General features: G+C 69.2%; 110 protein-coding genes, 1 tRNA gene and 1 other RNA gene (1 of these 112 running past the window's edge). 49 read left to right on the forward strand and 63 right to left on the reverse strand.

What is annotated here, in order from left to right; translation table 11 throughout:
- Together SGCZBJ_RS08245 and SGCZBJ_RS08250 are read left to right on the forward strand one after the other, a co-directional pair.
- Positions 1-172, forward strand: a 172-nt coding sequence (locus SGCZBJ_RS08245) for a carboxyl transferase domain-containing protein (RefSeq protein ID WP_276308942.1), incomplete at its 5' end; no start/stop codon positions are given.
- Positions 173-487: 315 nt separating this feature from the next.
- A complete protein-coding gene (locus tag SGCZBJ_RS08250) occupies positions 488-1,177 on the forward strand; it encodes a hypothetical protein (protein ID WP_101717531.1) in 690 nt (229 codons plus the stop codon).
- A 3-nt stretch (positions 1,178-1,180) separates the two neighbouring features.
- On the opposite strand, the gene SGCZBJ_RS08255 is transcribed toward SGCZBJ_RS08250, so the two are convergent.
- The 3 genes from SGCZBJ_RS08255 to amaB all read right to left on the reverse strand — a co-directional run bounded on the left by SGCZBJ_RS08255 (position 1,181) and on the right by amaB (position 5,480).
- Entirely contained in the window at positions 1,181-2,812 is a 1,632-nt protein-coding gene (locus tag SGCZBJ_RS08255) for a Na+/H+ antiporter (protein ID WP_101717674.1), read from the reverse strand.
- A 117-nt stretch (positions 2,813-2,929) separates the two neighbouring features.
- Positions 2,930-3,844, reverse strand: coding sequence for a hypothetical protein (locus tag SGCZBJ_RS08260; protein WP_101717532.1), 915 nt, complete (start codon positions 3,842-3,844; stop codon positions 2,930-2,932).
- 109 nt (positions 3,845-3,953) lie between these two features.
- The gene (gene amaB, locus SGCZBJ_RS08265; protein WP_101717533.1) at positions 3,954-5,480 is read right to left on the reverse strand and encodes an L-piperidine-6-carboxylate dehydrogenase; all 1,527 of its coding nucleotides are present in this window, start codon (positions 5,478-5,480) and stop codon (positions 3,954-3,956) included.
- 124 nt (positions 5,481-5,604) lie between these two features.
- On the opposite strand from amaB, the gene SGCZBJ_RS08270 reads away from it, so the two are divergent.
- The 5 genes from SGCZBJ_RS08270 to SGCZBJ_RS08290 all read left to right on the forward strand — a co-directional run bounded on the left by SGCZBJ_RS08270 (position 5,605) and on the right by SGCZBJ_RS08290 (position 9,552).
- Positions 5,605-6,510 carry a polyprenyl synthetase family protein gene (locus SGCZBJ_RS08270; protein ID WP_101717534.1) on the forward strand — a complete coding sequence of 302 codons (906 nt, stop codon included), beginning with the start codon at positions 5,605-5,607 and terminating at the stop codon, positions 6,508-6,510.
- Positions 6,507-7,460 carry an ABC transporter ATP-binding protein gene (locus tag SGCZBJ_RS08275; RefSeq protein WP_101717535.1) on the forward strand — a complete coding sequence of 318 codons (954 nt, stop codon included), beginning with the start codon at positions 6,507-6,509 and terminating at the stop codon, positions 7,458-7,460. The genes SGCZBJ_RS08270 and SGCZBJ_RS08275 overlap by 4 nt, the downstream gene beginning before the upstream one ends.
- Positions 7,457-8,659: an ABC transporter permease gene (locus SGCZBJ_RS08280; RefSeq protein ID WP_101717536.1), complete on the forward strand. Its 1,203-nt coding sequence runs from the start codon at positions 7,457-7,459 to the stop codon at positions 8,657-8,659. The genes SGCZBJ_RS08275 and SGCZBJ_RS08280 overlap by 4 nt, the downstream gene beginning before the upstream one ends.
- Positions 8,660-8,734: 75 nt before the next feature.
- Positions 8,735-9,208, forward strand: a complete 474-nt coding sequence (locus SGCZBJ_RS08285; protein ID WP_101717537.1) for a sterol desaturase family protein — start codon at positions 8,735-8,737, stop codon at positions 9,206-9,208.
- Positions 9,208-9,552 carry a GlpM family protein gene (locus SGCZBJ_RS08290; RefSeq protein WP_101717538.1) on the forward strand — a complete coding sequence of 115 codons (345 nt, stop codon included), beginning with the start codon at positions 9,208-9,210 and terminating at the stop codon, positions 9,550-9,552. The genes SGCZBJ_RS08285 and SGCZBJ_RS08290 overlap by 1 nt, the downstream gene beginning before the upstream one ends.
- Positions 9,553-9,698: 146 nt before the next feature.
- On the opposite strand, the gene SGCZBJ_RS08295 is transcribed toward SGCZBJ_RS08290, so the two are convergent.
- From SGCZBJ_RS08295 to SGCZBJ_RS08305, 3 genes are all read right to left on the reverse strand, one after another.
- Positions 9,699-11,183 carry an amidohydrolase gene (locus SGCZBJ_RS08295; RefSeq protein ID WP_338065446.1) on the reverse strand — a complete coding sequence of 495 codons (1,485 nt, stop codon included), beginning with the start codon at positions 11,181-11,183 and terminating at the stop codon, positions 9,699-9,701.
- Between the two features lie 124 nt (positions 11,184-11,307).
- A complete protein-coding gene (locus SGCZBJ_RS08300) occupies positions 11,308-12,330 on the reverse strand; it encodes a FecR family protein (protein WP_101717539.1) in 1,023 nt (340 codons plus the stop codon).
- Positions 12,293-12,856, reverse strand: a complete 564-nt coding sequence (locus SGCZBJ_RS08305; RefSeq protein WP_101717540.1) for an RNA polymerase sigma factor — start codon at positions 12,854-12,856, stop codon at positions 12,293-12,295. The genes SGCZBJ_RS08300 and SGCZBJ_RS08305 overlap by 38 nt, the downstream gene beginning before the upstream one ends.
- A 252-nt stretch (positions 12,857-13,108) precedes the next feature.
- Here SGCZBJ_RS08305 and SGCZBJ_RS08310 point away from each other — a divergent pair, with 252 nt between their 5' ends.
- The 5 genes from SGCZBJ_RS08310 (at position 13,109) to SGCZBJ_RS08330 (ending at position 18,369) form a co-directional block, all read left to right on the forward strand.
- Complete coding sequence (locus SGCZBJ_RS08310) at positions 13,109-15,628, forward strand: TonB-dependent receptor (protein WP_165799280.1); 2,520 nt, start codon at positions 13,109-13,111, stop codon at positions 15,626-15,628.
- Between the two features lie 86 nt (positions 15,629-15,714).
- Complete coding sequence (locus tag SGCZBJ_RS08315; protein WP_101717542.1) at positions 15,715-15,897, forward strand: hypothetical protein; 183 nt, start codon at positions 15,715-15,717, stop codon at positions 15,895-15,897.
- An 87-nt stretch (positions 15,898-15,984) separates the two neighbouring features.
- A complete protein-coding gene (locus SGCZBJ_RS08320; RefSeq protein ID WP_101717543.1) occupies positions 15,985-17,436 on the forward strand; it encodes an NCS1 family nucleobase:cation symporter-1 in 1,452 nt (483 codons plus the stop codon).
- A 52-nt stretch (positions 17,437-17,488) separates the two neighbouring features.
- Positions 17,489-17,827, forward strand: a complete 339-nt coding sequence (locus SGCZBJ_RS08325) for a GIY-YIG nuclease family protein (RefSeq protein ID WP_101717544.1) — start codon at positions 17,489-17,491, stop codon at positions 17,825-17,827.
- A complete protein-coding gene (locus tag SGCZBJ_RS08330; RefSeq protein ID WP_101717545.1) occupies positions 17,824-18,369 on the forward strand; it encodes a DUF2239 family protein in 546 nt (181 codons plus the stop codon). Before SGCZBJ_RS08325 ends, SGCZBJ_RS08330 begins: the two co-directional genes overlap by 4 nt.
- A 131-nt stretch (positions 18,370-18,500) precedes the next feature.
- Here SGCZBJ_RS08330 and SGCZBJ_RS08335 read toward each other — a convergent pair whose 3' ends face one another.
- The 5 genes from SGCZBJ_RS08335 to SGCZBJ_RS08355 form a co-directional block, all read right to left on the reverse strand.
- Positions 18,501-19,517, reverse strand: a complete 1,017-nt coding sequence (locus SGCZBJ_RS08335) for a ThuA domain-containing protein (RefSeq protein ID WP_101717546.1) — start codon at positions 19,515-19,517, stop codon at positions 18,501-18,503.
- Between the two features lie 4 nt (positions 19,518-19,521).
- The gene (locus SGCZBJ_RS08340; protein WP_101717547.1) at positions 19,522-19,920 is read right to left on the reverse strand and encodes a VOC family protein; all 399 of its coding nucleotides are present in this window, start codon (positions 19,918-19,920) and stop codon (positions 19,522-19,524) included.
- Positions 19,921-19,985: 65 nt separating this feature from the next.
- Positions 19,986-20,243, reverse strand: coding sequence for a hypothetical protein (locus tag SGCZBJ_RS08345; RefSeq protein WP_101717548.1), 258 nt, complete (start codon positions 20,241-20,243; stop codon positions 19,986-19,988).
- A 5-nt stretch (positions 20,244-20,248) separates the two neighbouring features.
- The gene (locus tag SGCZBJ_RS08350; RefSeq protein WP_101717549.1) at positions 20,249-21,079 is read right to left on the reverse strand and encodes a flagellin; all 831 of its coding nucleotides are present in this window, start codon (positions 21,077-21,079) and stop codon (positions 20,249-20,251) included.
- A 147-nt stretch (positions 21,080-21,226) separates the two neighbouring features.
- Positions 21,227-21,982 (reverse strand): tRNA1(Val) (adenine(37)-N6)-methyltransferase, encoded by a 756-nt coding sequence (locus SGCZBJ_RS08355; protein ID WP_101717550.1) that lies wholly within the window; start codon positions 21,980-21,982, stop codon positions 21,227-21,229.
- 104 nt (positions 21,983-22,086) lie between these two features.
- On the opposite strand from SGCZBJ_RS08355, the gene SGCZBJ_RS08360 reads away from it, so the two are divergent.
- From SGCZBJ_RS08360 to SGCZBJ_RS08370, 3 genes are all read left to right on the forward strand, one after another.
- Positions 22,087-23,097 (forward strand): polyprenyl synthetase family protein, encoded by a 1,011-nt coding sequence (locus SGCZBJ_RS08360; RefSeq protein ID WP_165262279.1) that lies wholly within the window; start codon positions 22,087-22,089, stop codon positions 23,095-23,097.
- Positions 23,097-23,621: a hypothetical protein gene (locus SGCZBJ_RS08365; protein WP_101717552.1), complete on the forward strand. Its 525-nt coding sequence runs from the start codon at positions 23,097-23,099 to the stop codon at positions 23,619-23,621. Before SGCZBJ_RS08360 ends, SGCZBJ_RS08365 begins: the two co-directional genes overlap by 1 nt.
- A gap of 79 nt (positions 23,622-23,700) precedes the next feature.
- Positions 23,701-24,099: a YccF domain-containing protein gene (locus tag SGCZBJ_RS08370; protein ID WP_101717553.1), complete on the forward strand. Its 399-nt coding sequence runs from the start codon at positions 23,701-23,703 to the stop codon at positions 24,097-24,099.
- Here SGCZBJ_RS08370 and SGCZBJ_RS08375 read toward each other — a convergent pair.
- From SGCZBJ_RS08375 to fumC, 4 genes are all read right to left on the reverse strand, one after another.
- Positions 24,096-24,404, reverse strand: coding sequence for a CcdB family protein (locus SGCZBJ_RS08375; RefSeq protein WP_101717554.1), 309 nt, complete (start codon positions 24,402-24,404; stop codon positions 24,096-24,098). The two genes, SGCZBJ_RS08370 and SGCZBJ_RS08375, sit on opposite strands and share 4 nt — an antisense overlap.
- On the reverse strand, positions 24,405-24,659 hold the full coding sequence (locus SGCZBJ_RS08380; protein WP_101717555.1) for a type II toxin-antitoxin system CcdA family antitoxin: 255 nt from the start codon (positions 24,657-24,659) through the stop codon (positions 24,405-24,407).
- Positions 24,660-24,672: 13 nt separating this feature from the next.
- Complete coding sequence (locus tag SGCZBJ_RS08385) at positions 24,673-25,413, reverse strand: AAA family ATPase (protein WP_101717556.1); 741 nt, start codon at positions 25,411-25,413, stop codon at positions 24,673-24,675.
- Positions 25,414-25,514: 101 nt separating this feature from the next.
- Entirely contained in the window at positions 25,515-26,906 is a 1,392-nt protein-coding gene (fumC, locus tag SGCZBJ_RS08390) for a class II fumarate hydratase (protein ID WP_101717557.1), read from the reverse strand.
- A 135-nt stretch (positions 26,907-27,041) separates the two neighbouring features.
- Here fumC and SGCZBJ_RS08395 point away from each other — a divergent pair, with 135 nt between their 5' ends.
- Together SGCZBJ_RS08395 and SGCZBJ_RS08400 are read left to right on the forward strand one after the other, a co-directional pair.
- A complete protein-coding gene (locus tag SGCZBJ_RS08395) occupies positions 27,042-28,196 on the forward strand; it encodes an acyltransferase family protein (protein ID WP_101717558.1) in 1,155 nt (384 codons plus the stop codon).
- A 62-nt stretch (positions 28,197-28,258) separates the two neighbouring features.
- Positions 28,259-28,645 (forward strand): RusA family crossover junction endodeoxyribonuclease, encoded by a 387-nt coding sequence (locus SGCZBJ_RS08400; protein WP_101717559.1) that lies wholly within the window; start codon positions 28,259-28,261, stop codon positions 28,643-28,645.
- On the opposite strand, the gene SGCZBJ_RS08405 is transcribed toward SGCZBJ_RS08400, so the two are convergent.
- The 15 genes from SGCZBJ_RS08405 to miaA all read right to left on the reverse strand — a co-directional run bounded on the left by SGCZBJ_RS08405 (position 28,607) and on the right by miaA (position 40,095).
- Positions 28,607-28,999: a hypothetical protein gene (locus SGCZBJ_RS08405; protein ID WP_101717560.1), complete on the reverse strand. Its 393-nt coding sequence runs from the start codon at positions 28,997-28,999 to the stop codon at positions 28,607-28,609. The genes SGCZBJ_RS08400 and SGCZBJ_RS08405 overlap by 39 nt on opposite strands.
- A 55-nt stretch (positions 29,000-29,054) precedes the next feature.
- Positions 29,055-31,175: a serine hydrolase domain-containing protein gene (locus SGCZBJ_RS08410; protein ID WP_101717561.1), complete on the reverse strand. Its 2,121-nt coding sequence runs from the start codon at positions 31,173-31,175 to the stop codon at positions 29,055-29,057.
- A gap of 106 nt (positions 31,176-31,281) precedes the next feature.
- Positions 31,282-32,082: a C13 family peptidase gene (locus SGCZBJ_RS08415; RefSeq protein ID WP_101717562.1), complete on the reverse strand. Its 801-nt coding sequence runs from the start codon at positions 32,080-32,082 to the stop codon at positions 31,282-31,284.
- A gap of 7 nt (positions 32,083-32,089) precedes the next feature.
- Positions 32,090-32,560, reverse strand: a complete 471-nt coding sequence (locus SGCZBJ_RS08420) for a PaaI family thioesterase (RefSeq protein ID WP_101717563.1) — start codon at positions 32,558-32,560, stop codon at positions 32,090-32,092.
- A 3-nt stretch (positions 32,561-32,563) separates the two neighbouring features.
- A complete protein-coding gene (locus tag SGCZBJ_RS08425) occupies positions 32,564-33,043 on the reverse strand; it encodes an SspB family protein (protein WP_101717564.1) in 480 nt (159 codons plus the stop codon).
- Positions 33,044-33,241: 198 nt separating this feature from the next.
- Positions 33,242-33,607: a transfer-messenger RNA gene (gene ssrA, locus SGCZBJ_RS08430) on the reverse strand.
- Between the two features lie 5 nt (positions 33,608-33,612).
- The gene (locus tag SGCZBJ_RS08435; protein WP_101717676.1) at positions 33,613-33,837 is read right to left on the reverse strand and encodes an Atu4866 domain-containing protein; all 225 of its coding nucleotides are present in this window, start codon (positions 33,835-33,837) and stop codon (positions 33,613-33,615) included.
- A complete protein-coding gene (locus tag SGCZBJ_RS26360) occupies positions 33,837-33,971 on the reverse strand; it encodes a hypothetical protein (protein ID WP_276308941.1) in 135 nt (44 codons plus the stop codon). The genes SGCZBJ_RS08435 and SGCZBJ_RS26360 overlap by 1 nt, the downstream gene beginning before the upstream one ends.
- Before the next feature lie 139 nt (positions 33,972-34,110).
- On the reverse strand, positions 34,111-34,998 hold the full coding sequence (locus SGCZBJ_RS08440) for a hypothetical protein (protein ID WP_101717565.1): 888 nt from the start codon (positions 34,996-34,998) through the stop codon (positions 34,111-34,113).
- A 5-nt stretch (positions 34,999-35,003) separates the two neighbouring features.
- Positions 35,004-35,561 (reverse strand): acetolactate synthase small subunit, encoded by a 558-nt coding sequence (gene ilvN, locus SGCZBJ_RS08445; protein ID WP_101717566.1) that lies wholly within the window; start codon positions 35,559-35,561, stop codon positions 35,004-35,006.
- Positions 35,558-36,565 carry a hypothetical protein gene (locus SGCZBJ_RS08450; RefSeq protein WP_101717567.1) on the reverse strand — a complete coding sequence of 336 codons (1,008 nt, stop codon included), beginning with the start codon at positions 36,563-36,565 and terminating at the stop codon, positions 35,558-35,560. Before SGCZBJ_RS08450 ends, ilvN begins: the two co-directional genes overlap by 4 nt.
- 50 nt (positions 36,566-36,615) lie before the next feature.
- On the reverse strand, positions 36,616-38,421 hold the full coding sequence (locus SGCZBJ_RS08455; protein ID WP_101717568.1) for an acetolactate synthase 3 large subunit: 1,806 nt from the start codon (positions 38,419-38,421) through the stop codon (positions 36,616-36,618).
- A gap of 109 nt (positions 38,422-38,530) precedes the next feature.
- The gene (locus tag SGCZBJ_RS26490) at positions 38,531-38,578 is read right to left on the reverse strand and encodes a hypothetical protein (RefSeq protein WP_370444040.1); all 48 of its coding nucleotides are present in this window, start codon (positions 38,576-38,578) and stop codon (positions 38,531-38,533) included.
- 118 nt (positions 38,579-38,696) lie between these two features.
- Positions 38,697-39,179: a CinA family protein gene (locus tag SGCZBJ_RS08460; protein WP_101717569.1), complete on the reverse strand. Its 483-nt coding sequence runs from the start codon at positions 39,177-39,179 to the stop codon at positions 38,697-38,699.
- A 58-nt stretch (positions 39,180-39,237) separates the two neighbouring features.
- The gene (gene miaA, locus SGCZBJ_RS08465) at positions 39,238-40,095 is read right to left on the reverse strand and encodes a tRNA (adenosine(37)-N6)-dimethylallyltransferase MiaA (RefSeq protein ID WP_420808153.1); all 858 of its coding nucleotides are present in this window, start codon (positions 40,093-40,095) and stop codon (positions 39,238-39,240) included.
- A 76-nt stretch (positions 40,096-40,171) separates the two neighbouring features.
- On the opposite strand from miaA, the gene SGCZBJ_RS08470 reads away from it, so the two are divergent.
- From SGCZBJ_RS08470 to SGCZBJ_RS08480, 3 genes are read left to right on the forward strand one after another with little or no spacing between them, the layout of a single operon-like run.
- Positions 40,172-40,624 (forward strand): hypothetical protein, encoded by a 453-nt coding sequence (locus SGCZBJ_RS08470; RefSeq protein ID WP_101717570.1) that lies wholly within the window; start codon positions 40,172-40,174, stop codon positions 40,622-40,624.
- Positions 40,625-40,666: 42 nt separating this feature from the next.
- Complete coding sequence (gene serB / locus SGCZBJ_RS08475; protein ID WP_240621453.1) at positions 40,667-41,515, forward strand: phosphoserine phosphatase SerB; 849 nt, start codon at positions 40,667-40,669, stop codon at positions 41,513-41,515.
- Positions 41,512-42,177: an HAD family hydrolase gene (locus SGCZBJ_RS08480; protein WP_101717572.1), complete on the forward strand. Its 666-nt coding sequence runs from the start codon at positions 41,512-41,514 to the stop codon at positions 42,175-42,177. The genes serB and SGCZBJ_RS08480 overlap by 4 nt, the downstream gene beginning before the upstream one ends.
- A 145-nt stretch (positions 42,178-42,322) precedes the next feature.
- On the opposite strand, the gene hflC is transcribed toward SGCZBJ_RS08480, so the two are convergent.
- Both hflC and hflK read right to left on the reverse strand, forming a co-directional pair.
- Positions 42,323-43,174 carry a protease modulator HflC gene (hflC, locus tag SGCZBJ_RS08485; protein ID WP_101717573.1) on the reverse strand — a complete coding sequence of 284 codons (852 nt, stop codon included), beginning with the start codon at positions 43,172-43,174 and terminating at the stop codon, positions 42,323-42,325.
- Positions 43,171-44,286, reverse strand: coding sequence for an FtsH protease activity modulator HflK (gene hflK, locus SGCZBJ_RS08490; protein WP_101717574.1), 1,116 nt, complete (start codon positions 44,284-44,286; stop codon positions 43,171-43,173). The genes hflC and hflK overlap by 4 nt, the downstream gene beginning before the upstream one ends.
- A 105-nt stretch (positions 44,287-44,391) precedes the next feature.
- On the opposite strand from hflK, the gene SGCZBJ_RS08495 reads away from it, so the two are divergent.
- On the forward strand, positions 44,392-45,504 hold the full coding sequence (locus SGCZBJ_RS08495) for an Mrp/NBP35 family ATP-binding protein (RefSeq protein ID WP_101717575.1): 1,113 nt from the start codon (positions 44,392-44,394) through the stop codon (positions 45,502-45,504).
- A 149-nt stretch (positions 45,505-45,653) separates the two neighbouring features.
- Here the strand turns inward: SGCZBJ_RS08495 and SGCZBJ_RS08500 are convergent, their stop codons facing one another.
- A complete protein-coding gene (locus tag SGCZBJ_RS08500) occupies positions 45,654-46,502 on the reverse strand; it encodes a hypothetical protein (RefSeq protein ID WP_240621454.1) in 849 nt (282 codons plus the stop codon).
- Between the two features lie 195 nt (positions 46,503-46,697).
- A tRNA-Lys gene (locus SGCZBJ_RS08505) sits at positions 46,698-46,772 on the reverse strand.
- Positions 46,773-46,999: 227 nt separating this feature from the next.
- On the opposite strand from SGCZBJ_RS08505, the gene SGCZBJ_RS08510 reads away from it, so the two are divergent.
- The 4 genes from SGCZBJ_RS08510 to SGCZBJ_RS08525 all read left to right on the forward strand — a co-directional run bounded on the left by SGCZBJ_RS08510 (position 47,000) and on the right by SGCZBJ_RS08525 (position 52,636).
- Positions 47,000-48,250, forward strand: coding sequence for a rhamnogalacturonan acetylesterase (locus tag SGCZBJ_RS08510; RefSeq protein WP_101717576.1), 1,251 nt, complete (start codon positions 47,000-47,002; stop codon positions 48,248-48,250).
- A 19-nt stretch (positions 48,251-48,269) separates the two neighbouring features.
- Positions 48,270-49,247 carry an alpha/beta hydrolase gene (locus SGCZBJ_RS08515; RefSeq protein WP_101717577.1) on the forward strand — a complete coding sequence of 326 codons (978 nt, stop codon included), beginning with the start codon at positions 48,270-48,272 and terminating at the stop codon, positions 49,245-49,247.
- Positions 49,244-50,689 (forward strand): rhamnogalacturonidase, encoded by a 1,446-nt coding sequence (locus SGCZBJ_RS08520; protein ID WP_101717578.1) that lies wholly within the window; start codon positions 49,244-49,246, stop codon positions 50,687-50,689. Before SGCZBJ_RS08515 ends, SGCZBJ_RS08520 begins: the two co-directional genes overlap by 4 nt.
- 159 nt (positions 50,690-50,848) lie before the next feature.
- Positions 50,849-52,636 carry a PAS domain-containing hybrid sensor histidine kinase/response regulator gene (locus tag SGCZBJ_RS08525; RefSeq protein ID WP_205685345.1) on the forward strand — a complete coding sequence of 596 codons (1,788 nt, stop codon included), beginning with the start codon at positions 50,849-50,851 and terminating at the stop codon, positions 52,634-52,636.
- 293 nt (positions 52,637-52,929) lie between these two features.
- Here the strand turns inward: SGCZBJ_RS08525 and SGCZBJ_RS08530 are convergent, their stop codons facing one another.
- From SGCZBJ_RS08530 to rhmD, 8 genes are all read right to left on the reverse strand, one after another.
- Positions 52,930-54,555, reverse strand: coding sequence for an MFS transporter (locus SGCZBJ_RS08530; RefSeq protein ID WP_101717580.1), 1,626 nt, complete (start codon positions 54,553-54,555; stop codon positions 52,930-52,932).
- A gap of 89 nt (positions 54,556-54,644) precedes the next feature.
- Positions 54,645-55,754, reverse strand: a complete 1,110-nt coding sequence (gene bglB, locus SGCZBJ_RS08535; RefSeq protein ID WP_101717581.1) for a beta-galactosidase BglB — start codon at positions 55,752-55,754, stop codon at positions 54,645-54,647.
- Positions 55,755-55,792: 38 nt separating this feature from the next.
- Positions 55,793-59,584 (reverse strand): beta-galactosidase, encoded by a 3,792-nt coding sequence (locus SGCZBJ_RS08540; protein WP_240621455.1) that lies wholly within the window; start codon positions 59,582-59,584, stop codon positions 55,793-55,795.
- 4 nt (positions 59,585-59,588) lie between these two features.
- The gene (rhaM, locus tag SGCZBJ_RS08545) at positions 59,589-59,924 is read right to left on the reverse strand and encodes an L-rhamnose mutarotase (protein ID WP_101717582.1); all 336 of its coding nucleotides are present in this window, start codon (positions 59,922-59,924) and stop codon (positions 59,589-59,591) included.
- A 29-nt stretch (positions 59,925-59,953) separates the two neighbouring features.
- Positions 59,954-60,859: an amidohydrolase family protein gene (locus SGCZBJ_RS08550; protein WP_101717583.1), complete on the reverse strand. Its 906-nt coding sequence runs from the start codon at positions 60,857-60,859 to the stop codon at positions 59,954-59,956.
- Between the two features lie 68 nt (positions 60,860-60,927).
- On the reverse strand, positions 60,928-61,677 hold the full coding sequence (locus SGCZBJ_RS08555; protein WP_101717584.1) for an SDR family NAD(P)-dependent oxidoreductase: 750 nt from the start codon (positions 61,675-61,677) through the stop codon (positions 60,928-60,930).
- Positions 61,674-62,537, reverse strand: a complete 864-nt coding sequence (locus SGCZBJ_RS08560; RefSeq protein WP_101717585.1) for a 2,4-didehydro-3-deoxy-L-rhamnonate hydrolase — start codon at positions 62,535-62,537, stop codon at positions 61,674-61,676. Before SGCZBJ_RS08560 ends, SGCZBJ_RS08555 begins: the two co-directional genes overlap by 4 nt.
- Positions 62,538-62,582: 45 nt before the next feature.
- Entirely contained in the window at positions 62,583-63,761 is a 1,179-nt protein-coding gene (gene rhmD, locus SGCZBJ_RS08565; RefSeq protein WP_101717586.1) for an L-rhamnonate dehydratase, read from the reverse strand.
- A gap of 213 nt (positions 63,762-63,974) precedes the next feature.
- Here rhmD and SGCZBJ_RS08570 point away from each other — a divergent pair, with 213 nt between their 5' ends.
- The 8 genes from SGCZBJ_RS08570 to SGCZBJ_RS08605 all read left to right on the forward strand — a co-directional run bounded on the left by SGCZBJ_RS08570 (position 63,975) and on the right by SGCZBJ_RS08605 (position 71,559).
- Positions 63,975-64,808: an IclR family transcriptional regulator gene (locus SGCZBJ_RS08570; RefSeq protein ID WP_101717587.1), complete on the forward strand. Its 834-nt coding sequence runs from the start codon at positions 63,975-63,977 to the stop codon at positions 64,806-64,808.
- 32 nt (positions 64,809-64,840) lie between these two features.
- Positions 64,841-65,602 (forward strand): L-rhamnose 1-dehydrogenase Lra1, encoded by a 762-nt coding sequence (locus SGCZBJ_RS08575; RefSeq protein WP_058350571.1) that lies wholly within the window; start codon positions 64,841-64,843, stop codon positions 65,600-65,602.
- Between the two features lie 15 nt (positions 65,603-65,617).
- Entirely contained in the window at positions 65,618-66,757 is a 1,140-nt protein-coding gene (gene lldD, locus SGCZBJ_RS08580; RefSeq protein WP_101717588.1) for an FMN-dependent L-lactate dehydrogenase LldD, read from the forward strand.
- Positions 66,757-67,551, forward strand: a complete 795-nt coding sequence (locus tag SGCZBJ_RS08585) for a rhamnogalacturonan acetylesterase (RefSeq protein WP_101717589.1) — start codon at positions 66,757-66,759, stop codon at positions 67,549-67,551. Before lldD ends, SGCZBJ_RS08585 begins: the two co-directional genes overlap by 1 nt.
- A 195-nt stretch (positions 67,552-67,746) precedes the next feature.
- Entirely contained in the window at positions 67,747-68,973 is a 1,227-nt protein-coding gene (locus tag SGCZBJ_RS08590; protein WP_101717590.1) for an SGNH/GDSL hydrolase family protein, read from the forward strand.
- Between the two features lie 73 nt (positions 68,974-69,046).
- The gene (locus SGCZBJ_RS08595; RefSeq protein ID WP_101717591.1) at positions 69,047-69,232 is read left to right on the forward strand and encodes a hypothetical protein; all 186 of its coding nucleotides are present in this window, start codon (positions 69,047-69,049) and stop codon (positions 69,230-69,232) included.
- Positions 69,233-69,404: 172 nt separating this feature from the next.
- Positions 69,405-70,742, forward strand: coding sequence for a serine hydrolase domain-containing protein (locus SGCZBJ_RS08600; protein ID WP_101717592.1), 1,338 nt, complete (start codon positions 69,405-69,407; stop codon positions 70,740-70,742).
- A 49-nt stretch (positions 70,743-70,791) separates the two neighbouring features.
- Positions 70,792-71,559, forward strand: coding sequence for an SDR family oxidoreductase (locus tag SGCZBJ_RS08605; RefSeq protein ID WP_101717593.1), 768 nt, complete (start codon positions 70,792-70,794; stop codon positions 71,557-71,559).
- A 190-nt stretch (positions 71,560-71,749) separates the two neighbouring features.
- Here SGCZBJ_RS08605 and SGCZBJ_RS08610 read toward each other — a convergent pair whose 3' ends face one another.
- Positions 71,750-72,595, reverse strand: coding sequence for an arginyltransferase (locus SGCZBJ_RS08610; RefSeq protein ID WP_101717594.1), 846 nt, complete (start codon positions 72,593-72,595; stop codon positions 71,750-71,752).
- A gap of 111 nt (positions 72,596-72,706) precedes the next feature.
- The gene (locus tag SGCZBJ_RS08615) at positions 72,707-73,606 is read right to left on the reverse strand and encodes a flagellar motor protein MotB (protein WP_058350562.1); all 900 of its coding nucleotides are present in this window, start codon (positions 73,604-73,606) and stop codon (positions 72,707-72,709) included.
- Between the two features lie 126 nt (positions 73,607-73,732).
- Between SGCZBJ_RS08615 and SGCZBJ_RS08620 the strand changes: the two genes are divergently transcribed.
- Positions 73,733-74,590: an NAD(P)-dependent oxidoreductase gene (locus SGCZBJ_RS08620; protein ID WP_101717595.1), complete on the forward strand. Its 858-nt coding sequence runs from the start codon at positions 73,733-73,735 to the stop codon at positions 74,588-74,590.
- Positions 74,591-74,592: 2 nt separating this feature from the next.
- The gene (locus SGCZBJ_RS08625; protein ID WP_101717596.1) at positions 74,593-75,675 is read left to right on the forward strand and encodes an alpha/beta fold hydrolase; all 1,083 of its coding nucleotides are present in this window, start codon (positions 74,593-74,595) and stop codon (positions 75,673-75,675) included.
- Between the two features lie 156 nt (positions 75,676-75,831).
- On the opposite strand, the gene SGCZBJ_RS26065 is transcribed toward SGCZBJ_RS08625, so the two are convergent.
- From SGCZBJ_RS26065 to SGCZBJ_RS08650, 5 genes are all read right to left on the reverse strand, one after another.
- Entirely contained in the window at positions 75,832-76,722 is an 891-nt protein-coding gene (locus SGCZBJ_RS26065; RefSeq protein ID WP_133149215.1) for a 3'-5' exonuclease, read from the reverse strand.
- A complete protein-coding gene (ligA, locus tag SGCZBJ_RS08635; RefSeq protein WP_101717598.1) occupies positions 76,698-79,046 on the reverse strand; it encodes an NAD-dependent DNA ligase LigA in 2,349 nt (782 codons plus the stop codon). Before ligA ends, SGCZBJ_RS26065 begins: the two co-directional genes overlap by 25 nt.
- 183 nt (positions 79,047-79,229) lie before the next feature.
- A complete protein-coding gene (locus SGCZBJ_RS08640; protein ID WP_101717599.1) occupies positions 79,230-80,219 on the reverse strand; it encodes a DUF2891 domain-containing protein in 990 nt (329 codons plus the stop codon).
- Positions 80,200-81,153: a DUF979 domain-containing protein gene (locus SGCZBJ_RS08645; protein ID WP_101717600.1), complete on the reverse strand. Its 954-nt coding sequence runs from the start codon at positions 81,151-81,153 to the stop codon at positions 80,200-80,202. The genes SGCZBJ_RS08640 and SGCZBJ_RS08645 overlap by 20 nt, the downstream gene beginning before the upstream one ends.
- Positions 81,150-81,818 carry a DUF969 domain-containing protein gene (locus SGCZBJ_RS08650; protein WP_101717601.1) on the reverse strand — a complete coding sequence of 223 codons (669 nt, stop codon included), beginning with the start codon at positions 81,816-81,818 and terminating at the stop codon, positions 81,150-81,152. The genes SGCZBJ_RS08645 and SGCZBJ_RS08650 overlap by 4 nt, the downstream gene beginning before the upstream one ends.
- A 151-nt stretch (positions 81,819-81,969) precedes the next feature.
- On the opposite strand from SGCZBJ_RS08650, the gene SGCZBJ_RS08655 reads away from it, so the two are divergent.
- From SGCZBJ_RS08655 to SGCZBJ_RS08670, 4 genes are all read left to right on the forward strand, one after another.
- Entirely contained in the window at positions 81,970-82,746 is a 777-nt protein-coding gene (locus SGCZBJ_RS08655; RefSeq protein ID WP_101717602.1) for a class II aldolase/adducin family protein, read from the forward strand.
- 174 nt (positions 82,747-82,920) lie between these two features.
- Complete coding sequence (locus tag SGCZBJ_RS08660; RefSeq protein ID WP_101717603.1) at positions 82,921-84,045, forward strand: efflux RND transporter periplasmic adaptor subunit; 1,125 nt, start codon at positions 82,921-82,923, stop codon at positions 84,043-84,045.
- Positions 84,045-87,191 carry an efflux RND transporter permease subunit gene (locus tag SGCZBJ_RS08665; protein WP_101717604.1) on the forward strand — a complete coding sequence of 1,049 codons (3,147 nt, stop codon included), beginning with the start codon at positions 84,045-84,047 and terminating at the stop codon, positions 87,189-87,191. The genes SGCZBJ_RS08660 and SGCZBJ_RS08665 overlap by 1 nt, the downstream gene beginning before the upstream one ends.
- A 14-nt stretch (positions 87,192-87,205) precedes the next feature.
- The gene (locus SGCZBJ_RS08670) at positions 87,206-89,572 is read left to right on the forward strand and encodes a transketolase (RefSeq protein WP_101717605.1); all 2,367 of its coding nucleotides are present in this window, start codon (positions 87,206-87,208) and stop codon (positions 89,570-89,572) included.
- 44 nt (positions 89,573-89,616) lie between these two features.
- On the opposite strand, the gene SGCZBJ_RS26495 is transcribed toward SGCZBJ_RS08670, so the two are convergent.
- Genes SGCZBJ_RS26495 through SGCZBJ_RS08685 form a run of 4 tightly spaced genes read right to left on the reverse strand, consistent with a single transcriptional unit; the run spans position 89,617 to position 91,028 of the window.
- The gene (locus tag SGCZBJ_RS26495) at positions 89,617-89,739 is read right to left on the reverse strand and encodes a hypothetical protein (protein WP_420808155.1); all 123 of its coding nucleotides are present in this window, start codon (positions 89,737-89,739) and stop codon (positions 89,617-89,619) included.
- Between the two features lie 22 nt (positions 89,740-89,761).
- Complete coding sequence (locus SGCZBJ_RS08675) at positions 89,762-90,124, reverse strand: nuclear transport factor 2 family protein (protein WP_101717606.1); 363 nt, start codon at positions 90,122-90,124, stop codon at positions 89,762-89,764.
- 2 nt (positions 90,125-90,126) lie between these two features.
- Positions 90,127-90,489, reverse strand: coding sequence for a nuclear transport factor 2 family protein (locus SGCZBJ_RS08680; RefSeq protein ID WP_101717607.1), 363 nt, complete (start codon positions 90,487-90,489; stop codon positions 90,127-90,129).
- Positions 90,486-91,028, reverse strand: coding sequence for a c-type cytochrome (locus SGCZBJ_RS08685; RefSeq protein WP_101717608.1), 543 nt, complete (start codon positions 91,026-91,028; stop codon positions 90,486-90,488). The genes SGCZBJ_RS08680 and SGCZBJ_RS08685 overlap by 4 nt, the downstream gene beginning before the upstream one ends.
- A 288-nt stretch (positions 91,029-91,316) precedes the next feature.
- Between SGCZBJ_RS08685 and SGCZBJ_RS08690 the strand changes: the two genes are divergently transcribed.
- Both SGCZBJ_RS08690 and SGCZBJ_RS08695 read left to right on the forward strand, forming a co-directional pair.
- The gene (locus tag SGCZBJ_RS08690) at positions 91,317-91,808 is read left to right on the forward strand and encodes a GcrA family cell cycle regulator (protein ID WP_101717609.1); all 492 of its coding nucleotides are present in this window, start codon (positions 91,317-91,319) and stop codon (positions 91,806-91,808) included.
- A gap of 34 nt (positions 91,809-91,842) precedes the next feature.
- Positions 91,843-92,043, forward strand: a complete 201-nt coding sequence (locus SGCZBJ_RS08695; RefSeq protein WP_101717610.1) for a hypothetical protein — start codon at positions 91,843-91,845, stop codon at positions 92,041-92,043.
- Between the two features lie 156 nt (positions 92,044-92,199).
- Here SGCZBJ_RS08695 and SGCZBJ_RS08700 read toward each other — a convergent pair whose 3' ends face one another.
- Entirely contained in the window at positions 92,200-92,790 is a 591-nt protein-coding gene (locus SGCZBJ_RS08700) for an alpha/beta hydrolase (protein ID WP_420808154.1), read from the reverse strand.
- 222 nt (positions 92,791-93,012) lie between these two features.
- Here SGCZBJ_RS08700 and egtB point away from each other — a divergent pair, with 222 nt between their 5' ends.
- Positions 93,013-95,172 (forward strand): ergothioneine biosynthesis protein EgtB, encoded by a 2,160-nt coding sequence (egtB, locus tag SGCZBJ_RS08705; protein WP_101717611.1) that lies wholly within the window; start codon positions 93,013-93,015, stop codon positions 95,170-95,172.
- Between the two features lie 149 nt (positions 95,173-95,321).
- Here egtB and SGCZBJ_RS08710 read toward each other — a convergent pair whose 3' ends face one another.
- Complete coding sequence (locus SGCZBJ_RS08710; protein WP_058350544.1) at positions 95,322-95,531, reverse strand: KGG domain-containing protein; 210 nt, start codon at positions 95,529-95,531, stop codon at positions 95,322-95,324.
- A 429-nt stretch (positions 95,532-95,960) separates the two neighbouring features.
- Between SGCZBJ_RS08710 and SGCZBJ_RS08715 the strand changes: the two genes are divergently transcribed.
- Complete coding sequence (locus tag SGCZBJ_RS08715) at positions 95,961-96,500, forward strand: DUF1345 domain-containing protein (protein ID WP_240621457.1); 540 nt, start codon at positions 95,961-95,963, stop codon at positions 96,498-96,500.
- A 4-nt stretch (positions 96,501-96,504) separates the two neighbouring features.
- Here the strand turns inward: SGCZBJ_RS08715 and SGCZBJ_RS08720 are convergent, their stop codons facing one another.
- From SGCZBJ_RS08720 to SGCZBJ_RS08730, 3 genes are all read right to left on the reverse strand, one after another.
- A complete protein-coding gene (locus SGCZBJ_RS08720; RefSeq protein WP_117590375.1) occupies positions 96,505-97,266 on the reverse strand; it encodes a CREC-EF hand family protein in 762 nt (253 codons plus the stop codon).
- A 91-nt stretch (positions 97,267-97,357) separates the two neighbouring features.
- The gene (locus SGCZBJ_RS08725; RefSeq protein WP_101717613.1) at positions 97,358-98,824 is read right to left on the reverse strand and encodes an ATP-binding protein; all 1,467 of its coding nucleotides are present in this window, start codon (positions 98,822-98,824) and stop codon (positions 97,358-97,360) included.
- The gene (locus SGCZBJ_RS08730) at positions 98,821-99,588 is read right to left on the reverse strand and encodes a response regulator (RefSeq protein WP_101711996.1); all 768 of its coding nucleotides are present in this window, start codon (positions 99,586-99,588) and stop codon (positions 98,821-98,823) included. The genes SGCZBJ_RS08725 and SGCZBJ_RS08730 overlap by 4 nt, the downstream gene beginning before the upstream one ends.
- A gap of 104 nt (positions 99,589-99,692) precedes the next feature.
- Between SGCZBJ_RS08730 and SGCZBJ_RS08735 the strand changes: the two genes are divergently transcribed.
- Positions 99,693-100,136, forward strand: a complete 444-nt coding sequence (locus SGCZBJ_RS08735; RefSeq protein WP_101717614.1) for an EF-hand domain-containing protein — start codon at positions 99,693-99,695, stop codon at positions 100,134-100,136.
- Between the two features lie 7 nt (positions 100,137-100,143).
- Here the strand turns inward: SGCZBJ_RS08735 and SGCZBJ_RS08740 are convergent, their stop codons facing one another.
- Together SGCZBJ_RS08740 and SGCZBJ_RS08745 are read right to left on the reverse strand one after the other, a co-directional pair.
- Positions 100,144-100,854, reverse strand: a complete 711-nt coding sequence (locus SGCZBJ_RS08740) for an MBL fold metallo-hydrolase (protein ID WP_101717615.1) — start codon at positions 100,852-100,854, stop codon at positions 100,144-100,146.
- A 74-nt stretch (positions 100,855-100,928) separates the two neighbouring features.
- Positions 100,929-102,545, reverse strand: coding sequence for an amino acid permease (locus tag SGCZBJ_RS08745; protein WP_101717616.1), 1,617 nt, complete (start codon positions 102,543-102,545; stop codon positions 100,929-100,931).
- Positions 102,546-102,726: 181 nt separating this feature from the next.
- Between SGCZBJ_RS08745 and hrpB the strand changes: the two genes are divergently transcribed.
- Genes hrpB through SGCZBJ_RS08760 form a run of 3 tightly spaced genes read left to right on the forward strand, consistent with a single transcriptional unit; the run spans position 102,727 to position 106,063 of the window.
- Positions 102,727-105,171: an ATP-dependent helicase HrpB gene (hrpB, locus tag SGCZBJ_RS08750; RefSeq protein ID WP_101717617.1), complete on the forward strand. Its 2,445-nt coding sequence runs from the start codon at positions 102,727-102,729 to the stop codon at positions 105,169-105,171.
- 53 nt (positions 105,172-105,224) lie between these two features.
- Entirely contained in the window at positions 105,225-105,548 is a 324-nt protein-coding gene (locus tag SGCZBJ_RS08755; RefSeq protein ID WP_101717618.1) for a type II toxin-antitoxin system TacA family antitoxin, read from the forward strand.
- Positions 105,549-105,571: 23 nt separating this feature from the next.
- Positions 105,572-106,063: a GNAT family N-acetyltransferase gene (locus tag SGCZBJ_RS08760; protein ID WP_240621460.1), complete on the forward strand. Its 492-nt coding sequence runs from the start codon at positions 105,572-105,574 to the stop codon at positions 106,061-106,063.
- Here the strand turns inward: SGCZBJ_RS08760 and SGCZBJ_RS08765 are convergent.
- Positions 106,060-106,704, reverse strand: coding sequence for an AbiU2 domain-containing protein (locus SGCZBJ_RS08765; protein ID WP_101717620.1), 645 nt, complete (start codon positions 106,702-106,704; stop codon positions 106,060-106,062). The two genes, SGCZBJ_RS08760 and SGCZBJ_RS08765, sit on opposite strands and share 4 nt — an antisense overlap.
- A gap of 235 nt (positions 106,705-106,939) precedes the next feature.
- Between SGCZBJ_RS08765 and gatB the strand changes: the two genes are divergently transcribed.
- Entirely contained in the window at positions 106,940-108,436 is a 1,497-nt protein-coding gene (gene gatB, locus SGCZBJ_RS08770; RefSeq protein WP_101717621.1) for an Asp-tRNA(Asn)/Glu-tRNA(Gln) amidotransferase subunit GatB, read from the forward strand.
- Between the two features lie 88 nt (positions 108,437-108,524).
- Here the strand turns inward: gatB and SGCZBJ_RS08775 are convergent, their stop codons facing one another.
- Positions 108,525-108,920: a proteophosphoglycan 5 gene (locus tag SGCZBJ_RS08775; RefSeq protein ID WP_101717622.1), complete on the reverse strand. Its 396-nt coding sequence runs from the start codon at positions 108,918-108,920 to the stop codon at positions 108,525-108,527.
- A 202-nt stretch (positions 108,921-109,122) separates the two neighbouring features.
- Entirely contained in the window at positions 109,123-109,623 is a 501-nt protein-coding gene (locus SGCZBJ_RS08780; RefSeq protein WP_101717623.1) for an RcnB family protein, read from the reverse strand.
- Between the two features lie 181 nt (positions 109,624-109,804).
- Between SGCZBJ_RS08780 and SGCZBJ_RS08785 the strand changes: the two genes are divergently transcribed.
- A protein-coding gene (locus SGCZBJ_RS08785) for a glutathione S-transferase N-terminal domain-containing protein (RefSeq protein ID WP_101717624.1) crosses the window boundary here: on the forward strand, positions 109,805-110,129 show its beginning. It continues 401 nt past the right edge of the window; the window shows 325 of its 726 coding nt (coding positions 1-325); it begins with the start codon at positions 109,805-109,807; its stop codon lies beyond the right edge, outside the window.

Raw genomic sequence — 110,129 nt, forward strand, 5'->3', positions numbered from 1 at the left:
GGCCGAATACAAGGACCGCTTCGCCAACCCGTTCGTGGCCGCCTCACGCGGCTATGTCGACGACGTCATCATGCCCCACGGCACCCGCAAGCGCATCGTCCGCGCCCTGCATTCGCTCAAGGGCAAGGTCCTGACCAACCCCGCAAAGAAGCACGACAACATTCCGCTCTGAAGCCCGCTCCTCCAAAGGGGGAGATTGATCGGTTTGCATTCTTATGGTTGTGTAGCTTTCCGGCTCACGCTGGGCGGGCTGATGCGACCCGGGGGGGAAGCAATGATCAATCGAGCGGGTCGCTTTATTGCGGCTATTTGCCTGGCCGGGGCTCTGAGCCTCGTCGGGCCTGGCGTTATTGCCTGGGCGCAGGCCGGCGATCAGCCGGCGGAGCAACCGGCGCCGCCCCCGGGCGAGCAGAACAAGCCGCCGCCTCAGAAACCCGACCCTGACCAGGGGACCAAGAACGTCGCGGGAGATCCCGCCGAGAGCGGCATGGCACAGCTGCAGTACGACACGGTGTTCCGCATCCTGTTCGGCGCGTTGGCCATCGCCGTGGTCCTTGAGTCGGCCCTGGCCGTGATCTTCAACTGGCGGGTCTTCCAAAACCGGTTCAGCGGCAAGAGCTGGCGCACGCCGATCGCCATCGCCTTCGGCTGGTCGATCGCCACTGGACTGAAGTTCGACATCATCGGCGCGCTCTACACCGCGATCTACGGGACCTCGGTCGGCAAGCCCGAGCTGGGTTTGGTCGGAACCTTCGTCACGGCCCTGGTGCTGGCGGGCGGCAGCGCGGGGGTGAACAACATCCTCAAGGGCCTCGGCTTCCGGCAGATTGGCTCCGGCGACGGCCCAGCGCCTAAGCCGGCCAAGACCGAGGCCTGGCTCAGCGTCACTCTGCAGCGGCGCGAGGCCGTCGGCCCGGTGCAGGTGCTGGTGGATGACGGCCAGCAGACCGTGCTGGTTGGGATGATCAGCGGCGTGAAGCCGCCGCCGGAGTGGGTGACGGATTTCGTCGCCAACAAGGTGCGCTTCCCGTCCTATGGCGGTCATAGCCTGGCCCTGGGCAAAACCTACACCGTCTCGCTCAGCGGGGTCGACAAGGCCGGGAATGCGATCAGCAAGACGTGGACGCCGTTCACCCCTGGCGCCGGGGCGATCATCGACGTCGTGCTGACGCTCTGAGCGTCAGATCCGCAGGCGCGCCTCGGCCAGGTCGAGTTCGCGGGTCAGCTTGGACTGGATGGCGCCGTCCACGGCCCGTTGGCGAAGCAGCGTGTGCAGGGCCTGGCGTTCGGCCTGAACGGCGACCAGCCGAACCTCCTTTTCGAAGCCCCGGCCGCGCCGGGCGGCCAGCGCCACCTCGCCGGTCTGGGTCAGGCCGTCCAGGCGGTCGCGATAGATGTCGACCACCCGGGCCGAGGCCGTCTGGAAGTCGGCGTCGGCGGCGTGGGGCGAAGACGACTGCATGTGCTCGATCGCCTGGACGGCGGCGATCGCCAGGGTCGCCCTGGCGCGCTCGGCATCTTCCAGGCCGGCCGTCTCGGGCGGCAGTTGCAGGTTCTTCATCAGCAGCGGCAGGGCGACGCTGGAGATCAGCAGCGACAGCACGATCACGCCGGCCGCCAGGAAGATGGCGAGGTCCCGGGCAGGGAACGCCTCGCCCGCGGCGGTGACCAGCGGCAGGGTCAGCACGCCGGCCAGGGTGATGGCGCCCCGCGCGCCCGCGCAGGCCGTGGCGGTGATGATCTTCCAGTCCGGGCTGGCGCGGTCCTCGCCCCGGCGACGGGCCCGCAGCAGGGTCAGCTTCAGCGAGCCCCACACCCAGGCGAAGCGCAGCACGCCCAGGCTGAGCGTGATGACCACGACATAGATCGCCAGCCACCAGGGCTCGTGATGGCCGGTGGTGCGGACGGTCTCGACCGCTCCGGCCAGGATCGACGGCAGCTGTTCGCCCAGCAGCACGAAGATCACGCCGTTGGCGGTGAACTGCAGGGTGTCCCAGACCATGTTGCGGCGAACGCGCGTGGCCGCCACGGTCTGGCGGGCCACTTCCGAGAAGCTCATGGCCACGCCGGCCGCGACGGCGGCCAGGATGCCCGAGGCGTGGACCTTTTCGGCCAGCAGGTAGGCGGCGAAGGGGATGAGCAGGCTGACCAGGGTCTGGGGACCGGCGTCCTCGGCGCCGGCGCGGGTCAGCCAGGCGTTCAGGGTGGTGACGACCAGGGTGGTGACCACGCCGATGGCCACGCCCGCCAGGGCCACCCAGGCGAAGTTCAGCACCGCCTCGTGCAGCACGAAGCTGCCGGTCAGGGCTGCGGCGATGGCGAAGCGCAGGCAGACCAGGCCCGAGGCGTCGTTCAGCAGCGACTCGCCCTCGAGGATGTGCATCAGGCGCTTGGGGATCGGCACCCGCTGGGCGATGGCCGACACCGCGATCGGGTCGGTGGGCGAGATCACCGCGGCCAGGGCGAAGGCCACGGCCAGCGGCATGGGCGGGATCATCCAGTGGATCAGGAAGCCGACCCCGACCACGGTCAGCACCACCAGCCCCAGGGCCAGCTCGAGGATGATCGGCAAGTCCTTGAAGAACTCGTCCTTGGGAATGCGCCAGCCGTCGAGGAACAGCAGCGGCGGCAGGAACAGCAGGAAGAAGAGGTGCGGGTCGAGCGAGACCGGCGTCTTGGTGACCATCGCGATCATGGCGCCCAGGCCGATCTGCACCAGGGGTGCGGGGACGGCGAGGGGAAGGAACCGGGCGGCCGCGCCGCTCAATACGACGGCGGCCAGAAGGGCCAGGACGATCTCGACAGTCTGCACGCTCACCTCATCACCGTTTGGGTGGAGTTACCCTAGGGTGATGCGTCCAGGGATGCGACCCATAAAGCCCCCCGCTCACGGACCAGCCGGAGCGGGGGCAGGGCGCCCATGCGGATGTCAGGCGTCGACCGCCTCACGCGCCGAGGCCGAGGCGCCGAGGCCCGCGTTGATCGCGGCGGCATAGTCGGCCGGCGTCGGGCCGCCGGTGGGCTCGGTCGAGAAGATGCCGCTGCTGTTCCACAGGAAGCCGCCGGTGATCCCCGAGCCGGCCAGTTGCGAGAACATCTGCTGGATGTAGGAGGGATCGCCGCCCTGCGCGCCCTCGACGGCATAGCCGGGCACGATGAAGGCGTAGGGATTGGCGACGCCGGTGTTGGGCGTCTGCTGCACGGCCTTGGCCCACTGGGTCGGGTCGTTGCCGGCCCCGCCGGCGTAGCATTGCAGGTTCATCCACTTGACGATCTGCCGGCTGTTGTTCTGGGCGTAGACGTCGGCCAGGCAACCGGTCCAGAAGCTCGACTGCATGTAGGGGCAGTAGGTGGCGTAGAGGCCCAGCGAGCCGACATCCAGCGTCAGGGTGACGATCATCTTCTGGGTTTCGTCGCCATAGACGCCCTCGTAGTCGAAATCCACGCCGGTGATCCCGAAGGTCGATTGCAGGACGGCGAGGTTCGTCTTCACCTGGTCGCGCGCGCCGAGCCAGGCGGTGAAGTCGCTGGTGGTGCCCCAGGCGCCGACCGAGACGATCAGGTCGCGCACGCTGCCGCCGCTCATCAGCTGCTTCACCAGGGCCGGATAGTCGGGATTGACGCCGCTCGAGCCGTCGGTAGCGTACTTGATCTGGCCTTTGCTGACGAACAGCGTGTCGTTCAGATAAAGGTCGCCGCCGTCATGGATGTGGATCGACCACAGGATCACGGTGGTGATCCCCTGGTTCAGCTGCTGCGCCTGCGTCGTGTAGGGCACGGGCGGGGTGGGATAGCCGTCCTGAAACAGGCCGTTGCCGTAGATGGCGATGGGATAGGCCGACATGACGTTTGCCTCCGGCTCGGGAATGAGCGGAGCGCACGCTATGAGTGGATGCAATTTCAGGGTGTGATTTTCTTCACTCTCGCAAAAAGTTTACATGGCTCAGCTTGTCCTACAGGTCGAACCGCACGCCCTGGGCAAGCGGCAGGGCGCCGGAATAGTTCACGGTGGCGGTCTGGCGGCGCATGTACTGCTTCCAGGCGTCCGAGCCGCTTTCACGCCCGCCGCCGGTTTCCTTCTCGCCGCCGAACGCCCCGCCGATCTCGGCCCCCGACGGGCCGATATTGACGTTGGCTATGCCGCAGTCGCTGCCCCAGGGACCCATGAACGCCTCGGCCTCGCGGACGTCGTTGGTCATCACGCAGGACGACAGGCCCTGGGGGACGTCGTTCTGCATCGCCACCGCGTCGTCGAACTCGGCATAGGGCACGACATGGAGCAGCGGCGCGAAGGTCTCGCGGGCCATGCCGGCGGTCGGCGCGGGCAGGCGGGCCAGGGCGGGGCGGACGTAGAACGCCTCGGGCGCCTGCGCCTCGTTCAGCCGCTCGCCGCCGGTGACCACCGCGCCGTCGGCCCGGGCCTGGTCCAGAGCGTGGACGAAGGTCTCGTAAGCCGCCCTGTCGACCAGCGGGCCCAGCAACACGCCGTCCTGGCGCGGATCGCCGGCCGGCAGGCGCGCGAAGGCGGCCTCGACCGCGTCGGCGACCTTGTCGACCAGGCTCTCGTGCACGATCAGCCGGCGCAGGGACGTGCAGCGCTGGCCGGCGGTGCCGGCGGCCGAGAACACGATGGCGCGCAAGGCCAGCGACAGGTCGGCGGTGGGGGTGACGATCATGGCGTTGTTGCCGCCCAGCTCCAGGATCGACCGGCCGAAGCGTTCGGCGACGACGGGCGCCAGGGCCTTGCCCATTCGGGTCGAGCCGGTGGCGCTGACCAGCGGGATGCGCGGATCGCGCGCCAGGCGCTCGCCGGCGTCGCGGCCGCCCAGCACCACCGATGACAGGCCGGCCGGCGCCTCGTCGCTGAAGCGGGCGATCGCGCGATCCAGCAGGGCCTGGGCGGCCAGGGCCGTCAGCGGCGTCTTCTCCGACGGCTTCCAGATCACCGGATCGCCGCAGACTAGGGCGAGGCACGCGTTCCACGCCCAGACGGCGACGGGGAAGTTGAAGGCGCTGATGACGGCGACAGGCCCCAGCGGGTGCCAGGTCTCGCGCATGGCGTGGCCGGGGCGCTCCGAGGCGATCGTGAGGCCGTGCAGCTGGCGCGACAGGCCGACGGCGAAGTCGCAGATGTCGATCATCTCCTGCACCTCGCCGGCGCCTTCGGAGGCGATCTTGCCGGCCTCGAGCGTGACCAGGGCGGACAGATCGGCCTTGGCCGCGCGCAGCTCCTCGCCAAGCAGGCGGACCAGCTCGCCCCGGCGCGGGGCCGGAACGCAGCGCCAGGCGCGGAAAGCGCGGGCGGCGCCCGCGACCTTGGCCTCGATGGCCCTGGCGTCGTCGAAGGCGACATGGGCCAGGGTCGAGCCGTCGATCGGCGTGCGCACGGCGGTCCCGCCGTCGGCGGAAAGGCCGGTGACGCCCAGGCGAGCCAGGATCTCGCGGGCGTGGTCGGCGGGAGAGGGCAGGGGCTTGGACATGCCGCCATGGACGCGCCGCCGACGGCCGGGGTCAAGAGCCGCCGGCTGCGCGCTCGGGTTGACGCCGCGACAGGGCGCCTTCAAATGACTCGCTCCTGGAGGGGCGGGGAGCTCGACTCGCGAGATGGACGATCAGGTCGCCTTGCAACAGGGACTGCTGACGCGGGTGGAAAGCCTGCGGGCGCGCGTCGACCGCCGCCTGGCCGAGCTGGCGCCGGCGCATGGCGCCGCGCCGGACCGCCTGGTCGAGGCCGTGCGCTATTCGCTGCTGGCGCCGGGCAAGCGCTTCCGCCCGATGCTGACCCTGCTGGCCGCCGAGGCGTTCGGCGCCAATGACGGCGCGGCGCTCGACGCGGCCTGCGCCTTCGAGATGATCCACGCCGCCTCGCTGATCCTCGACGACCTGCCGGCCATGGACGACGCGGGGCTGCGCCGCGGCCTGCCGACCATCCACCGCGCCTTCGACGAGGCCACGGCCATCCTCGCGGGCGTCGGCCTCCTGAACCAGGCCTATGCCGTGATCGCCGACGACAAGCGGCTTTCGGGCGACCTGCGCGCCGAGATCTGCGGCCGCGCCGCGCAGGCCGTGGGCTTCATGGGGCTGGTGGCTGGCCAGGCCCGCGACCTGCTCGACCGCGACCAGTTGCGCGACATGAGCCAGATCGACCGCCTGAACCATGAGAAGACCGGCGTGCTGATCATCGCCGCCGCCCAGGTTGGAGCGTTGATCGGCGGCGCCGACGAGGCGGCCGTCGAGCAGGTGGGCGAGTTCGCCCGCCGGGTGGGCCTGGCCTTCCAGATCCGCGACGACATCCTCGACGCCGAAGGTTCGACCGAGGCGGCCGGCAAGGATGTCGGCAAGGACGCCGCCATGACCACAGCCGTCTCGCGCCTGGGCCTCTCCGGCGCCCGCGCGGCCATGGAAGAGCACCTGGCCGCGGCCGAAGCCGCCTTGGCCGCGGCCGGCGGCGGCGGCCTCCTGGGGGCCTATGCCGGACGGCTGTTCGCCGCGCGCAAGGCGGCGGCGTGAATCCAGAGCCTGTTCTGGCGGCCCCCATTCTCGTGGCTGAAGGCGTGGTGCGATCCTATGGCGACCGCCGCGTGCTCAAGGGCGTCGACCTGTCGCTGCGTCCGGGCGAGATCTACGCGCTGCTGGGCCACAACGGAGCGGGCAAGACCACCCTGGTGCGGGCCATCTGCGGCCGGCTGCGGCCCGACGCGGGCAGCGTGCTGCTGAACGGCGCCGACCCGGCGCGCGTCCCCGCCGCCCGGGCCGGGCTCGGGCTCGTGCCGCAGGAGATCGCCCTCTACGCCAACCTGTCGGTGCGCGAGAACATCGAGACCTTCGCGACCCTGGCCGGCGTGCCGCGCGGCAAGGTTCCGGCCGCCGTGCGCCGGGCCATGGAGCTGACCCGCACGCTCGATCGCGCCGATGCGCCGGTCCGCACCCTGTCGGGCGGCTTCCAGCGTCGCGCCAACATCGCCGCCGCCATCGTCCATCAGCCGACCCTGCTGATCCTCGACGAGCCCACGGTGGGGGTCGACATCGACGCCCGCGAGGCCGTCGACGCGGTGATCCGCGACCTGCGCGGCCTGGGCGTGGCGGTGCTGATCGTCACCCACGACCTCGATCAGGCCGGGGCCCTGGCCGACCGCGTCGGCTTCCTGCGCGACGGGTCGATGGTGCTCGAGGGCGAGCCTCGCGCCCTGGTGGCCGAGGCCTTCGGCGACCAGATGGAGATCCTGGTCCATCTCGCGGACGGCCTCGACATGGCCGGCGAGATCCACCTCGCCGCCGAAGGCTTGGAGCCCACCCGCCGTCCCGGCGTCTGGACCCGGCTGGACAGCGGCGGCTACGGGGCGGCGGGGCGGCTGGATGCGCGGTTGCGCCAGCTGGGCCTGACCCCGCGCGAGATCCGCGTGCGCCAGCCGTCGCTGGCCAACCTGTTCAGCCTGGTCGCCGAGCGGAAGGCCGCATGAGCGGGCGGCTGGCCATGTCGCTGGCGATGATGCGGGTCATGGCGCTGGAGCTGTGGCGCGACCGCGCGGCCCTGGTCATGACCTTCCTGCTGCCGCCGCTGGTGTTCCTGATCTTCTCGTCGGTGTTCGCCGGAACCTCGGGCGACAATCTTCAGCCCAAGCTGGCGGTCGCCGACCTGGCCAAGACCGACGCCTCGCGCCGGGTCGCCGCCGCGCTGCTGAAGAGCCCCGAACTGCGGGCCGAGACCGCCCCCGACGCGGCGGCGGTGCGCTCGCGCGTCAAGTCGGGCCAGGTCGACGCGGGCCTGGTGATCCGCGCCGATCCCGCCCAGCCTGGCAAGCCATTCCTGATCGTCGCCGATCCCTCGCGGGCCGTCGCGGCGCCCTTGGCCCAGGCCCGCACCCAGCAGGCCCTGGCCGCCGCCGCGCCCGACGCGGCCCTGCGCCGGTCGGTCGACTCCGTCGCGCCGGCCCTGGGCGAGCTGACGCCCGTGCAGTCGGCCCGCATCGACGCCGCCGCGGCGCAGCTGCGCGAGAAGCCTCAGCCCGTGAAGGACGACCTTTTCGACCGCGAGGACATCGCCGGCGCTCACAAGGGCGGGGCGGTGATCGCCTACTACGCCGGCGCGGTGATGATCCTGTTCGCCCTGTTCTCGGCCATGCAGGGGGCGCTGTCGCTGATGGAGGAGCGCCGCGCCGGGGTCGCCGACCGCCTGCTGGCGGGCGTGGCCGGCATGGGGCCGGTGGTCACCGGCAAGTTCCTGTTCCTGACCGCCCAGGCCTTCGTCCAGGCGGTGATGATCTTCGTGGTGGCGCAAGGCGTCTACGGCGTCGAGGCCTTGCAGCACTTCGTCCTCTGGCTGCCCACCACGCTTGCGGCCGGCGTCTGCTCGGCGGGCCTGGCGCTGGGGCTCGTCTCGCTGTGCCGCACGCGTGACCAGGCCCAGATGCTGTCGACCTTCGTGATCCTGGTGCTGGCGGCGATCGGCGGCAGCATGGCCCCGCGCTTTCTCATGCCCGCTTGGCTGCAGAGCCTGGGCTGGCTGACGCCCCACGCCTGGGTGATCGACGCCTATCAGGCCGTGCTCTGGCGCGACGCCGGGATCGCGGCCGTGTATAAGGCCTGGATCGTGCTGGCCGCCGTGGGCGCGGCGGGCCTGCTCGTGGCCCAGGCCCTGTCGCGCGATCCGCAGCGCTAGGACTTTGCGCTAGAACAAGGACGGGAGCCGAAAGCCTGTTGCAGTCAGGTCGCCGGCTCTGGAGTTAGAAAAGCGATGGTCACCTTCGGTCTCAAGGTCGCGCTGTTCCTGGCGGCCTTCGCCTTCATGGAAGGCTTCGCCTGGTTCACCCACAAGTACGTCATGCACGGCTTCGGTTGGATCTGGCACCGTTCGCACCACGAGCCGCGCCACGGCGCCTTCGAGCTGAACGACCTGTTCGCGGTGGTCTTCGCCGCCCCGGCCATCGTCGCCATCTATTTCGGGACCAACGGCTATCCCTGGCTGCTGCCGATCGGCCTGGGGATCACCGCCTATGGCGCGGTCTATTTTATCTTTCACGACGGCATGGTGCACCAGCGCTTCAAGGTGCCGCTGGGCAAGTCGGCCTACTGGAAGCGCCTGATCCAGGCCCACCGCATCCATCACGCCGTGCACACCAAGGAGGGGGCGGTGTCGTTCGGCTTCCTGCTGGCCCGGCCGATCCGCGAGCTGAAGGCCAAGCTGAAGGCGCGGGGCGTCCAGGCCTGATGCCGCCGCTGCTTGTCGAGGTCCTTTGGAAGGGGCTGCTGGGCGGTCTCGTCACCGCCCTGATCGTGCTGGCGTCCAAGAAGGGCGACGTGCTGCCCGGCATCCTGCCGCTGGCCCCGACCTTCGCGATCATCGCCCTCTTGGCCGTCGGCTCCAAGGGCGAGGCGGGCGGTTTCCGCACCGCGTGCCTGGCCGGCGCCAAGACCATTCCGGCCTATCTCGTCTTCCTGGGCGTCTCGTGGCTGCTGGTCGACCGCGTCGACTACCGCCTGGCCATTCTCGGCGGGCTGGCCGCCTGGCTGGTCGCGGCGTTGGCGATCTTCCCGGCGCCGAAGTTCCTGTGAGCCAAACCCTCCCCCCTAAGGGGGAGGTGGCCCGTAGGGCCGGAGGGGGGAAAGGGCTCCGATGGCGAGGTCCGGCCCGACCTTCGCAATCACATCCCCCTCCGTCGCCTCCGGCGACACCTCCCCCTTCAGGGGGAGGGTTTAGATTACTCCGCGCCGCCGGCCTTGCGGTAGTCGAGCGGGGGCTTCCGGTCGCCGACCATGGCCTTGTACTGGAAGCCGTCGCCGCGGCGGGCGTTCAGCTCGGTCTTGGCGTCGGCGATCAGCTTGGGGTTCATGAACAGCTCGGCGCCGGTGATCGACAGGGTCTTGGCCGCGACGGCCGCGCCCTTGAGGCCGATCGTCGAGCCGGCCGCCGCCACGTTCTGCCAGCTGTGGCCGGCCGAGCCCGGGACGAAGGTCGCGGTCGACAGGCCCACGGTCGGCGTCACCCACGAGATGTCCGACACGTCGGTCGAGCCGCCGACGCCGCCCTTGGTGTCGGCCGGAGCGTAGGACTGGACCTTGCCCACCGAGGCCAGGTCGCCGCCGCCGCCGTTCAGGCTCTTGGCCAGGGTCTTGGCGAACTCGGTCTCTTCCGGCGTCCAGGTGATGCCGCCCACGCTGGTCAGGCTGTCATGCATCACCTTGCCCAGCACGTCGTTGGGCAGCAGGTTGTAGACGCCGCCGGTCTGCTCGAACTCGACCGTGGTCTCGGTGGCCATGGCCGCGCCGTCGGCCGCCTTCTTGATGCGGTCCATGACGCTGACCACGATCTTCGGGTCGCTGTTGCGGACGTAGTAGTAGACCTCGGCGAAGTCGGGCACGACGTTGGGGGCCTTGCCGCCGTTGGTGATCACGTAGTGGATGCGCGTGCCGTCGGGAATGTGCTCGCGCATGAAGTTGGCGGCGGTGTCCAGCACCTCCACGCCGTCCAGGGCCGAGCGGCCGGCCCACGGCGCGCCCGAGGCGTGCGAGGACTTGCCGCGGAAGCGGAACTTGCCGCTGATATTGGCCATCGAGGTGCCTTGGCGGGCCGAGTTCTCGTTGCCCGGGTGCCAGTGCAGCGTCACGTCGACGTCGTTGAACAGGCCTTCACGCACCATGTAGACCTTGCCCGAACCGCCTTCTTCGGCCGGGGTGCCGTAGACGCGAATCTCGCCCTGCACTTTGTTCTGGATCATCCACTCCTTGAGGGCGACCGCGCCGGCCACCGAGGCCGCGCCGAACAGGTTGTGGCCGCAACCGTGGCCGTTGTCGGTCTCGGGGCGTGGGGTCTTGGTCGGGGCGGCGGCCTGCGACAGGCCCGGCAGGGCGTCGAACTCGGCCAGGATGGCGATCACCGGGCCCTTGCCCTGCTTGAAGCTGGCGACGAAGGCGGTCGGCTCGTCGGCGACGCCCGCGTTTACCGTGAAGCCGGCGGTCTTCAGCTGCTCCTGCAGCACGTTCGAGCTCTTGGTCTCCAGGTAGCCCAGCTCGGCGTAGTCCCAGATCTTCAGGGCCGCTTCGTTCATCTGCGGGGTGTAGGCGTCGACGTTCGCCTTCAGTTGGGTCTTTTGCGCGGCGTTCAGCGGCGCGGCGATGGCGCTGCCGGCCATCAGCATGGAAACGCCAACCAGCCCGGCGGCGGCGGTCTTGAGGATCGAAGTCACGAAAAGCCTCCCTGCAAACGGCGCGAACGGCGCCGCTGTCCTTATTCATGACGCAGGGTGGAGGCGGTTCCTCAACTTGGGACCACAATTCCCTCTCTCTCTCTTTGAGAGAGGGAAGCAAGCCTTACGGCGAAACCAGGACGATCTCACCGCCTTGGCCGGTCTTGGCCTTGGCTGCGCCATAGGCGCTGAGCGCGTCGACGAAGCCGGAGACGTCGCCGGTCTTGAAGCGGCCGCTCATCGGGGTCGAAGCCACGCGCGGCGAGTCGATGCGGATCTTGCGCACCGAATAGCGGTTCAGCTCGCCGACGATCTCGGCCAGCGGCTGGTTGTCGAAGGTGACGCTGCCGTCGCGCCAGCTGGTCAGGGCGGCCACGTCGGCGGCGGCCACGGCCCAGGTCGAGCCGGCCTGCTGTTCCAGGCGCGAGCCGGGCAGAAGGTCGACGCTGTTGTGGGCGACCGGGTCGGCGACGCGGATCTTGCCTTCCAGCAGGCTGACCGACCACTTGCCCGGGTCGATGCGCACGTTGAAGGCCGTGCCCAGGGCCGTGACCGTGCGCCCGTCGGCGGTGACCACGAAGGGGCGCTGCGGGTTCTTGGCGACCTGGAAGAAGGCCTCGCCGCGATCCAGCGTCAGAGCGCGGCGAGCGCCCCATTCGGTGACGCGCAGAACCGAGTCGGTCGACAGGGTGGCGATCGAGCCGTCGGCCAGGGTGACGATCTTCTGCTCGCCGACGCCGGTGCGGTAGACGGCCTGGGCCGTCTGCGCGGGCGCGACGGCGGGGGCGTGGTCCGAGGGCGCGGCGGCCAGCCACAGGGCTGTGCCGAAGCCGCCGGCGGTGACCAGGGCGGCGACGGCCGCGGCCCAGCGCACCTGCGGACGGGCGCGACGGCGCTGGTCGGCGGCCAGGTCGGCCTTCAGGCGGGCGCGGGCGGCGACAATCTCGGGCTCGTCGGTCAGGGCGCCCAGGCGGGCCCAGGCGTCCGAGGCTGAGGCGTAGGCGTCCTTGTTGGCCGGATCGGCCTTCAGCCAGGAATCGAAATCACGCCGCAGGGAAAGATCGTTCGGCCGATGCTGCAGGCGCGCGACCCATTCCGCGGCGTCCGGTTCACCGGAAGAAGCCAGGTTTGGGACGGTGTGGCGCATCGTGTTCCTGCAGGCGGCTCGTCAGGTGCTTGAGAGCCTTGGCGACGTGTTTTTCGACCGCGCTGACGGAGAGTCCCAGTTGAGCGGCCGCCGCCTTGTAACTCATGCCTTCAAATCGGACGAGCATGAATGCAGCGCGCGTCCTTAAGGGAAGGTCACCGAGGGCGGCCGCGGCGACAGCGGCCTGCTCCTTGGCTTGCAGGATACGGTCCGGCGACAGTTCGTCGAGGGGGTGATGAACCTCCTCCAGTTCACAATGGGCCTGCCGTTTGCGGACGGTGTCGCGGCGCCGGCGGTCCAACAGCACGTTGGTGGCGGTCTGGAAAATAAAGCTGCCGAGATTGGCCACTTCGCCGCCGTCACGGCGGTTGTGCAGCCGGAGGAGCACCTCCTGCACGAGATCGTCGACCTCGCCGCCTTCCACTCTTCGGCGGAAGAAAGCCTTCAGGGCCTGCTGGTAGGGCAGGGAAGCATGGGCCAGGCCCTCGCTTCCACGCGCTCCAGCGGCAAGATTCGCCAGCGCCATTCGTCGTCCCCGACACAACGAGTCTTTTTTGTTGCGATCATTCGTCAGCAGCGTGACGGCGCGGTCAACCCACACTCTCGCACTTGCCGTCGGGGCGCCCCGCCTGCCAGATTATCAGGCAGAGTCTTCCGCACGGTCCCCCTGGCCCGGGCGAGGGGGCCGGATCGCCGGTCAACGGCGACGAGGGGACTGGCTTTGGCGAACGCAGCAGTGAAGGAAGGGGCGCTGCCGCGTACTGGAGCCCCGGGGGTATTGCACACACGTCATCGCCGCTGCGCGCTCGCCGGTTGGCTGGCGCTCGCCGCGTTCGCGACCCCCGTGGTCGCGGCGGCCGCGCCGCGCCGCGTCGACATCGCCGCCGGCACGCCGATGGCCCGCGCCCTGACCGCCTTCTCCGCCCAGACCGACATCGAGATCCTGTTCAATCCGGCCCTGGTCACGGGCCTGCGCGCGCCGCGCGTGCGGGGCCGGATGGAGGCAGACGAGGCCCTTGAGCGCCTTCTTGCCGGCTCGGGCCTGGTCGCCCGCCGCCATGGCGGACGGCTGCTGATCGAGCGCGGCGCGCCCGAGCGTCCGTCGCCGCCGGCCCCGCGGGCCGCGCCGATGGTCTCGGCCGAGGTCGATGCGGTGATGGTCACCGCCCTGCGCCGCGCCACCGCCGAGCAGAACACGCCGCTGTCGATCCGGGTGGTCAGCGGCGAGGCGCTGAAGGCCACCGGCGCCGTCACCTTCGAGCGCGTCGCCCAGCGCCTGCCGGGCCTGACGCTGACCAGCACGGGCGTGGGCCGCATGCGCATGACCCTGCGCGGCGTCTACGGTTCGGGCGAGGCGACGACCGCCCTCTATTACAACGACATCCCGGTCTCGGGGCCCAGCGGCACCACGGCCGATCCCGGCGGCTCGTTCCCCGACCTGCTGCTGGTCGATGTCGACCGGCTGGAGGTGCTGCGCGGGCCGCAGGGCACGCTCTACGGATCCAGCGCCATGGGCGGGGCCATGAAGGTGGCCTTCAACCGCGCCGACCCGTCGCGCGACCAGATGGGGTTGGAGGTCGAGGGCGGGGTGGTCGGCGGACGGGCCGGCGGCGCGGTCACCGTCGTCGCCAACAAGGCCTTCGCCGACGATCGCGCGGCCGTGCGCCTGACCGCCTATCGCCGCGACGAGGCGGCCTTCTCCGACAACGCCCGCCTGGGCCTGCAAGGCGTCAACGCCGGACGCACGGTCGGCGGGCGCCTGGCGGCGGTCTGGCGGCCCAGCGACGCGATGCGCTTCGACCTGCTGCTGGCCGGCCAGGATTCGCGCCTGAACGACACCGGCGCCGGCGCGCCGGGAGAGCCTTCGCACGTCTCACGGAACTTCGTCCGCACACCCTTCGACAGCGAGGTGTGGTTCGGGGCGCTGTCGATGGAGAGCCGGCTGCCGGGCGTGCGCTTCTCGGCCTCGCTGGCCCACTACCAGTGGAACAACACCCGCCAGATCGACTACACTGGCACCTTGCAGGCCGAGCGCGGCAGCGCCGCCGGCTGCGCCCGCTGGCTGGCCCTGCGTTCGGGCCTCGCCTGCGACGCCGGCCAGATGGGGGGCTACGCGTCCTACGTCGACAGCCGCACGCCGGGCCTGCTGTACCAGCCCATCGACCTGACCGCCGACGTGCGCGAGGCGCGCCTGACCTCCGATCGCGACGGGCCGTTGCAATGGACGGTCGGCGTGTTCTCCGAGACCCGCAGCGACACCATCGACAGCCAGGTGCGCGTGGCCGATCCCGTCACCGGCCTGCCGGTGGACGCGGCCGGCTTCACCGGCCGGCGCATCGTCGACACTCGCCTCGATCAGGTGGCGGTTTACGGCGAGGCGACCCTGGCCGTCGACGACCGCTCCGACATCACCATCGGCGCCCGCCGCTTCTCCTACGACAAGAAGACCGTCGGCGAGGTGCTGGTGGTCAATGTCATCTCCGACACTTCCGGCGGCAATTTCCGCAACCGGGTCGAGGAGGACGGCTGGAGCGTCAAGGGCGTGGCCTCGCGCCGCTTCACCCCGCGCCTGATGGGCTACATGCAGGTCTCGCAGGGCTTCCGGCCCGGCGGCGTAAACACTGCGCCGGGCCTGCCGTCGGCCCTGCAGGGCTACGGCTCCGACACGCTGTGGAACCGCGAGCTGGGCCTGAAGTCCCGCTGGCTGGAGGGGGGGCTGTCGGCGAACCTGGCCGTCTACAGCATCGACTGGCGCGACATGCAGTATTCAGCGACCAGCGAGAACGGCGCCTTCGCCTTCGTCACCAACCTGGGCCGCGCGCGCATCGACGGCGTCGAGTTCGACGCCACCTGGAGCCGGGGCGGCTCGAAGGTCGGGTTCAACTTCGCCGCCACCGAGGCGGTGCTGACCCAGGACCAGACCACCGGCGCCATGGCGGGCCTGGGCCGCGAGGGCGACCACCTGCCGGCCGTGCCGCGCACGGCTTTCACCCTGTGGGGCGAGACCCGCCGCGAACTGGCCGGCGGCGCCAGCCTGATCCTCAACGGCTCGGCCGCCTATGTCGGCGAGTCGCGCTCGACCTTCGAGTCCGTCAGTCCCGGTTCTGGCCGTGATCTCGGCGGCGTGACCCTGATCGACGGCCGCATGGCGATCGAGGTCGGCCGGCGCTCGGTCGGGGTGTTCGTCGAGAACCTGCTCGACTCCGACGCCCCACTGTTCATCACCGCCGGACGCCTGCCCCAATCGTTCTCGCCCCAGCCGCGCCGCGTGGGGCTGAGTCTGCGCTTCGCCTATTGAGCGAATTTTTCGCCTTTTGGGCGAGCCGTGTTAACCTTCCGCTACGCGCCCGTCAGAGGCGCCTGATCGTCAGGGAGGTTAGAGCCATGGCCCACGCCATGCGTGTTTCCGCGCGTCCCGTGTTCTTCAGAAAGTGCGACGTCAACAAGCCCGAAGGCTCCGAGCTTCGCCACGCCGGCCCCTGCATCCAGTGGGATCGCGTCGGCATCGTCGCCCTGGTGCTGCTGTTCGGGGCGGGCCTGGCGACCTTCGCCTACGCAGCCTTCTAGAAACCCTTCGCGGCCGGTGTTTTCCAAGGTGACGGCCTGACCGCCGCCGCGCATGCTCGCGTCCGGAGTGCGGGCTCGGGGGAGCGCATGAGCGACGAAAGCGGAAACCTCTGGAACGAGGACCTGGCGCCGACGACGGCGGACCAGCGCACCTGGCGCGCCCGCCACTTCGCGGCCCTGTGGCTGGGCATGGTCATCGCCGTGCCGGCCTACATGCTGGCCGCGGGCCTGGTGGAACAGGGGATGTCGGCCGGCCAGGCGGTGTGGGCCGTGCTGCTGGGCAATGTGATCGTGCTCGTGCCGATGCTGCTGATCGGCCATGCCGGCGCAAGACATGGCGTGCCCTACGCGGTGCTGGCCAGAGCCTCGTTCGGCTGGCGCGGCGCGCGGCTGCCGGCGCTGGCTCGGGCCATCGTCGCCTGCGGCTGGTACGGCATCCAGACCTGGATCGGGGGCGGGGCGCTGCTGACCCTGCTGGGCGTCATGGTCGGGACGAAGCTGGACGGCCCTCCGATCCCGCTGCTGGGGATTGGGGTGGGTCAGCTGCTGGCGTTCCTGGCCTTCTGGCTGATCCAGCTGGCCTTCGTCACCAAAGGCCTGGAGGCCGTCCGCAAGCTCGAGACCTGGACCGCGCCGATCAAGGTGATCGTCTGCCTCGCCCTGGTCTGGTGGGCGCTGTCCAAGGCCGGCGGGCTTGGCCCCATTCTGCACGAGCCTTCGGCCTACGACCCTGGCGGCGCCAAGGCCGGCCGCTTCTGGAGCGACTTCGGGCCGGCGGTGACGGCGATGACCGGTTACTGGGCCACGCTGGCGCTGAACATCCCAGACTTCACCCGCTTCGCCCGCACCCAGAAGGACCAGATCCTGGGTCAGGCCCTTGGCCTGCCCGGGCCCATGGCGCTGCTGGCGGCCATGAGCGTGGTGGTCACCTCGGCCACGGTGCTGATCTTCGGCAAGGCGATCTGGGACCCGGTGGCGCTGTCGGGCGACATTGGCGGGATCGCCGTGCTGGTGGGCCTGGTGATCATCAGCCTCGACACCGTTTCCTGCAACATCGCCGCCAACCTGGTGGGGCCGGCCTACGACTTCGCCGCCCTCTGGCCCCGGCGCATCACCTATCGCATCGGCGGCTGGATCACGGCCGGGATCGGGGTGCTGATCATGCCCTGGAAGCTGCTGGAGAGCACCGCCGGCTACATCTTCGTCTGGCTGACCGGCTACGGCGCCTTGCTGGGGCCGATCGCCGGCATCCTGATCGTCGACTACTGGATCCTGCGCCGGACGGCCCTGGACGTGCCGGCCCTCTACGACCGCGCGGGCGCCTACACCTACAAGGCGGGCTGGAACCCGGCGGCCCTGGTCGCCTTCGCCGTCGGGGTCGCGCCCAATCTGCCGGGCTTCCTGCACGCGGCGGCCCCGCACGCCTTCGCCGGGGTCGGCCAGCCCTGGACCACGATCTACCAGTACGCCTGGTTCGTCGGCGCCGTCCTGGCTGGAACGCTGTATGGCGTGCTGATGCGAGATAAAATACCCGGGTAATATTGACTTCATAATTTGCCCGGGTAAAAAGGTCGCCGACAAGGAGGCGGCCATGAACCCGCGCAAGGCGCTGCTGCGCGCCTACAAGGAAGAAAAGCCCGAGCCCGGAGTCTACGCCGTGCGCTGCCAGCGCACCGGCCAGGCCTTCGTCGGCGCGACCGAGAATGTCGCCACGCGCAAGAACGGCGTCTGGTTCAGCTTGCGGCTCGGCTCGTATCCCAACGCCCGCCTGCAGGGCGCCTGGAACGCCCATGGCGAGGCGAGCTTCGTCTTCGAGGTTCTGGAGACCATCGACGACGGCGGCCTGGAGCCGAAGGGCAGGGCGCTGCGCCTCGCCGACCGCCGCAAGCACTGGTGCGAAACCCTGAACGCGATAGACCTCGTCCGATGACCTACGCCGTGTTCGAATCCGGCAAGCGTCTCGCCGCCGGCGACAAGCTGACCGTCGCCCTGGCCGCCCAGGCGGTGGTGAACGTGCGTCCAAGCGCCCCGATCCTGATCTTCGATCCCGACGGCCGGCAGGTGGACTTCGACCTGCGCGGTTCGCCCGAAGACCTCGCCGCCCGCCTGGCGCCCGCCGAGCCGGAACCCGAGGCCCCGCGCGGCCGCGGCCGCCCCAAGCTCGGCGTCGTCGCGCGCGAGGTCACCCTGCTGCCCCGTCACTGGGACTGGCTGGCCAGCCAGCCCGGCGGAGCGTCGGTGGCCCTGCGCAAGCTGGTCGAGGCCGCTCGACGCGAAGCCGAAGCCCCCGACCGCCAGCGCCGCGCCCGCGACGCCGCCTATCGCTTCGCCAGCGCCGCCGCCGGTGACGCGCCGGGCTTCGAGGCCGCGATGCGGGCGCTCTATGCGGGAGACAGGGAAGGGTTCGAGGCTGGCCTGGAGCAATGGCCGGCCGACGTGGCGGCGCATGCAAGAGAGCTGGCGGAATTCTAGAAATCCTCCCCCTCTGGGGGAGGTGGCCGAAGGCCGGAGGGGGGACGTTTTCAGCTTTCGAAGAGTCGGAAGTCCAGCGTCCAATCCCCCGCCGGTCGCTGTGCGATCGCCTCCCCCACAGGGGGAGGTTCCTAGCGAGCCGTCTTCGCCCTGACCTCCGCCAGCAGGGGCTGATAAGCCGCCTCGAACCTGGTCCGATCCGCCTCCGGCTTGCCCGGATAGACCACGCGCAGCGCCGCGATCCGGCTCGCGACCGCCAGCAGCCAGGCCTGGTCCTTCACCCGCGCCAGCCGCACCTCGACGTCGGTTTCGCCGGCATAAGTCAACAGCGCCCGCACCTGGTCCAGCGCCTGCTCGCGCGGGTTAGGCGTGTCGTCGCCGCGCGCCTTCCAGGCCGTCCATCGCACCGCCCGCACGATCTGCTCGGCGAAGCGCGGATCGGCCCAGGTCGCTTCGTTGTGGCCGAGGTTGGTGAAGAACAGCCGGCCGCTCCCCACGCTCCGCACCCAGCTGACCGGCACGGCGTAGGGCCGCTTCAGCGGCGTGCCCGAGTAGTCCAGGCTCTGGATCACCCGCACGGCGGCCGGGTCGAAGCGCTTGTATTGGTAGATCTCTTCCACCAGGTCGACGCTGCGGCCCCACGGCGCGGCCAGCGGATGGTTGTCCAGCGCCTTGACCCGGACCTTCTGGTCCTCGGTCCACGGATGGCCGGCGAACTGGCCGTTGAGCATCGTCGTGTAGTCGAGCCCCGGCCCCGCATAGTCCCAGGCCGTGTCGGCGGCGCTGTGCAGGCCGACGAAGCCCAGCTTGCCGGCCGCGAACCGCTGCTGCACGGCCGCCCAGGCCTGCGGCGAAATCGGCAGGGCGCCGGTGGTGTAGAACACCAGCACGTCCACATCCTTCAGCCGTTCCGGCGTGATCTCGCGGGCGTCCTGCGTCACCTGCGTCTCGAAGGCGCCGCTGGCCTTGCCGATGGCGATCATCGCCGCCTCCGAAAGCGCGAGGCCTTCGGCGGACCGCGTCACCGGCCGATGCCGCCAGCCGACCGACTGGTCGAGATAGAGCACGCGGATCGGCGCCTCCGCGGCGCCGGCCGCGCCGGTCGCCAAGGAGAAGACGATCGCGACGAGGGCCAGCAGGAGGCGCACGGGCTCAGGCCTTGCCGCCACGCGGCTGCAGCAGGTCCCAGCGGTTGCCGTACAGGTCCTCGAACACCGCCACGCTGCCATAGGCCTCGTGGCGCGGTTCCTCGAGGAACGTCACGCCGGCCGCGCTGAGGCGGGCGTGGTCGCCGTCGAAGTCGTCGGTGTGCAGGAACAGCCAGACCCGGCCGCCGCCCTGGCCGCCGATCATCGCGACCTGGCGCTCGTCGGCCGCCTTGGCCAGCAGGAAGCGCGAGCCGCCTGGTCCCGGCGAGACCACCACCCAGCGCTTGCCCGCGCCCAGTTCGCTGTCCTCGACCAGGTCGAAGCCCATCTTGCCGACATAGAAGGCCAGGGCCTCGTCATAGTCGCGCACGAGCAGGGACAGGAGGGCGAGGTACTGGGCCATGGCGACTCACGCTTCGGATCGAAAAGGGGGCGCGTGGGATAATGACCGCGCCCTGGCCGTTGTCATCAGGGGCGGTGTTCCTCGCCCGCGGCGTAGCGGTTCATGTCGGCCAGGGCCGCCTCGAAGGCCGCGCGGATCTGGGTCTGGCTGAAGCCCTGATCCCAAAGCTCTGTCATCAGGGTGTTGATGACGTGGTCGAGGGGCGCGCCCTGTTCCGGATAGGGATTGGCCAGATGGTAACCGGCGCAAACCTCGGCGAACCGCGCAGCCGCGTTGATTGCGCCGAAATAGGTCTTCTCACCGTCGGCCAGCCCCACGGTCATGACCCTCAGCCCCCGAACAGCTTGAGGATATAGCTCGGCGCGGCGTTGGCGATCGACAGCGACTTGATGGCCAGCTGCTGCTTGATCTGCAAGGCCTGCAGGCGGGTTGCCTCCTGGGCCATGTCGGCGTCGATCAGGCGGCCGACCGAGGCCTCCAGGGTGTCCTGCAGCTTGTCGATGAAGGTCAGGTGGGTGTCGAGGCCGTTGGCCTGGGTGCCCAGCCGCGACAAGGCGGAGGTGACGTTCTGCATGGCCGTGTCCATGGCCTTGATGTCGGTCGAGGAGGGCGCGGTCAGCAGGTCGGCGCGCATGCCGGCCAGGGCCGCGCCGCCGGTCGACAGGTCCACGTGGTCGACATCGATGGTCTGGTCGGCCTTGGCGTTGGCCAGGGCGCGGATATTGCCGGTGTTCCCGGCCGAGATCAGGTTCACGCCGTTGAAGCTGGCGTTCTCGACCGCGCGGTCGATCTGCTTGCGCAGCGAGACGTAGTCGTCGTTCAGCAGCTTGCGGCTGGCGGTGGTCAGGCTGGGATCCGACGCGGCCAGCATCTTCTGCTTCATCTGGTCGAGCAGGTCGGTGACCGTGTCGCCGGCCGCCAGGGCCACGTCCACCGTCGACTGGCCGCGCTGCAGCGAGGCGCGCACGGCGTCCAGCGACTTGGCCTCGGCCGCCTGCATCTTGGCGGTGGCCCAGACGGCGGGATTGTCCTTGGGGGATGAGATCTTCAGGCCGGTGGCGATACGGCGCAGCGTCGTCGCCAGATCACGATTGATCGTGTTCAGCGACTGCAGGGCGATCATCGCCCCGACGTTCGTGTTGATGCTGTTCTGCGGCATCGACCCGTTCTTCCCGGCGCGGCCTTCTGGCCAAGGGCGCGTTTTGCACCCGAGGCTCAGCTATGCACGCGTTGCGTTAGCAGAACGTTAGGGGACGCGTAAAAAGCGCTGCGGCCAGAATTCTCAGCCTTAGGGCGAGGGGCGTTCTCACCACTCCAGCGCCGCTTCCCCCCGCAGGATCGCTTCGGCTTCCACCGAATGCTTCCCCCCGCCGCGCTCGTGCATCACCAGGGCCGGCAGCAGCACCAGAGGCGCCTTGCCGGTCTTCATCGCCCGCACCAGCACCCGCTTGGCCGGCGCGTCGGCGAAGGGCTGGATCGGGCGGATGCGGAACGACCCGGCCTTAGGGGCCAGCAGGGCCAGGATGTCGGCCAGGCGGTCGGCGCGGTGGATCAGGGTGATGGTCCCTCCCTCGCGCACGGCCTTCAGGGCGAAGGCGGTCCAGGCGGAGAGGCCCGCATCGGCCATCCAGGCGCCGGTCTTCTCCGGCGCCGGCGCGCGCAGGGCCCTGGGGTCGTCGAAGAACGGGGGATTGCTCATCATCGCGTCGAAGACGGGCAGGGCCAGGGCCCGGAAGCCGGCCGCCACGTCGCCCTCGATGATCTCGACGCGGTCGGCCAGGCCGTTCAGCGCGGCGTTCTCCCGCGCCAGGGCCGCGGCGGCGGAATCGCGCTCCAGTCCGACGAATCGCACGGATGGGCGACGGCTCGCGGCGGCCAGCAAGGCCGCGCCGACGCCGCATCCGGCCTCGATGACGCGTTCTCCGTCGCCGGCGTCGCAGGCGGCCGCCAGCAGGGCCGCATCCAGCCCCGCCCGGTATCCGGCGGCCGATTGGCGAAGCTTCACGCGTCCGTCGAGGACACGGTCTTCGGTGACGGAAGGAACAGAGGTGGGGTCGGACAACGTTTCGGGCCTTGTGCTCGCCTTGACCCTGACCTATCCCGCCACCATTGTCGCTCGCAACGCCCATGGCGCTACGAGCGGCGTCGCCTGAGGAGTACATGGTCTTGGACGCAGCTGCAGCGACCCTCGCCCGTCAGCCGGGATCGGTGGATCGTCTCGTGCGCCTGGCCGCCGCCGACATGGGCGGCGTGGACCGCCTGATCACCGATCGCATGCAAAGCGACGTCCCGGTGATCCCGGCCCTGGCCGAGCACCTGATCGCCGCCGGCGGCAAGCGCCTGCGCCCGCTGCTGACCGTGGCCGCCGCGCGCCTGGCCGGTTCGGATAACGACCACTGCCTCAAGCTGGCCGCCGCCGTCGAGTTCATCCATACCGCCACCCTGCTGCACGACGACGTTGTCGACGGCAGCCAGCTGCGTCGCGGCAAGGTCGCCGCGCACCTGATCTGGGGCGCGGCCCAAAGCGTGCTGGTCGGCGACTTCCTGTTCGCCCGCGCCTTCGAGCTGATGGTCGAGACCGACTCGATGCGCGCCCTGCAGATCCTCGCCCAGGCCAGCCGCGTGATCGCCGAGGGCGAGGTGCTGCAACTGATGCGCAGCCATGACCTCAACCTGTCGCAGGCGGTCTATCTCGAGATCATCGCGGCCAAGACCGCCGAGCTGTTCGCCGCCGCGGCCGAGGCCGGCGCGGTGTCGGCCGGGGTCGACGCCGAAAAGTCCAAGGCCCTGCGCGACTACGGCATGAGCCTGGGTCTGGCCTTCCAGCTGGCCGACGACGCCCTCGACTACGGCGGCGCCACCGAAACGCTTGGCAAGAACGCCGGCGACGACTTCCGCGAAGGCAAGGCCACCCTGCCGCTGCTGCTGGCCATCGCCCGCTCGGGTCCGCGCGAGGCCGAGTTCTGGGAGCGCGCCATCGGCCGTCGCGAGCAGACCGAGGCCGACTTCCGCCGCGCCCGCGAGCTGATCATCGGCACCGGCGCCCTGGACGCCACGCTCGACCTCGCCGCCGAGTACGCCGACAAGGCCAAGGCCGCCCTGGCGGTCTTCCCGGCCAATGACTGGCGCGAAAGCCTCGAAAGCCTCGCCGACTTCGCGGTCAGCCGCCGGGCCTGATGGCGAAGGGCCACAACCCGTCCGGCGATCCTCACGGCGTCGATCGCCATCACGGCGCGCACGCCGCCGGTGAGGCGGCCGGCAAGGTGATCGGCGGCGGGGTAGGGGTCCTCGTCGGCCTGGCCCTCATCCTTCTCTTCTTCGGTCCATTGCTGTGGGCACCGCTGCTGGCGGGCCTTGGCGCGGCGCGCCTGGCGCCGGGAACCTGGCAGCCCTGGCTGGCCGGTTTCGCCGCCGCCGCGGCCGCGGTCTTCGTCCAGTTCCTGCTGCTGGTGCAGAAGAGCCCGATCCTGCGCTATCCGGCCGTGGCCCTGTTCTCCATCGCCTGGGTCGGCGGCCTGTGGCTGGAGCTGACCTCGCCGCCGCACGACTGGCTGACCACGGCGCCGACCTGGCATGCGCCCGGCCCCTGGAGCTGGGCGCTGATCGGCCTGGGCGTCGTCGTCTATGCAGGCCTTTACCTCCTGGCCCTGTCGCGGTTCGGCAAGGGGCGCTGGGCCAGGCGCTGGCAGCTGCTGCGGTGAATTCGCCGTAAGGTCGCGCCGTCAAGCTCGACAACGCCACGACGACATCCCAAGTCTTCACCGAGACGAAAGGACCGCGATGATCCGCTTCATCCTCAACCTGCTCTGGTTCTTCCTCGGCGGCTGGCTGTCGGGCCTGCTGTGGCTGCTGGGGGGGCTGCTTCTGGCGATCACCATCGTCGGCCTGCCCTATGCCGGCGCGGCCTGGCGCATCGCCGGCTTCGCCTTCTGGCCGTTCGGCAAGGAGATCGTCAGCCGCGAGATCGTCACCGGACGCAGCGACATCGGCACGGGTCCGCTTGGCTTCCTGCTGAACCTGATCTGGTTCGTGCTCGGCGGCTGGTACATCGCGCTCAGCCACCTGCTGATCGCCGTGGCCGAGGCCATCAGCATCATCGGCATCCCGTTCGCCATCAAGGACCTGCAACTGGCCTACATCGCCCTGGCCCCGATCGGCCGCACGGTGGTGCGCCGCTAGAAGCCGGTGACCAACCGGTCGAGGGCGCGCCGGATCGCGTCCTCGTGGGCGGCGAGGGAAGAGATGCGCTGGCGGAGTTGGCGAGCATCGATGCTGAACAGCTCGCTGATCACCAAGGTCAGCGGCTGATCCTCGATCACGACGGGAACCTCCAATTCGGCGACGATGCTCTGCGCATCGTTTACGGCGGGTGCAACCACGACCTCGGTGAGGCCGTGAAGATGATGGGAAGAAAGGACAACGAGGAACGGCGCGACGTGGCGCGCGGCCGGGGCTGGATTTCTGTAGGCATCGAACTGCCTCAACTACCACTTTCGGAAGTGGTCCGAGATGAGTCCGCGTCGGGTCACCCGCGCGTTGTGGTCTGTGATCGCCTCGGCGTTCTCTTCCGCCCAGCGCCTGGCGCGTTCCTCGGCCCCGGCGGGATCGACCTTCTGCAGGTGCAGCCGCAACTGCCGCTCGCTCATGCCGGCGACCGAAATCCCCAGCCGCTGGGCCTGCGCCAGCAGTTCCGGATCGATGCTCCGTTCGGCCGCCATGTCGAGTTCGGGCTTGCCCATGGACGGAAGGCTATCACGCCTCCTCGTCGTCCGACAGCAAGACGTCCAGGAAGGTCTGGCGACGGTTGAGGAAGTTGCGGGTCACCTGGAAGTGCTCGGTGTCCTCGTAGTCCACTCGCTCCAGGCCGCGCTCGGAGGCCTGGTAGATCCAGGCGTCCGGATAGCCCAGCAGGATCGGCGAGTGGGTGGCGATGATGAACTGCGACCGCGCCAGCACCAGCTCATGCAGCCGCGCCAGGAACGACAGTTGCCGCTGCGGCGAAAGGGCCGCTTCCGGCTCGTCGAGGATGTAGAGGCCGTCGCCGCGGAAGCGGTTGTCGAACAGGGCGAAGAACGCTTCGCCGTGCGACTGCTCGTGCAGCGGAACCTGGCCGTAGCCCGAGACACCGACCTCCTCGATGTAGCTGGCCACGTTGAAGAAGCTCTCGGCCCGCAGGAAGTAACCGTCGATGGGCCGCAGATGTCCTCGAACCTTACGGATGTGCTGGCTGAGCGGCGAGTGCGAGGCGCGGGTGGAGAAGTTGACGCTGGTCGATCCGCCTTCGGCGTTGAAGCCCCAGGCCACGGCCAGGGCCTCGATCAGGGTCGACTTGCCCGAGCCGTTTTCGCCGACCAGGAAGGTCACGCGCGGATGGAAGGCCAGGGTGTCCAGGCCGCGAACCACGGGCAGGTTGAACGGGTAGGCCGCTGCGTTCCAGCTCTCGCGTCGCTCGAAGCGGGCTTCTATCCAGTAGGGGCGGACAAGACCGGTCATGCGATCTTTCGCATAGCACCGGTTCGCCGCGACCGGGATACGAAAACGGGGCGGTCGCTGATGCGCCGCCCCGTCTTGTCAGTCGTTCAGTCGGGCGGGCCTCAGCCCGGCGAGACCATCTTTTCCGGACGGACGTACTGGTCGAACTCTTCGTTCGTCAGGTAGCCGCCGCCGACGGCTTCCTCGCGCAGGGTGGTGCCGTTCTTGTGGGCGGTCTTGGCGATCTTGGCGCAGATGTCGTAGCCCAGGCGGCCGTTCAGGGCCGTGACCAGCATCAGCGAGTTCTCGACGCCCTTCTGGATGTTGTCGATGCGCGGCTCGATGCCGACCACGCAGTTGTCGGTGAAGCTGATCGCCGCGTCGGCCAGCAGGCGCACCGACTGCAGGAAGTTGTAGGCCATCACCGGGTTGAAGACGTTCAGCTCGAAGTGGCCTTGCGACCCGGCGAAGGTCAGGGCGGCGTGGTTGCCGAACACCTGCACGCAGACCTGGGTCAGGGCTTCACACTGGGTCGGGTTGACCTTGCCCGGCATGATCGACGAGCCCGGCTCGTTTTCCGGCAGGGCCAGTTCGCCCAGGCCCGCGCGCGGGCCCGAGCCCAGGAAGCGGATGTCGTTGGCGATCTTGAACAGCGAGGCGGCGACCGTGTTGATCGCGCCGTGGCTGAACACCATGGCGTCGTGGGCGGCCAGGGCCTCGAACTTGTTCGGAGCGGTGGTGAAGGGCAGGCCGGTAATGGCGGCGATGGCTTCGGCCACGCCTTCGGCGAAGCCGATCGGAGCGTTCAGGCCGGTGCCGACGGCGGTGCCGCCCTGGGCCAGTTGCATCAGCTTGGGCAAGGTCTGCTCGATGCGCTCGATGCCGTTCTCGACCTGCTGGGTGTAGCCGCCGAACTCCTGGCCCAGCGTCAGCGGGGTGGCGTCCTGGGTGTGGGTGCGGCCGATCTTGATGATCTCGGCCCAGGCTTCCGACTTGGCCTTCAGGGCCGCGTGCAGGTGCTTCAGCGCCGGCAGCAGGTCCGAGACGATCTGCTCGGCGCAGGCCACGTGCATCGCCGTCGGATAGGTGTCGTTCGACGACTGGCTCATGTTGACGTGGTCGTTCGGGTGGACGGGCTTCTTGGTGCCCATCTCGCCGCCCAGGATCTCGATCGCGCGGTTCGAGATCACCTCGTTGGCGTTCATGTTCGACTGGGTGCCCGAGCCGGTCTGCCACACGACCAGCGGGAAGTGGTCGTTCAGCTTGCCTTCGATCACTTCGTTGGCGGCCTGGACGATGGCGTCCTTGAGGCCTGCGTCCAGCTTGCCGAGCTTGTGGTTGGTCTCGGCGGCGGCGCGCTTGACGATGCCCAGGGCCCGGACGACTGGCAGCGGCTGCTTTTCCCAGCCGATCTTGAAGTTGCCGAGGCTACGCTGGGCTTGCGCGCCCCAATAGCGGTCGGCGGCGACTTCGATGGGGCCGAAGGTGTCGGTCTCGGTGCGCGTGGCGGTCATGCGGGTCTCCCGGAAAACGGTCGAGGGGGGTCTAGACCCTGAGGGCCGCCAGGGCAACGCTCCCGACGCCGGTTGACACCAGGCGCGAGCATGCGAACCCTCCGCGCCCAGAAAAAGTGTTTGGGGGAAGCGTACATGGCGTCGGGCAAGGGCGGCGGTCGGATCGTCGCGCTGGATCTTCTGCGTGGTCTGGCGGTGGCCGGGATGATCATCGTGGTCAGTCCGGGATCATGGAGCCAGGTCTATGCGCCGCTGGCCCACGCGCCCTGGCACGGCTGGACGCCGGCCGACCTCGTCTTTCCGACCTTCCTGTTCTGCGTCGGCATGGCCATCGGCCTGTCGGTCCCGCGCCTGACGCCCGGCGACCGCGCCTCGGCCGGCTTCTGGATAAAGGTCGCGCGCCGCACGGCGATGCTGATCCTTCTCGGTCTGCTGCTCAACGCCCTGCCGAAGTTCGATTTCGCCCATCTCCGCCTGCCGGGCATCCTGCAACGCATCGGCCTCTGCTACGCGCTGGGCGTGGCGATCTGCGTGCTGGCCGCGCCGCGCGCCGGAAGCCGCCTGAAGTTCAGCTTCGTGGCCGTCACCGCGGCCGCCGTCGTCCTGCTGGCGATCTACTGGGCGCTGCTGGCCTTCGCGCCGGTTCCGGGCTTCGGCGCGGGACGGCTCGACTCGCACGGCTCGCTGCCGGCCTTCATCGACCGGGCGGTGATCACCATCCCGCACCTCTGGAAGCACGGCACGACCGAGGGCGTCGGCGTCACCTATGATCCCGAAGGCCTGCTCTCGACCCTGCCGGCCGCCGTCAACGTGCTGATCGGCGCGATCGCCGCGGCCTTGCTGGCGAGGGGCGGGGCCAGCCGCATCGCCCTGGCCCTGCTGTCGGCCGCGCTGATCGCCGGCGGCCTGCTGCTGGACGGCGTCATGCCGATCAACAAGTCGATCTGGACGCCCAGCTTCGCCCTGCTGAGCAGCGGCCTGTCGATGGCGGCCCTGTTCGTGCTCGACCTGTTGGCGGGACTGAAGCCGGCGCTGAAGCTGGCCGCGCCGCTGACCATCTTCGGCGGCAACGCCATCCTGGCCTTCATCCTCTCGCAACTGCTGGGGATCTTCGGTTCGATGCCGCTGCTGCCGGGCGGCCATTCGGCCCAGGGACTGACCTACGACCTGGCCCTGCGCGTGATCCCCGACCCCAAGGCCGCGTCCCTTGCCTGCGCCCTGGCGGTGCTGGCCTTCATCCTGGCGATCCTGATCCCGCTGCATCGGCGCGGGATCCATTTGCGCCTCTAGCCTCCGGGCGCGTAGACAGCGATCCGACGCTCGCCGCGCTGGCGGGCCCGGAGGCCTCGCGCTTGAACGACGACTGGACGCATCACGGCAAGGTCCGCGCCCGCGAGGCTGGGGGCGAACTGACCATCGTGGTCGACGGCCTGACCACCCAGGCCAAGTACTACAAGCCGCTGATCTACGAGTTCTTCCGCAAGAGCTGGCGTGGTTCGCGGCCCGCCTGGGGCGAGTTCTCGGTCGAGATCGGCATGGAGTTCGTCGGCGAGCCGCCGTGGCTGGACCTCGACAACCTAGCCAAGGCCCTGCTCGACGCCATCAAGGGCTATGCCTTTCACGACGACGCACAAGTCGCCCGGCTCCTGGTCGAGCGGCGCCCGGGCGAGCGCGAGCGGATCGTGATCGTGGTGCGAAAGCTAGAGTCGTGCTTTCTGCGGGGCACGCTCGAAGACTGACGCCCCGATCGAGATGTAGAGCACGATCAGGAAGGCGAGATAGCGCCCGAGACTCGACGGTTCGGCGCCGGGCGCCAGGGGCACGAGGCCCAGCAGGATCAGGTTCGCCGCCGCGACGCCGGGCAGGGCGAAGGCCATGGCCGGATAGAGCCGACGGCCGCGGGGAATCCGCAGCAGACGCGCCACGGCCTGGAAGGCGAAGGTGGCCAGCGCCGCCGCCAGGAAGGCGTTGAGGGCGTAGAACCAGAAGGCCCGCTCGATCAGCGCGCTGCCGAAAGCGCCGTAGAATAGAGTGGCGGCCAGCCAGGCGCCGAGGCCGGCTCCGGCCAGGATGCAGACGTTCCGTTTCGACACGCGCGAACTCCCCCATCGTCGCCACGACGGGGGAGACTGCACGCGGCGTGCCGGATCAGGTGTTCCAGAACTCGAGGAAGCCCCAGGCGGCCAGCACTACCGAGAAGCCGATGAAGATCAGCGCCGTGACCGTGAAGCATAGCTTGCGCAGGTCGTTCCAGCTGTCGACGCGTCGGCCGCCGCGCCAGACGACTGGCACCATGGCCAGGGTCAGCAGGGTCAGCAGGGTGGCGATGAAGGCGCAGGCCGAAGCCGTCAGTAGCCAGCCGCTGGGCCAGCCGAAGACCACGGCGGCGACGTCGCCCGAACCCAGCGCAAAGGCGCCCACGCAGGCGATCGCCGTCAGCCACAGCACCGCCTGGGTGGTCTGCAGAAGGCTGGCGCGGGCCTGGCTGGTGGTCTGGCGGGTGTCGCGGCGGCTGCGTACGAACACGCCGGCCAGGGTGGCGATCGAGGCCAGGGCGGCCAGCAGGGTCATGCCGGCCAGCACGCCCTGCTTGAACAGAGAGCCGACCCGCTCGTAGGCGGCGACGCCTGACGGGGCGAAGAACCGCGCGGCCGCACCGTCCTGACGCTGGAAGACCAGCATGTCGGCGCCGTCGGCGGCCTTGAAGACGTCCTCACGGTCGGTGGGCAGCCACAGGCGGGTCTGGCCGTCGGTCGTGATGGCGAGGCCGCCCTGGTCGCTGACCCGGACCTTGGCCACGCCGATCAGGCGGTTCACGAAACCCTCCAGGCCGCCATAGGCGCGGCGGTCGGTCAGGTAGTCGCCCTCATAGACGGCGGCCGCCTGGGCCGAGAGCGGGGTGAACGCCGGCACGGCGCGGGCCGGAGCGTAGAAGCGTTCGACGATGGCCGCGGGCAGGGTGGCCGGCAGGCTTTGGCCGGTGTCGGTGTTGACCGAGACGAAGACGCCCAGGCCCAGGTCGGGCGCGATGACCATGTTGGAGTGGAACCACAGGGTGGCGCCGGCATGGCCGAAGCCGCGGCGATTGCCGGGCAGGGCGATGTCCTGGAAGCCGCTGTTCATGCCCGCTGCGCCGGCCGCGGGCCGATAGCTGGGCGTGCGGAAGGCCTGGGCGGCGCGCGCCGAGAACACGGTGCGGCCGTCGATCGTCCCGCCGTTCAGCAGCAGGGTCATGTAGCGGGCCATGTCGGCGGCGGTGCTCGAGGCCGAGCCGGCCGGGGCGATCTGGCCGATGAACTCGATCGGCTGGGCCTGCAGGCCCAGCGGCGTCCAGCGATAGCCTTGGGCCATGTCGGCGGCGAGGGCCGGGGCCATCGGCGCGGGCAGGTCGTCGCGCCAGGCGCGCGGCTCGCGGAAGGTTGTGCGGGTCAGGCCGGCGGGCACGATCACGCGCTCGGCGATCAGGTCCTCGAACGGCTTGGCGCCGGTGTTGGCCAGGGCCGCGCCGACCAGGGCGACGCCGTAGTTCGAATAGGCCGGCAGCACGCCGGGCTCGCGCACCCGGTTGGGCCGTTCCTGGCGCAGATAGACGTCCAGCGGCCGGATGCGGCGCTCGTCGCGCTCGAACAGCTGGCCCAGGGCGCGGTCCTCGAAGCCGGGCGTGTGGTTGTAGAGGTCGCGCACCCGCACCGGGTTCTTCTTGCCCTGGTCGCGGACCTGAAGCTTCTCGGGCAGGTAGACGTTGATCGGCGTGTCGGGGCGGATGCGGCCGGCGTCGATCTCGTTCTGCAGGGCGATCCAGGTGAAGGTCTTGGAGATCGAGCCGATACGGAACAGCGTGCGGTCCGGATCGACGCGGCGCCCATCGGCCAGGCCGGCGACGCCATAGCCCTTCTTCAGCACGACCTGGCCGTTCTGCACTACCGACACGGTGACGCCGGCGATGTGGTCCTGGTTCATCGAGCGGCGGACGAAACCGTCGACGAAGGCTTCCAGCTCAGGCGCGGGCAGGGGCGTGACGCCGGGGAGGGCGGGCGCGACGGGAGGCGTCGCGGCGGGCGCGGCGGCCGGTGCGGGCGGACGTGCTGCGCGAACGGCCGGCGCGGTCCTTGGCGTCGCCGTCGCCGGAGCGGGCGCCGAAGCGCGCGGCGCGGTCGATATGGGGGCTGTCGGCGCCGTGCCTTGGCTCGTGGCGCTGCTCGCGCCCCCCAGCCAGATCCCCACGACCGCCGCGCACCGCGCGACCTTGGACGACAAACGCAACGTCACGTATCCCACCTCGCCGATAGAGCCCCTCAAGGCCTTCTTAGGCCAATTCGCGCGGCGAGGGACACCGGCGCCGGGAAGAAAACTGCCCCTGCGTCAGTCGGGCTGTTCAGTTTCCAGCCGGCGGCGGTGAAGCAGCCGGCGGCGGCGCCGGCTTTCGCGCCTTGGCGAAGGCGTAGAGCGGCAGAAGGGGGCGCAGTTCGGGGCCGATCCACATCTGCGGCTCCGACGGCGGGGTCATGCCGGTGTCGACTTCCTTGCGGGCGACGCAGGCCTGCACCGCACGGCCCAGGGCCACAAAGTCACGGGCCTTGCCGATCTCGGCCAGGAAGCAATCGTCGAAGTAGGGATAGCGATCGCTCTCGCCGCAGCCGAACGAGGTGCGGTCCGGGCGCGCGGCGGTCAGGATCATGCGGTCGTCGCGCTCCAGCGCCGGCACGAACACGCCCGAGAAGCAGGCCGAGACCACCACGATCGAGGGGCGTCCCGGACAGGCGCCGTCGACGATCGCCGCCAGGCGCTGGGGACGCAGGACCTTGTCGCCCATGACCACGCCCTCGGGGGCGCCGTGCGAGGTGATGTAGACGAGGCAGCCGGCGGAGGAGGCCGCCGCGGCCGAGGTCAGGCCCGCCTGGATCGACTTGGGATCGGAGGCTGCCACGCCTTGCGACGGATAGCGCCTGGGGCGCGTCGAGAACTGGGCCGGGGCGGGGAAGCCCAGCGCGGTCAGGCTTTGGGAGACGTCGCGGCGGGCATTGTCGAAGGCTTCGGTCGAGCCGCCGGAATGGGCGCGGAAATCGCCGGCCACGACCACGGCGGCCCAGCGGTCGAAAGGGCCTTCGGCATGGGCGGGCGCGATGGCCAGCAGGGTCAGCAGCAGGCCGATCAGGAGGCTCGTGGTCCGGCCCATGGCGCGTCTATTTCTTGAACTTGGCGAAGGGCGTCGGCAGCGCCGTGCCCGTCGACGTGGCCAGCAGCCGGCCTTCCGCGTCGTAGAGTTCGCCTTCCATGAAACAGACCGTGCGTCCCCATTTCACCACTCGACCGACGCCGCGCAGCGGACCCGGCATGGCCGGCCGCAGGAAGCTGGTTTTCATCTCGAGGGTGGGGACCACATGGGTCATGCCCGAGGCGATCATGCCGGCCACCGACATGCATTCGTCCAGCATGGCGCAGACGAAGCCGCCCTGGACCTGGCCCATCGGGTTGGCCAGCAGGTCGGCGCGGGCGTCGAAGGCGATCTCGACGCGGCGCTCGGCCTGGCTGACGGCGGTCAGGCGAAAGCCCAGCGTGCGGGCGCTGGGCGGCGGGTTCTTGGAAGCGTGGAAGCGCGCGAGGATCGCCTCGTCGGTGAGGGTTTGGGTCTCCTCCGAGGCGATGTCGCTCAAGGCTTACTTCTTCCGGAACTGGTCGAGGGAGATGATCTTGGGGGCCTCGTCGCCATCGGCGGTGGGCGGGGTGGGCTCGGGCTCCGGCTCGACCGGCGCGGGCTCGATCTCGGGCGCTTCGAACTGAAGGGCGAACTGCACCGACGGATCGTAGAAGCGGGTCACGGCGGCGTACGGGATCGACAAGCGCTTGGGCTGGCCGCCGAATTTCAGCGTCACCGAGAAGAAGGTCTCGCCCGGCGCCAGGTCCCAGTACTGGTGCTGCAGGATGATCGTCATCTCGTCGGGATACTTGCCGAGCAGGTCCTGGGGCGCCGAGACGCCGGCGGCCTGGGTCTTGAAGGTGATGTAGAGATGGTGCGGCTCGGGCAGGCCGCCGGGCGCGGCGGCCTTCTTCAGCGCAGCCTTCACGACGCCGCGCAGGGCGTCCTGGGCCATGGCCTCGTACTGCATCAGGTCTTCTGTCGGAGGAGTGCGGGCCATGGGTCTTCGATTAAGCAAAAACGACAAATCCAGCGGCCAGCGTAACCTGTCGCGGGCTTGCGGCAAAGGCGCCCGTATACGGTAGCGGCGTACAAATTTTTGGGGGTGGCCGATGGCGTCGAAAAGCGGCGGATTCCGTCGCCAAGCTCGCTGATAGCGTCCTGGAAGGGACGGTGAGAGCTATCTGCTTTTCTGGAAAGTGGAGGGATTCTGTTGCCAGGCTCCCTCCGGGCCCCGCCTAGGGATCTGAACCCCTAGGACTTAAGAGGCGAATTCACCTGCACCGCATTACGCAGCGACGGCGAACTCTTCAGCGAAGTTATCGTTCGCATTTAGTTTAAAGGCCCGAAACGGTGGGCCAAGCCGAGAGAAAGCAAACACCTTTACACGTCTGTCGATGCTGATCGGCCCCATGCAGTCCCGTGATAACTCGGGAGAGATTTGGTGGAGCCGCCGGGAATCGCACCCGGGTCCAGTCCGCTTATTACGTGCGCGTTTATCCCCATAGTTCGGCCGAAGCCGGACGAACTGAATATAGGCCCTCGGGGCCGCGGATGGAAGGGGCGCGGCTAAACCGTCCCCAGGCTGAGGCGGCCATCGGAAAGGCGGCCGGTGACCACGGCGCCGTGGTCCTCGAACAGTTTCAGGGTTTCGCCGACCAGGACGTAGGCGCCGGTGAAGACGCTGTCGGGACTGGCGTGGACCTCGACGAAACGGCCGTCGGGGCGCAGTTCCAGGCTGAAGCGGCCATCGGGCGAGGACCAGACGCCGGAGACGGGGAGGTGGTCGATCATCATGGCAGGATCCTCCAGGTGGAAGCGGACGAGAGCAGGGCGGGCAGGGCGGCCATCGCGCAGGCGCCGGCCCAGAGGGCGACGGCGAACCAGCGCGGCGCCGCCGTCGCGCGACGGGGCATGTGGCGGGTCATGGCCAGGCTTTGATTTGGGGTTTGGTTTGGGGGAACGCCGCAGGGGAGCTACGGCGGAACAGGGCCAATATGACCCGGCCAGCTGTCCAGCCGGTAGAGCGATGCTCCGGGTTGATTGCACGATCCTGCGGATCTGCGGTCAGCGGGGCTCGGACGTGTCGGCAGCTGGCGTCGGCGGTTCGGCGGGCTCGGGCTGGTCCTCGGCGACGGGCACGGCCGGCGGCTGCGGGCGGCTGGAGGTTCCGGCCTTAAGCTGGCCGCCCTGGGCCTTGAGGTCGGCATAGGCCGTGGCCTGGCGCGAGAAGTCGCCGCCGCGCGGCAGCACCGCGTCGAACAGCGGATCGCGGCCTGCCGCCGCACCGACGACGGCTGAGAGGACGCCGGCGATCGAGCCGACCTCGGCGTCGTCGCAGGCGCGGCGCAGGTGGCGGGCCTGGCCGGGAATCAGCAGGGTCACGTCCCACGAAACACCGTCGACGCAGACGCCTTCGACCGCGCCGCCGCCGTAGTCGACGATCACGCTGCGCGGCTGGCCCCAGGCCGGATCGCCGGCCAGGGCCTTGAGCGCCGCGATGCGGTCGTCAGGTAGCTCGGCGTCGATGTCGACGCGCCGGCCGATCTCGGGCGTGCAGCAGCCGAGGCCCGCGCGGGCCTGGACGAAGGCGCGGCCGTCGCGGCGCACCGTGACGCGCACTACGGCCTGGCGCACGCCGCGCGCCGGGCGGGCCCAGGCCTCGAGCACGAGCTCGCCGCCGCGCACCAGCTGGGTCTGCAACGGCTGCAGGCCCCACAGGCGATAGAGCAGCGGATCGACGCCGTTGTCGATCGGGACCGGCTGTTCCCTGCGCCCCAGCCGGCGGCCGGCCAGCGGATCGATTTCGGACGAGGGGCGAGGGATCTCGTTCGACCACCACACCGCCGGATCCGGCGGCGGCGCGGGGGCGGCCGGAACCAGGGGCGCGACCGGCTGGGCCTGGGCCGCGAGCGCTAGGGCTCCCGCGATGACGGCCGGTCCGATAGCGCCCATGCCGATTACATTCCTTCGAAGCCCCGTTCGATGGAAAGGACGCCGGTGCGGGAAAGTTCCACCAGGCCCAGCGGACGCATCAGGTCGAGGAACTTGTCGATCTTCGACGGCGCGCCCGAGATCTCGAACACGAAGCTTTCCAGCGTGGTGTCCACCGGCTTGGCGCGGAAGATATCGGCGATGCGCAGGGCTTCGACGCGTTCGGGGCCCGAGCCGCGGACCTTGACCAGGGCCAGTTCGCGCTCGACGCCGTTGGGGTCGCGGGTCACGTCGTGCACGCGGCGGACGTTGACCACCTTGTTCAGCTGGGCCTCGATCTGGTCGAGCACCTGACGCGTGCCGCGGGTGACCACGGTGATGCGGCTGGTGTGGGCCTTGCGGTCGGTCTCGGCCACCGTGAGGCTCTCGATGTTGTAGCCGCGCGCGGCGAACAGGCCGACCACGCGGTGCAGCACGCCCGGCTCGTTGTCGACCAGCAGGGCGAAGGTCGCGGTCTGCTCGGCCTGCTCGTTGGGGCTGAGGTCGTAGGCCGAGGCGGGGGCGGGTTGGACGTTTGCGGTCATGGCGTTTCCGTCGGTGTTCTGGGTTTCAGCCCCAGGATTCGAGCCTGGGGATCATAAAGCACGGCGAAGGCCTGGAAGGGCAGGGAGCCGGCGGAGATTCTGTTGCGTGGCCGGCCCTTGCCGGCCCTGATGGTTACTCGCGAGGCTTGATCCTGGTCGGTGACGAAGGGCATGGCGACCGCCGCGCCTGGACGCCCCATGGTCAGTCGCGCCTTCGTGCCGCCCGGCCAGGCGACGGGCCTGGCCTCGCCGCCGAGGGCCACCTCGACCACCGGCGCGCCGCTGTCCAGCAGCATCGGGCCGCACAGCGAGGTCTCGCCGCCGGCCTTGATCACGCAGCCGGGCACGGCGTCATGGAAGCCGCCGCGGAGATTGGCTAAGGCGGGATCGAGCGGCAGGGCGGTGAAGCCGGTGGTCTCGTCCGGGGTCGGGTTGAGGATAAGGCGTCCCGGCTGGTCGGATCCGGCCTTGGGCAGTTCGATGATCCACGAGCGAGCTATCGCCTTCAGCGGATTGGCCGCATCGGCGTCGCCCATATTGGTCCCCAGGATGGCGACGAAGCCGTTCTCGCCGCGCCCGCAGATCCGGTACTTGTCGGCCGCGACCTCGCTGACCGGACAGTCGGGACGCTCGTCGGCGCAGGCGGCCTTGTCGATCCGTTGGAAGACGAAGTCGTCGGGCGTGCGCGCGGCGCCCAGGGCGATCGCGGCCTTGACCGGCGGGCCAGAGAAGCGTGCGCCGGAGGTGTAGCCGTAGTTCTGTTCGGGTCCCGCCGCGGGCAGGGCCTTGGCCGATGGATCGGCGGCCAGGACACGCAGGCCCGTCGAGCCGGTGTCGAGCATGGCCCGGATCGGCGCGCCGTCGGCGATCGACAGCTCGACCCAATAGCGCGGCGCGCCATTGGCGAGCACGCTCTGCTGGATCGGAACCTCGACGCGCGGCTGGGCGATGGCCGCCGAGGCGACCATCAGGGGCAGGGCGGCGATGAGAAGCGTGGCGCGCATGGACGACTCCGGACGAGTCTGAAGAGCAGGCCTTGGATGGCGCCTGGCGTCTAGACCAGACCCGCGCCCTCTTCGCCGATGACGCTGCCGATATCCTCGACCTCGCCCATGATCATCTCGTTGTGGGCCTTGCCCGAAGGGATCATCGGCAGGCAATTCTCGTGCTTCTCGACGCGGCAGTCGAAGATCACCGGCTTGTCGCTGTTGATCATTTCCAGGATCTTGGCGTCCAGCTCGGCCGGGTCCGAGCAGCGGATGCCGACCGCGCCATAGGCCTCGGCCAGCTTCACGAAGTCGGGCAGGCTGTCGGAATAGGAGTGGCTGTAGCGCTCGCCGTGCAGCAGCTGCTGCCACTGGCGGACCATGCCCATCCATTCGTTGTTCAGGATGAAGATCTTGACCGGCAGGTCGAACTGGATCGCCGTCGACAGTTCCTGGATGCACATCTGGATCGAGGCTTCGCCGGCGATATCGACGACCAGGCTCTTGGGGTGGGCCAGTTGCACGCCCAGGGCGGCGGGCAGGCCGTAGCCCATGGTGCCCAAGCCGCCGGAGGTCATCCAGCGGTTCGGCTCCTCGAAGCGGAAGAACTGCGCGGCCCACATCTGGTGCTGGCCGACTTCGGTCGTGATGTAGACGTCCTTGTCCTTGGACAGCTCGTACAGGCGCTGGATGGCGTACTGCGGCTTGATGACCGTGTCCGAGCGCTTGTAGGCGAGGCACTGGCGGGCGCGCCACGCGTCGATCTGGGTCCACCAGTCGGTCAGGGCGGCCTTGTTGGGCTGGTGGCCGGCGGCCTTCCAGGCCTCGATCAGGTCTTCCAGGATGCTGCCGGCGTCGCCGACGATCGGCAGGTCGACGCGGACGTTCTTGTTGATCGACGAGGCGTCGATGTCGATGTGGATCTTCTTGCTGCCCGGCGAGAAGGCGTCGAGACGGCCGGTCACGCGGTCGTCGAAGCGGGCGCCGACGCAGATCATCACGTCGCAGTCGTGCATGGCGTTGTTGGCTTCGAAGGTGCCGTGCATGCCCAGCATGCCCAGCCACGCCGGATCGGCGGCCGGGAAGGCGCCCAGGCCCATCAGGGTCGAGGTGACCGGCGCGCCGGTCAGGGCGGCGAACTCGCGCAGGGCCTCGCTGGCCTTGGGGCCGGCGTTGATGACGCCGCCGCCGGTGTAGAAGATCGGACGGCGAGCGCCGGCGATCATCCTGGCGGCTTCGGCGATGCGGCCGGCGTCGCCCTTGATGCGCGGCGAATAGGCGTGGCTCGAGGCGACCTCGGTCGGGCCGTAGTATTCGCCCTTGGCGAACTGGACGTCCTTGGGGATGTCGATCAGCACCGGGCCCGGGCGGCCGGTGGTGGCGATCTTGAAGGCCTCGTGGATGATCTGGGGCAGGTCGCGGACGTCTTTGACCAGGTAGTTGTGCTTGGTGCACGAGCGGGTCATGCCGACGGTGTCGGCTTCCTGGAAGGCGTCGGTGCCGATCAGGTGAGTGGGGACCTGGCCGGTGATGACGACCATCGGGATCGAGTCCATCAGGGCGTCCATGATGCCGGTGATGGCGTTGGTCGCGCCCGGACCCGAGGTGACCAGGACGACGCCCGGCTTGCCCGAGCTGCGGGCGTAGCCCTCGGCGGCGTGGGTCGCGCCCTGCTCGTGGCGGACCAGGATGTGCTGCAGGCGCGGCTCGTGGAACAGCGCGTCGTAGATCGGCAGGACCGCGCCGCCCGGATAGCCGAACAGAACCTCGACGCCTTGATCGACGAGGCCGCGGACCACGATCTCGGCGCCGGTCATGGCGCGGTTCGCGGAGTCTGCGGGAGCGTTGCTCTCGATGGTCTGGTGGGCGGTCATGGCGGAAGTCCCGGATGGACGTGAAACTGGGCTTTGGAGGCGGCGGAAAAGAAAAAAGGCCCCGAAGGACCTTTGTGCGCGCGACCGATCTATCAACGTGACTTCGAGGTCACGCCGTGAACGGCCGCTCCATAAGTACGATCATGGTGGTGCGCACGAGTGTTGCTCCAAATGGATGATCGGGGAATGCCATGCTCGCGGAGGGGCGTCAAGGCGCGGTTTGACGCAAGAAACGACCCGTGGCGTAGCGGCCACGGGCGCCCGTACGCCAGTTTTCAGCCCAAGGTTTCCAACAGCAAGGCAAGAGCTTGCTCGGCGAAGCGTCGCATGTTGGTCTCGCGGTCCCCGATACCGGTCTCGATGGTAAGACTGACCTCGCGCGCCGTGCTTACCGCGGCCACGCAGCAATGGCCGACAGCGTCGCCATATCGATTGCCTTCGGGACCGGCCGCACCGGTTTCCGACAAGCCCCAGGTCGCCTTCAGGTTCTTGCCGGCCACGCGGGCCAGCAACAGCGCATAGGGCTCGCTGGCGGAGCGAAGCCCGTCCATCGCCTTTTGCGGGATGTCCAGCAGGGTGAGCCGCGCCCGAGCGGTGTAGACGACCGCGCCGCCGACATAGAACTTCGATGCGCCCGGCACGGCCAACAGGGCCGACGAGATCAGGCCGCCGGCCGAGCATTCGGCGACGGCGACGGTTTCTCCCCGCTCGATCAGGCGTTGGCCGACGGCGGCGGCGAGACGGGCGAGTTCGGTCATGTGGAGGCTCTGGCTGGAAGGCGGGAAACGGTTGTCGCGGCGGGGGTCTTGCGAGGCTTCAACGGGGAGCGGCCCTGGTCCAGTCCGCCGTCTGGTTCCGGAACCAGGTGAGCTGGCGCTTGGCGTAGCGCCGGGTTTCCTGGCGGGCGGCGTCGAGGGCCTGGTCCAGGCTGGTTTCGCCGCGCAGGTGGGCGGCCAGTTCGCGATAGCCGACGGCCTTGAGGGCGGGCAGGGCGGGGTCCAGGCCTCGCGCCTCCATCGCCGCAACCTCTTCCAGTGCGCCGGTCTCGATCATGACGCTCAAGCGCGCATCGCAGCGGGCGTAGAGTTCGGTGCGGGGCGGATCCAGGACCACGCCGCTCCATTCGCCGGGCTGCAAGGCGGGGCGGGTGTCAGCTTGCCAATCGGAGAGCGCGCGGCCCGTGGCCACGGCGACGGCATGGGCGCGGACCAGGCGCTGGCGGTCGCCGCTCTCGATCCTGGCCTCGGCGGCGGGATCGAGGGGACGCAGCAGGTCGCGGAAGGCCGCTTCGCCCTGGGCCGCGTAGAGCAGGCCGGAGATCTCGCGCTGGCTCTCGGGCACCGGCGGCACGTCGGCCAGGCCATGGGTGAGGGCGCGGAAATAGAGGCCGGTGCCGCCGACCACGATGGCGGGACGGCCGCGGGCGGAGATGTCGTGCAGGATCCTGACGGCGGCCGCCTGCCAGCGGCCCACCGACCAGCCCTCGCCCGCGTCGGCGACGCCGAACAGGTGGTGCGGGGCGCGGGCTTCTTCCTCGAGCGAAGGCGCGGCCGTCAGCACCCGCAGGCCGGCGTAGATCTGCATCGAGTCGGCGTTGACGATCTCGGCGCCCGTGCGCTCGGCCAGGTCCAGGGCGTAGGCCGACTTGCCGCTGGCGGTGGGTCCGGCGATCATCCAGACGCGCGAGTCGGGGGCAAAGGGCGTTTCGAAGGTTGCGTGGGGGGCGTCACGGTCCATGAAGCGTACATACATGATCGCGACCGCGATGGTCGCCTTCCTGACGGCCGGATCCGTCCAGGCCGCCACCACCGAGACCGCCAAGGCCAAGTCTCCGCCCGCCGCCGCCCAGGCGACCCCCGCGCCGGCCGAGCTGACCTCGCGGGAGAAGGCCGGCTGCGGCGCGGTGCTGGTGATCCTGGGCAAGGTGGCGACCAGCTATCCGCAGCTGTTCGCCCAGAAGGGCCAGGATGGGCGCGGCGCCCAGTTCATGCTCGAGGCCTTCGGCGCCAAGGGGCGCATGATGATGGACGAGGCCTTCGAGGACGGCGCCGAGCAAGGGGTCAAGCCGACCAAGGTCTATGAAGACGGCCTGGGTTTCCTGTTCGAAAGCGTCAAGCCCGAGCCGGGCGAGAGCAACGAGGCCGCCGGCAAGCGGGCCGCCATGGCGCTGTTGCAGCGTTGCACGGGCATCAGCACGAACTAATCCGGGTTGACGGCGGGGGGCGACTGGCTTAGCCGCCCCGCCATGCACGTCCTGACCCTCGTCGGCCCGGAGGCCGAAACTCTCGCCGCCGCTCTCGCGCTTGGCCAGATCTTTCCGCTCGGCCCGAACGCTGTGGACGTGACCTTCGAGGGCGACGCCGCTCTGGTCCGCGACCAGGTCCTCGCCGCCATCGGCGACAAGCCCGTCGACTTCGCCATCCAGCCCGTCGAAAACCGTCGGAAGCGCCTGCTGATCGCCGACATGGACTCGACGATCATCAACGTCGAATGCCTGGACGAGTTGGCCGACTTCGCCGGCGTGAAGGCGCAGGTCTCCGAGATCACCGAGCGCGCCATGCGCGGCGAGCTCGCCTTCGAGGGCGCCCTGCGCGAGCGGGTCGGCATGCTGAAGGGTCTTTCGACCTCGGCGCTGCAGACCTGCTTCGACGAGCGCGTGCGGCTCAACCCCGGCGCCGAGACGCTGGTGCGGACCATGGCCGCCCATGGTGCCCGCTGCGCCCTGGTCTCTGGCGGCTTCACCTTCTTCACCAGCCGGGTGGCGCAGGCCGCCGGCTTCCACCTGAACCGCGCCAACACCCTGATCGAGCAGGGCGACGCCCTGACCGGCGAGGTCGGCGATCCGATCCTCGGCAAGGAGGCCAAGCTGGCCGCCCTGAACGAGGAGACCGCCGCCCTGGGCCTCACGCCTGCCGACGCCCTGGCCGTGGGCGACGGCGCCAACGACCTGGCGATGATCGAGGCCGCCGGCCTGGGCGTCGCCTACCGCGCCAAGCCGATCGTCGCGGCCCAGGCCCATGCGAAGGTCGACCATGCCGACCTGACCGCGCTGCTGTACTTCCAGGGCTATCGCGCCGAGGAGTTCGCGCAGTGAGCTTCCCCCGCCGTGTCGAGGCGGTGGTCTTCGACATGGACGGCCTGCTGCTCGACACCGAGACCGTCTATCGCGCCGCGATGATCGACGCCGGCCAGGCTTTCGGGGTTCCGGTCACGGCGGCGACCTACGCCTCGATGGTCGGCAAGACCAATCCCGAATGCGCGGTGATGCTGCGCGACCTCTATGGCGAGACCTTTCCCGTAAAGCCGTTCTTCGAGCGGCTTTGGGCCGACGTCGAGCTGCTGCTCGAGGCCGAGATCCGGCTGAAGGACGGGGTGCAGGAGATCCTCGATCACCTGGACCACCTGGGCCTGCCCCGCGCCATCGCCACCTCGAACGGCCTGCCGGCGGTGGAGCGCTATCTGGGCCGCTTCGATCTGCTTCCCCGGTTCCATGCGGTGGTCGCCCACCACGACGTGATCCGCCACAAGCCGCATCCGGATCCCTACCTGCTGGCCGCCCAGCGGCTGGGCGTCGATCCGCTGGCCTGCCTGGCGCTGGAAGATTCCCATCCGGGCGTCCGCGCGGCGCACGGGGCGGGGATGATGACCATCATGGTGCCCGACATCCTCGATCCCACCGAGGAGATGCACGAGAAGTGCGTCCACATCGCCGACAGCCTGCACGTGGTGCTGGATCTGCTGAAGCGGGCGGGGTGAACAAGACACTCTCCCTGAAGGGGGAGCTGTCGCGGAGCGACTGAGGGGGAAGAGGCAACTGCGCTTACGGGTGACCGACCTCGTCAGACACTTCCCCCTCCGGCCCTTCGGGCCACCTCCCCCTTCACGCGGAGGGTCTTTGACCTCAGCCCCCCGGGCCTTTCTGGAAGTATTTGAAGTAGTCGCTGTCGGGCGACAGGACGAAGGTGGTGTCGCCCTTGCCCAGCGACTGCTCGTAGGCCTGCATCGAGCGGTAGAAGGCGGCGAAGGACGGGTCGCGGCCGAAGCTGGAGGCGAACAGCTGGGCGCGCTGGGCGTCGGCCTCGCCTCGGATCTTTTCGGCTTCCTCGTAGGCGGTGGCGACGATCTCGCGGCGCTGCTGCTCGCCGATGGCGCGCAGCTCGGCGGCCTCCTGCTTGCGGGCCGTCTGCATCCGTTCGTAGACGGCCTGCTGGTTGGGCTCGGGCAGGTCGGCGCGCTTGATGCGCACGTCGATGATCTGGATGCCGAGGTTCGAGGCCTTGACCTGGCGGGCCACCTCGTCGCGGATCGCGGCCATGATCTGCGCGCGCTTGCCGGCGATCACATCGCCGGAGTCGGCGCGGCCGATCTGCTCGCGCAGGGCGGCGTTGACGATGCGGTCCAGGCGGTCGCGGGCCACGGTCTCGCTGCCCAGCGCCCGGAAGAACTGGCGGGTGTCGGAGATCCGGTAGCGGACGAAGGCGTCGACCACCAGCTTCTGCTGGTCGGCGGCGGTCACTTCCTCCTGGTTGGCCGACAGGTCGATGTTGCGCTTGTCGAAGCGCAGCACGTTGTCGATCGGCGACTTCAGGTGCAGGCCGGGCGAGGTGACCACGGCGACGGGATCGCCGAAGCGCACCACCAGGGCCTGTTGGCGCTGGTCGACCTTGTAGACCGTGGTGCTGACCAGGATCAGCGCGCCGACCGCGGCGACGCCGGCGGCGATCAGGGGCGTGTTGCTGGCGGGGCGGCTCATCGGGCGACTCCGTCGCTGGCGGCAGGGGCGGAGGCGGCCGGCGCGACGGGCCTGGCGCGGAAGGTGTCCGACGGCAGGATCACCGGGGCGTTGGCGCCCTTGTTGTCGACGATGACCTTGTTGGAGTTGGCCAGCACGCGCTGCATGGTCTCGATATAGAGGCGCTCGCGCGTCACGGCCGGGGCCAGCTTGTACTGGTCGTAGACCTGGTTGAAGCGGGCCGCGTCGCCCGAGGCCTCGCGCACCACCTGCTCGCGATAGCCCTTGGCCTGCTGGATCACCTGGGCGGCCTCGCCGCGGGCGACGTTGGCGGCCGACTGGGCGTTCTGGGCCGCGCGCTGCACGTCGCGGAAGGCGTCGACGACCGGCTCGGGGGCGTTGGCCACCTGGATGCGGACGCCCTCGATATGGACGCCGATGTCGTAGCGATCGAGCACCCGCTGCATCAGGATGCGGGTCTGGGCCTCGACCTCGCCACGGCCGTTGGTGAGGATCGGGGTGAGGGCGGTCTTGCCGACCACCTCGCGCATGGCGCTTTCGGCCACGTCCTTGAGCACGACGTTCGGCTCGCGGACGTTGAACACGTACTTGCCGGCGTCAGACACGCGCCACTGCACCGTGAACGACAGGTCGACGATGTTCTCGTCGCCGGTCAGCATCAGGCGCTCGGCCGGGACCTCGGCGCCGGGCACGCCGCCGATGTCGAGGGTCTGGATCGAGGTGACGGGCACGCGCTGCACGGCCTCGAACGGCCAGGGCAGGTGATAGCGCAGGCCAGGATTGCTGGTGCGGCTATAGGCGCCGAAGGTGGTGACCACGCCCTGCTGGTTAGGCTGGACGACATAGGTCCCCGTCAGCAGCCACAGGCCGACCACGGCGCCGGCGCCCAGCATGATCGCCTTGCCGCGGCCGGGGCCGCCGAAGGTGGCGCGCAGGCGCTCGGTGACGCGCTCGAGCAGCTCGCTGACGTCGATCGGAGGCGGCGGAACGCCAGGCGGGCCGGATGCGGGGCGGCGGCCGGGGTCGGACTTGTTCCGCCCACCGTCGTTCTTGTCGTCGCCCGGCGGGGGAGAGCCCCAGGGGCCGGGTCCGGCGTTGTCGTTCCAGGGCATGGGCGGCGCTATCTTCCCGTCGCTCGTTCTTGCGGATGGCGGGGTTGTAAAAGCCCCCCCGTACGCGGATATGAGGACCCCCGCACGACAAGGCAAGATAAAGACGTGACCGCGACCCCTTCCGCCACTCCTGAAGACGCCCGCGAGGCCCTGGATCGCATCGAGGATCCGGCCACCGGTCTTGGCCTGGTCAAGGCCGGCCTGGTGCAGGGCCTGGTGGTGCGCGAAGGCAAGGCGGGCTTCGTCCTGGAGGTTCCGGCCGCGCGGGTCGGCGGCTATGGCCCGGTGCGCGAGGCGGCCGAAAAGGCCCTGGCGGCGCTGCCCGGGATCACCCGCGCCCAGGTGGTGCTGACCGCCCAGGCTCCGGCCGAGACCACGCGGGTTCGCAAGGGCGCCCGCGTGGCCGATGACCCACAGGCCCAGGTCGGTCCGCCGCCGGCCTCGGAAAAGCCCGCTCACGTGCGCCACGTCATCGCCGTGGCCTCTGGCAAGGGCGGGGTGGGCAAGTCGACGGTCTCGACCAACCTGGCCTGCGCCCTGGCGGGGCTGGGCCTGAAGGTGGGTCTGCTGGACGCCGACATCTACGGCCCCTCGGCCCCGCGGATGATGGGCGTCGAGGGCGAGCCGACCTTCGAGGACAAGAAGCTGCTGCCCATGCAGGCGCATGGCGTGAAGCTGATGTCGATCGGCTTCATGGTCGATGAGGGCAGGGCGATGATCTGGCGCGGCCCGATGGCCTCGTCGGCGGTGCGCCAGCTGATCCACGACGTGGCCTGGGGCAGCGAAGCCGAGCCGCTGGATGTGCTGGTCGTCGACCTGCCGCCGGGCACCGGCGACATCCACCTGACCCTGGTGCAGAAGCTGCGCATCGACGGGGTGGTGCTGGTCACCACGCCGCAGGAGATCGCCCTGATCGACGCGCGTCGGGCGGCGGCGATGTTCGCCAAGACCGCGACGCCGATCCTGGGTCTCGTCGAGAACATGGCCTTCTTCGCCGACCCGGCGACCGGCGCGCCGATCCCGATCTTCGGCTCGGGAGGCGGCGTGGCCGAGGCCCAGGCGCTGGGTACGCCGGTGCTGGCTCAGGTGCCGATCGAGATGAGCGTCCGCGAAGCGGGCGACGCCGGGCGGCCGGTGGTGCTGGCCGCGCCGGACAGCGCGGCGGCCAAGGCGTTCGTCGAGGCGGCCAGCGCGGTGTGGAAGAGCATTTCGCATTAGAACCAAAGACGCTCCCCCTGAAGGGGGAGCTGTCGCGGAGCGACTGAGAGGGAAGTTGCTGCTGACTCCGCAACCGCTTCGACCTCATCAGGAACTCCCCCCTCCGGCCCTCTGGGCCACCTCCCCTTCAGGGGGAGGATCTTGGCGCGTCAGTCGCTCGTCGGGCCTTGCGGCGTCGCCGGCTGGGCCGGTTGCGGGGCGGCGGGTACAGGGGTGATGGGGTAGGCGGGCTTGCGCTTGCCCTTGGCGGCTTCGGGCGGGGCTTCCGCGGCCGGCGGGGCGTGGACGTCGGGGATCGGCTCGACGGTGGGGCCGACCACCGAGGGCTTGGGCTTGGGCGGCGGAGGCGGCGGCGCATCCTTGCCGCCCATGAACGGGAAGCGGCGCTTCTTGTTCTCCGGCTCGGGCTGGGCCTCGCCGCGGTGCTGGGGCGTGGCCGGCGGCATGCAGCCGCGCGCCTCGCCCAGGCCCTTGAGATAGGCGCGGCGAACGGCGCCGGCGGCCATGGCCGATTGCACGAGGCGGTCGTGCTTCTCGGCGCCCGACAGCTTGCGCACCCAGCCGCGCATAGGGATCAGGTCCTGCGCGGCGCTGGCCATGGCGCCCAGGGCCGCGTCGCCGGCGGCCTTGCGACCGCGGTCCATCAGGTCCTCGTCCTCGCCCGGCGGGATCTGGTCGAGGTCGATCCCCAGCGCCGCATCGAGCGGCTTCACCAGGGCCGTCAGCTGGCCGCAGCTGGAGGGTTGGGGCCGGGCGTAGGGGTCCTGCATGGCTTCCAGCAGCACGGGCGGGATCTTGGTGCGCATCAGGTTGACGTCGCGCAGCGGGGCGGTGACCGCGCCGCCGAGGCCGTCCTTGTTGGCCTCGGAGGTGGTCTGGATCTTGTCGGGGTTCTCGACCTCGGCCGGAGATGCAGCGGCCTGGGGAGCGGGCTCGCGCGTGGTGGCGCAGGCGGCCAGCAGGGGCAGCGCGGCGGCGAGGAGGAGCAGACTTCGCATGACTTGACCCTAACGCGCGAGAAGCCGTGTCGTCATCCGCCGTGTCGCGTGCGAATCGAACAGCCCCCCGAAGAGGTCGCGGAGGTTGCGGGCCGACTACGGCCTAGATTGGGCGGGCGGGTGAACCAGGCGACGCCGGCCCCCGCTGGATATCCAGGTCGGGGCTGATTTCGTTCAGGTTTTCGGAGAAGAGTTTGGTGGGCCGGCTGGGATTCGAACCCAGGACCATTCGATTAAAAGTCGAATGCTCTACCACTGAGCTACCGGCCCGCTGTCGACACGGAAGGCCGTGAGAAGCGGCGCGGACCATAGTCGGGCGTCGGCTGCGTCGCAAGCCGGGTTTCGACCGTGGCTGTGGATGGGATTGCAATTAAATCCCACATCATGAGCAAGTGTGGCGATATGTGAAATATCTTGCGTCCGTGCCCGTTCTTCGGGATGGTCCGGCGCAGAATGACGGCCGCGGGTCGCGGTACGAAGGGGGAGGCGAATCCGGGATGCAGCTTGCGCGACGCAGTGTTCTGGCCGGCTTGCTGCTGGCCCCCGCGACCGCCGCCACGGCGCTGGAGGCGCAGATGACGGCCCGCAGGTTCGACTTCACCGCCAAGCCGCGCGAGGGCTTCACGCCCGTCGCCGCCGATCGCCTGTATGACGCCGCCAGCGGCTATGGCTTCGAGCCAGGCGAGGGGCGGTCGTTTTCCGTCGCCGTGCCCGAGGGCGACTGGCGTGTGACGCTCGAGGTCGAAGGTGGCGCCGACCTGACCGTCAAGGCCGAGTCCCGCCGGCTGATGGCCGAGCAGATCCGCACCAAGGCCAAGGAGCGCCGCGAGGTGACGTTCGTGGTCAACACCCGCGACGCCTCGCTGCCGCCGCCGCCCAAGAACGCTCCGGGCGGGACCGGCGTGATCCTCAATCCGCGCGAGAAGGGCACGCCCAACTGGGATGACAGGCTGACCGTCGAGTTCTGCGGTCCCGCGCCGAAGGTGGCGCGCATGACGGTCGAGGCCGCCAGCGTGCCGCGCGTCTTCCTGCTGGGCGACTCCACGGTCACCGACCAACCGTTCGAGCCGGCCGCCGGCTGGGGCCAGATGCTGCCCAGGTTCTTCGCCCCGACGGTGTCGGTGGCCAGCCACGCCGAGTCCGGCGAGACCATGAAGTCGTTCCTGATGGAGCACCGGCTGGACAAGGTGCTGAGCCAGACGCGGGCCGGCGACTTCGCGCTGATCCAGTTCGGCCACAACGACCAGAAGGAAAACTGGCCCCAGACCTATGTGGCCGCCGACAGCACCTATCGCGACTACCTGAGGGCCTATGTCGGCGAGTTCCGGCGGCGCAAGGCCACGCCGGTGCTGGCGACCTCGATGCATCGCCGTCGGTTCGACGGCGAGGGCAGGATCATCAACACCCACGGCGATTATCCGGCCGCGGTGCTGGCGGTGGGGGCTGAGCTGGGTGTGCCGGTCATCGACCTGGCGGCCATGAGCAAGGTGTTCTACGAGGCCCTGGGCCCGGCGCAGTCTCCGAAGGCCTTCGCCGACGGCGGCAAGGACATCACCCACCACGACAACTACGGCGCCTACGAGCTGGCGCGCTGCATCGTGGAGGGGATCAAGGCCGGCGTGCCCGAGCTGGCGCGCCATCTTGCCGCCGACGTCGGGTCGTTCGATCCGGCCAGACCTACGCCGCCCGACAGCTTCGTCATGGCTCCCAGCGCGGCCCGCAGCAATGCGGCCCTGCGCGGCAACTGACTTCTCGCGAGGTTTTCCGATGATCGACCGTCGCTCCCTGCTGGCCCTGGCCGGCGCGACCGCCGCCAGCCCCGCTCTGGCGCAGACCACGCCCCAGACCTCGGCCCCGGCCCCCAAGCCGACGCTGGAGATCCAGCCGATCTGGCCGGGCAAGGCCCCGGGCGGCGAGAAGGTCACCGTCAAGGAACAGGTGATCCTGCGCACCCCGGGCGGCGATCCCAACGACACGGCCTTCCTCAACATCACCGACCCGGTGCTGATGATGCGCCGGCCGGCAAAGCCCAACGGCGCGGCGATCCTGATGATCCCCGGCGGCGGCTACAAGCGCGTGGCGGTCAGCAAGGCGGGCGGGGCCATCGACAGGTGGATCGCCGACCAGGGCGTGACCGCCTTCGTCATGACCTACCGCCTGCCGGCCGACGGCTGGGCGGCGGGACCGGACGTGGCCTTGCAGGACGCCCAGCGGGCCATCCGCATCATCCGCTCGCGGGCCGCCGAGCTGGGCCTGGATCCGGCGCGCGTCGGCGTGATGGGCTTCTCGGCCGGCGGACACCTCGCGGGCCGTCTGTCGACCCAGTTCAAGCGCGAGACCTACGCGCCGATCGACGCCATCGACCAGCTTTCGACCCGGCCGTCGGTAGCGGGGCTGTTTTATCCGGTGGTGACCATGCAGGCGCCGTTCGCGCATGGCGCCTCGATGAAGGAACTGCTGGCGGGCGACGCCTCCGAAGCGCGCCGCAAGGCCGCCTCGCTGGAGCTGGACGTGCCGGCCGACACGCCGCCGACCTTCATCGCCACCGCCGCCGACGACAAGGTGGTGCCGGCCGACAACAGCTTGCTTCTCTACTCGGCCCTGCGCGCGGCCGGCGTGCCCAGCGAGCTGCACATGTTCGAGAAGGGCGGCCACGGCTTCGGCGTAACCGGTCCGCAGGGCATGGACATGGGCTGGCCGCAGCTTTTGCCGCCGTTCCTGCGCCGCCACGGCCTCTACACGTGATCTTCGACGTCACGGGGTTCGGCGCCAGGGGCGACGGCGAGGCGCTGGATAGCGACGCGATCAACGCGGCCATCCAGGCCGCCCGTGCGGCCGGCGGCGGGACCGTGCGGCTGCCGGCGGGACGGTATCTCTGCTTCTCCATCCGACTGGCCAGCGGCGTGACGCTGAAGCTGGAAGACGGCTGCGTGCTGCTCGCCGCCGATCCGGCCCGGCACGGCGGCGCCTACGATCCGCCGGAGGACAACCCGCACGACCTCTACCAGGACTTCGGTCACAGCCACTGGCGCAACAGCCTGATCTGGGGCGCGGACCTGGAGGACGTGGCCATCGAGGGCCCCGGCCGCATCGACGGCGAAGGCCTGACCCGCGAGGGGCCGGGCTCGCGCTGGCGCAAGCAGGCGGGCGAGTTTCCGCTGAGCATGGTGGGCCTTTCCGCCGAGGCGATGGCCGAGCTCGTGCCCGAGCGGGCGGCGATGATCGGTCAGGGCAACAAGGCGATCGGGCTGAAGCGCTGCCGCAAGGTTCGACTGTCGGGCTTCACGCTGGTCAGGGGCGGGCACTTCGCGGTGCTGGCCACCGGCTGCGAGGACCTGGTGATCGAGAACCTGCTGGTCGACACCAACCGCGACGGGCTGGACATCGACGGCTGCACGCGCGTGCGGATCAGCGGCTGCCGGGTCAACACGCCCAACGACGACGCCATCGTGCTGAAGGCCTCTATGGCCCTGGGCGAGGCGCTGCCGACGCAGGACGTCGAGATCGTCGGCTGCCACGTCTCGGGCTTCGATCCGGGCACGGTGCTGGACGGGAGCCTGGGCCGCGAGCAGCGGCTGTCGCCCGACCAGGACCGGGTGACCGGCCGCATCAAGATCGGCACCGAGAGCAACGGCGACTTCCGCCGGATCCGCATCGCCGACTGCGTGCTGGAGCGCTCGCGGGGCCTCGCCCTGGAGACCGTCGACGGCGGGACCATCGAGGACGTCGAGATCAGGAACGTGCGGCTGGTCGAGATGACCAGTTCGCCGCTGTTCCTGCGCCTGGGCGCGCGGCTGCGCGGGCCCGAGGGCGCGCGGCCGGGCGCGCTGCGCCGGGTGAGCGTGAGCAACCTGGACGGCGAGGGCGCCTTCGCCGACCTGCCGGTGATCCTGGCGGGCCTGCCCGATCATCCGATCGAGGACGTGCGGCTGGAGAACCTGGCCCTGTCGTTCCTGGGCGGGGCGGAAGAGGCGGGCGTCGAGCCGCCGGAGCTGGAAGACGCCTATCCCGAGCCGCGGATGTTCGGCGATCCCCCGGCCTGGGGCCTGTGGGCGCGGCACGTGCGGGGGCTGGAGGTGACGGGGCTGTCGCTGGACGGCAACGCCGACGCCCGCTCGCCCGTGCGGGTCGACGGCCGGCCGGTCGCGCCCGAAGCGCTGGCTTCGCGTCCGCACGGTGCGGCTTAGCGTCGCGAGGCGCGATTAAACCGCGCGCGACGCGTCGATTTTAGCACCTTCGCCTCATAGATGAGCGACAAGGGGCGGGATCGAGCCGTTTCGATCCGGCGTGACGTCGACCCTGGGGCCATGTTTCTAGCCACGTTCCTGAGAACCGTTGCGACTGTCGTGCTGGCCGCGCTGATGGCCGTGACGACGGACTACTGCGTCAACATCCTGATCCTGAAGCGGGCCGAGGTCTTCACCCCGTGGATGACGATGGTCATCGTCGTCATCGTGGGCGGGCCGCTGTTCTATGTCCTGCATAGCCAACGGCTGAAGCTGAAGGCCGCAAAGCTCGATCTCTCGCAGAGCCTGAAGGTCCAGCGCCAGACGGCCGAGGAGGCCGAACGCCGGCGTCGCGAGGCCGAGCAGACCCTGTCGCGCCTGCGAGAGCACGAGTCGCTGTACCGCATCCTGGCCAACAACCTGACCGACGCCCTGTTGATGTGGTGGCCGGACGGCCGGCGCCGCTACAATTCGCCCGCCATCGAGCGGCTGACGGGCTACACCCCCGCCGAGTTCCTGGTCGCGCCCAACCTGCAAGGCGTCAGCGAGGAGGACGGCGCCAAGGCGCTGGCGGCCATCCGCTCGCTGCAGACCCCCAGCGACAGCAGCACGCTGGAGTACCGGTTCCGCCGCAAGGACGGCCAGATGATCTGGATCGAGAGCACCTATTCGCTGGTGCCCAAGGACGAGGGCGGCGGCTTCATCGCCACCAGCCGCGAGATCACCGAGCGCAAGCGCCTGGCCGAGGAACTGGCCCGGGCGGCGCAGGAGGCCCAGGCGGCCGCCGCGGCCAAGGCCGACTTCCTGGCCAACATGACCCACGAACTGCGCACGCCGCTGACGGCGATCATCGGCTTCTCGGGCCTGCTTCGGCAGTCGTCGGCCCTGGACGAGACCGACGCGCGGCAGGTGCGGCTGATCCACGAGGCCAGCAACACGCTGCTGGGCGTCATCAACGACGTGCTGGACTTCTCGCGCCTGGAGGCGGGGCTGGAGCTGGACGCCGAGCCGTTCAAGCCCTGCGACATCGCCCGTTCGGCCGCGGCCCTGATCGAGAGCCAGGCCCAGGTCAAGGGCCTGCCGGTGCTGATCGAGTTCGGTTCGGGCCTCACGCCGCTGCTGGGCGACGCAGCAAGGCTCAGCCAGGTGATGCTGAATTTCCTGTCGAACGCGGTGAAGTTCACCAGCGAGGGACAGATCGTCATCAGCGTCGAGCAGACCGCGACGGCCGTGGGCCAGCGCTTGAGGATGGCGGTGCGCGACAGCGGCATCGGCCTGCCTGACGACATGCACGAGGCGGTGTTCGAGCGCTTCATCCAGGCCGACGCCGGGGTCGCCCGTCGGTTCGGCGGTACGGGCCTGGGGCTGGCGATCTGCAAGCGGATCATCGAGGCCATGGGCGGGCGCATCGGCGTCGAGAGCGCCCAGGGCCGTGGCTCGACCTTCTGGTTCGAGGTCGAGTTGCCGGTCACCGAGAGCGTGGCCAACGACCTGCCCGCCGCGCCCCAGCCGGCGCCGCTGGAGCGGCCGGTGCGGCTGCTGCTGGTCGAGGACAACGCCGCCAACCGCGAACTGATCGGGGCGCTGCTGGCGCCGTTCGAGGTCGAGGTCGACATGGCCGTGGACGGCGTGGCGGCGGTCGACGCCTTCAAGTCCGGCAAGGCCTACGACCTCGTTCTGATGGACGTGCAGATGCCGGTGATGGACGGCCTGACCGCCACCCGCCGCATCCGCGCCCTGGAGCCTATGGGGATCCGCACCCCGATCGTGGCCATGACCGCCAACGTCCTGCCCGAACAGGTGGCCACCTGCATGGCCGCCGGCATGGACGACCACCTGGGCAAGCCGATCAATCCGGGCCGGCTGCTGGAGATGGTGGCGCGGTGGGGGCAGGCGGAGGCGGCCTGAACGTTCGGGAACCTCCCCCTGTGGGGGAGGTGATCGCGAAGCGATCGGTGGGGGAAGCGACCTTCGAAACCCGCCGACGCCTCGAAAGCTGAGAACGTCCCCCCTCCGGCCCTCTGGGCCACCTCCCCCAGAGGGGGAGGATCTTCACGCCGCCTTTCCCCCTTGATGGGGGAAGGGCCGGGGAGGGGGGGACTACGGCTGTCAGTCCTGAAACGAAAATGGGGGCGGAACGCGTGGTTCCACCCCCATCCCAACCCTTCCCCCATCGAGGGGGAAGGGCTCTAGTTTTGTAGTCAGTTGATGTCCGGGATCTGGTCGCTGCCGACCGGGGGCTTGGCCTTTTCGCCGCGGCCCCAGAGGCGTTCGTACTTCCAGCCGGTTAGGTCCTCGACGATGGCCTTGGACTCGGGCGTTTCTGCCTCGGTGGCGCCGGCGCGCAGGCGTTCGACCTCGTGGACCAGGACTTCGTGGGTCTTGGCGTTGAGGCGGAACTTCCACGAGATGATCATGCCGGTGACCATCACCAGGATCGGGCCGCCGACCATGATCAGCACCAGGGTGTGGATCGCTTGGGGCGTCTGCTGGACCACCTGGCCCTTGCCGCCCGAGACGAAGCCGCCCAGGCCCAAAAGGGTGGTGGTGAGCAGGATGGCGCCCGACTGGGCGATCTTGCGCACGAAGGTCATGACGCCGGCGAAGATGCCCTCACGGCGCTGGCCGGTGACGGCCTCGTCGACGTCGGGCAGGTAGTTGTAGACGCCCCAGGGCACGAAGTTCAGCGTCCCGCGGCCCAGGCCCGCCAGGATGATCGGCAGAAACAGCCACAGCAGGACCGTGGGGTTGAAGCCCGAACCGGCGGCGTTGAAGATGTTGCCATGCAGGCCCTCGACGCCCGCGGCGAAGCCGGCCGGCTTGACCAGGTAGAAGCCCAGGAACAGCAGCAGGGCCGCGGCGACGAAGCTGATGGCCATGCGGTAGGCCGCCGTCGGGCCGGTCTTGATGATCACGCGGATGGCGATCATCACCGAGATCAGCTGGGCGAAGTACATCATCGTCATCGCCTGGGAGATCACCAGGGTCGAGCCGACCATCACCGTGGCCACGAACAGCGGGAAGGCGGTGTTGAAGATGTCCTGGCTGATATAGCCGCCCAGATACAGCGACAGGTGCTGGCGGAACGCCTTCAGCTTCAGGGTCGAGAACAGGTCGCGGAACATGTTGACCGGGATCAGCGCCGCCTTGCCCCAGTCCATGGCCTCGGGCTGGATCAGCTTTTCGTCCTCGGTGTAGGGGCGTTCCCAGGTGAACAGCACCACCAGCACGACGACCAGGCTGAACAGGCCGCCGAAGATGGCCGCCATGATCAGGAAGGTGTTGGAGCTGTCCTTGCCGCCGAAGTTGTTGATGATCAGCGTGGGCAGGTACGAGGCCAGGATCGCCGAGCTTTGGGCGATCAGCATGCGGGCGCCCGCGAACTTGGCCTTCTCCTTGTAATCCTTCGTCATTTCCGCCGCGAGGGTTTCCCACGGGATCAGGAACATCGTGTAGACGAACTCGAAGAAGATGAAGGTCACCAGGTAGTAGGTGAAGGTCTGGCCCGAGACGAAGATCAGGGCGAAGCTGGGCAGCAGCGGGATGGTCAGCAGCAGGAAGATCTTCCGCCGCCCGACCTTACGGCCGATCCAGGTGTGACGCAGGTTGTCGGAGATGTAGCCGATCAGCGGGCAGGTGATCGCTTCCAGCAGGCGCGGCAGGCCCAGGATCAGGCCGGTCTCGACCGGCGACAGTCCGCAGAAGGTGATGAAGAAATAGGCCAGCCAGCCGGTGATCACGGCTTGCGCGCCGGCCCCCAGCATGTCGCCGGAGCCCCAGCCCCAATAGTTGATCCAGGACGGTTTGCGGGCGTCTGGCGTGGCCATGTTCGTTTCATTCCCAAGAGGAGGGGGTCTTGTCGCCCCCAAGTCCGGTCCGGCGCTGGGCCGGACCGGATTAGGTCGAAGTCAGCGGCTTAGATGAAGGCGCGCTGGAATTCGCCGAGGGCCAGCATGGCCAGCGACTGGCCGTACGGCATCGAGGTCAGCGGGATGTCCTTGTAGCCCTGGATCGTGTCGAACACCGGGGTGCCGAACGAGACCTGCTGCAGTTCGCCGGCGTCGTCGATGTTGGCCAGCACGCCCTTGATGGCGCGGATGGCGACGGCTTCGTACTCCTTGCCGATGTAGCGCTTGCGGACGGCCTTCAGGACGCCGTAGGCGAAGCCGGCCGTGGCCGAGGCTTCAAGGTACGAGGTCTTGTCGTTGATGATCGTGTGCCACAGGCCCGACTCCTGGTCCTGGAACTTGGTCAGGGCCTTGATCTGGGCCTCCAGGGCGTCGATCAGGAAGGCGCGCAGGCCGTCGCCCGGCTTCAGGTCGAGCAGCTCGATGAATTCCGGGATGGCGATCGTCACCCAGCAGTTCCCGCGGGCCCACAGGGCGTCGGCGAAGTTGTGACGACCCTCGAAGGTCCAGCCGTGGAACCACAGGCCGGTCTTGCGGTCGGCTAGGTACTTGATGTGGACCATGAACTGGCGCTTGGCCTCCTCGACGAAGTCGGGGCGGTCGAGCAGCAGGCCGATCTTGGCCAGCGGGAGCACGCTCATCATCAGCGTGTCGTCCCACAGCTGCTGCGGGTTCTCGCTGTTGAAGACGATGTGCTGGAAGCCGCCTTCCTCGGTGCGCGGACCCTCGTACATGACGTAGTCGGCCCAGGTCTCGAGGTAGGGGATGTAGGTGTGGTCGCCGGTGGCCTCGTACAGGTAGGCCAGGGTCAGGAACGGCGAGACCGTGTTGATGTTCTTGGTCGGCGTGCCGGCCTCGAAGCGGTCGGCGAACCACTTGGTCATGATGTCGAAGGCGCGCTCGTCGCCGTACATCTCGTACTGCTTCCACAGGCCGTAGAGGCCCACGCCGTGGGTCCATTCCCAGTCGTTCCAGCCCTTGGTGTCGATGACGCGGCCGTCGTCGAGGCGCAGCAGGAACTCGCCCGTCTCGTCGGTGATGTCGACGAGGTTGCTGATCAGAAGGGCGATCTTGGCCTTGACGTCCTTGGCCTCGATGCCGTGAGCGAGATTGGGCACGGTAGTCTCCTAAAGGTAAGTTCGGGGTAGGCGGGGGCCTACTGCTTGTAGTTCGGCGCGGGGACGCGGGCGACGGGCACGCCGCCTTCCACGTTGCGCAGCACTTCCAGTTTGACGGCTTCCAGGGCGTCGCCGGGGGCGCCGTCGCTGGTCACCGCCAGGGCGATGGTGTTCTTGCCGTGCAGATCGACGATGCCGGTCGGCAGGACGAAGGTCCGCTGCGGGCCGACATGGGCGATGAACTGGCCCATGTTCCAGCCGTTGACGAAGATCAGCACGCGATAGCGGCCGGGCGAGCGCGGGGTCTTCGGATCGCCGATCGTCAGGCCCAGGGTCACGTCCTGGTCCTTGGGCAAGGCGAGGTCGAAGTTGGTGCGATACCAGGTTGTGCCGGCATAGGGCGCAGTCTGCGCCATGTCAGCCTTCTGCCAGGCCTGGTCGGGGAAGCCCGGCAGGTGCCAGCCGTTGCGTTCGCCGTACTGGCCGCCTTCGTTCATCGGGCCGCGCACCGGATCGGCGATGTCTTCGCCGCCCTTGTTGCCCTGGATCTTCCAGCTGATCGGCACGGCGAAGCTGTAGCTCGTGGGGCTCGACAGCGAGGCCGAGACCAGGCCGCGGGCTTCCTTGTGGAAGTCGTCGGCGTCGAGGTCCCAGTTGTGGCCGTTGTTGCGCACCATCACCGACAGCACGTGCTCGCCGTCGCCGCGCAGGGCTTCGGGCAGCTTGAAGGTCGCCACGCCCGTGGTGATCGGGCGGGGCAGGCCGCCGTCCAGTTCGTGCTGGCCCAGGAACTTGCCGTCCAGCCACACCTGGATCATGCCAGCGCCGCCGGCGCCGTAGTGCAGGGTCAGGGTGTCGATGTCGGCGCGGCCCTTGTAGCGGCCGCGATACCAGACGTCGCCGTGGTGGAAGCCGTGGGTGCTCATGTCGAGCGCCGGCTGGCCCGTCGGCGGACGCACGGTGGAGCCGCCGCGCTTGCCCTCGGCCTTGGCCCAGGCGCTGTCGTCGAAGGCCGGATCCGATTCCGGCGAGCCGGCGGCGGTCTTCCAGTCGAGCTTGGCGAGATCCGGCACGGTGACCGCGGTCGGGCCGGCCAGCGACTTGGACGCCAGCAACGAGCCCGAAGCCGTGGCCTTGGCGGCGACGGCCGCGCCGTTCCAGCGGACGGACTTCACGCCCTTGGGGGCGAAGACTTCCAGGGCGCTCTCGGTTTCGGTATCGCCGGTCAGCGACAGGACCGCGCCCTTGACGCTGGCCGAGCGGACGAGGCCGGGGCCGCGTTGCAGTGTGGGGCCGGCGGCGGTGTCCTGGCGCCAGAAGGTCTGGCCGGTGGCTTCATCCGCCAGCAGCAGCACGAGCGGCGGACGGCCGCCGCCGGTGATGCGCACGCGAGCCAGGCCCGTGTGGCTGTAGGAGAGCTTCAGGTCGCCCTTGGCCGCGTCGAAGTTCGACGACACCTGGCCTTCCACCACCTCGACCTTCGGCGCCTCGGCATAGCGCAGGACGGTTTCACCGGTCTCGCCGGCGCGGCCGTACATCAGGGCCAGGTCGCCGCCGTTCCAGGGCAGGTGGGTCTGGATCTCGGACGTCGAATAGACGAGGCGCTGGCCGCCCAGGTCGTACGAAGCCATCAGCATCTTGCTGTCCTGGCCCTTGATCCGCGAGGGGACCACGTACTCGCCGTCGCGGGTCTTGACCTTGAAGGTGAAGGCCTCGTCGCCGGTGGCGCTGCTGGGGTTGTGGATCACCACATAGAGGTGGCTTCCGGTCTCGGCGTTGACGTTGTGATAGACGCGGACCTTGTCGTTCGAGGGAACGACGGCCTCGCCCTTGTCCATGCGGGTCAGGTCCGGAACGGCGTTCAGGAACTGGCCCATCTGCTTCATGACGCGGGCCTTGTCGCGCAGGCCGCGGGCCTCGTCGATGGCCGAGCCGTAGTCGTAGGAGCTGAACACCACCGGGGCCGGCGACCAGCCCCACGAGGTGCCGCCATAGGTCATGTAGAAGCTCTGGATCGTCAGGCCGTTGGCGATGTTGGTCCCGTAGAACACCCGCTGGTAGCCGACGCCGCGATGGATGGCGGTGCAGTCGTAGTCGCCGTTGCTGCCCCAGTAGTCGAACCAGCCGCCGCCGAACTCGGCCGCGAAGCCGGGCGTGTTGGGGCTGGCCGAGGCGCCGCCCTTGGCCCCGCCGGCGCCGTAGAGGCCCCAGTCGGGCGCCACGCCGGGCGAGGAGGGGGTCGAGTCGACCTTGCACGAACCGCCCGGATAGCCGTCGAAGGCGTAGAGGTCGGTCGGGCCTTCCACCGCGCCGGGCACGTTGGAGCCCTTGGGCACCCAGTAGCCGTTGCGGCCCTTGTCGTTGTGGAACAGCGGGACGGTGATCCCGTCCGCGCGGGCCTTGTCGGCCAGCCACTGCATGTAGCGCTGCTGCGGCGCGCCCACGACGTCGAGCTCGTTCTCGATCTGGTGGGCGATGACCGTGCCCTGGCCGGTGGTCAGCTGGTGGCGGGCGATGACCTTGTTGATCTGCGACAGCCACTCGTCGGCGGCCTGGATGTATTCCGGCGCATCGGTGCGGGCGCGGGCCTGCTGGTTGACCAGGTGTCCGGGGAAGCCGCCGCGCGTCAACTCGGCGTTCACGTACGGGCCGGCGCGGGTGATGACGTAGAGGCCTTCTTCCTTGGCCATGGTCAGCACGCGATCCATGTCGCGGATGCCCGAGAAGTCGTAGACCCCCTGCTTGGGCGAGTGGTAGCCCCAGTCGATGTAGATCGCGACGGTGTTGTAGCCGCTGGCCTTCATCTTCTGGAGGATGTCGCGCCACAGATCGGGGCTGGGCACGCGGAAGGGGTGGAACTCGCCGCCCCAGGAATAGATGCGATTGCCGTCGACCTTCAGGGAGTACTTGTCCCAGGTGATCTTGTGGGCTTCGGCAGGCTTGGCCGCGACCGCCTGGTCGCCGCCTTCCTTGAGCACGGTGAAGTGGCGGACCGTGCCCGACAGCTCGGGCAGCTCCTTCTTGGGCGTCCAGGTGCGGAAGCCGTCGGTGCTGTCGGAGTACCAGTAGCGCTTCGACATGTACTCGTCGAAATAGATGCGCCAGGCCCCTTCAGGGGTGCGGGTGAGGGCGGGGCCTTCGAGGAACTTGCCCCAGCCGGCCCAGTCGCCGCCGCCCTTGACCTGCCACGGGCCGTCCAGCGACGGGGCGGTCAGGAGCTCGATGAACTTGGTGGTCTCGTTCTTGGCGAAGGCCTGGTACTGCGAGCCCTCGCGCACGACGAAGGCGTCGATGTAGTTGGGACCCATGCCTGACAGCGGGCGCGGCGCGCTCCAGGTCGAGAGTTCGGCGTCCTGGGCCGTGATCCGGTAAGGCTGGAACTGCCCGGCGATGCCCGTGGTCGAGACCGACAGGATCAGGTGCTCCGAACCGTCGGCGTCGACGAACCACTCCGGCGCCCAGGTGTTGGTCGAGCCGGCGACGTCGACGGTGACGTCGCGCAGGAAGGTCCAGTCGACCAGGTCCTTGCTGCGGGCCAGGCCGATCGTGTTGCCGGTCCAGCCGGTGGTGTAGGCGACGTAGTAGAAGCCGTCCTTGCGCTTGATGACGCTGGGATCGCGGATCAGCCCCTTGGGCGGGGTGTAGGCCAGCGGCTTCTGCAGGGTGAAGCGCGAGCCGTCGGCCGAGTCGTACACGCTCATGTTCGACTGGCTGGCGTTGGTGAACGCCGTCATGACGTAGCGCGTCGGTTCAGCCAGCGCGGTCGTGGCGAGGAGGGCGGCGGCGAGGCCGAGGAGGCCCATCGTCTTGGGGGCGGGACGCTTGATCACTGCTTCAGCCCTCGAAGTAGAAGACGGGCTTGAGCGGCCATTCGACCGGCTTGTTGTCCGGATGGACGTCCATCAGGTCGGCCATGAAATCCCACCAGCGCTTCATCACCGGCTGCAGGGGCAGGGCGTCCTTGTTGTTGTCGGGCTTCAGGCGAAGCACGGCGAACAGGCTCATGGTCTCTTCGTCGAGGAAGATCGAATAGTCGTAGATGCCGGCTTCCCGCAGGGCCTGGGCCAGGTCGGGCCACAGCTCGTCGTGACGGCGCTCGTACTCGGCGGCGACACCGGGCTTCAGCTGCATGCGGAAGGCGATCGGGCGGCCCTCGGTCAGCGTGCTCATGGTTTCCTCCTGGCGTCGTTTCTTGGTTTTCAGGCGATGCGGTAGACGGCGGCGGCCGTGCCGGCGAACAGGCGCTGGCGCTCGGCGTCGCTGAACTCGGCCGTGACGGCGTCGTAGGCGCAGTAGAAGGCGTCGAAGCTGCCGTGCACCTTCTCGACCGGGAAGTTGCTGGCGAACATGGTGCGCTCCACGCCGAAGGTCTCGATGACCTGCAGGACGAACGGACGCAGGCTTTCCACCGTCCAGGCGCGGTCGACCATCGCCAGGCCCGAGACCTTGCAGGTGACGTTCGGGCGCTGGGCCAGCGCGGCCATGCCGGAGCGCCAGAGCGCCAGGCCCGCCTCGTCGCGGTCGGTCGGCATGCCGGCGTGGTTCACCACCAGCGCGATGTCGGGATGGGCGTCGGCCAGGGCTGCGGCCGTTTCCATCTGGGCGGGGTAGAGTTGCAGGTCGAACGACAGGCCATGCTTGGCCAGCAGGCTAAAGCCCGCGCGCCACTGGTCGTTCAGCAGCAGGTCGGACGGGCCGTAGGTCTTGGCCGGGTCCGCGTGGAAATTGACGATCTGGCGGATCCCGCGCACGTGCGGCCGCGAGGCGTGCGCCTCAAGCAGGGCCTCGACGTTGGGGTCGTCCAGGTTGGCGCCGGCGACGATCGCGCCGATCGGCGCGCCGGCGGCGATCAGGCCTTCCAGCCAGTCGGTCTCGGAAAGCTGCTTGTCGGTGGGCAGGCCGCACTCGACATGGACCAGGCTTTCGACGCGCCAGGGCAGGGCGTCGGCGGCGTAGTCGGCGGGCAGGTAGTTCTTGCCGGCGATCAGGCTCATGTCGCCCGCCGGGTTGCCCGGCAGGGGAACGTCCTGAAGCCAGGAATAGTAGTGCTTGTCGAGATCCCACAGGTGCATGTGGGCGTCGATGATCGGACCCGCGTACGCCATGCCTGTCCCCTTGGTCTCGTAGTGTCCAGGCCCGCCCATCCCGAAGGACGGGCGGGCCCGGTCTCAAACTAGAAGGTCGTCCGGCCGCCGGACGTGTCGAAGGTGGCGGCGGTGGTGAAGCTGCACTCCTCGCTGGCCATGAAGCAGACCATCGCGGCGCTTTCCTCGACTTCGCCGAGGCGACCCATCGGGATCTTCGAGCGCATGTACTCGACCTGACTGGCGGGCAGCTGCTCGAGGATCGGGCTTTCGAAGGTGGCGGGGGTCAGGCTGTTGGCGATGACGCCCTTGCCGGCCAGTTCCTTGCCCAGCGACTTGGTCAGGCCGATGACCCCGGCCTTCGACGCCGAATAGGCGCTGGCGTTGGGGTTGCCTTCCTTGCCGGCCACCGAGGCAACGTTGACGATGCGGCCGTAGCCGGCCGCCAGCATGTGCGGCACCACCGAACGGCAGCAGTAGAACAGGCCGTTCAGGTTGATGTCGATGACGCGCTTCCAGCTGTCGAGCGGGAATTCGTGCACCGGAACCGTGGCGCCGGTGATGCCGGCCGAGTTCACGAGCACGTCGATCTTGCCGAGGGCCTCGACGCTGGCGGCGGTGGCCGCGGCCACCTGGGCCTCGTCCGAGACGTCCAGAGCGTAGGTGAAGCTGGCGCCGACTTCCTCGCCGGCTGCCTTCAGGGCGTCGGCGTTCAGGTCCCACAGGGCGACCTTGCCGCCTTCGGCGACGATGCGGCGGGCGGTTTCCTTGCCCAGGCCCGAGGCGCCGCCGGTGATGACGGCGGTGCGGCCTGCGAAACGGTTGGCGTAAACGGTCACGAGACGCCTTCCTTGGTCCAGGCGATGACTTCCTGGCGCTGCTCGCCGAGCTTCTCGATGCCCAGGGTCATGACGTCGCCCGGCTTCAGGAAGATCTTTTCCGGCTTCTGGCCTTCGCCGACGCCCGGAGGGGTGCCCGTCGTCAGGATGTCGCCCGGCTCGAGGGTGACGAAGCGGCTCATGTAGGCGATCAGCTCGGCGACGCCGAAGATCATCGTCTTGCTGTTGCCGGTCTGCATGCGCTTGCCGTTGAGGTCGAGCCACATGTCGAGGTTCTGGCAGTCGCCCACTTCATCGGCGGTGACGACCCACGGGCCGACGGGGCCGAAGGTGTCGCAGCCTTTGCCCTTGTCCCACTGCGAGCCCATTTCCTTCTGGAAGGCGCGCTCGGAGACGTCGTTCACCAGCACGTAGCCGGCGACGTAGTCCAGGGCTTCGGCCTGCTCGACATAGCGGGCGCGCTTGCCGATCACGACGCCCAGCTCGACTTCCCAGTCGCCCTTCTCGGCGCCCTTGGGCAGCATGACCTGGTCGTTCGGGCCGTTCAGGCACGAGATGGCCTTGGTGAAGAAGATCGGCTCGGGCGGGGGCTCCAGGCCGGCTTCCTTGGCGTGGTCGGCGAAGTTCAGGCCGATGGCCAGGAACTTGCCGACATTGGCGATCGGCACGCCGTAGCGCGGCGAGCCTTCGACCACCGGGAGGGTGCTCGGGTCGATGGCGGCGATCTTGGCCAGGCCTTCCGGGGTCAGGTCCGCGGCGGTGATGTCGGACACGTGGCCCGACAGGTCGCGGATCTTGCCTTCGGAATCCAGCAGGCCGGGCTTTTCGGCGCCCCGCGGGCCGTAACGCAACAGTTTCATGGTCTTCTGGCTCTAGGGGTAAATTGGGGGAAGGGGAGGCGCGGCTTACCGCGGATAGGGACGGTGCAGGCCGACGTCGCGGTTCAGCTCGACGCCGAAGCCGGGCGCGTCGCCGAGCTTGAGCTTGCCGTTGACCGGAACGGGCTCGCCGATCAGCTGCGGATGGAACATCGGCACGACCTCGTCGGCCTTCGGCGCCATCATCAGGAACTCGGCGAACGGGCTGTTATGGCGCGTGATGACGAAGTGGTAGCTGTACACCGACGAGCCGTGCGGGATCATCATCACGCCCTTGCTGTCGGCCAGGTTGGCGATCTTGATCAGCTCGGTGACGCCGCCGCACCAGCCCACGTCCGGCTGGATGATGTCGCAGCATTCCATTTCCAGCAGCATGCGGAAGCCCCAGCGGGTGGCTTCATGCTCGCCGGTGGTGACCAGCATGCCGGGAGGGGCGTTCTTCTTCAGGTCGCGATAGCCCCAGTAGTCGTCGGGACTGAGGGCTTCCTCGATCCACTTCAGGCCGTACTCGTGGGCCTTGTGCGCCAGCTTGGTGGCGTAGTTCAGGTCCAGCGACATCCAGCAGTCGAACATCAGCCAGAAGTCCTCGCCCACGCGGTTGCGCATGGTCTCGAGTTCCAGAAGGTTCTTGCGCAGGCCTTCTTCACCTTCGGCCGGGCCGTGGTGCAGGGGCATCTTGCCGCCGATGAAGCCCATCTCCTTGGCCAGGTCCGGACGGGCGCCGGTGGCGTAGAAGGTCAGCTCGTCACGGACCTTGCCGCCGAGCAGGGCGTAGACCGGCTCCTGGCGCAGCTTGCCGATCAGGTCGTAGAGCGCCAGGTCGACGCCCGAGATGGCGTTCACGACCAGGCCCTTGCGGCCGTAATACTGGGTGGAGAAGTACATCTGGTCCCAGATCTTCTCGACCTCGGTCGGATCACGACCTTCGAGGAAGCGGGCCAGGTGCTTTTCGACGATGAAGGCGGCCGGTTCGCCGCCGGTGGTCACCGCGAAGCCGATCGTGCCGTCGACGGCCTCGATCTCGACCACCAGCGTGCCAAGCACGTTGATGCCGAAGCTCTGGCGGCTCTGGCGGTACTCGGGATAGCGCGACATCGGGGTGGCGATGTGGTCGTCGATCCAGTGGCCTTCGCCCTGGTCGTGATAGTCGGCGCCGCCCCCGCGGACCACATAGGCGCGAACAGCCTTGATCAAGGGAAGCGGCATCTCGTGCTCCAACCATCGCCCGGTCTCTCGTGACCGGATCTGCCCCTATTAGAGGAGGCGCGCCAGCGGGGCCGCCGAACGACGCGAACGGATGTTCGCGCTACCTCCCCAGAACATCGTATGACACGCTTGTCGCAGGACCCCCGCGACCGAAAGAGTCGCTGACGCGAGCCCTTGTCTTGCGTTCCATATTATGAGAGGTAGTGCTACAAAATGAAACCCAGCACGTCAAGGGGAGCGGAACCGGTGGCGGACGACGAAGGCGCGGCGACCAAGAGCCCAAGCGGCAGCCAGACGCTGTTTCGCGGCCTGGACGTGCTCGACGTGGTGGCCGACGCGGGGGCCATCGGCCTGCCGGCGCTGGCGGCCCGACTCGGCCTGACCCGCAGCACCACGCACCGCCTGGCCACCGCCCTTGTCGAGCGTCGCCTGCTGACCCAGACCCCGCGTGAAGGCTACAGCCTGGGTCCGAAGCTTCTGGAACTGGGCTACCTGGCCAGCCAGCAGATGGACCTGCCGCGCATCGCGCGCCCGCATCTGGAAAAGCTGTGGGAAGAGCTGGAAGACACCGTCCACCTGGGCGTGCTCGACGATGACCGCGCTCTGTATCTCGACAAGCTGACCGGTCGCCGCCGCATCAACATCTCCTCGCGCGTGGGCGATCGCCAGCCGATCCGCTCGACGGGCCTGGGCAAGGCCCTGGTGCTGGACGACGACGAGGGCCGCTGGCGCGCGCTCTATCGCAAGGAAGGCCCGGCCGCGGCCGGCGCGCCGAACGAAGAACAGTGGATCGCCTGGATGCACGACTATTCCCAGCGCGGCATCGCCTTCGACTTGGAAGAAAACGAAGACCGCATCCGCTGCGTGGCCGCGCCCGTGCGCGGGGCGGGCGGTCAGATCGTCGCCGCGATCAGCGTCTCGGGCGCTGCTCAGTACATGGACGATGAACGGATGGGCGGGCTGGTGGACGACATCCGCCTGGCCGCCGACGCGATCAGCCGCGATCTGGGCTGGAACGGCAAGCGGGGGTCAGGCGCCAAGACCTGACGCCTCCCGCGCGTATGTATGACGGAGGAACTATGCTTCTGAAGGACAAGGTGGTGCTGGTGACCGGCGCTTCGGGCGGCATCGGCAAGGCGGCCGCCATCGGCGCGGCGCGTCATGGCGCCGACGTGGCGATCAACTACCACTCCGACGAGGCCGGCGCGGCCGACGCCGTGGCGCAGATCGAGGCTCTGGGCCGTCGCGCCATCGCCGTGAAGGGCGACGTGGCCCAGGTCGAAACCGCCCAGGCCTTCGTCGACGCCGCTGTCGCGGCCTTCGGCAAGGTCGACGTCTTCGTCAACAACGCCGGCATCTGCCCGTTCCACGCCTTCCTGGACATGCCGCCGGAAGTGATGGAGCGGACCATGAAGGTGAACCTGTTCGGCGCCTACTACATGGTGCAGGCGGCGGCCAACCAGATGGTCAAGCAGGGCCACGGCGGTTCGATCATCGCCGTCTCCTCGATCAGCGCCCTGGTCGGCGGCGGCATGCAGACGCACTACACCCCGACCAAGGCCGGCGTGCACAGCCTGATGCAGTCGACCGCTATCGCGCTCGGCAAGCACGGCATCCGCTGCAACTCGGTGCTGCCGGGCACGATCGAGACCGCGATCAACAAGGAAGACCTCGCCGACGTCGCCAAGCGCGAATACATGAGCGGCCGCATTCCGCTTGGCCGCCTGGGCGAGCCCGACGACCTGGCCGGCCCGATCGTGTTCCTGGCCTCGGACCTGGCCAACTACGTCACCGGCGCGGCCCTGCTGGTCGACGGCGGCGCGTTCGTGAACCTGCAGTAGGCGCATCGTCCTTCCATGATCGTCTCGTCGACTACCGACTTCCGTGAGGCTGCGCGGCGCAAGCTGCCGCGCTTCCTCTTCGACTACATCGACGGCGGCGCCTACGCCGAGCGGACCCTGGCCCGCAACGTCTCCGACCTTGCCGACCTGGCCCTGCGACAGCGGGTGCTCAAGGACGTGTCCAGGGTCTCGACGGCGACCAGCCTGTTCGGCGTGGAGCAGTCCATGCCCGTGGTGCTGGCCCCCGTGGGCCTCACCGGCATGTACGCTCGTCGCGGCGAATGCCAGGCGGTGCGCGCGGCTTCGGCCAAGGGCGTGCCGCTGTGCCTGTCGACGGTGTCGGTGTGCGACGTGGACGAGGTGGCGGCCGCGTCGAGCCGGGCCCTGTGGTTCCAGCTCTACGTGCTGCGCGACCGGGCGTTCATGCGCGACCTCCTGGCGCGGGCCGAGGCGGCGGGGGCGAGCACGCTCGTCTTCACCGTCGACATGCCCGTGCCGGGGGCCCGCTACCGCGACGCCCATTCGGGCATGAGCGGTCCTAACGCCGGGGCTCGCCGCATCCTGCAGGCCATGGGCCGCCCGCAATGGGCGTGGGACGTCGGCGTCATGGGCCGTCCCCACACCCTGGGCAATGTCGCCCCGGTGCTGAAGGGCAATACGGGCCTGGAGGACTTCATGGGCTGGCTGGGGGCGAACTTCGACCCCTCGATCCAGTGGAAGGACCTCGAATGGATCCGGCAGTCCTGGAAGGGGCCGCTGGTCATCAAGGGCGTGCTCGATCCCGAGGACGCCAAGGCCGCCGCGGACATCGGCGCCGACGGGGTGGTGGTGTCCAACCACGGCGGCCGCCAACTCGACGGCGTGCTGTCGTCGGCCAAGGCGCTGCCGGCCATAGCCGACGCGGTGGGGGACAAGCTGACCGTGCTGGCCGACGGCGGGGTGCGCTCGGGCCTCGACGTGGTGCGGATGCTGGCCCTGGGCGCCAAGGGCGTGCTCTTGGGCCGCGCCGCCGTCTACGCCCTGGCCGCCCGCGGCCAGGCGGGCGTGACCCAATTGCTGGACCTGATGGAAAAGGAGATGCGGGTGGCCATGGCGCTGACCGGCGTCAATTCCGTCTCCGAGATCGACCGTTCAATCCTGGCGGAGACCCGCTGATGAAAATCGCCGCCGCCCTCGCACTGGCTCTGGTCATCGGGGCGGCGCCGGCCGCCCTGGCAGACCCGAATCGTATCGTCATCGCCAGCGATTCCACCGCCGCCGACTACAGCGCCCGCAGCTTCCCGCAGATGGGCTGGGGCATGGTGCTGAAGTGCTCGCTGAAGCCCGACGCCCAGATCGTCAACCTGGCCCGCGGCGGCCGCTCGACCAAGACCTTCCAGGAGGAGGGGCTGTGGTCGGTGCTGATGGCGCAGCTGAAGCCCGACGACACGGTGCTGATCCAGTTCGGCCACAACGACGCCGACACCAAGAAGATCGTTCGCTTCACCGATCCCAACGGGGCCTATGCCGACAACCTGCGCCGGTTCGTGGCCGACGTGCGCACGGCCGGCGCCAAGCCGGTGCTGATCACCCCCATCGCCAAGCTGATCTTCAAGGATGGCCAGATCCAGGACACCCACGGTCCGTACTCGGCCACCGTGCGGCGCGTGGCGGCGGAAACGAAGACCCCGCTGATCGATCTCGACAAGGAAAGCCAGGCCAAGTTGCAGGCCATGGGCGAGGCCGAGGGCGCCAAGCGCTTCATGATCTATTCGGCGGCCGACAAGATCGCCAGCCACCCCGAAGGGATCAACGACACCACCCACCCCAACGAGCTGGGCGCGCGCATGGCCGCCGGCATCGTGGCCAAGGGGCTGAAGGGGGCGAAGGTCCCGGCGTCCAAGCTGGTGCTGCGGGGCGAGGCTGATGCGTCCGCGCGTGGCGAGCCGACCTGCGCGGCGAGGCCCTGAGGTTCAGGCAAAAAGAAAGGAGCGTCGGCGGGGCCGGCGCTCCTGGACCTCAGAGGGGGAAGTACGAGGTCAGGCAGAACAGGGAAGGATCGAGCTTCGATCCATCGATCAATTCTCACAATATGGACAATTGATCGATATATTGAGAATAACATCGAAGCGGCGAACGTCAACCGCCGTTGTGGGGAAACGCTGATGAACCGTACGATCCTGTCCGCCGCCCTGGTGCTGGCGCTGGCGCCCGCGCCGCTGCTGGCCGCGCCGAAAGCCCGCCCGGCCGCCGTCTCCGAAGCTCCGGCCTGGCGCAGCGCCTGGGGCAATGCGCCGATCGCGCCGCAGGCCGTGGCCCGGCCGGGCGAGGCGAGGGCCTTCACCGACGTCACCGTGCGCCAGGTGATGCGCCTGAACGCGGGCGGCGAGGCCGTGCGGCTGCGGCTATCCAACGAGCTGAACGAGCGGCCGCTGGCGGTGGGAGCGATCACGCTGGCCCCGGCCGACGCCGACGGAAAGATCCTGGGCGCGCCGATCGCGGTGACGGTGGGCGGCAAGGCCGAGTTCACGATCCCGCCTGGCGCGCCGGTGCTGAGCGATCCGGTGGCGCTGCCGGTCAAGGCGATGGACTACGTCTCGGCGGCGGTCTTCTACGTCGGGACCCAGGCCCCGGCCGGCCACCGCGTGCGCCTGTTCGTGGCGCCGCCCGGCAACCACGTCGCCAAGGACGCGATCCCGGGCGAGCAGGCCCTTAAAGGTCCTGGCCTGGTCAGCGGCGTCGAAGTGCGCGGGCAGGGCGAGCCGCCGGTGCTGGTGGCCATCGGCGACTCGATCACCGAAGGCTCCGGCTCGACCCCGAACGCCGACAAGGGCTGGCCCGAGCAGCTGGCGGCGCGGCTGGCCGCGCGCGGGCAGGGCTGGAGCGTCGTCAACATGGGCATCGGCGGCGGGCGGCTGCTGCGCGAGGTCTCGGGGCCCAGCGCTCTGTCGCGCTTCGACCGGGACGTGCTCAGCGTGGCGGGGGTCAAGGCGGTGGTGGTGTTGGAAGGCATCAACGACATCGGCCGCGCCGTGCAGCCGGGCTTCACCGCCGACGTGGTGACGCCCGAAGATCTGATCGCCGGCTATCGCCAACTGATCGCCCGGGCCCACGCGCGGGGCGTGAAGATCTATGGCGGCGTCATCCCGCCGTTCGAGGGCGCGGCCTACTATCACGACAAGGGCGAGGCCACGCGAACCGCGGTCAACGCCTGGATCCGCACCGGCGGTGAGTTCGACGGCGTCATCGACTTCGACGCGGTGCTGCGCGATCCGGCCAAGCCGAGCCAGCTGCGCGTAGAGACCCACGGCGGCGACCACCTGCATCCCAACGATGCGGGCTACGCCCTGATGGCCGAGGCGGCGGACAAGGCCGTGTTCCCGGGCAAGTAGACGCTCGACCCGCCTTGCGCGACGGTGGCGGGCGGGTTAGCTCCCTCTCGAGTATTTGTGAGGGGGCCTATCGATGAAGACCATCAAGTCGTTGCTGATCATGGCCGCCGTGCTGGCGACGCCGGCCCTGGCCCATGCCGCCGACGGCGACTCAAAGAAGTCGGTGGCGATCTTCGCCGCTCTGATCGCGGTGTTCGCCGGGGTGGGAACGACGTTCCTGGCGGTCTACGCCGCGAACGTGAAGAAGAACAAGAAGTAGGGCGCGCCCAATCTTCGTTCGCCTTCCTCGCCAGAGGGGCGAGGAAGGCGGGCTGGGAGGGCGGTCAAGGTCGGCCTCGTACCTCGTTAACCCCCACAGCCTCGCCCCTGCGTGATTGCACCTTTCGCAATCCTGGGTAAGGTCGCTTCAAACGGCTGTTTGGGGTGAGGCGATGGCAGGACAAGGTTTGCGGCGGCGTTTCGGGTTGGCGACAGCCCTGGCTCTCTCCCTCGCCCTTTCCTTTGGGGGGAGCGGCTCGCCCGCCCTGGCAGCGCCGAAGGACCAGCTGGTCGCGGCGGCTCCCGAGAGCGTCGGCGTCTCGCCCGAGCGGCTCAAGCGCCTCGACGCCTTGATGAAGGACCTGGTGGCCACCGGCCACCTGCCGGGCGCGACGACCATGCTGGTGCGCCACGGCAAGGTGGTGAGCTTCAAGACCTACGGCGCGCGCGGCTTCGGCGGCCCGCCGATGACCAAGGACACGATCTTCCGCATTTACTCCCAGACCAAGCCGGTCACGGGCGTGGCGATGATGATCCTGTTCGAGGAGGCCAAGTGGAGCCTCGACGACCCGGTGACCAAGTACGTGCCGGAGCTGGCCAACCTGCGTGTCTACAAGGGCGTCAACGCCGACGGCTCGTTCGTCACCGAGGCCGCCGACCGACCGCCGACCATGCGCGAGATCATGAGCCACACGGCGGGCTTCGCCTATGGGCTCAACCCCGACAACCCGGTCGACAAGGCCTATGTCTCGACCAACGTGCTGGGGTCCAAGAGCGGCCAGGAGTTCGTAGAGCGCTTGGCCAAGCTGCCGCTCTACGGTCCGCCCGGCAAGCAGTGGAAGTACAGCGTCGGCGTCGACATCCAGGGCTTCATCGTCGAGAAACTGTCGGGCCAGAGCCTGCCGGACTTCATGCAGGCCCGGATCTTCGCGCCGCTGAAGATGAAGGACACCGGCTTCTGGCTACCGGCCGAGAAGGCTGATCGCCTGGCCAGCCTCTACCTGTGGGACGGCAAGACCAAGAAGATCATCCCCGCCGAAGGCTTCATGGTGCTGGACGTCACCAAGCCGCCGGTGGTGGCCTCGGGCGGCGGCGGCCTTGTCTCGACCAACGCCGACTATGCCCGCTTCTGCCAGATGCTGCTGAACGGCGGCGAACTGGACGGGGCGCGGATCCTGTCGCCGGCCACGGTGAAGCTGATGGCTTCCGACCACCTGCCCGATGCGATCCTGGACGATCCCAAGGCCGAGTTCTCCAAGGCCAGCGGCAAGGGCTTCGGCCTCGACTTCATGGTGATCACTGATCCGGCCCGCGCCGGCACGCTGGCGGGGAAGGGGACCTATAGCTGGGGCGGCGCGGCCGGCACCTGGTTCTGGATCGACCCGGAGAACGACCTCTTCTTCCTGGGCATGATCCACGTGCTGGCCAAGGACGGCGACCCGGCCCTGCGCGACCTTGGCGACCGTGCTTCCACCCTGGTCTACCAGGCGCTGGTCCAACCAGAGAAATAGGCCAAGCCCGAAAAATAAGGCCCGCCAACGGGCTGACGGAGGAAATCAAATGCAGGATCTGTTTTCGCTCGAGGGCCGGGTGGCCCTCGTCACCGGCGGTTCGCGCGGCATCGGCCGGATGATCGTCGAGGGCTTCCTGCGCCACGGGGCGGCCAGGGTCTACATCACCGCCCGCAAGGCCGGCGCCTGCGACGAGGCCGCTGAAGAGCTGTCGCAGTTCGGCGAGTGCGTCTCGCTGCCGGGCGACATCTCGACGATGGAGGGCGTACAGGGCCTGGCCGCGCGAATCCTCGAGCGCGAGGAGAAGCTCGACATCCTCGTGAACAACGCCGGGGCGGCCTGGGGCGCGGGTATCGACGAGTTCCCCGAGGCCGGCTGGGACAAGACCGTCGACCTGAACATGAAGACCCCGTTCTTCCTGACCCAGGCCCTGCTGGCCCCGCTGCGCGAGGCGGCCAAGACCCGGGTGGCCAAGGTGATCAACATCGCCTCGATCGACGGCCTGTCGGTGACCAAGGAGGAGACCTATCCCTACGGCGCCAGCAAGGCCGGCCTGATCCACATGACCAAGCGCATGGCCCTGCGCCTGGCGCCGGAGAACATCGCCGTGTCGGCCATCGCGCCGGGCGCCTTCGCCAGCGACATGAACCGCACGGCCCGCGACCACGCCGACGCCGTGGCCAAGTTCATCCCCGCCGGCCGCATCGGCGAGGCCGAGGACATGGCGGCGGCTGCGATCTACCTCGCCTCGCGAGCGGGGGACTACGTGGTCGGCGGCACACTGGCGGTCGACGGCGGCGTGGCCTGGTCACGGTGAAGTAACCCTCTCCCAGAGGGAGAGGGGGGGGGCAGGCGTAGCCTGGGAGGGTGAGGGGTTAAAGCTTGGCGGGGCGCGAAGCGCCGTCAGCGATCGGGGTCCCGGTGTGAAGCCGGCCAAGGATGAAACCTCTCACCCTCCCGCCGCTGAGCGGCGGGCCCCTCCCTCTCTCAAAGAGAGAGGGTTTTTGTCAGGGCTTGCCCGCCGCCGGCAGTTCGGTCAGCGGGATGGCGTCTGACAGTTCGACCTCGCGCACGGCCGGCGCCGGGGCGGCCTTGGGCGGGCGGGCGCCGCGTTCGCGGGCCGACATCAGCGACCAGCCGCCGGGCTTGAGGATCTCCAGGGGCGAGAACTTGGCCTTGTAGGCCATCTTCTCCGAGCCCGGGACCCAGTAGCCCAGATAGACGTAAGGAAGGCCGGTCAGGCGGGCCTGGACGATGTGGTCGAGGATGATGAACGACCCCAGGCTCCGGCGTTCCTGCGTCGGATCGTAGAAGCTGTAGACCAGCGAAAGGCCGTCGGCGAGCACGTCGACGAGCACGCAGGCCACCAGTTCGCCCGGGCCGCGATCGACCGACGGGCGGCGGTACTCGATCAGGTGCGTTCGGACAGCGGTGTCCTCGACCATCGCCACATAGTCGGGCCAGGTCATCTCGGCCATGCCGCCATCGGCGTGGCGGGCGGTGAGGTAGCGGCGCAGCAGCTCGAACTGCTCCAGCGTGGCCTCGGCCTCGACCAGGCAGCGGACCAGATCGTTGTTGCGATTGAGGGCGCGGCGCTCGGAGCGCGAGAATTCGTAGTCCGCGGCGGGCGCGCGGGCCGACTGGCAGGCGCGGCAGGTCTCGCAGGCGGGGCGATAGGCGATGTTCTGGGAGCGGCGGAAGCCGACCTGGGTCAGGCTGTCGTTGACGCCGGGGCCGTCGGACAGGGGCAGGTGGGTGAACACCTTCCGTTCCTGGCGGCCGGGCAGGTACGGGCAAGGGGTTGGCGCCGTCAGGAAGAACCGAAGCTGTCGCGTCGGAAAATGCTGCGTCACGTCGTCCCTGTCCCCTTACTCCCGGTCAGGCCCCCGCCTGATCCGTGAAGATGATTAGGCGGCATGCCGGGCCGTTGTGCAAGCAGGACAAACGCGCGACGCGGCTAACGGTCACAGGTTGTCGGGCAGGACGGGCTTTTCGCGCAACAGGACGATCGAAATGCGGCGGTTGCCGGCCAGGGTCGGATCGTCGGCGTAGAGCGGCTCGGAGTTTGCCTTGCCCGAGACCTGGTAGATGCGGTCGTCGTCGACGCCGGCGCCGCGCAGGATCTGGCGCGAGGTGTCGGCGCGCTGGGCCGACAGGGCCCAGTCGCTGTCGGCCTTGCGGCCGCGCTGGTCGGCGCTTGTGTGGCCCGAGACGGTGATGCGGTTGGGCAGCTGGTTGATGACCTTGGCCACCGCGCGCAGCAGCAGGCGGGCGCGGTCGTTGGGCTCGCGCGAGCCCTCCTTGAACATCGAGCGGCCTTCCTGGTCGACCAGCTGGATGCGCAGGCCTTCCGGGGTCTGGTCGATGAGGATCTGCTTGGACAGCTCGGCCAGCTCGGGCATGTCCTGCAGCGACTGGCGCAGGGACTGGGCGGCCGAGGCGAAGCTGTCCTGTTCCTTCTTGGCCAGGGCGTCGCGCAGGGCCTGCTCGCTGGCCGAGTCGAGGCTGGCGGTGGTCGAGGACTGGCCGTCCTGGTTGGTCTGGTCGGGCGCTTCGGGGGCCATCTGCTGGACGACCGACATCTTGCCGTCGGCCTTGGCGCCGTCGTCGCCGAGCGAGGTGCCGCCCAGGATGCCGCCCGAGCCGCTGGTGCTGGACGAGATCGAGGCCGGCGCGAAGTAGTCGGCGATGCCCTGCTTCTGCTCGGGGCTGGTGGTGTTGAGCAGCCACATCAGCAGGAAGAAGGCCATCATCGCCGTCACGAAGTCGGCATAGGCCACCTTCCAGGCGCCGCCATGGTGACCATGGCCGCCGCCCTTCTTGACCTTCTTGATGATGATCGGCGCTTCGCCGGTCGACGCCATCGTGCTTAAGCCTGCTTAACCCTGTCGGGGCAACCTGCCCGCAGGACGTTAAAATGGCGTTGCGATACGCCGCCGTTGGGCTCATGCACGGGGCCAATTCGCAGGGTGCGGCAAGGAGTCTCGCGCATGAAGACGGCGTTCATCGGTCTTGGCGTCATGGGCTTTCCGATGGCGGGCCACCTGCAGGCCGCCGGCCACGCGGTGACCGTCTATAACCGCACCGCCGAAAAGGCCGCGCGCTGGGTGGAAAAGCACGGCGGCAAGAGCGAGCCGACCATCGCCGGGGCCAGCAAGGGCGCGCAGCTGGTCGCCCTGTGCGTAGGCAACGACGACGACGTCCGCGCCGTGGTGGCGGAAATCCTTCCTGCACTGGAAGCCGGCGCGATCATCGTCGACCACACCACCACCTCGGCCAAGGTGGCCCGCGAGATGGCCGATCTTTGCGCCGCGAAGGGCGTGGGCTTCCTCGACGCGCCGGTCTCGGGCGGCCAGGCCGGGGCCGAGACCGGCCAGCTGACCATCATGGTCGGCGGCGACGAGGGATCTTACGCAACCGCCGAGCCGGTTCTGAACGTCTACGCCAAGGCCATGCGCCGCATGGGCCCGTCGGGCGCGGGGCAGCTGACCAAGATGTGCAACCAGATCGCCATCGCCGGCGTGGTGCAGGGCGTGGCCGAGGCGCTGCATTTCGCCAAGCGCGCGGGCCTGCCGACCGACGACGTCCTGGCGGCGATCTCCAAGGGCGCGGCCCAGTCCTGGCAGATGGAGAACCGCTGGGGGACGATGTCGCGCGGCGAGTTCGAGTTCGGCTTCGCGGTCGACTGGATGCGCAAGGACCTGGGCATCGCCCTGGACGAGGCGGCCAGCAACGGCGCGACCCTGGACATGACCCGGTTGATCGACGGCTTCTATGGCGAGGTGCAGGCCATGGGCGGCAACCGCTGGGACACCTCCAGCCTCGTGGCCCGGCTGGAGAAGAAGTGACCATGCGACGCCTGCTTCTGACCCTGGCCGCCTGCGCTGCCCTGAGCCCCGTCGTCGCCGCCTCTTCTTCGGTCTGGGCCGCGCCGGCCGTGACGCCCAAGGAAGGCGACTTCGTCGTTCGGGACTTCAAGTTCGGCTCGGGCGAGACCCTGCCGGAACTGCGGCTGCACTACACCACCCTGGGCGAGCCCAGGCGCGATGCGCAAGGGCGGGTGACCAATGCCGTGATGGTGCTGCACGGCACCGGCGGCAGCGGAAAGCAGTTCCTGTCGCCGCAGTTCGCCGACGAGCTGCTGGTTCCGGGCGGCCTGCTGGATCCGGCCAAGTGGTACGTGATCCTGCCCGACGGCATCGGCCACGGAAAATCCTCCAAGCCCTCGGACGGGCTGAAGGCCAGGTTCCCGCGCTACGACTACGACGACATGGTGCGGGCCCAGCACCAGCTGCTGGTCGAGGGGCTGAAGGTCGATCGGCTGCAGCTGCTGATGGGCACGTCGATGGGCTGCATGCACGGCTTCGTCTGGGGCGAGACCTATCCGGGCTTCGCCGCCAAGCTGGCCCCGTTCGCCTGTCAGCCCGTGGCCATCGCCGGCCGTAACCGCATGTGGCGCAAGATGACCATCGACGCCATCAAGGCCGACCCGGCCTGGAACGGCGGCGACTACGTCCAGCAACCGATGCAGGGCCTGCGCACCGCGACCGACTTCCTGATCATCGCCGGCGCCTCGGCGCTGCCGATGCAATTGGCGCTGCCGACCCGCGAGGCGACCGACAAGGCGCTGGAGGCCGACTTCAACCGCCGCATCGCGGGCCTGGACGCCAACGACCTGCTCTACCAGGTCGACGCCTCGCGCACCTACGACCCGTCGGCGGGGCTGGAGAAGGTCGAGGTTCCGGTCCTCTGGATCAACTCGGCCGACGACTTCATCAACCCGCCGGAGCTAGGCATCGCCGAGCGCGAGGTGAAGCGGCTGAAGAAGGGCGAGTTCGTGCTGCTGCCGGCCAGCGAGAAGACCAAGGGCCATGGCAGCCACACCTGGGCGGTGCTGTGGAAGGATCGGCTGGCGGCGTTTCTGGCGAAGTAGGTCGGTCTGGCATTCAGGAACCTCCCCCTGTGGGGGAGGTGATCGCAAAGCGATCGGTGGGGGAGTGACTGCTGAACCTGCCAGCGCTGCGGCGGCGGAGAACTTCCCCCCACCGGCCTTCGGCCGCCTCCCCCATAGGGGGAGGTTTCTTGCGGGTCACCCCACCAGCGCCAGCCAAGCGTCCTCGTCCATCACCTGCAACCCCCGTTCCCGCGCCGTGCGCAGCTTGGCGCCCGCGCCGGGGCCGGCGACAACGAGGTCAACGGCCTTGGTCACCGACAGCACCACCCGCGCGCCCATGGCCGCCGCGAGATCCTGGGCGTCGGGACGGCTCATGGTGTCGAGCTGGCCGGTGAAGACGACGGTGCGGCCGGCCAGGCGGCGCTCGGCGCCGGGCGGCAGGATGGGGCGAGGCGGCGGCGGGGCCTTCTTTGGCAGATACCGGCTCTGCGACGGGGCGTAGGTGCCGTGGCTCAGCCGGCCCAGCGTCAGGCCGATGCGGGACGGCAGGTCGTGGACGCCGACGGCGCCGGCCTGGCCGGCCGCCGCCAGGGCCACCTGGCCGCAGGCATAGGCGTCGCCCGCCGCGTCGTGGTGCTTGAAGCTGATCCCCAGGTGCCGGCCGACCACGTTCAGCTTGTGCGAAGGCAGGCTGGGCCAGACGCTGCGGGCGACCTGCACCGTGCACATGTAGTCGAAGGCCGGCGGCGTGATCCCATAGTGCTCGCAGGTGCGGCGGATGACGCTGATGTCGAACGCGGCGTTGTGGGCCAGCACCAGGGCGCCGTCGAGATCGGCCCGCAGCCGGTCGAGCACGGCGGGAAACTCGTCGGCGTCCTGCACATGCCGGGGACCGATGCCGTGGAAGGCGATGTTGAACGGCGCGAACCGCATGTCCCACGGCCGGATGTAGTGGTGGTCGACGCGGGCGACCGCGCCGTCCTCGATCCAGGCCAGGCCGATCGAGCAGGGGCTCGACCGGGTCTCGTTGGCCGTCTCGAAGTCGATGGCGACGACCTTCATCAGCCGGCGACCAGGGCCAGCCACTCGTCCTCGGTCATCACCTGGATGCCGAGGTCCTGGGCGGTCTTGAGCTTGGAGCCCGCGCCCGGGCCGGCGACCACCAGGTGGGTCTTCTTGGACACCGACGAGGCGACCTTGGCGCCAAGGCCTTCGGCCTGCGCCTTGGCTTCGTCGCGGGTCATCTTCTCCAGCGAGCCGGTGAAGACCACGGTCTTGCCGGCCACGGCGGTGTCGGTCTTGGGCTTGGCCACGGCCTGGACGTCGAGCTGGGCCAGCAGGTTCTCGACCTTCTGGCGGTTGTGCTCTTCGGCGAAGAAGCGGGCCAGGGACTGGGCGGCGACGGGGCCGACGCCGTCGACGGCGGCCAGATGCAGGTAGTCCTCGCCCGGCGCGCCCTTGGCGGCGTCGGCGAGGCCCTCTGCGAAAGCGTCCCAGTTTCCGTAGCGCTGGGCCAGGGCGGCGCGGGCCGGCTTGGTCAGCTTGGGCACGACCTGGCCGATCTTCAGTTCCAGGTCTTCCGATTGCGGCCAGGGATCGGCGGGCACGCCGGCGCGGCCGGCCTCGACCAGCAGGTCCAGCGCCTTGGGACCGACGCCGGCGGCGGTCGACAGTTCCAGGTAGGTCGCGCCCGGCAGGCCGGCGGCGGCGGCTTCCGAGGCCTTCTGCAAGTCCTCGAAGGTGTCGAAGTGGCGAGCCAGCACGGTCGAGGTCGTCTCGCCGATGTCGCGGGCGCCCAGGCCGTAGATCATGCGGTCCAGGCCGATGGTGCGGCGAGCGTCGATGCCGGCGATCAGGTTCTTGACCGAGGTCTCGCCATAGCCGTCGCGCTCGCGCAAGGCCGCCAGCTTCTCCTCGTCGCGGGCCAGGCGGAAGATGTCGGCCGGCTCGTTGATCCAGCCTTCCTCGAAGAAGGCCTGCAACTGCTTTTCGCCCAGGCCTTCGATGTCGAAGGCGCGGCGGGAGACGAAGTGGCGCAGGTGCTCGACGCGCTGGAACGGGCAGGCGAACTCGCCGGTGCATCGGCGCACGACCGACTCCACGCCGTTGGCGTTGATCTCCTGGGTCAGGGCCGTCTTCAGCGGGCATTCGCAGACATGCGGGAACTCGTAGGGGACCGCGTCCTCCGGGCGCACCGAGAGGTCGACCTCGACGATCTGCGGGATCACGTCGCCGGCCCGTTGCAGCACGACGGTGTCGCCGATGCGGGCGTCGAGGCGGGCGATCTCGTCGGCGTTGTGCAGGGTGGCGTTGGTCACCGAGACGCCGCCGACGGTGACGGGCTTTAGCCGCGCGACGGGCGTGTGGGCGCCGGTGCGGCCGACCTGGATGTCGATGGCCTCGAGAATGGTCCTGGCGCGCTGGGCGGGGAACTTGCGGGCGATGGCCCAGCGGGGCGAGCGCGAGACGAAGCCCAGGCGGCGCTGCCGTTCCAGGTCGTCGACCTTGTAGACGACGCCGTCGATGTCGAACGGCAGCTGCGGGCGCAGGGTCTCGAAATGGGCGTAGACGTCGAGCAGGCCCTGCGCGCCCTCGACCTTTTGGGCCGGCGGGGCGGTGGTGACGAAGCCCCATTCCTCCAGCTTTTCCAGCGCTTCCCACTGGCCGGCGGCGAAGGGCTCGGACGCCATGCCCCAGGCGTAGCCGAAGAAGCGCAAGGGCCGCGTGGCGCTGATCTTGGGGTCGATCTGGCGCAGCGAGCCGGCGGCGAAGTTGCGCGGGTTGGCGTAGGTGCGCGAACCGGCTTCCTCGGCGGCCCGGTTGAAGGCGGCGAAGGCCTCCAGCTCGACATAGACCTCGCCGCGGATCTCGATCACGTCGGGCCAGCCTGAGCCCTTCAGACGATGGGGGATGTCGGCGATGGTCTTGAGGTTGGCGGTGACGTCCTCGCCCACGCGGCCGTCGCCGCGCGTGGCGCCCTGCACCAAGACGCCCTTCTCGTAGCGGATCGAAGCCGACAGGCCGTCGATCTTGGGCTCGGCGGTGTAGAACACCGGCTCATCGGCGCCGATGCGCAGGAAGCGGCGGATGCGGGCGTCGAACTCCTCGGCCTCTTCGTTGGAGAAGGCGTTGTCGAGGCTGAGCATCGGCACGCCGTGCTCCACCGGCGAGAACTGGGCCGAGCGGGCGGCGCCGACCTTCAGCGACGGCGAGTTCTCGCGGATCAGGTGGGGGAAGAGCGCCTCGATGTCGGCGTTGCGGCGCTTGAGTTCGTCGTACCCGGCGTCATCGATCGTCGGGGCGTCGTCCTGATAGTAGCGCAGGTCGTGGCCGGCCATCTCGTCGGCGAGACACTCCAGCTCCTCGACGGCTTGGGCTTCGGTGAGGTCGGAGACGGGGATCAGGGGCACGGGTCGGCGAATCCGGTTGCGGTCGGCGGGGCACAGTAGAGGAACCTCCCCCTGTGGGGGAGGCGGCCGAAGGCCGGTGGGGGGAAGTTTTCAGCGTCTTGGGCGTTGGCCGGTCCCGCAGTTACGTCCCCCCACCGATCGCTGCGCGATCGCCTCCCCCCACAGGGGGAGGTTCCTTTTCGCTTACCTCTCCAGCATCGCCAGCAGGGCGAAACTCGCCAGCCAGTGTTCGCCCATGTAGTCGCCGGTGACGTGGGGCAGGGCGGCAGCCAGGTGCTGGTCGGCGGCTTCCAGGGCCACGGCGGCGATCGTCGGAGGAGCGTCCTTGGCGACGGCGCGCCAGCACCAGGCGCGGGACAGCGACAGGCCGTCCAGGTGGGCGATCTTGCCGTCGGTGCGGTCGCTGACGCTGGGCGGCGAGAACAGCGTGGCGGGCTGGCGCTGCGCCAGGTCCGGCAGGAAGGCGGCGAACCAGGCGGCGAAGGTCTCGGGCTGGAGGCGGCGCATGGCCAGGGCCTCGACCAGGGCCGAGGACAGGAAGTCGTCGCCCGACGGCTCCCAGGCCTGGCAAGCGCGGTCGTCGCCGTACCAGGCGGCGGCCTTGGCCGCGAGCAAGGCGCGGAACTCGGCGTCGCCGGCGGCGTCGGCGTAGTCGGCGGCCAGGGCCAAGGCGAAGGCGGTGTTGGAGTGCACGCCGGCCCGGATCGGATAGTCGGCGATCGGCAGGAAGGCGCGGTAGCGGGCGACGAAGGCGTCGGCCAGCGGCTGCATGGTCGCGGCCCAGGGGGCGTCGTGGGCCAGGAGTTCGGCCTGGAGCTTAAGGAGCCAGGCCCAGCCGTAGGGGCGCTCGAAGCCGCGGCTTTCGGGGCGGGCGAGATAGGCGACCTCGGCGGCGACCTTTTCCGACGTGAAGGCGTCGTCGAACAGGGCGCGGATGGCGGCGGCCTCGGCGACCTTCGGGTGCTGGCGCAGGATCGTCGCCAGGGTCCAGTAGCCGTGGACGCACGAATGCCAGTCGAAGCTGCCGAAGAAGATCGGGTGCAGGGCGCGGGGCCCTAGCGCGTCGGCGTCACCCGCCATCACGTGGTCGAGCTTGTTGGGATACTCGCGGGCGACGTGGCCGAGGGCGGCCTGGGCGAAGCGGGCGGCGGTCTCAGCGGAAAGCGAGGACATACATCAGGACCATGTTGATCAGCAGCATCAGCACCGCCGTCGGCGCCTGGGCCTGGATGACGGCGTAGCGGTTCTTCAGCTGCAGGAGGGCGGCGGGGACGAGGTTGAAGTTGGCGGCCAGCGGGGTCAGCAGCGTGCCGCAGAAGCCCGACAGCATGCCGATGGCGCAGACCACGGCCGGGTCACCGCCGAAGCGGCCGATCACCAGCGGCAGGCCGATGCCGGCGGTCATCACCGGGAAGGCGGCGAAGGCGTTGCCCATCATCACCGTGAAGATCGCCATGCCAAGGCAATAGGCGACGACCACGGCCAGGCGGCTGTCGACCGGGGTGATCGCCAGGGTGATGTCGCCGATGGTCTGGCCCACGCCCGCCAGGGCGAAGACCGCGCCCAGCGCCGCCAGCATCTGCGGGAGCAGGGCGGCCCAGCCGACGAGGTCCATCAGGCGGCGGCCTTCCTGGAGCGGTGCGCTGGCGGGCTGCCTGAAGAGGCGCTGGGCCAGGACCGCGGCGACGAGGGCGGCGATGGCCAGCGAGACCAGCGTCGCCTGCTTGGGATCGACGACATGCTGGCCGTTCCAGGTCAGGGCCTTGAAGGCGAAGGTGCCGGCCAGGACGATCACCGGGATCAGCAGGGCGGGCAGGAACAGCTTGAGGCCGAAGCGCTGGGCCATTTCGGCGCGCGCCTCGCCCGTGGTGGTGGCGGGCTGGCCGACACCCAGGCGGCCCGTGCCGGCCAGCAGGGCCAGGGCGACGACGAGGAAGCCGTTGCCCAGGTCGCCCAGGCTGTCGCCGAACAGGAAGCTGATCGCGAACAGGCCCCAGAAGGCGGCGTTGCCGAAACGCTTGGGGTTGGCCTTGTCGCCCGCGCTCATGGCCGCGAAGGCCGTGAACATGAAGCCGGCGAGCAGGTAGACGAGCGGCAGGCCGATCATGACTTTGCCCCCCGGCGCGAGAGCTTGCGGTCGAAGAGCAGCAGTCGCGCCCCATGCACGAGGAAGGCGCAGATCGCCGTCGGGATGGCCCAGACCGACAGGTGCAGGGGCTCCACCACCAGACCGTTCTGGTCGAGGAAGCCGACGATCAGCAGGATCGAGCCGATGGCCATGAAGACGTCCTCGCCGAAGAAGACGCCGACATTGTCGGTGCCGGCGCTCATGGCTTTCACCTTGTCGCGGGTGGCGTCGTCGAGCTCGCCCTGGTTCTCGGCGGCGGCCTCGGCCATGGGGGCGACGAGGGGGCGGACGGTCTGGGCGTGGCCGGCGATCGAGATCAGGCCCATGGCCGCCGTCAGCTGGCGCAGCAGCAGGTAGACGACGAGGATGCGCCCGGCGGTGGCGGCCTTCAGGCTCTTGATCGCCATCCGCGCGCGCTCCTGCAGGCCTGAGCGTTCCAGTACGCCGATGGCCGGCAGGATCAGCCAGGCGATGCTGACATAGCGGTTCTGGTTGAAGGCCTTGCCGAAGGCGGCCAGCACCTCCAGCGGGCCGAGGCCGGCGGCCAGGCCGGAGGCCATGGCGGCGCAGACCACCACAAGCAGCGGATTGAACCTCAGCGCGAAGCCGAGGACGATCACGCCCACGCCGATCAAGGGCAACATGCGGCAGATCCCCCGTCTTCGAATCCGCCAGGACCGTCCGACGGCGAAAGGGCTCTGGCAAGTACGATCCCGTCTAACGCTGGTCGCTTGACGTCGGCGCCCGTCGGCGCGACGCTCAACTCAACAATGATAACTTACGGGAGCAAGCGTCATGGCCGACGGAACCGGCGCGATCGCCGCATCGATCAAGGATCAGGTCAGCGAGGCCGAATGGCAGGCCCGCGTCGACCTGGCGGCCCTCTATCGCCTGGTCGCGCTGCACGGCTGGGACGACATGATCTTCACCCACATCTCGGCGCGGATCCCGGGGCCCGAGCACCACTTCCTGATCAATCCCTACGGCATGTTCTTCGGCGAGATGACCGCCTCGTGCCTGGTGAAGGTGGACCTTGATGGCGCCGTCATCGACAAGACGCCGTACTTCATCAATCCTGCGGGCTTCACGATCCACTCGGCCATCCACGCCGCGCGCGAGGACGCCCAGTTCGTGATGCACCTGCACACCGACCAGGGCGTGGCGGTGGCCGCCCACGCCGAGGGCCTGCTGCCGCTGAGCCAGCAGGCGCTGATCGTCACGCCGCAGCTGGCCTATCACGACTACGAGGGCATCGCCCTGAACCTGGACGAGCGCGAGCGCCTAGTGGCGGACCTGGGCGACAAGCGGCTGATGCTGCTGCGCAACCACGGTACCCTGGCCACGGGCCGCACGGCCGCCGAATGCTGGCTCGGGATGTTCTTCCTGGAGCGCGCCTGCGCCCAGCAGGTGATGGCTCTCAGCGCAGGGCGCGATCACGTGCTGCTCGCTCCGGAGGCAGCCCAGGCCGAGGTTCGCAGCCAGACCGGGATGGGTCTGGGCATGATCGCGGGCCTGGCCTGGCCCGGTTGCCTGCGCCAGCTGGACCGCCAGTCCCCGGGCTACGCGGATTAATCGCGCACGGCTAAGCTTGGCGACCGACGTTACGTCAAGCTAAGGTCTTGCAACTGTTTCAAAGTTGAAATGTCACGTAATTCTAGTGTCACTAGACGCGGGTCTAGGGTGGGGTCATATGTCGCCCCAACCTAGACCTTAAGGGCGCCGGTTCAACGGCGCCGGAGCGTATTTGTGATCCGCAGGCACTTCTTCCTCATCGCGGCCGGGGTCGCGTTGGTTCTGATGATCCTGGCCGGCGGAGCCAAGCTGTTGCTTGGCGGCAAGGCCGAAGGGCAGGGCGGCCCTGGCGGTCGCGCCACGGCCGTCTCGCAGGTCAAGGTTGGCGAGCGCCCCTTCACTGATCGCATCGAAGTGCTGGGCGTGGCCAAGGGCCGCCAGTCGGTGACGATCACCTCCAACACCACCGAGCTGATCACCGCCGTCCACTTCACCGACGGCCAGCTGGTGTCGCGCGGGCAGGTCCTGGTCACGCTGAAGGACGACCAGGAGACCGCCGACATCGCCCAGGCCCAGGCCAACCTGGACCAGGCCAAGCGCAACTACGATCGCTGGAAGACCCTGGCCGACAAGGGCATCGCGCCGCGCGCCACCGCCGAGCAGAACCTGGCCGCCTATGAGAGCGCCAAGGCCGCCCTGGCCTCGGCCAAGGCCCAGCGCCTGGACCGCGTGATCCGCGCGCCGTTCGCCGGCCGCGTCGGCATTTCCGACGTCGCGCCGGGTACGCTGATCGCGCCGGGCGGCGCCATCGTCAGCCTGGATGACGCCTCGGTCGTGCGCGTCGATTTCTCGGTCCCCGACCGCTACCTCGCCACGCTGCGTGACGGCCTGCCGATCAAGGCCAGCCCCGACGCCCTGCCGGGCGAGACCTTCCAGGGCCAGATCGCCCAGATCGACACCCGCATCGACGCGGCCACCCGCGCCATCAAGGCCCGCGCCGAGTTCCCCAATCCGGGCGGCCGGCTGAAGCCGGGCATGCTGGTCAAGGTCGCCATCGACCAGGGCGTGCGCCAGGGCCTGGCCGTGCCGGAGGCGGCCGTACAGTTCGAAGGCCAGCAGGCCTCGGTGTTCCTGGTCGCCAAGGGCGAGAAGGGCCAGGTCGCCCGCCGCACCAACATCACCACCGGCCTCACGGCCGACGGCTTTGTCGAGATCCGCTCGGGCCTGAAGGCCGGCGATGTGGTCGTGGCCGACGGCCTCAACCGCGTGCAGGACGGCGGCGCGGTGCGCGACGTGGCCAAGCCGGCCGGCGGCCCGGGCGGCCAAGGCGGCAAGCCCCAAGACCGTAAGGCGGGCTGATGCTTTCCGACATCTCCGTCCGCCGCCCGGTATTCGCCGCCGTCGCGGCGATCATCCTGTGCGTCATCGGCCTGGCGGCCTTCGGCTCGCTGCCGATCCGCGAACTGCCCAATGTCGACCCGCCTGTGGTGTCGATCTCGACCGTCTATCGCGGGGCCTCGGCCGAGGTCATCGAAGAGCGCATCACCCAGGTGATCGAGCGCCAGGTGTCGGGGATCCAGGGCATCGACCGCGTCAACAGCTCCTCGCGCGACGGCCGCTCGCAGATCAGCATCACCTTCCGCCTGGACCGCGACCTGGACGCCGCCGCCAACGATGTGCGCGACGCCGTCAGCCGGGTCTCGGCCAACCTGCCCGACCAGGCAGACCCGCCGCAGATCGCCAAGGCCAACGCCGACGCTTCGCCGATCATCATCCTGAACCTGACCTCGACGACGCTGGATCCGCTGGAACTGGCCGACTACGCCGACCGCTACCTGGTCGAGCGGATGTCGACCATCGACGGCGTGGCCCAGGCCAACCTGTTCGGGGCCAAGATCTACGCCATGCGCATCTGGCTGAACGCCGACGCCATGGCCGCCCGGGGCGTCACCGTCAGCGACGTCGAGGACGCGCTGAACGCCCAGAACCTTGAACTGCCGGCCGGCTCGCTGGAAAGCAGCGCCAAGGACTTCACCATCCGCGTGGCCCGCGCCTACGCCAAGCCCGAGGACTTCGCCCGCCTGCCGATCCGCGCGGCGGACTCCAACGGCTTCGTGCTGCGCCTGTCGGACGTGGCCCGCATCGAGGAAGGGCCGGACGAGCGCCGGCGCCTGTTCCGCGGCAACGGCGTCGACCAGGTCGGCATCGGCCTGACCCGCCAGTCGCAGGCCAACGACGTCGCCATCTCCGACGCCGTCCGCAAGGAGGTCGAGGTCATCAATCAGACCCTGCCGCCCGGCACCAAACTGGTGGTGGCCGTGGACAACTCGGTGTTCACCGCCGAGGCCATCCACGAGGTCTGGATCACCATGGGCATGTCCGTGGCCCTGGTGGCCCTGGTCAACCTGATCTTTCTGGGCAGCTGGCGCTCGGCGCTGATCCCCTCGATCGTCGCGCCGATCTGCATCCTGTCGACCTTCATCGTTCTGGCGCCGCTGGGCTTCTCGCTGAACCTGCTGACCCTGCTGGCCCTGGTGCTAGCCGTCGGCCTCGTCGTCGACGACGCCATCGTCGTGGTCGAGAACATCCAGCGCCGGGTGGACGAGGGCGAGCCGGCCCTGATCGCCGCCCAGCGCGGTTCGCGCCAGGTGTTCTTTGCGGTGGTGGCCACCACCATCGTGCTGATCTCGGTGTTCGCGCCGTTGATGTTCCTGCCGGGCTATATCGGCCGCCTGTTCGTCGAACTGGCCGTGGCCATCGCCGCTGCCGTGGCCTTCTCGGCCGTGCTGGCGCTCAGCCTCTCGCCGATGATGGCCTCCAAGCTGCTCAAGCCCGCGCACGGCGGGGGCTGGTTCAACAAGCGCATGGACTGGGCGATGGACCGGCTGAAGGACAGCTACCGCGCCTCGCTCGAAAGCCTGCTGGGCGTGCGGGCCGCCAGCTTCGCCGCCGGCGGGGCGGTGATCCTGCTGGCCGGTTTCGCGGCGCTGCTGTTTGTCAGCCTGCCCAAGGAGCTGGTGCCGGCCGAGGACCGCGGCCGCGTCGACATCCAGATCAGCGCGCCGGAAGGCGCCGGCTTCGACTACACCGCCGCCATCGGCGCCCGGATCGAGAAGATCATGGCCCGCTATCGCGAGGACGGCGTGGCCGAGCGCACCATCCTGACCATCCCGCGCTTCGGCCAGAGCCAATTCAACTCGGGCAACGGCGTGGTCGTGCTCAAAGGCTGGGGCGAGCGCGACAAGACCGCCGACGACGTGGCGGCCGAGCTCAACAAGGACCTCTCCAAGATCACCGGCGTGCGCGCCGTGGCCAGCGTTCGCGGCGCCTTCCAGCGCGGCGGCGGCGGTGGCGGCGGTGGCGGCACCAATGTCGACCTGATCGCCGTCGGCAACGACTACGTGCAGCTGTCGAACTGGCTCAAGCCCATCCTGGCGGCCGCCCAGGAGAACCCGGGCTTCTCGCGTCCGCGCATCGACTACGAGCCGACCGCGCCGCGCCTGTCGGTGCAGATCGACCTCGACAAGGCCGCCAGCCTCGGCGTCTCGGCCCAGGCCGTTGGTCGGGCGCTGGAGACCATGTTCGGTTCGCGCCAGGCGACGACCTACATCAAGAACGGCCAGGAATACGACGTCATCCTGCAGACCGAGCTCGACCAGCGCCGCAGCGTCGCCGACCTCGACAAGTTGCAGGTGCGCACCAACGCCGGCGGCTTGGTGCCGCTGTCGACGGTGGTGAAGACGGAGCTGCGGGGCGACACCCCCGACCGTCCGCGCGTCGACCGCCTGCGCTCTGTGACCCTGACCACCCAGCTGTCGCCGGGCTACACCGTCGAGGACGCGGTCAGCTTCTTCCAGGCCCAGGCAGCCGAGCACCCGACCCCCGGCGTCAGCATCAAGTGGGGCGGCCAGGCCAAGGACTATCTGGAAGGCTCGGGCGGCATCGCCATCGCCTTTGGTCTCGCTTTGCTGCTGGTGTTCCTGGTGCTAGCCGCGCAGTTCGAAAGCTGGATCCACCCGGCGGTGATCATGCTGACCGTGCCGCTGGCGGTGCTGGGCGGGCTGTTCGGCCTGGTCATGGCTGGCTCGACCATCAACACCTACAGCCAGATCGGCCTGATCATCCTGATCGGCATCGCCGCCAAGAACGGCATCCTGATCGTCGAGTTCGCCAACCAGCTGCGCGACGAGGGGCTGAAGGTCACCGAGGCGGTGATCGAGGCGGCGGCCTTGCGCCTGCGCCCGATCATCATGACCTCGATCGCCACGGCCATGGGCGCCTTGCCGCTGCTGCTCTGGACAGGGGCCGGGGCGGGAAGCCGCCAGACGATCGGGGCCGTGATCTTCTTCGGCGCGATCGTGGCGACCCTGCTAACGCTGTTCATCGTTCCGGTGTTCTACAACCTGCTCGCACGCTTCACGAAATCTCCGGAGTGGACGGCGCGGCAGATCGAGGACTATGAAGCGCGCGAAAAGGCGGGCGAGGGGCATACCTCACCCGTATAAACGGGTGAGGAAGCATGGCTGACGGGTCTCTGACGGCCAAGCGGCAGGAAATCGCGCTGCTGCGTCGTCTCGAGGAACGCATTCTCTGGCTGGCGTCGTGGACCATCCACAACGCCAACCACCTTCGCGAAAGCCGCGACGGGCTGAAGGTCGGCGGTCACCAGGCCTCGTGCGCCTCGATGACCACGCTGATGACGGCGCTCTACATGAAGGCGCTGCGGCCGCAGGACCGGGTGGCGGTCAAGCCGCACGCCAGCCCCGTCTTCCACGCCATCCAGCACCTGTTCGGCCGCCAGAGCCTGGACAAGCTTAAGGCCTTCCGCGCCCTGGGCGGTGCGCAGTCCTATCCCTCTCGCACCAAGGACGTCGACGACGTCGACTTCTCGACCGGCTCGGTGGGCCTGGGCGTGGCGGTCACCGCTTTCGCCTCGCTGGCCCAGGACTATCTGGCCGCGCGCGGCTCGGTGAAGCCCGAGAGCATGGGGCGGATGATCTCGCTGCTGGGCGACGCCGAGCTGGACGAGGGCAACATCTACGAAGCCCTGATCGAGGCCTGCAAGCACGATCTGGGCAACACCTGGTGGATCGTCGACTACAACCGCCAGAGTCTGGACGCGACGACCAAGGACCGGATGTTCACCCGCTACGGCGAGATCTTCGAGGCCGCCGGCTGGACCGTCGAGACCCTGAAGTGGTCCAAGCGCCAGCGCGAAGCGTTCGAGCGGCCGGGCGGGGCGGCGCTGAAGGCCTGGATCGAGACCGCGCCCAACGACCTCTATTCGGCCCTGACCTACCAGGGCGGCGCGGCCTGGCGCGAGCGCCTGACCGCCGACCTGGCCGGCGACGCCGACGCCCTGGCGCTGATCGCGACCTACAAGGACGTCGACCTCGGCGAGCTGATGACCGAGTTGGGCGGCCACTGCCTGGAGACGATCCTGGAGGCCTTCGAGCGGGCGTCTCGCGACGACGCTCCCCGGTTCTTCATCGCCTACACCGTCAAGGGCCTGCGGCTGCCGTTCCAGGGTCACAAGGACAATCACGCGGGCCTGATGAACCCCACCCAGATCGCCGAGCTGCGCGAGCGGCTGGGCGTGGTCGAGGGCGAGGAGTGGGACGCGCTGTCGGGCCTGTCCTCGGCCGAGCGCACGGCGCTGAAGGGCCTGGTGGCCCGTGCGCCCTTCGCGGTGGCCAACGATCGCAACTACACGGCGGCGACGGTGGCGACGCCGAGCGCGGACGAGCTGCTGTTGGCCATCGCCGCCAAGGGGGAGGGGGGCGGCGAGCAGTCGACCCAGGCCGCCTTCGGCAAGGTCATGTTCGACATCGCCGCCCGCAAGGACGAGTTCGCCGGCCGGGTGGTGACCACCTCGCCGGACGTGACGGTCTCGACCAACCTGGGCGGCTTCGTGAACCGGCGCGGCGTCTTCCACCGGCGGGCGCACGAGGACGTCTTCAAGCGTCGCCGCATCCCCTCGGCCCAGGTGTGGTCGATGGGCGAGACCGGCCAGCACGTCGAGCTGGGCATAGCCGAGAACAACCTGTTCATCGCCCTGGCGGCCCTGGGCCTGACCGCGCCGCTGTTCGGCGAGCGATTGTTCCCGGTCGGCACCCTCTACGACCCCTTCATCGCCCGGGGTCTCGATGCCCTGAACTACGCCTGCTACCAGGACGCCCGGTTCCTGTTGGTGGCTACGCCGTCCGGCCTGACCCTGGCCCCCGAAGGCGGTGCGCACCAGTCGATCGGATCGCCCCTGATCGGCATGAGCCAGCCGGGCCTCGACAGTTACGAGCCTGCCTTCGCCGACGAGACGGCGGTGCTGATGGCCCACGCCTTCGACCGCATCCAGGCCGCCGACGGCTGCTCGACCTATCTGCGCCTGTCCACCCGGACCATCGCCCAGCCCGAGCGGGCGGACGACGCCTGGAAGGCGGGCGTGGTCGAGGGCGCCTACTGGCTGAAGCCGCCGGCGCCGGATGCGCGCCTGGCCGTCGTCTACAGCGGGGCCCTGGCTCCGGAGGCGCTGGAGGCGCACGAGGCCCTGCTGGAGGACGAGCCGGGGGCGGGCCTGCTGGCCGTGACCTCGGCCGACGTGCTGCACCGCGACTGGACCGCCGCCGGCCGCTCGCGCTGGACGGACGGCGCCAAGCGCACTTCGACGGTGGAGCGACTGCTGGCCGACCTGCCGCGCGATGCGGGCCTGGTGACCCTGGTCGACGGCGCGCCGGCGACGCTGTCGTGGCTGGGCTCGGTTCATGGCCACCGCCTGCGGGCGCTGGGCCTGGAGACCTTCGGCCAGTCGGGGGATTTGCCGGATCTGTATTCGAAGTACCGGCTGGACGCGGAGGCGGTGCTGGACGCCTGCGCGGATCTGCTGGCCTGATCCCTGATCCCAAACACTTCGTCATCCCGGAAAGCCCAAAGGGCTTATCCGGGACCTAGGGGGACTGGACGCGGCATCGAGATCATCCAACCAGACGGCGGCCGGCGCATCGCGGCGGCCCCTGGGTCCCGGCTCTCCGCGCTGCGCGCTCCGGCCGGGATGACGATGAAAAAGTCGTGGGAAGGCGCTCTAGCGCGTCCCCGGATCCGGCAGGGGGTCTATGCCCACGATCAGGTCGTCGCGGATCAGGTAGGCGATGATGGCGGTGTTCTGCGACCACAGGCGGCCGTCGGGGCGGCGCAGGGCGATCTCGACGTCGGCGTGGACCCAGCCGTCGGCCTGGCGGCGCACGCGCATCAGGCTGATCTCGACCCCGGCCATGGCGAACTGGCGCTCGAAATAGCCGCGGGCGGCTTCCAGGCCCGAGACCTCGCCGCCTTCCAGCACGTTGGCGAAGGCGACCTCGGGATGCAACTGGGCGACCACGGCTTCGAGGTCGCGGCGGCGCGTCGCCTCGAAGTGCCGGGTCAGCAACACTTCAGCCTTGGCCATGCCTACGCCTCGTCCAAACGCTCGACGATATCCATGCGCGACACGCGCTCGTCCTGGAACGTGTAGATATGTCGCACACAGCTGTCGGACCAGAGCCGGCCCTCCAGGTTATGCACAGTCTGGTTCGTGGCCACCGCGATGCGGCCGTCCTCCAGCACCGTGAAGTCCATGGGGGCGGCCTCGACCCGGACCATGCCGTCGCGCCGCGCCCAGAAGGCCCGCATCGCCTCGACCCCCACGACCCGGCCGCCGCCGATCTGGTCGGGCCAGTCGACGGCGGGATCCAGCTCGGCCGCGAAGGCGTCGAAGTCGCCCTTGTTGTAGGCGTCGTAGAGCCGGGTCAGGAGGGCGATGCGCGGCGTCATTGGGCTGATGATGGGGCGGGGGCTGTCGCGGCCGAGGGCCCGGGCTTGTAGCCGGTCTCGACCTTCAGATAGGCGATCAGGTCGATCCGGTCCTTGGGATTGGAAAGGCCCGCGAAGGTCATCTTGGTGCCCGGCAGGAAGGTGCGCGGGTTGTCGAGCCAATGGTCCAGGCGCCCGGCGTCCCAGGTGAAGCCGGCGTTCTTTACGGCGTCCGAGTAGGCGTACTTCGGATGGGTCCCGGCCTTGCGGCCGAACAAGCCGTAGAGGTTGGGGCCGGTCATATTGGGGCCGCCGGGGGTGATCGTGTGGCACGAGCGGCAGAGGGCGAACTTGCTCTGGCCGTTCAGCAGGTCGCCGGTGTTGTAGGGGGCGGGGAGGGCGGCCAGGGCGGCGGCCTTCTCGGCGGGGGTCGGCGGCGGCGGAGGCGGCGTCGCCGCGGCGCCTTCGCCGGAGGTTTCGCCGCCCTTCGAGCAGGCGGCCAGAGACAGGCTGATGGAAAGGCAGAGCGTCGCGGTGGCGACGACGGTGAGGGTACGCATCACAATCCCCGTAGGCGTTATGTCGCAAGGCTTGCGACGCCGCGCCGCATTCAAATCCAAGCCGGTTTCTGACCCGTGAATTCATCGCGGAACGACGTTATTCGGTCAAGGTCTTGCCGCAGTTCAAAACGCCTGCCTGCGACATCGTCTGCTATCTGGCGGGATTCGTTAGGAAAATGTGATTTCGAGAACCGTGGGTATGCACGGAAGAATTTGACCGCCGTTAACCATGATTCTACCGAAGAAGGGCGGGGGCTGATCCCGCACCCTTAAGAAGCGGAAACCGTCATGGACTGGAACGAGGAACGTACCGCCACGCTCAGGAAGTTGTGGCTCGAAGGGTTGAGCGCCAGCCAGGTGGCGCGCCAGTTGGGCGGCGTCAGCCGCAGCGCCGTCATCGGCAAGATCCACCGCCTGGGCATTACCGTCCGCGAGACGCCGGTGCGCCAGCGCGCCGTCACCGTCCGGATCTCGCGCCAGGCTCCGCGCACCCGCACCGCCGCCCCGGCCCAGGCCCGTCCGGCCGCCCGCGCGCTGACCTCGGTGATGGAAGAGCTGACCCCCACGGCCGGCATCCTCGACCTGTCGATGCACTCGTGCCGCTGGCCGATCGGCAATCCGGACGCCGGCGACTTCGGCTTCTGCGGCCGCGAGACCACCAGCAAGCGCGCCTCGTATTGCCCCGACCACACCCAGGGCGCCTTCCGTCGCTTCCAGAGCTCGGCCGACATCGACGCCTGGACCCGCCAGAGCCTGCCCCAGGAACGCCGCGTCCTCTGACGCGCCCTCAAGCCCTCTCAGAGAGAGACATCCAATGATCCTCATCGAGAACGCCGCCGGCAGCAGCCAGGTGATCACGATCATCCAGGAATTCGCGGGCCACTCGGTTTCGCGCGACCTGCAGCCGGGCGACGCCGCCCAGATCCCGGTCGGCCAGTTCAAGTCGATCGTCGTGCGTGAGACCTATCCGGAAGACTGGATGAGCCGAGTGCGCAGCCGCCAGGCCGCCGCCTGAGGCCAGGCTGAAGGTTCGATCTTCGCGGAACAGCGCGCTCGCCCGTAGGGAGGCTGGAGCCAAGCGCTGAGGATCGCGAAGCCGGATCGGCGAAATGAGTGACAGTCCGCGTAAAGAACGACCCCCGCGAACCCGGTTCGCGGGGGTCGTCTTTTTTCAGGCCCGCGCTGTCGGCGAAGCCGTGGCGCGGATCAGCTCGTTCAGCAGCAGACGGCCGCGCGGCCAGGCGCCGTGGCCGGAGTCGACATTGATGTGGCCGGCCCGACCCAGGTCGACGAACCGTGAACCCCAGCCCCGGGCGAAGGCCTCGGCCCGCTCGATGGCCACATAGGGGTCGTCGCGGCTGGCCACCACCAGGGAGGGGAAGGGCAGGCGCGGCCGGGGGATGGGCGAGAAGCCGATCAGCAGCCGGCCGGCCGGGCCCTCGCGATTGACGTCGGCCGGGGCCACCAGCAGGGCGCCGCGCACGCCCCGGCCGCCGGTCACCTGGGCCAAGTGGCAGACCAGGGCGCAGCCCAGGCTGTGGGCAACCAGGATCGCGCCGGGGCGGCTGCGCACGGCCTCGGCCAGGCTGATGGCCCAGTCGCCCAGGGCGGGCCGCTCCCAGTCGACCTGGTCGACGCGTTCGGCGCCTGGCAGGGCGCGCTCCCAGTGGCTCTGCCAATGGTCGGGGCCGGAGTTGTAGAGGCCGGGCACGATCAGGATCGGCGGATCGGCGTTGGGATCGGGCGAAGAGATGAAAGACATCGCTGAACTCTTCAAGACGGGGCCGCGCGAAGCGGATTTGTGCTGCTTGTCGCTCCCGCGAGGCGGGAGGATCAAATCAGATCAATTCAATAGGAATTGAGAAGCGCTGATGACACCATGCTGGCAGCAGGCCGCCTTGCCCTCGATCCGGGGAACGCCCAAGCTCGCGATCCGTTTTGGACAACGGCCCGCGCGCGCGGCCGGACAGCGCCAGGAGCGTGCATGAGCCCCGACGACACCCTGCTGCTGGCTTCCACTTTCGAGGCGTCCGACAGGCCGCTGGCCCGCTATCGCGCCGTGCGCGAGCGGACCGAGGTCCTGGCCGCGCCGCTGTCGCCCGAGGACCAGGCGGCCCAGTCGATGCCCGACGCCAGTCCGACAAAGTGGCACCGGGGTCATACGACCTGGTTCTTCGAGACCTTCCTGCTGGTCCCATACGCGCCGGGCTACAAGCCCTACGACGCGGCCTTCGGCTACATCTTCAACTCCTATTACGAGGCCATGGGGCCGCGGCAGCCGAGGCCGCAGCGAGGCCTGCTAACCCGGCCGTCCTGCGCCGAGGTTGGGGCCTATCGCCGGCATGTGGATGCGGCCATGGCCCGGCTGCTTTCGAGCCCGCTGTCGCCCGAGATCCTGGAGCGGCTTGAGCTGGGCCTCGCTCACGAGGAGCAGCACCAAGAGCTGCTGCTGATGGACATCAAGCACCTGTTCGGCCAGTCGCCGCTCTATCCGGCCTATCGCGAACGTCCGGATGCTCCGCGCCCCGATGCGCCGGCGCTGGGCTTCGTCGGCTTCGAGGGTGGCGTGACAACGATCGGCGCCGAGCCGGGCGGCTTCGCCTTCGACAACGAGCGGCCGCGCCACCGGGTGTTCCTCGAACCCTTCCGCCTGGCCGACCGCCTGGCCACCAACGGCGAATGGCTGGGCTTCATGGAGGACGGCGGCTACGAGCGGCCCGAGTTCTGGCTGTCGGACGGCTGGACCACGGTCCAGGAGCAGGGCTGGCGCGCGCCGCTCTACTGGCGCCAGGACGACGACGGCGCCTGGAGCGAGTTCGGCCTGGCCGGCCGCCGGCCGCTGGATCCCGCCGCGCCGGTGGCTCATGTGAGCTATTACGAGGCGGCCGCCTTCGCGACCTGGGCCGGCGCGCGCCTGCCCACCGAGGCCGAATGGGAGGCCGCCGCGCGGTCCGGCAAGGACTTGCGGCAGATGTCCGGCGAGGCCTGGCAGTGGACCGCCAGCGCCTATGCCGCCTATCCCGGCTTCCGCCCCGGGGCGGGGGCTCTGGGCGAGTACAACGGCAAGTTCATGGTCAACCAGATGGTCCTGCGCGGCGGGGCGGCGGGTACGCCGCCGGGCCATGCGCGGGCCAGCTATCGCAACTTCTTCCATCCCGCCCAACGCTGGATGTTCTCCGGCGTGCGCCTGGCGCGCGACGGGGCGGGCGGCCGTGAGAAAGCCATGGACGCCGGATTCCGTGACGATGTGCTGGCGGGGCTTTCCGCCGACGCCAAGAGCCTGCCCAGCAAATACTTCTACGACGCCGAGGGCTCTCGGCTGTTCGAAGTGATCACGGTGCTGCCGGAATACTATCCGACCCGCACCGAGACGGCGCTGCTGCGTCGCATCGCGCCGGAGATCGCCGCCCGCATCCCCGAGGGCGCAGCGATGATCGAGTTCGGCAGCGGGGCCAGCACCAAGACCCGCATCGTGCTGGACGCTGCGCCGCAGCTGGCGGTCTATGCGCCGATGGACATCAGCGCCTCGGCCCTGGACGCGGCCGCCGCCGCGATCCGCGCCGACTATCCCAAGCTGGCCGTGGCGCCGGCGGTGGGCGACTTCACCCATCCGCTGGGCCTGCCGGGGGCGGCGCGAGGAAGACCGGCGGTCGGCTTCTTCCCGGGCTCGACGATCGGCAACTTCCCGACGGACGAGGCGGTCGCCTTCCTGACGGCGGCGCGGGAGCTTCTGGGTCCCGGGGCGCTGTTCGTGGTGGGGGCCGACATCGCCAAGAGCGAGGACGTGCTCATCCCTGCCTATGACGACGCTGCGGGGGTGACGGCGGCGTTCAACAAGAACCTGCTGGCCCGCATCAATCGCGAGCTGGAAGCGACCTTCGACCTGGACGCCTTCGCCCACCGGGCCGTCTGGAACGCCGTCGAGAGCCGCATCGAGATGCATCTGGTCAGCCTGCGCGACCAAACGGTCGAGATCGCCGGCCGGCCGATCGCCTTCGCGGCCGGCGAGACCATCCACACCGAGAATTCCTACAAGTACGACCCGGACGCCTTCGCCGCGATGGCGGAAAAGGCCGGGTGGCGCGTCGAGGCGCGCTGGATCAGCGAGGCGCCGGCGTTCGGCGTCTTCGCGCTTCGCTCCTGAGGAGCGGAAAAGAAGAAGTCGCGGCCGGCCGCTGGATGGCGGACAGCCCAAGAGCCCGGATCGGCAAGACCGATCCGGGCCCTAAAATCCTGATACGTGCGCCACCACCGTCGGCTGCGTCGCCCGTCCCCCCTCGGCCGCGGCATTCCTTAAAGGTCGCGTGCGCCGAGGCGGCCGCCGCCACGTGACGAGGAACCGCCCTTGCGGCCGGCATTGGCGGCCAGGTCGCGGTCCTTGGCGAAGCTGCGCTTCTCGCTGGGGACGCTAGCGCCGCCCTTGCGAGCTATCTCGCGGCGACGTTCCGGATCCATGGCGGCGAAGCCTCGGCGGCCGCGGGGCCGTTCGCTGTCGAGGTCCATGTCTTGCTCCTAATCGGGACTGGTAACGGGAGGAACGGAGACCGGGGCGGCGCCATAGGGCCGATCGTCCCCCGGCTGCACCGGAGGCGGCTGCAGCGGGACTTCGTCGGGCGTCGAGCCCGGCGGATCGTCCGGCGTTTGCGGCTCCAGCGGAGGCGGGGCGTCGGGGTCGGTCATGGCGTCGTTCCAGTGTTCCGGTGAAGTAACCGGTGAAGCCGAGTTCGGTTTCACGTGTCAGGCGAGACAAATGCAGCGTTAAGGACGATTGTCTGGGGAAAAGGCAGGCTGAGAGCGATGCGCAAGAGCACCTTGGAGGGTGGTAAATCCTCATTAATTACAATACATTGGAGGCTGATTGCAGGGGCTGCGGCGGGGGCTTTGGGATGGCTTTTCGCCCGTCAGATAAATCTGCCCGAAAGCACGCATATTTTGATCGGGTGGGACGTCGGCGCCGCAATTTACGCCGTTCTGCTGTGGCGCCTGTTCCTCACCGCCGACGAAGCGACGCTGCGGGCCAAGGCCGCGGCCGAGGACGAGGGGCGTTCTCTGATCCTGCTGATCGTGCTGTCGGCCATCGCCGCCAGCCTGGCCGCGGTGGTGGCGGCGATGATCGGCGCGCGCTCGCAGGCGGCCTTTGCCAGGAACCTGACCGCGGCCTGTGCGGGCGTCACCCTGGTGCTGTCGTGGATCGTGCTGCACTCGGTGTTCGTGCTGCACTACGCCCACCGCCATTTCGGCGCGGGGGCGGGGAAGGGCGGGTTCGGCTTTCCCGGTGAACCGGCCCGCACCTACAAGGACTTCGTCTACCTGGCCTTCAGCATCGGGGCGACCTTCCAGGTCTCCGACAACGACGTGCGCACCGGGGCCTTGCGCAACCTCGTCACGGCCCACGCCGTGACGGCCTATTTCTACAACACCGCCATCCTGGCCCTGGGGATCAACATCATCGCCGGGGTGGTGGCGGGGTAGCGCATCAGCGCGGCGGGCGTCGGCCGCCCTTGCCGCGCCGGCCGCCGTCGCGGGGCTCTTCCTCGCCGCTCAGGATGCGCTGGACGCGGGTCCTGGGCAGCTCGGCCAGGGTCAGGCCGCCGTCGCCGTCCTTGTCGAGCAGCTTGAAGCGGGCGTTGGCCGCGCGCGTCGCCTCGTCGCGGGTGATGCGGCGGTTGAAGTCGGCGTCGGCGCCCATCACCGGCTGGGGTTCGGCCAGCAGGGCATAGGGCGTGGCGCCCAGCAGCATGTTGCCCAGGCCCCCGTCGCGGCGTGGGCGCGGACCCTCGCCGTCGGGGCCGCCGCCCGAGGGCGGGGCCTGCTGGGGCATGGCCGAGGCCTGGACGATCTCGGGGGCGATGTTGCGCTCGTAGGCCGAGACCTCGAAGCCGTCGAGAACGCCTGACTTGTCGGTGTCGAGCCTGTCGAAGAAGCGCAGGGAGTCGGCGAGGAACTCCTCGCGGGTCAGCACGCCGTCGTGGTCGGCGTCGGCGCCGGTGAACCACAGGGCGACCGGATAGGGTTGGCCGGGATCAGCGCGGAAGGGCTCGCCGGCCGGGCTGATGAACACCTGCCTGCCGCCTTCCATGCGCGGGCCGCCTTCGCCCGGAGGCGGACCGTCGCCGAAACCGGGGCGGCCGCCCGGGCCGCCGGGACCGCGACCGCCCGGGCCATCCGGCGGGGCGTGGCCGCAGGCGGCGAGCGACAGGGCGGCGAGGGTCAGGAGAGGCAGGGCGCGTGCGGTCATGGAAAGAAGCTCCTTCCCGTCGCTTGAAGCCTTGCCGCATTGCGCGGTTATGTCGTCACGGCCGCGCTTGATTGCGCGGCCGCAACAGACGTCAGGCCGGCAGGGTCACCCGGGCCCGCAAGCCGCCCTCGGGGCGGTTCAGCAGAGTCACGTCGCCGCCGTGGGCGCGGGCCAACGAACGGACCACGGCCAGGCCAAGCCCGATGCCGCCGGTCTCGCGATTGCGCGAGGGCTCGCCGCGGAAGAACGGCTCGAACACGCGCTCGAGTTCGGCCGAAGGCACGCCCGGGCCGTCGTCGTCGACTTCGAGGATCGCGCCGCCACCCTGGCGATAGACCCGGCCGCGCGCGGCGCCGCCGTACTTGAGGGCGTTTTCGACCAGGTTGGTGACCAGGCGCTTCAGCGCAATCGGGTCGCCCTCGATGACGATCTTGTCGCCTTCCTCGGCCGTGGCGTCGCCGCCGGTCTCGGCCGCTTCGTCCATGACGCTTTCCAGCAGCGAGGCCAGCTCCAGCTTGGTGCGCTCGGCCGGGCGGCTGGTGTCGCGCACGAAGGCCAGGGTGGCCGAGATCATCGCCTCCATCTGGTCGATGTCGCTCTCGAGCTTGCTGCGGACGTCGTCGGGCGTGGTCTCGATGCGGAAGCGAAGGCGCGTCAGCGGCGTGCGCAGGTCGTGGGCCACCGCGCCGATCATGGCCGTGCGGTCCTCGACATAGCGGCGCAGGCGTTCCTGCATCTCGTTGAAGGCGTTGGCGGCGGCGGCCACCTCGGCCGAGCCCGACAGGCTGAGCGGCGGCGCGCGCGGGTCGCGGCCCAGGCGCTCGGCGGCGGCGGCGAAGGCGGTGATCGGACCGGCCAGGCGACGGGCGAACAGCCAGGCCAGCGGCGACACGGCGACGACCGACAGGGCCAGGATCAGCAGGATCCGCACCTGCCAGGTGTCGCGCAGGACGGTGAACTTGGGCTCGACCACCAGCCAGCGGCCGTCGGCCTGGCGGATGCCCAGCTCGAAATCGCCGAACAGGAAGGGCTCGTCGCGCATGATGGCCGCGATACGGTCGGCCAGGATCTGGGCGCCGGGAGACTTCGGGCCGGCCGCGCCGGGCGGCGGCGGGGGAGGGCCGCCGGGGCCGCCAGGACCAGGGCCAGGGCGCGGACCGCCAGGACCTGGCGGCGGCGGCGGGCCCTTCTGCCGCGCGGTGCGGACGAAGAAGCGCGGGCCGTTCTCGGTGCGGATCGAGATCCGGTCGACCGGCACGTTCAGCTCGCGGCCGATGGCGGCCTTGAACTCGGCGCGGCGCTGGGAGTCCTCGCCGTCGGGCTTGATGCTCGTGCGATGGCGAACGACCAGCGGACGGCCGTCGCGCGGATGCACGGTCTGGCCGGTCTTCAGCGCCCGGCTGATCTCGCTGAGCTTGTAGAGTTCGGGAGGGGGCGGCGGCACGTTGAACACGACCGCCACGCAGATCAGGATCGTAGCGACCAGTGTGACGAGCGCCAGTCCCAGGGCCTGGGCGAACAGGGGCGCGCCGCCACGCCCCGGGACTGCGAACTTCATGGCGTGCGGGTGACCTTGGGCGTGAACATGTAGCCCTCGCTGCGGATCGTGCGGATCAGCTCGCCGCCGCCGCCGTCGTCGAGCTTGCGGCGCAGCCGGCTGATCTGGACGTCGATGGCGCGGTCGTAGGCGTCGCTGTCGCGACCGCGGGCCAGGTCGAGGAGCTGGTCGCGGGTCAGCACGCGCTGCGGGCGTTCGACGAAGGCGCGCAGCAGCGAGAACTCGCCGCTGGAGAGGTTGACCACCACCGACTGCGGCGAGCGCAGTTCGCGGCGGACGAGATCCAGGCGCCAGCCGGCGAACTCGCAGGCTGCGCCCATGGTGTCGTCGCTGGAGCGCGGCTCGGTGCGGCGGCGCAGGACGGCGCGCACGCGGGCCAGGAGCTCGCGCGGATTGCACGGCTTGGGCAGGTAGTCGTCGGCGCCGAGCTCGAGGCCGACGATGCGGTCGGTTTCCTCGCCCATGGCCGAGAGCATGATGATGGCGGGGCCGTCCTGCGCGGCGAGGCGGCGGCAGATCGCCAGACCGTCTTCGCCCGGCAGCATGACGTCGAGCACCACCAGGTCGACCGGGCCCTTGGCCAGGGCCTGTTCCATGGTGCGCGCGTCCTGGGCCGTGTCGACGACATAGCCGTGGCGGACGAGGAAATCGGACACGACGTCGCGGATGCCCGGATCGTCGTCGACGATCAGGATGCGGGCGCCGGCGCCCTTGGCGGTGTCCGCGACGGCGGCGGACGAGGCGGTGGTCGGGGAGGTCTCCATGCCGATGGTCCTTTCATGCCCCTGTCACCGTCAGATTTCACGCTTGCAACAGGCGCGCAACCTGATCGTGGCCCCCTAGCGTCAAATCGCCACGGAGCGTCTTCATGAACCGACTCGTTTCCGCCGTCCTCGGATTGTCACTGCTGGGGGCCGCGGCCGCCCACGCCCAGCCTGGTCCCGGCATGCGCGGCCCGGACGCCGACGGCGACGGCGTCGTCACCGCCGCCGAGTACGAGGCCTCGGCCTTGCAGCGCTTCGAGCGCATGGACGCCAACAAGGACGGCGTCATCGACGCGGCCGAGATCGAGGCCATCAAGCAGCGCTTCGCCCAGCGCGAGGGGCAGGGCGGTCCCGGCGGCGGTTTCGGCGGCCGGATGCTGGCTCAGCTGGCCGCGCAGGACGTCGACAAGGACGGCAGGATCACCAAGGACGAGGCCCTGGCCGCCAGCCGCGCCCAGTTCACGGCGTCCGACAAGAACGGCGACGGCAAGCTGGCCGGCGACGAGTTCCGCCCAGGCCCCCCCGGCGGTCCGCCGCCGCGTCAGTAGGGATGGCTCACCCCGGCGAGCGGTTCACCGGAGCCGTGTAGCCGGGGCCCTTCATGGCCGCCACCGCGCGGTCGCCGACGAAGGGGTTGGTGCGGCGCTCGGCGCCGAAGCTCGACATGGGCCCGTGGCCCGGCACGAAGCGGATGTCGTCGCCCAACGGCCACAGCTTGCCGGTGATGGCGTCGATCAGGTCCTGGTGGTTGCCGCGCGGGAAGTCGGTGCGGCCGATCGAGCCCTGGAACAGCACGTCGCCGACCTGGGCGAACTTCGTCTCGCGGTGGAAGAACACCACGTGGCCCGGCGTGTGGCCCGGGCAGTGCAGGACCTCGAACTCCGTCTCGCCCAGGGTGACGACGTCGCCGTCCTCCAGCCAGCGGTCGGGCACGAAGATACGAGCCTCGGGCATGCCGTACATCTCGCCGCTTTCCTGGATGCGGTCGATCCAGAACTGGTCGTCCTTGTGCGGCCCCTCGATCGGGACGCCGGTCTTGGCCTTCAGCTCGGCCGCGCCGCCGGCGTGGTCCATGTGGCCGTGGGTGATCCAGATCTTCTCCAGGGTCAGGCCCTGGTCCGTCAGCGCGCGCAGCAGGCGGTCGACCTCGCCGCCCGGATCGATGATCGCGGCCTTCTTGGTCTTGGAGCACCAGACGATCGTGCAGTTCTGCTGCAGCGGCGTGACCGGGGCGATGACGGCGCTGATGGGCGACGAGGAGGTCAAGGTGTCGGCTCCAAACGAAAACGGGCGGGAACCGAAGTTCCCGCCCGTCTGAACTAGAGACTACTGTCTCGAGATCAAGACCGTTCCTCGGGCGAGCCCGGGGCTGGGGCGCCCGGCATCGGCGGCACGGGGCCGGCCGGCGCGTCGGCGGACAGTTCCGGCACGTCGATCAGGCCGCGGCCCAGGTGGCTCTTGCGAACGCCGTAGGCCAGGTAGATCAGCAGGCCGATGGCGCCCCAGATCGGCAGCACCAGCATGGCTTCGGCCGGCAGGTTGAAGTAGAGGGCCGCGCAGCCGACCATGGCCAGCGGAGCCACGACCCACACCAGCGGGGTCTTGAACGGGCGCGGACGGTTCGGATCCTTCACGCGCAGCACCATCACCGCGATCGCCACCATGAAGAAGGCGAACAGGGTGCCCGAGTTCGAGATGTCGGCCAGCTGGCCCACCGGGAAGAAGGCGGCGGCGATGGCGACGAAGATGCCCGTGACGATGGTCACGATGTAGGGCGTCTTGAACTTCGGGTGGATGGTGGCGAGCTTTTCCGGCAACAGGCCGTCGCGGGCCATGACGAAGAAGATGCGGGTCTGGCCGTAGATCATCATCAGGATGACCGAGGGCAGGGCCAGATTGGCGGCCAGGCCCAGGGCGTTGCCGACCACCGGCCAGTTGATCTCGCGCAGGACGTGGGCGAGGGCTTCGTTCGAGCAGACCAGGCGGCCGCTGTTGTCGGCCAGCGAGCAGGCGGCCTGGAAGGCGGCCGAGCCGGGCTGGACGGCCGAGCCGTCGGCGCCGAACACCGGCTGGGCGCCGATGGCGCCGATCGCGCCGGCGGCGACCAGCAGGTAGAAGATGGTGCAGAGCGCCAGGCTGCCGATCAGGCCGATCGGCACGTTGCGCTGCGGGTTCTTGGTCTCTTCGGCGGCGGTCGACACGGCGTCGAAGCCGACATAGGCGAAGAAGATCGAGGCGGCGGCGCCGACGATGCCCATGCCGCTGGTGCCTTCCGGACCGAACCAGCCATTGGGGGCGAAGGGCGAGAAGTTGCCGCTCTTGATGACCGGGATGGTCAGCACGATGAAGGCGGTCAGGGCGGTGACCTTGATGGCCACGAGCACGGCGTTGACGCGGGCGCTCTCGGTGGTGCCGACGACCAGCAGGGCGGTGACCGACAGCGCCACGATGATGGCCGGGACGTTGACGATGCCGGCGCTGAAGTCGGCGACGGGGATGAAGCCGTTCATCGACCAGGCCGGACCGGCCTTGAACAGGGCTGGCCACTGGAAGCCCAGCGCGTTCTCGATCAGGCCGAGGAAGTAGCCGGACCAGCCGGCCGACACGGCGCTGGCGGCGACGGCGTATTCGAGGATCAGCGCCCAGCCGACCATCCAGGCCAGCGGCTCGCCCATCACGGCGTAGGAATAGGTGTAGGCCGAGCCCGAGACGGGGACCATCGAGGCCAGTTCGGAATAGCAGAGCGCGGCGATGGCGCAGACGGCGCCGGCGATCACGAAGCTCCACATCATGCCGGGGCCCGCCTTCTGGGCGGCGGCGGCGGTCAGGACGAAGATCCCCGTACCGATGATGGCGCCCACCCCCAGCAGCGTCAGCTGGATCGGTCCGAGCGAGCGATGAAGGGATTTTTTCTCAGCCGTCGCAAGGATCGCATCAAGCGATTTAACGCGCCACATAGTTCCTCCTGGATAGGCAAGACTCCCCCCCGGGGGTCGCCTTTGGAAAATTTTGCGGACGGTGACCCGTTTATGAGCATGGGGTCAAGGCCGCGCCGCCGAAGCGCGTAAATGTTCTCCACACCTTAGGCTAGTCCAGTCCTGCTTGGCGTTGATCCCCAGCCCAGCTAAAGCCGGCGCGATGCTGCCCATTTTTCAGGCCATTCCCGCGCTCAAAGGCGCCTTGTCCGAACGCGAGACCGCCGTTCTCGTCGCGCCTCCGGGGGCGGGCAAGACCACGGCCGTCCCCCTGGCCCTGCTGGAGGAAGCATGGGTCGGCGACGGCAAGATCGTCATGCTGGAGCCGCGCCGCCTGGCCGCCCGGGCGGCGGCCGCGCGCATGGCCCAGACCCTGGGCGAGGCGGTCGGCGAGACGGTCGGCTTCCGGGTGCGGTTGCAGTCCAAGGTGTCGGCCAGGACGCGGGTGGAAGTGGTCACCGAGGGCGTCTTTACCCGGATGATTCTCGACGACCCGGGCCTGGACGGCGTGGCCTGCGTGATCTTCGACGAGTTCCACGAGCGCAGCCTGGACGCCGACCTGGGCCTGGCCCTGGCGCGCGACAGCCAGGGCCTGCTGCGCGACGACCTGAAGATCCTGGTGATGTCGGCCACGCTGGACGGCGCGCGTGTCTCGGCCCTGCTGGGCGATGCGCCGGTGGTGGAGAGCGAGGGCCGGATGTTCCCGGTCGAGACCCGCTATCTGGGCCGCGACGACCGCCAGCGTCTGGAGGAGCGTGTCGGCCGCGCCGTCGAACGGGCCCTGGCCGAGGAGACCGGCTCGATCCTCGTCTTCCTGCCGGGGCAGGGCGAGATCCGCCGGGCCGAGAGCTGGCTGGCCGAGCGCCTGCGCCGTCCGGACGTCGACCTGGCGCCGCTCTATGGCGCGCTGGAGCCGGCCGAGCAGGACCGCGCCGTCCAGCCCGCGCCGGCCGGCCGCCGCAAGGTGGTGCTGGCCACCTCGATCGCCGAGACCAGCCTGACCATCGAGGGCGTGCGCGTCGTCATCGACGCAGGGCTCTCGCGCGTGCCGCGCTTCGATCCGTCCAGCGGCCTGACCCGGCTGGAGACGGTGCGGGTGGCCCGCGCCGCCGCCGACCAGCGCCGGGGCCGCGCCGGTCGCACCGAGCCCGGCGTCTGCTACCGCCTGTGGGACGAGCCGGAGACCCGTTCTCTGCCCGCCTTCGCGCGGCCCGAAATCCTCGAAGCCGACCTCTCGCGCCTGGCGCTGGACCTGGCCCGCTGGGGCGCCAAGGACGCGGAGGGCCTGGCGTTCCTCGACCCGCCGCCGCGCGCGGCCTTCACCGAGGCGCGGGCGCTGCTGAACCGCTTGCAGGCGCTGGACGCCAATGGCGGGCTGACGGCGCACGGCAAGGCGCTGTCGAACATGCCGCTCGCTCCGCGTCTGGCCCACATGGTCGCCCGCGCCGCCGCCAGCGGCCAGGCCCACCGCGCCGCCGAGATCGCCGCCGTGCTCAGTGAGCAGGGCCTGGGCGGCCGGGGCGTCGACCTGCGCGGCCGGCTGGAGGGCTTCGGCCGCGACCGCGCGCCCCGCGCTCGCGACGCCCGGGCGCTGGCCGAGCGCTGGTCGCGCCAGGCCGGCAAGCCCAGCGGCGCCGAGCCCCTCGACGACGCCCTGCTGCTGGCCGAGGCCTATCCCGAGCGGGTGGCCCGGGCGCGCGGCAAGCCCGGCGAATACCAGCTGGCCAGCGGCCGCGGCGTCTATCTGGAGCCGACCGACGCCCTGGCCCGCGAGACCTGGCTGGCCGTCGGCGAACTGGGCGGCGGCGACGCCCGCGACCGCATCCTGCTGGCCGCCCCCTTGGATGAAGAGAGCCTGCGCGCCGCCTTCGCCGACCGTCTGGTCGCGGAGGACCGTCTGGAGACCAGCGGCGGCGGCAAGCTACGCGCCAAGCGCCTGCTGCGCCTGGGCAAACTGGTGGTCGACGAGAAGATCATCGAAAAGCCCGACCCGGCCCTGATCGCCGGGGCCCTGGCCGACCAGGTGCGCGCCGACGGCCTGTCAGCCCTGAAGCTGGGCGAGCGGGGCAGGGGACTGCTCGACCGCGTGGCCTTCCTGCGGGCGCATGATGGCGAGGCCTGGCCGGACCTGTCGGAAGCGGCCCTGGTCGCACGGCTGGACGAATGGCTCGAACCCCTGCTGGCCGGCTGCTCGTCCCTGGCCAGCCTCGACGAGGCCACGCTGGAGGCGGCGATCAAGACCCTGATCCCGTGGAACATGCAGGGCCGCATAGAGGCCCAGGCCCCGGCGCGCTTCACCGCCCCCACCGGCTCGACCTTCGCCATCGACTATGGCGCGGAAGGCGGTCCGCGCGTCGAGGTGCGGGTGGGCGAACTTTACGGCCTGGCCGAGCACCCCTGCGTGGCCAACGGCAAGGTCCCCCTGACCCTGGCCCTGCTGTCGCCCGCCCACCGCCCGATCCAGATCACCAAGGACCTGCCGGGCTTCTGGAAGGGCTCCTGGTGCGAGGTGAAGATCGAGATGAAGGGGCGCTATCCCCGTCACGTGTGGCCGGACGATCCGGCGAGTGCGGCTCCGACGACAAGGGCTAAGCCGCGGGGGACGTGAGGGGGGGGGTGATTTGTATTGACAATGTGGATACATATGCCAAATATGCGGGCATGGTGAGAACCCAGGTCAAGGCTGCCTCAACCGCGTCAGCTGATGGCGATCCGCGCTCCGACACCAAGGGCTCGATCAATCTTCGGATCGAGGCTCAGACCCGTCAGTTAATCGATGACGCCGCTGCCGTGCTCGGTAAGACCCGAACAGAGTTCATGGTCGATAGCGCGCGCGCGCTGGCGATCGATGTCTTGCTGGATCAACGTCTCTTTGTGCTCGACGCCGAGCGCTATCATACTTTCATGCATGCGCTCGATAACCCGCCGGCGCCAGGACCAAAACTGCGCGCCCTTTTGCGGCGAACGCCCCAATGGTCGAGTTGAGTTCGTCTACTCCGCCACTATTCATGCTCTCCGCACCTGTACCGCTTTCAGTCGACCACGATTTGTCGGTCTTCGATTGCGGGGTGGCGGTGCTGAACGATTGGCTCAAGCAGCGGGCGGCGAAGAACGAGAGCCGGTTTTCTCGCACCTATGTAGTTCATGAAAGCGGTCAGGTCGTGGGCTACTACTGCATCTCCGCTGGCGCCGTTGAGCGAGCCGTTGCGCCCGGCAAGGTCCGGCGCAATGCTCCCAACTCCATCCCAGTGTCGATTATCGGCCGCTTGGCCGTTAGCCGCTCCCATGCCGGCCGCGGGCTCGGCGCGGACCTTTTGGGGGATGCCTTGAGACGTATTGCGCTGGCCTCGCAGAGCATCGGCATCGGCGCTGTCATGGTGCAGGCTAAGGACGAAGCCGCGAGGCGCTTCTACCTACGCTGTGCGGAATTCGAGGAATACCCAGAAGAGAGCCGCACGCTCTACCTGCCTATCGAAACCGTCGTTGCGGCGTTCAGCTAGGCATCCCTGAATTCGCTTCTGGAAGCGATCTCGGCGAGCGGTAGGGTGATGGCGCTCTCGGCAAGGGCAAGGTGGAAATAGGTGCTCTCCTTGAGCGCCTCCACCAGGGAATCTGCGTCCGAGATCATGCCGACATTATTCAAATGGAATGTCACGCTCGGATCGACGTAGCGGGTATGAATTAGGTTCAAGAACTGGTCCAAGTCTTCCCAGAACTGTATCCAATCCGCTTCGTTGGCACCCCCTAGCGGCACGCCAGCCATGACCGCATCGCGATCCAGATGGCCGATGAGACGGTTCCGCGCCGGTATGATCTTCGTCCTGAAAGCCTCGATGCTATCGCGTAAGGTCTGAGCACGAGCTCGCTGGACGGGCAAGCCGAAGTCCGCCTCTCCAAGGACGTAGTCGAGGGACAGGTTTGTCCGCTTCATGGTGACCGCCGGATCGGTCAGGCGGCAGATTTGTAGGATCAGCTGCTCTATGAGGATCTGGTTCAGGTCGTCGAAGAACGTTGGCGCAACCCGATGCAAGAGATTTCTGCGGAGTTCGCCGTCCTCGAACAGAATTTGGTAGTGGCGCCAGAGCGAGCGCAGGTGAACGGAAAAGTTCGCCACGGCCAAAATCTCGTCTTTCAGCGCCATGGCCGTGTCCTTTCGCTGCTGGCAGAGGTGTCCGAGTCCTATCCAGGACTCGTAGTTTCGGTCCCCCCTGATAATGAATGACCCTCGCCACCTTCCCATCCCCCCCGCAACAAACCACCCCGCCAGCCTTGCGCTCCCCGACCCCCACGGTGCATGAGGAACCCTGACACGGCGAGGCCTCTGCTTCGCCGCCCGCGCTAACCGGCCTTCCGGCGACGGAGGGAGGACAAGAGACATGACCGAAGCTGCTTCCAAGACGATCAAGGGTCGCACCGGCGACTGGGAAATTGTGCTGGGCCTCGAGGTTCACGCCCAGGTGGCCAGCAAGTCCAAGCTGTTCTCGGGCGCCGCCGTCGGCTTCGGCGCTGGTCCGAACGAACAGGTCAGCCTCGTCGACGCGGCCATGCCGGGCATGCTGCCGGTGCTGAACCGCTTCTGCGTCGAGCAGGCGGTGAAGACGGGCCTGGGCCTGAAGGCGCAGATCAACCTGAAGAGCCGCTTCGACCGCAAGAACTACTTCTATCCCGACCTGCCGCAGGGCTACCAGATCAGCCAGTTCGACCAGCCGATCGTCGGCGAGGGCGTGGTGGTGGTCGAGCGCGACGACGGCACGACCTTCGATGTGCGCATCGAGCGCCTGCACCTGGAGCAGGACGCCGGCAAGTCGCTGCACGACCAGGATCCGAACGCCACCTATGTCGACCTGAACCGTGCGGGCACGGCGCTGATGGAGATCGTCTCCAAGCCGGACATGCGCACCTCGGAAGAGGCCGCGGCTTACGTCAAGAAGCTGCGGACGATCCTGGTCTATCTGGGCACCTGCGACGGCGACATGGAGAAGGGCAACCTTCGCGCCGACGTCAACGTGTCGGTCTGCCGTCCGGGCGACTACGAGAAGTTCCGCGAGACCGGCAGCTTCAAGCACCTGGGCACGCGCTGCGAGATCAAGAACGTCAACTCGTATCGCTACATCCAGCAGGCCATCGAGTACGAAGCCCGTCGCCAGATCGAGATCCTGGAAGACGGCGGCGTGATCGACCAGGAGACCCGCCTGTTCGACCCGACCAAGGGCGAGACCCGCTCGATGCGTTCGAAGGAAGAGGCGCACGACTACCGCTACTTCCCCGATCCGGACCTGCTGCCGCTGGTGCTGGACCCGGCTTGGGTCAAGGAGATCGAGGCCACCCTGCCGGAACTGCCGGACGCCAAGAAGGCGCGCCTGCAGAGCCAGTACGGCCTTTCGGCCTATGACGCCGGCGTGCTGATCATCGACGCCGAGCGCGCCGACTACTTCGAGGCCGCCGCCAAGGGCCGCGACGCCAAGCTGGTGGCCAACTGGGTGACCAATGAACTGCTGGCCAAGCTGTCGGCGGCCGGCACGGCGTTCCCGGACTCGCCGCTGCCCTCGTCGGACATCGCCCAGCTGGTCGAGCTGATCGAGAACGGCACGATCAGCTCGAAGATCGCCAAGGAAGTGTTCGAGCACATGTGGGCGGGCGAAGGCCGCCCGGCCGAGATCGTCGAGAAGCGCGGCCTGGTCCAGATCAACGACACCGGCGCCATCGAGGCGGCGATCGACGAGCTGATCGGCGCCAACCCCGACAAGGCCGCGGCCGTGAAGGACAAGCCCCAGGCCATCGGCTGGTTCGTCGGCCAGGTCATGAAGGCCACCGGCGGCAAGGCCAACCCGGGCACGGTCAACGACCTGCTGAAGGCCAAGTTGGGTCTCTGATCCCGCCTTCCAGGCAAAAGGAAAAGGGCCCGTCGCGAAAGCGGCGGGCCCTTCTCTTTATCGGAGGGACTCTCGAACAGGGACGCGCCTACTGAGGCGTGGTCGGGTCCTGCGCGGACGACGACGCGGCCGCCGGGTCGTCTGCGTGCTTCTTGTGCTTCTTGGCCTTCTTGTCGGCCTTGGTTGCGTCCTCGGCGGCCGGGGCCGTGGTGGTCGAGGTTTCGCCAGGGGCCGTGGCCGAGGTCGGCTCGCCCGCGCTCGCGGCGCTGTCGGCCTGCGGGGTCGTGCTGTCGGTGGTCGCCGGGGCGGTGGTCGAGGCCGACGGATCGGTCGCCGTGGTCGACGAACCCCAGCTGCTGCTGCTGGACGAAGGCGGGGTGGACTGGGCGGAGGGATCGGCCGGGGCCTGCTGGGCCAGGGCCGAACCGGCATAGCCGGCGGCGGCGAGGGCGAGGACGGCGGCGGAGATGCGCAAGCTCTTCATCGGTAAGCGCCTTCGTGTCTGCTGCGTCGGACTGTGACGCGAGGCCTACGCTGGCGACCGGATACGGCCGAAATGACCCGACAATCGGGCTTTGCGGCCCGATGCGTGGCGCGCGCGGGGCGAGCATGGCGCAAAAACGGCGCCCCAGGTGGAGTTCCCGGGGCGCCGCAAGACTTTTCAGATATCGATGATCGCGTTCGGCCTAGTTGTTGATGATCTCGAAGATCAGGCCGGTGGCGATGGCGGCCAGCACGTAGTCGTTGCCGGCGCGGTACCAGTAGTAGCCGCGGGGCGGCTGGCGCAGGTGGTAGCGGCCGTAGTCGTGCACGACGTAGCCGCCGCCGCGGTAGTAGGGCGGCAGGTAGCCGCCGCGACGCCAGGCGCTGTAGCCCGGACGATAGTCCGGACGGCCGTAATAGTGGCTGGGCGGGGCGCCGTAGTACCAGCGGTCGCGATAGTAGTAGCCGTTGTAGCGACGGTCGTCCCAGCGGCTGTGGCGGTCGCCGCGACGGTCGTCACGACGGTCCCAGCGGTCTCCGCGACGATCGTCACGGCGGTCCCAGCGGTCGCCGCGGCGGTCATCGCGACGGTCCCAGCGATCCTCGTTGTGGCCGCGGCCCTGGGCCGAGGCATCGGTGGCGACGGCGGCCATCGGGCCCGCGACCGAGGCCACGGCGGCGATGGTGAGCAACAGACGTTTCATATGTACGTCTCCTTGTGGTCAGCGGTCGCCTGGAGGCGGCCTAATCCCTCGACCTTGGAAACAAGATTGATCCCCTGCGCCTGAACCGTCGCTGAACGGTCATGTCAGGATAGATGTTGGCGTCGCGCGCGCGGATGGCCATGTTCCGTGTCACCAAGACCGACATCAGGGAGTCGCGTGCATGACCAGTCCCATCGAGCTGCACTATTGGCCCACGCCCAACGGCTGGAAGATTTCCATCGCGCTGGAGGAGATGGGCCTGCTCTACGAGATGATCCCGGTGAACATCGGCACGGGCGAGCAGTTCAAGCCGGAATTCCTGGCCATCAGCCCCAACAACCGCATGCCGGCCATCGTCGACCCGGACGGTCCCGACGGTCAGCCGATCTCGGTCTTCGAGTCCGGCGCCATCTTGCAGTACCTCGCCCGCAAGACCGGCCAGTTCTACGGGCAGGGCGAGCGCGACCGGGTGAACATCGACCAGTGGGTGATGTGGCAGATGGGCG

It is taken from the genome of Caulobacter zeae (assembly GCF_002858925.1).
Classification (GTDB): domain Bacteria; phylum Pseudomonadota; class Alphaproteobacteria; order Caulobacterales; family Caulobacteraceae; genus Caulobacter; species Caulobacter zeae.

Bases quoted from the DNA above. Each gene is read 5' to 3' on its own strand.
- SGCZBJ_RS08370 (WP_101717553.1), top strand. From the start codon at position 23,701: ATGATCCGCTTCATCCTCAACCTGCTCTGGTTCTTCCTCGGCGGCTGG.
- SGCZBJ_RS08680 (WP_101717607.1), bottom strand. From the start codon at position 90,489: ATGACGCCGCGCATCGCCCTCCTGACCCGGCTCTACGACGCCTACAAC.
- amaB (WP_101717533.1), bottom strand. From the start codon at position 5,480: ATGTCCAAGCCCCTGCCCTCTCCCGCCGACCACGCCCGCGAGATCCTG.
- SGCZBJ_RS08640 (WP_101717599.1), bottom strand. From the start codon at position 80,219: ATGTCCTCGCTTTCCGCTGAGACCGCCGCCCGCTTCGCCCAGGCCGCC.
- serB (WP_240621453.1), top strand. From the start codon at position 40,667: ATGCACGTCCTGACCCTCGTCGGCCCGGAGGCCGAAACTCTCGCCGCC.
- SGCZBJ_RS08435 (WP_101717676.1), bottom strand. From the start codon at position 33,837: ATGATCGACCACCTCCCCGTCTCCGGCGTCTGGTCCTCGCCCGATGGC.
- SGCZBJ_RS08290 (WP_101717538.1), top strand. From the start codon at position 9,208: ATGCCGCCGCTGCTTGTCGAGGTCCTTTGGAAGGGGCTGCTGGGCGGT.
- SGCZBJ_RS08695 (WP_101717610.1), top strand. From the start codon at position 91,843: ATGATCCTCATCGAGAACGCCGCCGGCAGCAGCCAGGTGATCACGATC.
- SGCZBJ_RS08270 (WP_101717534.1), top strand. From the start codon at position 5,605: ATGGACGATCAGGTCGCCTTGCAACAGGGACTGCTGACGCGGGTGGAA.
- SGCZBJ_RS08460 (WP_101717569.1), bottom strand. From the start codon at position 39,179: ATGACCGAACTCGCCCGTCTCGCCGCCGCCGTCGGCCAACGCCTGATC.
- SGCZBJ_RS08620 (WP_101717595.1), top strand. From the start codon at position 73,733: ATGAAGACGGCGTTCATCGGTCTTGGCGTCATGGGCTTTCCGATGGCG.
- rhmD (WP_101717586.1), bottom strand. From the start codon at position 63,761: ATGCCGCTTCCCTTGATCAAGGCTGTTCGCGCCTATGTGGTCCGCGGG.
- SGCZBJ_RS08450 (WP_101717567.1), bottom strand. From the start codon at position 36,565: ATGCGCGCCACGCTTCTCATCGCCGCCCTGCCCCTGATGGTCGCCTCG.
- SGCZBJ_RS08585 (WP_101717589.1), top strand. From the start codon at position 66,757: ATGAAAATCGCCGCCGCCCTCGCACTGGCTCTGGTCATCGGGGCGGCG.
- SGCZBJ_RS08350 (WP_101717549.1), bottom strand. From the start codon at position 21,079: ATGCCGCAGAACAGCATCAACACGAACGTCGGGGCGATGATCGCCCTG.
- hflC (WP_101717573.1), bottom strand. From the start codon at position 43,174: ATGAGCCGCCCCGCCAGCAACACGCCCCTGATCGCCGCCGGCGTCGCC.
- SGCZBJ_RS08575 (WP_058350571.1), top strand. From the start codon at position 64,841: ATGCTTCTGAAGGACAAGGTGGTGCTGGTGACCGGCGCTTCGGGCGGC.
- SGCZBJ_RS08515 (WP_101717577.1), top strand. From the start codon at position 48,270: ATGATCGACCGTCGCTCCCTGCTGGCCCTGGCCGGCGCGACCGCCGCC.
- SGCZBJ_RS08720 (WP_117590375.1), bottom strand. From the start codon at position 97,266: ATGACCGCACGCGCCCTGCCTCTCCTGACCCTCGCCGCCCTGTCGCTC.
- SGCZBJ_RS08395 (WP_101717558.1), top strand. From the start codon at position 27,042: ATGGCGTCGGGCAAGGGCGGCGGTCGGATCGTCGCGCTGGATCTTCTG.
- rhaM (WP_101717582.1), bottom strand. From the start codon at position 59,924: ATGAGCACGCTGACCGAGGGCCGCCCGATCGCCTTCCGCATGCAGCTG.
- SGCZBJ_RS08305 (WP_101717540.1), bottom strand. From the start codon at position 12,856: ATGGCGCTGGCGAATCTTGCCGCTGGAGCGCGTGGAAGCGAGGGCCTG.
- SGCZBJ_RS08650 (WP_101717601.1), bottom strand. From the start codon at position 81,818: ATGTTGCCCTTGATCGGCGTGGGCGTGATCGTCCTCGGCTTCGCGCTG.
- SGCZBJ_RS08710 (WP_058350544.1), bottom strand. From the start codon at position 95,531: ATGGACCTCGACAGCGAACGGCCCCGCGGCCGCCGAGGCTTCGCCGCC.
- SGCZBJ_RS08755 (WP_101717618.1), top strand. From the start codon at position 105,225: ATGGTGAGAACCCAGGTCAAGGCTGCCTCAACCGCGTCAGCTGATGGC.
- SGCZBJ_RS08280 (WP_101717536.1), top strand. From the start codon at position 7,457: ATGAGCGGGCGGCTGGCCATGTCGCTGGCGATGATGCGGGTCATGGCG.
- SGCZBJ_RS08440 (WP_101717565.1), bottom strand. From the start codon at position 34,998: ATGGGCGCTATCGGACCGGCCGTCATCGCGGGAGCCCTAGCGCTCGCG.
- ilvN (WP_101717566.1), bottom strand. From the start codon at position 35,561: ATGACCGCAAACGTCCAACCCGCCCCCGCCTCGGCCTACGACCTCAGC.
- SGCZBJ_RS08570 (WP_101717587.1), top strand. From the start codon at position 63,975: ATGAAACCCAGCACGTCAAGGGGAGCGGAACCGGTGGCGGACGACGAA.
- SGCZBJ_RS08775 (WP_101717622.1), bottom strand. From the start codon at position 108,920: ATGAAGAGCTTGCGCATCTCCGCCGCCGTCCTCGCCCTCGCCGCCGCC.
- SGCZBJ_RS26360 (WP_276308941.1), bottom strand. From the start codon at position 33,971: ATGACCCGCCACATGCCCCGTCGCGCGACGGCGGCGCCGCGCTGGTTC.
- SGCZBJ_RS08315 (WP_101717542.1), top strand. From the start codon at position 15,715: ATGGCCCACGCCATGCGTGTTTCCGCGCGTCCCGTGTTCTTCAGAAAG.
- SGCZBJ_RS08385 (WP_101717556.1), bottom strand. From the start codon at position 25,413: ATGACCGGTCTTGTCCGCCCCTACTGGATAGAAGCCCGCTTCGAGCGA.
- SGCZBJ_RS08560 (WP_101717585.1), bottom strand. From the start codon at position 62,537: ATGAAACTGTTGCGTTACGGCCCGCGGGGCGCCGAAAAGCCCGGCCTG.
- SGCZBJ_RS08250 (WP_101717531.1), top strand. From the start codon at position 488: ATGGCACAGCTGCAGTACGACACGGTGTTCCGCATCCTGTTCGGCGCG.
- SGCZBJ_RS08665 (WP_101717604.1), top strand. From the start codon at position 84,045: ATGCTTTCCGACATCTCCGTCCGCCGCCCGGTATTCGCCGCCGTCGCG.
- SGCZBJ_RS08600 (WP_101717592.1), top strand. From the start codon at position 69,405: ATGGCAGGACAAGGTTTGCGGCGGCGTTTCGGGTTGGCGACAGCCCTG.
- gatB (WP_101717621.1), top strand. From the start codon at position 106,940: ATGACCGAAGCTGCTTCCAAGACGATCAAGGGTCGCACCGGCGACTGG.
- SGCZBJ_RS08415 (WP_101717562.1), bottom strand. From the start codon at position 32,082: ATGGGCCGGACCACGAGCCTCCTGATCGGCCTGCTGCTGACCCTGCTG.
- SGCZBJ_RS08425 (WP_101717564.1), bottom strand. From the start codon at position 33,043: ATGGCCCGCACTCCTCCGACAGAAGACCTGATGCAGTACGAGGCCATG.
- hflK (WP_101717574.1), bottom strand. From the start codon at position 44,286: ATGCCCTGGAACGACAACGCCGGACCCGGCCCCTGGGGCTCTCCCCCG.
- SGCZBJ_RS08345 (WP_101717548.1), bottom strand. From the start codon at position 20,243: ATGACCGTGGGGCTGGCCGACGGTGAGAAGACCTATTTCGGCGCAATC.
- SGCZBJ_RS08365 (WP_101717552.1), top strand. From the start codon at position 23,097: ATGGCGAAGGGCCACAACCCGTCCGGCGATCCTCACGGCGTCGATCGC.
- SGCZBJ_RS08260 (WP_101717532.1), bottom strand. From the start codon at position 3,844: ATGTCGGCCTATCCCATCGCCATCTACGGCAACGGCCTGTTTCAGGAC.
- SGCZBJ_RS08380 (WP_101717555.1), bottom strand. From the start codon at position 24,659: ATGGGCAAGCCCGAACTCGACATGGCGGCCGAACGGAGCATCGATCCG.
- SGCZBJ_RS08470 (WP_101717570.1), top strand. From the start codon at position 40,172: ATGATCGCGACCGCGATGGTCGCCTTCCTGACGGCCGGATCCGTCCAG.
- SGCZBJ_RS08340 (WP_101717547.1), bottom strand. From the start codon at position 19,920: ATGGCCCAGTACCTCGCCCTCCTGTCCCTGCTCGTGCGCGACTATGAC.
- SGCZBJ_RS08300 (WP_101717539.1), bottom strand. From the start codon at position 12,330: ATGCGCCACACCGTCCCAAACCTGGCTTCTTCCGGTGAACCGGACGCC.
- SGCZBJ_RS08455 (WP_101717568.1), bottom strand. From the start codon at position 38,421: ATGACCGCCCACCAGACCATCGAGAGCAACGCTCCCGCAGACTCCGCG.
- SGCZBJ_RS08325 (WP_101717544.1), top strand. From the start codon at position 17,489: ATGAACCCGCGCAAGGCGCTGCTGCGCGCCTACAAGGAAGAAAAGCCC.
- SGCZBJ_RS08500 (WP_240621454.1), bottom strand. From the start codon at position 46,502: ATGCGAAGTCTGCTCCTCCTCGCCGCCGCGCTGCCCCTGCTGGCCGCC.
- fumC (WP_101717557.1), bottom strand. From the start codon at position 26,906: ATGACCGCCACGCGCACCGAGACCGACACCTTCGGCCCCATCGAAGTC.
- SGCZBJ_RS08700 (WP_420808154.1), bottom strand. From the start codon at position 92,790: ATGTCTTTCATCTCTTCGCCCGATCCCAACGCCGATCCGCCGATCCTG.
- SGCZBJ_RS08655 (WP_101717602.1), top strand. From the start codon at position 81,970: ATGGCCGACGGAACCGGCGCGATCGCCGCATCGATCAAGGATCAGGTC.
- SGCZBJ_RS08510 (WP_101717576.1), top strand. From the start codon at position 47,000: ATGCAGCTTGCGCGACGCAGTGTTCTGGCCGGCTTGCTGCTGGCCCCC.
- SGCZBJ_RS08285 (WP_101717537.1), top strand. From the start codon at position 8,735: ATGGTCACCTTCGGTCTCAAGGTCGCGCTGTTCCTGGCGGCCTTCGCC.
- SGCZBJ_RS08615 (WP_058350562.1), bottom strand. From the start codon at position 73,606: ATGGCGTCGACCGGCGAAGCGCCGATCATCATCAAGAAGGTCAAGAAG.
- SGCZBJ_RS08685 (WP_101717608.1), bottom strand. From the start codon at position 91,028: ATGCGTACCCTCACCGTCGTCGCCACCGCGACGCTCTGCCTTTCCATC.
- SGCZBJ_RS08690 (WP_101717609.1), top strand. From the start codon at position 91,317: ATGGACTGGAACGAGGAACGTACCGCCACGCTCAGGAAGTTGTGGCTC.
- SGCZBJ_RS08735 (WP_101717614.1), top strand. From the start codon at position 99,693: ATGAACCGACTCGTTTCCGCCGTCCTCGGATTGTCACTGCTGGGGGCC.
- SGCZBJ_RS08765 (WP_101717620.1), bottom strand. From the start codon at position 106,704: ATGGCGCTGAAAGACGAGATTTTGGCCGTGGCGAACTTTTCCGTTCAC.
- SGCZBJ_RS08745 (WP_101717616.1), bottom strand. From the start codon at position 102,545: ATGTGGCGCGTTAAATCGCTTGATGCGATCCTTGCGACGGCTGAGAAA.
- lldD (WP_101717588.1), top strand. From the start codon at position 65,618: ATGATCGTCTCGTCGACTACCGACTTCCGTGAGGCTGCGCGGCGCAAG.
- SGCZBJ_RS08625 (WP_101717596.1), top strand. From the start codon at position 74,593: ATGCGACGCCTGCTTCTGACCCTGGCCGCCTGCGCTGCCCTGAGCCCC.
- SGCZBJ_RS08605 (WP_101717593.1), top strand. From the start codon at position 70,792: ATGCAGGATCTGTTTTCGCTCGAGGGCCGGGTGGCCCTCGTCACCGGC.
- hrpB (WP_101717617.1), top strand. From the start codon at position 102,727: ATGCTGCCCATTTTTCAGGCCATTCCCGCGCTCAAAGGCGCCTTGTCC.
- SGCZBJ_RS08530 (WP_101717580.1), bottom strand. From the start codon at position 54,555: ATGGCCACGCCAGACGCCCGCAAACCGTCCTGGATCAACTATTGGGGC.
- SGCZBJ_RS08725 (WP_101717613.1), bottom strand. From the start codon at position 98,824: ATGAAGTTCGCAGTCCCGGGGCGTGGCGGCGCGCCCCTGTTCGCCCAG.
- SGCZBJ_RS08675 (WP_101717606.1), bottom strand. From the start codon at position 90,124: ATGGCCAAGGCTGAAGTGTTGCTGACCCGGCACTTCGAGGCGACGCGC.
- SGCZBJ_RS08330 (WP_101717545.1), top strand. From the start codon at position 17,824: ATGACCTACGCCGTGTTCGAATCCGGCAAGCGTCTCGCCGCCGGCGAC.
- SGCZBJ_RS08780 (WP_101717623.1), bottom strand. From the start codon at position 109,623: ATGAAACGTCTGTTGCTCACCATCGCCGCCGTGGCCTCGGTCGCGGGC.
- SGCZBJ_RS08550 (WP_101717583.1), bottom strand. From the start codon at position 60,859: ATGGCGTACGCGGGTCCGATCATCGACGCCCACATGCACCTGTGGGAT.
- SGCZBJ_RS08730 (WP_101711996.1), bottom strand. From the start codon at position 99,588: ATGGAGACCTCCCCGACCACCGCCTCGTCCGCCGCCGTCGCGGACACC.
- SGCZBJ_RS08670 (WP_101717605.1), top strand. From the start codon at position 87,206: ATGGCTGACGGGTCTCTGACGGCCAAGCGGCAGGAAATCGCGCTGCTG.
- SGCZBJ_RS08645 (WP_101717600.1), bottom strand. From the start codon at position 81,153: ATGATCGGCCTGCCGCTCGTCTACCTGCTCGCCGGCTTCATGTTCACG.
- egtB (WP_101717611.1), top strand. From the start codon at position 93,013: ATGAGCCCCGACGACACCCTGCTGCTGGCTTCCACTTTCGAGGCGTCC.
- SGCZBJ_RS08590 (WP_101717590.1), top strand. From the start codon at position 67,747: ATGAACCGTACGATCCTGTCCGCCGCCCTGGTGCTGGCGCTGGCGCCC.
- SGCZBJ_RS08595 (WP_101717591.1), top strand. From the start codon at position 69,047: ATGAAGACCATCAAGTCGTTGCTGATCATGGCCGCCGTGCTGGCGACG.
- SGCZBJ_RS08320 (WP_101717543.1), top strand. From the start codon at position 15,985: ATGAGCGACGAAAGCGGAAACCTCTGGAACGAGGACCTGGCGCCGACG.
- miaA (WP_420808153.1), bottom strand. From the start codon at position 40,095: ATGATCGCCGGACCCACCGCCAGCGGCAAGTCGGCCTACGCCCTGGAC.
- SGCZBJ_RS08760 (WP_240621460.1), top strand. From the start codon at position 105,572: ATGCTCTCCGCACCTGTACCGCTTTCAGTCGACCACGATTTGTCGGTC.